General features: G+C 67.5%; 91 protein-coding genes, 1 tRNA gene and 1 other RNA gene. 26 read left to right on the top strand and 67 right to left on the bottom strand.

All coding sequences use genetic code 11. The features are described from left to right. On the top strand, nt 1-1,006 hold a 1,006-nt coding region (locus DW309_RS18440; RefSeq protein ID WP_136046207.1), incomplete at its 5' end, for an ROK family protein. A gap of 18 nt (nt 1,007-1,024) precedes the next feature. On the opposite strand, the gene DW309_RS18435 is transcribed toward DW309_RS18440, so the two are convergent. The 8 genes from DW309_RS18435 to DW309_RS18400 all read right to left on the bottom strand — a co-directional run bounded on the left by DW309_RS18435 (nt 1,025) and on the right by DW309_RS18400 (nt 11,222). Next, nucleotides 1,025-2,299, bottom strand: coding sequence for an alpha-L-fucosidase (locus DW309_RS18435; RefSeq protein WP_446724770.1), 1,275 nt, complete (start codon nt 2,297-2,299; stop codon nt 1,025-1,027). Between the two features lie 94 nt (nt 2,300-2,393). Beyond that, complete coding sequence (gene ilvC, locus DW309_RS18430) at nt 2,394-3,422, bottom strand: ketol-acid reductoisomerase (RefSeq protein WP_136046205.1); 1,029 nt, start codon at nt 3,420-3,422, stop codon at nt 2,394-2,396. A gap of 43 nt (nt 3,423-3,465) precedes the next feature. Continuing rightward, on the bottom strand, nt 3,466-3,975 hold the full coding sequence (gene ilvN, locus DW309_RS18425) for an acetolactate synthase small subunit (protein ID WP_136036742.1): 510 nt from the start codon (nt 3,973-3,975) through the stop codon (nt 3,466-3,468). A 3-nt stretch (nt 3,976-3,978) separates the two neighbouring features. Next, entirely contained in the window at nt 3,979-5,778 is a 1,800-nt protein-coding gene (locus tag DW309_RS18420; RefSeq protein WP_136034957.1) for an acetolactate synthase large subunit, read from the bottom strand. Between the two features lie 51 nt (nt 5,779-5,829). Further along, entirely contained in the window at nt 5,830-7,548 is a 1,719-nt protein-coding gene (gene ilvD, locus DW309_RS18415; protein ID WP_136036741.1) for a dihydroxy-acid dehydratase, read from the bottom strand. Nucleotides 7,549-7,654: 106 nt separating this feature from the next. Further along, a complete protein-coding gene (gene otsB, locus DW309_RS18410; RefSeq protein WP_136034961.1) occupies nt 7,655-8,455 on the bottom strand; it encodes a trehalose-phosphatase in 801 nt (266 codons plus the stop codon). Between the two features lie 35 nt (nt 8,456-8,490). Then, nucleotides 8,491-9,897 carry an alpha,alpha-trehalose-phosphate synthase (UDP-forming) gene (locus tag DW309_RS18405; protein WP_136046204.1) on the bottom strand — a complete coding sequence of 469 codons (1,407 nt, stop codon included), beginning with the start codon at nt 9,895-9,897 and terminating at the stop codon, nt 8,491-8,493. A 62-nt stretch (nt 9,898-9,959) separates the two neighbouring features. Next, nucleotides 9,960-11,222, bottom strand: a complete 1,263-nt coding sequence (locus tag DW309_RS18400) for an MFS transporter (protein ID WP_136046203.1) — start codon at nt 11,220-11,222, stop codon at nt 9,960-9,962. A gap of 206 nt (nt 11,223-11,428) precedes the next feature. On the opposite strand from DW309_RS18400, the gene DW309_RS18395 reads away from it, so the two are divergent. Continuing rightward, on the top strand, nt 11,429-11,728 hold the full coding sequence (locus DW309_RS18395) for a hypothetical protein (RefSeq protein ID WP_025103262.1): 300 nt from the start codon (nt 11,429-11,431) through the stop codon (nt 11,726-11,728). Between the two features lie 24 nt (nt 11,729-11,752). Here DW309_RS18395 and DW309_RS18390 read toward each other — a convergent pair whose 3' ends face one another. Genes DW309_RS18390 through DW309_RS18380 form a run of 3 tightly spaced genes read right to left on the bottom strand, consistent with a single transcriptional unit; the run spans nt 11,753 to nt 14,391 of the window. Continuing rightward, complete coding sequence (locus DW309_RS18390; RefSeq protein ID WP_240744681.1) at nt 11,753-12,955, bottom strand: acetyl-CoA C-acetyltransferase; 1,203 nt, start codon at nt 12,953-12,955, stop codon at nt 11,753-11,755. Continuing rightward, nucleotides 12,948-13,616, bottom strand: coding sequence for a CoA transferase subunit B (locus DW309_RS18385; protein ID WP_205812858.1), 669 nt, complete (start codon nt 13,614-13,616; stop codon nt 12,948-12,950). Before DW309_RS18385 ends, DW309_RS18390 begins: the two co-directional genes overlap by 8 nt. A 1-nt stretch (nt 13,617) precedes the next feature. Then, nucleotides 13,618-14,391 carry a CoA transferase subunit A gene (locus DW309_RS18380; protein WP_136046202.1) on the bottom strand — a complete coding sequence of 258 codons (774 nt, stop codon included), beginning with the start codon at nt 14,389-14,391 and terminating at the stop codon, nt 13,618-13,620. Between the two features lie 126 nt (nt 14,392-14,517). Between DW309_RS18380 and DW309_RS18375 the strand changes: the two genes are divergently transcribed. From DW309_RS18375 to DW309_RS18340, 8 genes are all read left to right on the top strand, one after another. Then, nucleotides 14,518-15,285 carry an IclR family transcriptional regulator gene (locus DW309_RS18375; RefSeq protein WP_372490590.1) on the top strand — a complete coding sequence of 256 codons (768 nt, stop codon included), beginning with the start codon at nt 14,518-14,520 and terminating at the stop codon, nt 15,283-15,285. Nucleotides 15,286-15,320: 35 nt separating this feature from the next. Next, a complete protein-coding gene (locus tag DW309_RS18370) occupies nt 15,321-15,758 on the top strand; it encodes a MarR family winged helix-turn-helix transcriptional regulator (protein WP_136034971.1) in 438 nt (145 codons plus the stop codon). Next, nucleotides 15,755-16,993: an MFS transporter gene (locus DW309_RS18365; RefSeq protein WP_136036736.1), complete on the top strand. Its 1,239-nt coding sequence runs from the start codon at nt 15,755-15,757 to the stop codon at nt 16,991-16,993. The genes DW309_RS18370 and DW309_RS18365 overlap by 4 nt, the downstream gene beginning before the upstream one ends. Nucleotides 16,994-17,015: 22 nt before the next feature. Beyond that, nucleotides 17,016-17,504 carry a YbaK/EbsC family protein gene (locus tag DW309_RS18360; protein ID WP_136046200.1) on the top strand — a complete coding sequence of 163 codons (489 nt, stop codon included), beginning with the start codon at nt 17,016-17,018 and terminating at the stop codon, nt 17,502-17,504. Between the two features lie 111 nt (nt 17,505-17,615). Beyond that, nucleotides 17,616-18,308, top strand: coding sequence for an SOS response-associated peptidase (locus DW309_RS18355; protein WP_136034978.1), 693 nt, complete (start codon nt 17,616-17,618; stop codon nt 18,306-18,308). Nucleotides 18,309-18,436: 128 nt separating this feature from the next. Then, nucleotides 18,437-18,775 (top strand): DUF7882 family protein, encoded by a 339-nt coding sequence (locus DW309_RS18350; RefSeq protein ID WP_136036733.1) that lies wholly within the window; start codon nt 18,437-18,439, stop codon nt 18,773-18,775. Nucleotides 18,776-18,848: 73 nt separating this feature from the next. Then, nucleotides 18,849-19,115: a hypothetical protein gene (locus DW309_RS18345; RefSeq protein ID WP_136046199.1), complete on the top strand. Its 267-nt coding sequence runs from the start codon at nt 18,849-18,851 to the stop codon at nt 19,113-19,115. A 28-nt stretch (nt 19,116-19,143) separates the two neighbouring features. Beyond that, a complete protein-coding gene (locus tag DW309_RS18340) occupies nt 19,144-19,419 on the top strand; it encodes a hypothetical protein (RefSeq protein ID WP_136046198.1) in 276 nt (91 codons plus the stop codon). A 75-nt stretch (nt 19,420-19,494) separates the two neighbouring features. On the opposite strand, the gene DW309_RS18335 is transcribed toward DW309_RS18340, so the two are convergent. Then, nucleotides 19,495-19,570 (bottom strand) — tRNA-Lys (locus DW309_RS18335). A gap of 165 nt (nt 19,571-19,735) precedes the next feature. On the opposite strand from DW309_RS18335, the gene DW309_RS18330 reads away from it, so the two are divergent. Further along, nucleotides 19,736-20,536, top strand: coding sequence for an inositol monophosphatase family protein (locus tag DW309_RS18330; RefSeq protein ID WP_136046197.1), 801 nt, complete (start codon nt 19,736-19,738; stop codon nt 20,534-20,536). Nucleotides 20,537-20,562: 26 nt separating this feature from the next. Beyond that, nucleotides 20,563-21,129: a hypothetical protein gene (locus tag DW309_RS18325; RefSeq protein ID WP_136046196.1), complete on the top strand. Its 567-nt coding sequence runs from the start codon at nt 20,563-20,565 to the stop codon at nt 21,127-21,129. Nucleotides 21,130-21,144: 15 nt separating this feature from the next. On the opposite strand, the gene DW309_RS18320 is transcribed toward DW309_RS18325, so the two are convergent. Then, nucleotides 21,145-24,009 carry an HAD-IC family P-type ATPase gene (locus DW309_RS18320; protein WP_136046212.1) on the bottom strand — a complete coding sequence of 955 codons (2,865 nt, stop codon included), beginning with the start codon at nt 24,007-24,009 and terminating at the stop codon, nt 21,145-21,147. A gap of 154 nt (nt 24,010-24,163) precedes the next feature. Here DW309_RS18320 and DW309_RS19815 point away from each other — a divergent pair, with 154 nt between their 5' ends. Then, nucleotides 24,164-24,325, top strand: a complete 162-nt coding sequence (locus tag DW309_RS19815) for a hypothetical protein (RefSeq protein ID WP_168387320.1) — start codon at nt 24,164-24,166, stop codon at nt 24,323-24,325. A 304-nt stretch (nt 24,326-24,629) separates the two neighbouring features. Here DW309_RS19815 and DW309_RS18315 read toward each other — a convergent pair whose 3' ends face one another. Next, complete coding sequence (locus tag DW309_RS18315) at nt 24,630-25,544, bottom strand: TIR domain-containing protein (RefSeq protein WP_136046195.1); 915 nt, start codon at nt 25,542-25,544, stop codon at nt 24,630-24,632. 65 nt (nt 25,545-25,609) lie between these two features. Then, nucleotides 25,610-28,354: an NACHT domain-containing protein gene (locus tag DW309_RS18310; protein WP_136046194.1), complete on the bottom strand. Its 2,745-nt coding sequence runs from the start codon at nt 28,352-28,354 to the stop codon at nt 25,610-25,612. A 252-nt stretch (nt 28,355-28,606) separates the two neighbouring features. Here DW309_RS18310 and DW309_RS18305 point away from each other — a divergent pair, with 252 nt between their 5' ends. Then, entirely contained in the window at nt 28,607-29,350 is a 744-nt protein-coding gene (locus tag DW309_RS18305; RefSeq protein WP_136046193.1) for a hypothetical protein, read from the top strand. A gap of 238 nt (nt 29,351-29,588) precedes the next feature. Here DW309_RS18305 and DW309_RS18300 read toward each other — a convergent pair whose 3' ends face one another. Further along, entirely contained in the window at nt 29,589-29,852 is a 264-nt protein-coding gene (locus tag DW309_RS18300) for a helix-turn-helix transcriptional regulator (RefSeq protein ID WP_136046192.1), read from the bottom strand. A 613-nt stretch (nt 29,853-30,465) separates the two neighbouring features. Here DW309_RS18300 and DW309_RS18290 point away from each other — a divergent pair. Further along, nucleotides 30,466-31,281, top strand: coding sequence for a metallophosphoesterase family protein (locus tag DW309_RS18290; RefSeq protein ID WP_136046190.1), 816 nt, complete (start codon nt 30,466-30,468; stop codon nt 31,279-31,281). Beyond that, a complete protein-coding gene (locus tag DW309_RS18285; RefSeq protein WP_136046189.1) occupies nt 31,274-31,858 on the top strand; it encodes an antitoxin VbhA family protein in 585 nt (194 codons plus the stop codon). The genes DW309_RS18290 and DW309_RS18285 overlap by 8 nt, the downstream gene beginning before the upstream one ends. Before the next feature lie 336 nt (nt 31,859-32,194). Here the strand turns inward: DW309_RS18285 and DW309_RS18280 are convergent, their stop codons facing one another. The 4 genes from DW309_RS18280 to DW309_RS18265 form a co-directional block, all read right to left on the bottom strand. Beyond that, nucleotides 32,195-32,551: a hypothetical protein gene (locus DW309_RS18280; protein WP_136046188.1), complete on the bottom strand. Its 357-nt coding sequence runs from the start codon at nt 32,549-32,551 to the stop codon at nt 32,195-32,197. Nucleotides 32,552-32,702: 151 nt separating this feature from the next. Further along, nucleotides 32,703-33,323, bottom strand: a complete 621-nt coding sequence (locus DW309_RS18275; protein WP_136046187.1) for a hypothetical protein — start codon at nt 33,321-33,323, stop codon at nt 32,703-32,705. After that, on the bottom strand, nt 33,320-33,523 hold the full coding sequence (locus DW309_RS18270) for a hypothetical protein (RefSeq protein ID WP_136046186.1): 204 nt from the start codon (nt 33,521-33,523) through the stop codon (nt 33,320-33,322). The genes DW309_RS18275 and DW309_RS18270 overlap by 4 nt, the downstream gene beginning before the upstream one ends. Before the next feature lie 127 nt (nt 33,524-33,650). After that, entirely contained in the window at nt 33,651-34,007 is a 357-nt protein-coding gene (locus tag DW309_RS18265; protein WP_136046185.1) for an ArsR/SmtB family transcription factor, read from the bottom strand. Nucleotides 34,008-34,115: 108 nt separating this feature from the next. Here DW309_RS18265 and DW309_RS18260 point away from each other — a divergent pair, with 108 nt between their 5' ends. After that, nucleotides 34,116-35,474 (top strand): peptidoglycan DD-metalloendopeptidase family protein, encoded by a 1,359-nt coding sequence (locus DW309_RS18260; protein WP_136046211.1) that lies wholly within the window; start codon nt 34,116-34,118, stop codon nt 35,472-35,474. Between the two features lie 23 nt (nt 35,475-35,497). Here DW309_RS18260 and ccsB read toward each other — a convergent pair whose 3' ends face one another. From ccsB to DW309_RS18180, 17 genes are all read right to left on the bottom strand, one after another. After that, nucleotides 35,498-36,505, bottom strand: a complete 1,008-nt coding sequence (gene ccsB / locus DW309_RS18255) for a c-type cytochrome biogenesis protein CcsB (protein WP_136046184.1) — start codon at nt 36,503-36,505, stop codon at nt 35,498-35,500. Between the two features lie 39 nt (nt 36,506-36,544). Next, complete coding sequence (gene resB / locus DW309_RS18250) at nt 36,545-38,221, bottom strand: cytochrome c biogenesis protein ResB (RefSeq protein ID WP_136046183.1); 1,677 nt, start codon at nt 38,219-38,221, stop codon at nt 36,545-36,547. Beyond that, nucleotides 38,202-38,957, bottom strand: coding sequence for a cytochrome c biogenesis CcdA family protein (locus DW309_RS18245; RefSeq protein ID WP_136046182.1), 756 nt, complete (start codon nt 38,955-38,957; stop codon nt 38,202-38,204). The genes resB and DW309_RS18245 overlap by 20 nt, the downstream gene beginning before the upstream one ends. Next, nucleotides 38,954-39,619 (bottom strand): redoxin family protein, encoded by a 666-nt coding sequence (locus tag DW309_RS18240; RefSeq protein WP_136046181.1) that lies wholly within the window; start codon nt 39,617-39,619, stop codon nt 38,954-38,956. The genes DW309_RS18245 and DW309_RS18240 overlap by 4 nt, the downstream gene beginning before the upstream one ends. 639 nt (nt 39,620-40,258) lie before the next feature. Continuing rightward, nucleotides 40,259-40,939 (bottom strand): M23 family metallopeptidase, encoded by a 681-nt coding sequence (locus DW309_RS18235; protein ID WP_136046180.1) that lies wholly within the window; start codon nt 40,937-40,939, stop codon nt 40,259-40,261. Nucleotides 40,940-41,276: 337 nt separating this feature from the next. After that, the gene (lnt, locus tag DW309_RS18230) at nt 41,277-42,899 is read right to left on the bottom strand and encodes an apolipoprotein N-acyltransferase (RefSeq protein ID WP_136046179.1); all 1,623 of its coding nucleotides are present in this window, start codon (nt 42,897-42,899) and stop codon (nt 41,277-41,279) included. A gap of 3 nt (nt 42,900-42,902) precedes the next feature. After that, entirely contained in the window at nt 42,903-43,841 is a 939-nt protein-coding gene (locus DW309_RS18225; RefSeq protein ID WP_136046178.1) for a cytochrome c oxidase assembly protein, read from the bottom strand. A 49-nt stretch (nt 43,842-43,890) separates the two neighbouring features. Beyond that, a complete protein-coding gene (locus DW309_RS18220) occupies nt 43,891-44,226 on the bottom strand; it encodes a DUF6804 family protein (RefSeq protein WP_045262820.1) in 336 nt (111 codons plus the stop codon). Continuing rightward, complete coding sequence (locus DW309_RS18215; protein WP_136046210.1) at nt 44,223-44,765, bottom strand: signal peptidase II; 543 nt, start codon at nt 44,763-44,765, stop codon at nt 44,223-44,225. The genes DW309_RS18220 and DW309_RS18215 overlap by 4 nt, the downstream gene beginning before the upstream one ends. Before the next feature lie 2 nt (nt 44,766-44,767). Then, nucleotides 44,768-44,917 (bottom strand): hypothetical protein, encoded by a 150-nt coding sequence (locus tag DW309_RS19810; RefSeq protein WP_156149084.1) that lies wholly within the window; start codon nt 44,915-44,917, stop codon nt 44,768-44,770. A 279-nt stretch (nt 44,918-45,196) separates the two neighbouring features. After that, nucleotides 45,197-46,210: an NAD(P)-binding domain-containing protein gene (locus tag DW309_RS18210; protein ID WP_136046177.1), complete on the bottom strand. Its 1,014-nt coding sequence runs from the start codon at nt 46,208-46,210 to the stop codon at nt 45,197-45,199. Next, nucleotides 46,207-46,872 (bottom strand): DsbA family protein, encoded by a 666-nt coding sequence (locus DW309_RS18205; RefSeq protein ID WP_136046176.1) that lies wholly within the window; start codon nt 46,870-46,872, stop codon nt 46,207-46,209. Before DW309_RS18205 ends, DW309_RS18210 begins: the two co-directional genes overlap by 4 nt. A gap of 87 nt (nt 46,873-46,959) precedes the next feature. Continuing rightward, the gene (locus tag DW309_RS18200) at nt 46,960-47,421 is read right to left on the bottom strand and encodes a hypothetical protein (RefSeq protein ID WP_136046175.1); all 462 of its coding nucleotides are present in this window, start codon (nt 47,419-47,421) and stop codon (nt 46,960-46,962) included. A 57-nt stretch (nt 47,422-47,478) separates the two neighbouring features. Continuing rightward, nucleotides 47,479-48,138: a copper resistance CopC family protein gene (locus DW309_RS18195; protein ID WP_168387319.1), complete on the bottom strand. Its 660-nt coding sequence runs from the start codon at nt 48,136-48,138 to the stop codon at nt 47,479-47,481. After that, nucleotides 48,135-50,036, bottom strand: coding sequence for a bifunctional copper resistance protein CopD/cytochrome c oxidase assembly protein (locus tag DW309_RS18190; protein WP_136046173.1), 1,902 nt, complete (start codon nt 50,034-50,036; stop codon nt 48,135-48,137). Before DW309_RS18190 ends, DW309_RS18195 begins: the two co-directional genes overlap by 4 nt. After that, nucleotides 50,033-50,605, bottom strand: coding sequence for a DUF3515 family protein (locus tag DW309_RS18185; RefSeq protein WP_240753282.1), 573 nt, complete (start codon nt 50,603-50,605; stop codon nt 50,033-50,035). The genes DW309_RS18190 and DW309_RS18185 overlap by 4 nt, the downstream gene beginning before the upstream one ends. An 82-nt stretch (nt 50,606-50,687) precedes the next feature. Beyond that, nucleotides 50,688-51,107 (bottom strand): hypothetical protein, encoded by a 420-nt coding sequence (locus DW309_RS18180; protein WP_136046172.1) that lies wholly within the window; start codon nt 51,105-51,107, stop codon nt 50,688-50,690. A gap of 109 nt (nt 51,108-51,216) precedes the next feature. Here DW309_RS18180 and cmtR point away from each other — a divergent pair, with 109 nt between their 5' ends. Next, nucleotides 51,217-51,591 carry a Cd(II)/Pb(II)-sensing metalloregulatory transcriptional regulator CmtR gene (gene cmtR / locus DW309_RS18175; protein WP_082297363.1) on the top strand — a complete coding sequence of 125 codons (375 nt, stop codon included), beginning with the start codon at nt 51,217-51,219 and terminating at the stop codon, nt 51,589-51,591. A 275-nt stretch (nt 51,592-51,866) separates the two neighbouring features. Next, nucleotides 51,867-53,666 carry a heavy metal translocating P-type ATPase gene (locus tag DW309_RS18170; protein WP_136046208.1) on the top strand — a complete coding sequence of 600 codons (1,800 nt, stop codon included), beginning with the start codon at nt 51,867-51,869 and terminating at the stop codon, nt 53,664-53,666. Between the two features lie 152 nt (nt 53,667-53,818). Here DW309_RS18170 and DW309_RS18165 read toward each other — a convergent pair whose 3' ends face one another. From DW309_RS18165 to ssrA, 7 genes are all read right to left on the bottom strand, one after another. Further along, a complete protein-coding gene (locus DW309_RS18165) occupies nt 53,819-54,760 on the bottom strand; it encodes a cation diffusion facilitator family transporter (protein WP_126893194.1) in 942 nt (313 codons plus the stop codon). Beyond that, nucleotides 54,760-55,125, bottom strand: a complete 366-nt coding sequence (locus DW309_RS18160) for an ArsR/SmtB family transcription factor (RefSeq protein ID WP_240753283.1) — start codon at nt 55,123-55,125, stop codon at nt 54,760-54,762. The genes DW309_RS18165 and DW309_RS18160 overlap by 1 nt, the downstream gene beginning before the upstream one ends. A gap of 163 nt (nt 55,126-55,288) precedes the next feature. Next, complete coding sequence (locus DW309_RS18155) at nt 55,289-55,714, bottom strand: hypothetical protein (protein ID WP_136046170.1); 426 nt, start codon at nt 55,712-55,714, stop codon at nt 55,289-55,291. Next, nucleotides 55,711-57,468 carry a hypothetical protein gene (locus DW309_RS18150; protein ID WP_168387318.1) on the bottom strand — a complete coding sequence of 586 codons (1,758 nt, stop codon included), beginning with the start codon at nt 57,466-57,468 and terminating at the stop codon, nt 55,711-55,713. Before DW309_RS18150 ends, DW309_RS18155 begins: the two co-directional genes overlap by 4 nt. 271 nt (nt 57,469-57,739) lie before the next feature. Further along, the gene (locus DW309_RS18145; RefSeq protein WP_136046168.1) at nt 57,740-59,314 is read right to left on the bottom strand and encodes a hypothetical protein; all 1,575 of its coding nucleotides are present in this window, start codon (nt 59,312-59,314) and stop codon (nt 57,740-57,742) included. A gap of 1 nt (nt 59,315) precedes the next feature. Then, nucleotides 59,316-60,713, bottom strand: coding sequence for a tyrosine-type recombinase/integrase (locus DW309_RS18140; RefSeq protein ID WP_168387317.1), 1,398 nt, complete (start codon nt 60,711-60,713; stop codon nt 59,316-59,318). 111 nt (nt 60,714-60,824) lie between these two features. Beyond that, nucleotides 60,825-61,194, bottom strand: a transfer-messenger RNA (tmRNA) gene (ssrA, locus tag DW309_RS18135). A 142-nt stretch (nt 61,195-61,336) separates the two neighbouring features. On the opposite strand from ssrA, the gene DW309_RS18130 reads away from it, so the two are divergent. After that, nucleotides 61,337-62,002: an SIMPL domain-containing protein gene (locus DW309_RS18130; RefSeq protein WP_136046166.1), complete on the top strand. Its 666-nt coding sequence runs from the start codon at nt 61,337-61,339 to the stop codon at nt 62,000-62,002. 9 nt (nt 62,003-62,011) lie between these two features. Here DW309_RS18130 and hflX read toward each other — a convergent pair whose 3' ends face one another. Next, entirely contained in the window at nt 62,012-63,523 is a 1,512-nt protein-coding gene (gene hflX / locus DW309_RS18125; protein WP_136046165.1) for a GTPase HflX, read from the bottom strand. A 66-nt stretch (nt 63,524-63,589) separates the two neighbouring features. Here hflX and DW309_RS18120 point away from each other — a divergent pair, with 66 nt between their 5' ends. Beyond that, nucleotides 63,590-64,231, top strand: coding sequence for a class I SAM-dependent methyltransferase (locus DW309_RS18120; RefSeq protein ID WP_136046164.1), 642 nt, complete (start codon nt 63,590-63,592; stop codon nt 64,229-64,231). 8 nt (nt 64,232-64,239) lie between these two features. Here the strand turns inward: DW309_RS18120 and dapF are convergent, their stop codons facing one another. The 13 genes from dapF to dapA all read right to left on the bottom strand — a co-directional run bounded on the left by dapF (nt 64,240) and on the right by dapA (nt 77,611). After that, nucleotides 64,240-65,112: a diaminopimelate epimerase gene (dapF, locus tag DW309_RS18115; protein WP_136034996.1), complete on the bottom strand. Its 873-nt coding sequence runs from the start codon at nt 65,110-65,112 to the stop codon at nt 64,240-64,242. Between the two features lie 9 nt (nt 65,113-65,121). Continuing rightward, a complete protein-coding gene (locus DW309_RS18110; protein WP_136046163.1) occupies nt 65,122-65,670 on the bottom strand; it encodes a dihydrofolate reductase family protein in 549 nt (182 codons plus the stop codon). A gap of 32 nt (nt 65,671-65,702) precedes the next feature. Beyond that, nucleotides 65,703-66,614, bottom strand: coding sequence for a tRNA (adenosine(37)-N6)-dimethylallyltransferase MiaA (miaA, locus tag DW309_RS18105; RefSeq protein ID WP_136046162.1), 912 nt, complete (start codon nt 66,612-66,614; stop codon nt 65,703-65,705). After that, complete coding sequence (miaB, locus tag DW309_RS18100) at nt 66,611-68,155, bottom strand: tRNA (N6-isopentenyl adenosine(37)-C2)-methylthiotransferase MiaB (RefSeq protein WP_136035003.1); 1,545 nt, start codon at nt 68,153-68,155, stop codon at nt 66,611-66,613. The genes miaA and miaB overlap by 4 nt, the downstream gene beginning before the upstream one ends. 47 nt (nt 68,156-68,202) lie before the next feature. Beyond that, complete coding sequence (locus DW309_RS18095) at nt 68,203-68,943, bottom strand: regulatory protein RecX (protein WP_240753281.1); 741 nt, start codon at nt 68,941-68,943, stop codon at nt 68,203-68,205. Nucleotides 68,944-69,056: 113 nt separating this feature from the next. Next, nucleotides 69,057-70,103 carry a recombinase RecA gene (recA, locus tag DW309_RS18090; protein WP_136035007.1) on the bottom strand — a complete coding sequence of 349 codons (1,047 nt, stop codon included), beginning with the start codon at nt 70,101-70,103 and terminating at the stop codon, nt 69,057-69,059. Between the two features lie 271 nt (nt 70,104-70,374). Next, entirely contained in the window at nt 70,375-70,599 is a 225-nt protein-coding gene (locus tag DW309_RS18085; protein WP_136035009.1) for a DUF3046 domain-containing protein, read from the bottom strand. A gap of 18 nt (nt 70,600-70,617) precedes the next feature. After that, nucleotides 70,618-70,926 (bottom strand): helix-turn-helix domain-containing protein, encoded by a 309-nt coding sequence (locus DW309_RS18080; protein WP_136036724.1) that lies wholly within the window; start codon nt 70,924-70,926, stop codon nt 70,618-70,620. Between the two features lie 120 nt (nt 70,927-71,046). Then, on the bottom strand, nt 71,047-71,535 hold the full coding sequence (locus DW309_RS18075; RefSeq protein ID WP_240753279.1) for a CinA family protein: 489 nt from the start codon (nt 71,533-71,535) through the stop codon (nt 71,047-71,049). A gap of 17 nt (nt 71,536-71,552) precedes the next feature. Continuing rightward, nucleotides 71,553-72,128, bottom strand: a complete 576-nt coding sequence (gene pgsA / locus DW309_RS18070) for a CDP-diacylglycerol--glycerol-3-phosphate 3-phosphatidyltransferase (RefSeq protein WP_136046159.1) — start codon at nt 72,126-72,128, stop codon at nt 71,553-71,555. Further along, nucleotides 72,128-74,836: a DNA translocase FtsK gene (locus DW309_RS18065; protein ID WP_136036721.1), complete on the bottom strand. Its 2,709-nt coding sequence runs from the start codon at nt 74,834-74,836 to the stop codon at nt 72,128-72,130. Before DW309_RS18065 ends, pgsA begins: the two co-directional genes overlap by 1 nt. Nucleotides 74,837-74,903: 67 nt before the next feature. Next, entirely contained in the window at nt 74,904-76,580 is a 1,677-nt protein-coding gene (locus DW309_RS18060; RefSeq protein ID WP_136035018.1) for a ribonuclease J, read from the bottom strand. A 53-nt stretch (nt 76,581-76,633) separates the two neighbouring features. Next, complete coding sequence (gene dapA, locus DW309_RS18055) at nt 76,634-77,611, bottom strand: 4-hydroxy-tetrahydrodipicolinate synthase (RefSeq protein WP_136046158.1); 978 nt, start codon at nt 77,609-77,611, stop codon at nt 76,634-76,636. A gap of 59 nt (nt 77,612-77,670) precedes the next feature. Here dapA and DW309_RS18050 point away from each other — a divergent pair, with 59 nt between their 5' ends. After that, the gene (locus DW309_RS18050) at nt 77,671-78,210 is read left to right on the top strand and encodes an NUDIX domain-containing protein (protein ID WP_136046157.1); all 540 of its coding nucleotides are present in this window, start codon (nt 77,671-77,673) and stop codon (nt 78,208-78,210) included. 5 nt (nt 78,211-78,215) lie between these two features. Here the strand turns inward: DW309_RS18050 and DW309_RS18045 are convergent, their stop codons facing one another. Genes DW309_RS18045 through DW309_RS18035 form a run of 3 tightly spaced genes read right to left on the bottom strand, consistent with a single transcriptional unit; the run spans nt 78,216 to nt 80,259 of the window. Beyond that, on the bottom strand, nt 78,216-78,977 hold the full coding sequence (locus tag DW309_RS18045) for an SDR family NAD(P)-dependent oxidoreductase (RefSeq protein ID WP_136035024.1): 762 nt from the start codon (nt 78,975-78,977) through the stop codon (nt 78,216-78,218). Next, on the bottom strand, nt 78,977-79,453 hold the full coding sequence (locus DW309_RS18040; protein ID WP_136036717.1) for a dihydrofolate reductase: 477 nt from the start codon (nt 79,451-79,453) through the stop codon (nt 78,977-78,979). Before DW309_RS18040 ends, DW309_RS18045 begins: the two co-directional genes overlap by 1 nt. Beyond that, nucleotides 79,450-80,259, bottom strand: a complete 810-nt coding sequence (locus tag DW309_RS18035) for a thymidylate synthase (RefSeq protein ID WP_136036716.1) — start codon at nt 80,257-80,259, stop codon at nt 79,450-79,452. The genes DW309_RS18040 and DW309_RS18035 overlap by 4 nt, the downstream gene beginning before the upstream one ends. A gap of 115 nt (nt 80,260-80,374) precedes the next feature. On the opposite strand from DW309_RS18035, the gene DW309_RS18030 reads away from it, so the two are divergent. The 3 genes from DW309_RS18030 (at nt 80,375) to DW309_RS18020 (ending at nt 81,840) form a co-directional block, all read left to right on the top strand. Next, entirely contained in the window at nt 80,375-80,785 is a 411-nt protein-coding gene (locus DW309_RS18030) for a thioredoxin family protein (RefSeq protein WP_136036715.1), read from the top strand. Nucleotides 80,786-80,802: 17 nt separating this feature from the next. Next, nucleotides 80,803-81,330 carry a DUF4395 domain-containing protein gene (locus DW309_RS18025; RefSeq protein WP_136046156.1) on the top strand — a complete coding sequence of 176 codons (528 nt, stop codon included), beginning with the start codon at nt 80,803-80,805 and terminating at the stop codon, nt 81,328-81,330. An 84-nt stretch (nt 81,331-81,414) separates the two neighbouring features. Continuing rightward, nucleotides 81,415-81,840, top strand: coding sequence for an OsmC family peroxiredoxin (locus tag DW309_RS18020; RefSeq protein ID WP_136035033.1), 426 nt, complete (start codon nt 81,415-81,417; stop codon nt 81,838-81,840). 31 nt (nt 81,841-81,871) lie between these two features. Here DW309_RS18020 and DW309_RS18015 read toward each other — a convergent pair whose 3' ends face one another. From DW309_RS18015 to DW309_RS17995, 5 genes are all read right to left on the bottom strand, one after another. Next, the gene (locus DW309_RS18015; protein ID WP_136035035.1) at nt 81,872-82,306 is read right to left on the bottom strand and encodes a hypothetical protein; all 435 of its coding nucleotides are present in this window, start codon (nt 82,304-82,306) and stop codon (nt 81,872-81,874) included. Further along, nucleotides 82,306-83,046 (bottom strand): 4-hydroxy-tetrahydrodipicolinate reductase, encoded by a 741-nt coding sequence (gene dapB, locus DW309_RS18010; protein ID WP_136046155.1) that lies wholly within the window; start codon nt 83,044-83,046, stop codon nt 82,306-82,308. The genes DW309_RS18015 and dapB overlap by 1 nt, the downstream gene beginning before the upstream one ends. 56 nt (nt 83,047-83,102) lie before the next feature. Beyond that, on the bottom strand, nt 83,103-83,705 hold the full coding sequence (locus DW309_RS18005) for a histidine phosphatase family protein (RefSeq protein ID WP_136035039.1): 603 nt from the start codon (nt 83,703-83,705) through the stop codon (nt 83,103-83,105). A 73-nt stretch (nt 83,706-83,778) separates the two neighbouring features. After that, entirely contained in the window at nt 83,779-84,807 is a 1,029-nt protein-coding gene (locus DW309_RS18000; RefSeq protein WP_136035041.1) for an aldo/keto reductase, read from the bottom strand. 216 nt (nt 84,808-85,023) lie between these two features. Beyond that, nucleotides 85,024-87,300 (bottom strand): polyribonucleotide nucleotidyltransferase, encoded by a 2,277-nt coding sequence (locus DW309_RS17995; RefSeq protein ID WP_136046154.1) that lies wholly within the window; start codon nt 87,298-87,300, stop codon nt 85,024-85,026. Between the two features lie 362 nt (nt 87,301-87,662). On the opposite strand from DW309_RS17995, the gene DW309_RS17990 reads away from it, so the two are divergent. Beyond that, the gene (locus DW309_RS17990) at nt 87,663-88,973 is read left to right on the top strand and encodes a UDP-glucose dehydrogenase family protein (protein ID WP_136046153.1); all 1,311 of its coding nucleotides are present in this window, start codon (nt 87,663-87,665) and stop codon (nt 88,971-88,973) included. 15 nt (nt 88,974-88,988) lie between these two features. Here the strand turns inward: DW309_RS17990 and DW309_RS17985 are convergent. After that, nucleotides 88,989-89,969, bottom strand: a 981-nt coding sequence (locus tag DW309_RS17985; RefSeq protein WP_136046152.1) for an SGNH/GDSL hydrolase family protein, incomplete at its 5' end; no start/stop codon positions are given.

Genomic DNA, 89,969 nt, shown 5'->3' with positions numbered 1-89,969 from the left:
GCTGCTCGACGCCGGCGTGCTGCAGGAGGCCGGAGCCGGCACCTCGCGCGGCGGTCGCCGGCCCCGCGTGCTGCAGATCGCCTCCGACGGTCTCGTGCTCTCCGCCGACCTGGGCGGAAAGCACGCCCGCGTGGGACGGCACGACCTGAGCGGCGCGCTGCTCGACAGCGAGACGATCGCGATCGACGTCGCCGACGGCCCGGAGGCCACGCTCGCGCGGGTCGCCGAGGTGTTCGACCGCCTCGTGGCGGACACCAGGGTGCACGCGATCGGGGTCAGTCTCCCCGGCCCGGTCGACATCGCCACGGGATCCGTCGACCAGCCCTCGCGCATGCCGGGATGGCCGGGCTTCCGCGTGGGCGAGCACCTCGCCGAGCGCTACGGCGTGCCGGTCGTCGTCGACAACGACGCGAACCTCGCGGCGCTCGGCGAGCATCGGGAGCAGCTCGGTCACGGACAGCACAGCATCACCGTCAAGGCGGGAACCGCGATCGGCAGCGGCATCATCGTCGACGGTCACGTGCACCGCGGCGCGACGGCCGCGGCGGGCGACATCACCCACACCCGCATCGACGGCAGCGGCGACATCCCCTGCTCGTGCGGCAACACCGGATGCCTGGAGACCGTGGCCAGCGGTGCCAGCCTCGTGCGACAGATGCACGAGCGCGGCAACACCGCCGTCGCCACGACCGCCGACGTGCTCACGCTCGCGCGCGACGCCGATCCCGTCGCGACCACGCTCGTCCGCACGGCGGGCACGCACCTGGGTCAGGCGCTCTCCGGTGTCGTGAACTTCTTCAACCCGCACGCCGTGTTCCTGACGGGCAGCATGAGCGCCTCGGAGCCGTTCATCGCGGCCGTCCGCAGCCGGGTCTACGAGGCCTGCCACCCCTTGGCCACGCAGCGCCTGCGCATCGAGGCGGCGACCACGGGCGCGGACGCGATCCTGTACGGCTCCGCGCGGCTGGCGCTCGAAGGCGTGGAGATCCCGGTGGCGACGGCCTGAGCCGCCGCCACCGCCCGCTCAGTCCGCGCGCAGGCGCAGCTCGATCACCGGCACCAGCACGTCGGGACGACGCACGGGCAGATGCACCGTAAGCGTCCCCTCGGCCTCGCCGGCGGGGGTCATCAGATCCGCCTGCTGCTCGGGGTCGGACACCGAGGTGCGCAGCCACGAGCCGTCGTTCAGCAGGCGCGCGTACGTCACGCGGTCGGCGAGCCCGGGAAGGTGCACGAACCCGAGCGGCCAGCTGAACAGGCTGAGGTAGAGGCGGTCGCCCCGCAGCGTGTACACGCCCTCGCGCGGCGGGGTGAACGGGGCGTGCCCTGCACCGATGACCGCGCGCTCGTGCAGCCGCATCCACTCCCCGATCTCCGCGAGCGTCCCGGCATCCCGCGGCGCGATCGCCCCGCGGCCGTCCGGACCGATGTTGAGCAGCATGTTGCCCCCCATCGAGACCGAGTCGACCAGCATCTGCACCAGCAGCGTCGGCGACTTCTGATCGGTGTTGTCGCGGTGGTATCCCCACGATCCGTTGAGGGTCTGGCAGGCCTCCCACACCAGGGGCTCGCCGTCGCGCAGGAATGGCGCGGTCGGCTGGTACTGCTCCGGGGTGACGAAGTCGGCGGGGATGCCCAGGCGGTCGTTCACCAGCATCTCCGGCTGCAGCTCGCGGCACAGAGCAAGCAGCGCCTCGGCGTCCCAGTCCTCGGGCCCCTTGCCGGGCCAGCCGTCCTTCTCCTCGGGGTAGGTGAAGTCGAAGAACAGGTAGTCGATGTCGCCGTACGCGGTCAGCAGCTCGCGCACCTGCCCGTGCAGATACGCGCGGTACCGCGACATGTCGCGACCCTCGTTGAGCGCGTGCGCGTTCTCGTCGTCGCGGCGGGGGTGGTTCCAGTCCACCGTGAAGTCCGGGTGGTGCCAGTCGATCACCGAGTGGTACAGCCCCACCTTGAGCCCCTCGGCGCGGAGCGCGTCGACGTACTCGCGCACGAGGTCGCGCCCGACGGCCGACACCGACGTGAAATCCGTGAGTGCGGAATCCCACAGGCAGAAGCCGTCGTGGTGCTTGGTCGTGAGCACGACGTAGCCCATCCCGCTCTCCTTGGCCGTCCTGGCCAGGGCGGCCGCGTCGAACAGGTCGGGGTCGAAGTTGTCGAAGTACGGGCGGTAGTCCTCGTCGGTGAGGCGTTCATAGTTCTGCACCCACTCGTGCCGCGCCGCGCCGCTGTACAGCCCGAAGTGCACGAACATCCCGAAGCGGGCGTGATCAAACCATTCCTGTCGCATGCCTCCCATCCTGGCATAGACATCCGATGTTTGACGGACGAACGAGGTCGGGAAACGCAGAACGGGCGCCCCCGAGGGGACGCCCGTTCCTTCGACGATCGACTCAGCGCGCGGCGCTGCCGTCCACGTAGTCCTCGTCCTGCTGCTTCCAGGCGAACAGCGACCGCAGCTCCTTGCCGGTGGCCTCGATCGGGTGCTGCTCCTCCTTGGCACGCAGCGCGAGGAACTCCTCGGCGCCGTTGTCCTGGTCCTCGATGAAGCGCTTCGCGAACGCGCCGGACTGGATGTCGGACAGCACGCCCTTCATGCTCTCCTTGACGCGCTCGTCGATCACGCGCGGTCCGGAGACGTAGTCGCCGAACTCAGCCGTGTCGGAGATCGACCAGCGCTGCTTGGCGATGCCGCCCTCCCACATCAGGTCGACGATGAGCTTCAGCTCGTGCAGCACCTCGAAGTAGGCGATCTGCGGCTGGTACCCGGCCTCGACGAGCGTCTCGAAGCCCGCCTGCACCAGGTGGCTCATGCCACCGCAGAGCACGGCCTGCTCACCGAAGAGGTCGGTCTCGGTCTCCTCGGTGAACGTGGTCTTGATGACGCCGGCCCGGGTGCCGCCGATCGCCTTGGCGTACGACAGCGCGAGGTCCCAGGCGTGACCCGATGCATCGCGCTCGACGGCGATGATGTCCGGGATGCCGCGACCGGCGACGAACTCGCGGCGCACCGTGTGACCGGGCGCCTTCGGGGCGACCAGGATCACGTCGACACCCTCGGGGGCGTCGATGTAGCCGAAGCGGATGTTGAACCCGTGCGCGAACGCGAGGGTCTTGCCCGCGGTCAGGTTCGGGGCGATCGACTCGCTGTAGATCGTGCGCTGGTGCTGGTCCGGCGCGAGGATCATGATGACGTCGGCCCACTCGGTCGCATCGGCGACGGTCTTGACCGGGAAGCCGGCCTCCTCCGCCTTCGCGGCGGACTTGGAGCCCTCCTTGAGGGCGATCGCGACCTCGACGCCCGAGTCGCGCAGGTTCTGCGCGTGGGCGTGACCCTGCGAGCCGTAGCCGACGATCGCGACCTTCTTGCTCTGGATCAGGGACAGGTCGGCGTCGTCGTCGTAGAAGATCTCGGTGCTCACGGTGTGTTTCTCCTTGATTGTGGTTCGGAAGAGTGGGGAATGGTCAGCCGCGCAGGACGCGCTCGGTGATGCTCTTGCCGCCGCGGCCGATGGCCAGGAGACCGGACTGGGCGATCTCCTTGATGCCGAAGGGCTCCAGCGCACGCAGCAGCGCCTCGACCTTGCCCTTGTCGCCGGTGACCTCGATCACCAGGGCGTCGGAGGCGTAGTCGACGACCGACGCGCGGAACAGGTTCACGACCTCGATCACGTTCGACCGGGTGGCGTTGTCGGTGCGCACCTTCACGAGCATGTGCTCGCGCTGCACCGAGGTGGTCGGGTCGAGCTCGACGATCTTGATCACGTTGATCAGCTTGTTCAGCTGCTTGGTGACCTGCTCGAGCGGAAGCTCCTCGACGTCGACGACGACCGTGATGCGGGAGATCCCCGGCACCTCCGTCACGCCGACCGCGAGGGAGTCGATGTTGAAGCCGCGGCGGGCGAAGAGCCCCGCGACACGGGTCAGCAGGCCGGGGGTGTTCTCCACCAGCAGGCTCAGCACGTGGGTCGACATGGCTCAGTCCTCCTCGTCGAAGGCGGGCGCGTGGTCGCGCGCGTACTGGACATAGCTGTTGCTGACGCCCTGCGGCACCATCGGCCACACCATGGAGTCGGCGCTCACCACGAAGTCGATCACCACGGGGCGGTCGTTCGTGTCGAGAGCGAGCTGGATGGCCGCGTCGACCTCCTCCTCCTTCTCCACACGGATCGCGAGGCAGCCGTACGCCTCTGCGAGCTTGACGAAGTCGGGGATGCGGACCGTGCCGTGGCCGGTGTTCAGGTCGGTGTTGGAGTGACGGCCGTCGTAGAACAGCGTCTGCCACTGGCGCACCATGCCCAGCGAGGAGTTGTTGATGATGGCGACCTTGATCGGGATGTTGTTGATCGCGCAGGTCGCGAGCTCCTGGTTGGTCATCTGGAAGCAGCCGTCGCCGTCGATCGCCCAGACCTGGCGTTCCGGCTCGGCGACCTTGGCCCCCATCGCCGCGGGGACCGAGTAGCCCATGGTGCCCGCTCCCCCGGAGTTGAGCCACGCGTTCGGGCGCTCGTACTTGATGAACTGCGCGGCCCACATCTGGTGCTGCCCCACGCCCGAGGCGAAGATGCCCTCCGGTCCGGTGAGCTCGCCGATGCGCTGGATCACGTACTGCGGCGCCAGCAGCCCGTCGGTCGTCGGCGCGTAGCCGAGCGGGAACTCGTTGCGGAGGCCGTCGAGGTACGACCACCACTCCTCGATGTCGGGCTTCGCGCCACCCGTCGCACCGCGGAATGCGGCGTCGAGGTCGGTCAGCACGTCACGCACGTCGCCCACGATCGGCACATCGGCCGTGCGGATCTTCGAGATCTCCGCGGGGTCGATGTCCACGTGCACGACCTTGGCGTGCGGAGCGAACAGCGCCGCCTTGCCCGTCACGCGGTCGTCGAAGCGCGCGCCGAGCGACACGATGAGGTCGGCCTCCTGCAGCGCCAGCACCGCCGGAACGGTGCCGTGCATGCCGGGCATGCCCAGGTGCTGCGCGTGGGAGTCGGGGAAGGCGCCGCGGGCCATCAGTGTGGTCACCACGGGGGCGCCCGTGGACTCCGCGAGCTCCAGCAGCTCGGCGGCCGCACGACCGCGCACGACGCCGCCGCCGACGTACAGCACCGGCTTCTTGGCCTCGGCGAGCAGGGCGGCCGCGGCCTGGATCTGCTTGCCGTGCGCCTTGGTGACCGGGCGGTAGCCGGGCAGGTCGATCTTGGGCGGCCACACGAACGGGGCGACCGCCTGCTGCGCATCCTTCGTGATGTCCACGAGCACGGGACCGGGACGACCGGTGCCGGCGATCTCGTAGGCGGCCGCGATCGCCCCGGGGATGTCCGCCGCGTCCTTCACCAGGAACGAGTGCTTCGTGATCGGCATCGTGATGCCCACGATGTCGGCCTCCTGGAACGCGTCCGTCCCCATCAGGGTCGAGAACACCTGGCCGGTGATCGCCAGCAGCGGCACCGAGTCCATGTAGGCGTCGGCGATCGCGGTGACGAGGTTCGTCGCGCCGGGACCGGAGGTGGCGATGCACACGCCGACCTTGCCCGACGCGGACGCGTACCCCTCGGCCGCATGACCGGCGCCCTGCTCGTGGCGCACCAGGATGTGGCGCAGCTGCGACGCGTCCATGAGCGGGTCGTACACCGGCAGGATCGCGCCACCGGGGAGACCGAAGACGTCGGTGACGCCGAGCAGCTCGAGCGAGCGCACGACGGCCTCGGCACCGGTGATCTCCGGGGCGGATGAACGGGCGGGCGGCCTCGGCACGGCCGAGACGGTGTCAGCAGTCATGACTTTCCTTCTGGTGAACTGTGGAGGACGCCGGATGCCGATGCATCCGGGTCAGCCGGTGGTCGCTCCCTCGGCGGCGGACCGCACGAGGCGCGAGTACTTGGCAAGAACGCCTCGGGTGTAGCGCGGGGGAAGCGGCTCCCAGCCAGAGCGGCGGGAGGCGAGCTCCGCCTCGTCGACGAGTAGGTCGAGAGAGCGAGCTGCGATATCGACCCGTATCAGATCACCATCGCGCACGAAGGCGATGGGACCAGCGTCCACCGCTTCGGGTGCTATGTGGCCGATGCACAGGCCGGTTGTGCCGCCTGAGAATCGTCCGTCCGTCAAGAGTAGTACATCTTTTCCGAGCCCAGCGCCCTTGATGGCCGCGGTGATCGCGAGCATCTCCCGCATGCCCGGTCCGCCCTTGGGGCCCTCGTAACGGATGACGATGACACTGCCCGGCTCGATCGAGCCCTCGGCGACCGCGTCCATCGCCGCACGCTCGCGCTCGAACACACGCGCCGGTCCCTCGAACACGGCCGCGTCGAATCCGGCGGTCTTGACCACGGCACCCTCCGGGGCGAGCGAGCCGTGGAGGATCGTGAGGCCGCCCGTCGCGTGGATGGGGTTGTCGAAGGTGTGGATGACCTCGCCGTCGATCGGCTGCGGGTCGAGGTCGGCGAGGTTCTCGGCGAGCGTCTTGCCCGTCACGGTGAGCGCGTCGCCGTGCAGCAGGCCCTCGTCGAGCATCGCCTTCATGATGACGGGGATGCCGCCGTGACGGTCGACGTCGTTCATCACGTACTTGCCGAACGGCTTCATGTCGGCCACGTGCGGCACGCGGTCGCCGATGCGGTTGAAGTCGTGCAGGCTCAGCTCGACCTCGGCCTCGCGGGCGATCGCGAGCAGGTGGAGCACCACGTTCGTGGAGCCGCCGAGGGCCATCGCGAGCGCGATCGCGTTCTCGAACGCCTCCTTCGTGAGGATGTCGCGGGTCGTGATGCCCTGGCGGAGCAGGTTCACCACGGCCTCGCCGGAGCGGTGCGCGAAGTAGTCGCGACGGCGGTCGGCCGCGGGCGGAGCAGCCGAGCCGGGAAGGCTGAGGCCGAGCGCCTCGGCGACCGACGCCATCGTGTTGGCGGTGTACATGCCGCCGCACGCCCCCTCACCGGGAGCGATCGCGCACTCGATGCGCTTGAGGTCCTCCTCGCTCATGAGACCGGCCCGGCACGCGCCGACCGCCTCGAACGAGTCGATGATCGTGACGTCCTTCTCGGTGCCGTCCGAGAGCTTGACCCACCCCGGCGCGATCGATCCGGCGTAGAGGAACACGCTGGACAGGTCGAGGCGGGCGCTGGCCATGAGCATGCCGGGGATCGACTTGTCGCAGCCCGCGAGGAGCACGGAGCCGTCGAGGCGCTCGGCCATCATCACGGTCTCGACCGAGTCGGCGATGACCTCGCGCGAGACGAGCGAGAAGTGCATGCCCTCGTGGCCCATCGAGATGCCGTCCGACACCGAGATCGTCCCGAACTGCAGCGGGTAGCCGCCGCCGGAGTGCACGCCCTCCTTCGCGCCCTGCGCCAGACGGTCGAGGCTCAGGTTGCACGGCGTGATCTCGTTCCAGCTGGACGCGATGCCGATCTGGGGCTTGTCCCAGTCCTCGTCGCCCATGCCGACGGCACGGAGCATGCCGCGGGAGGTCGTGGCCTCGATGCCGTCGGTGACGACGCGGCTGCGGGGCTTGATGTCGATGGGCGCGCTGGAGGAGGGATCATGCGAGGACATGACGAGAGTCTATTCCTGCGCGAGCACCCGTTCGTCCGCACGCGGGCTCCAGAAGCGCGGCGATCTGTTGTGGGGTGTCCACACGCGCGCAGCGGGAGCCGGAGGGTCAGCCCCCGAGAGCGACCTGCCGCTCGTCGGCGAGCGTCTCCAGCAGGGCGCCCACCTGCTCCGGGGAATCCACCCGCAGGGCCGCGGCGCTCTCCCCCGGGCCGACGCGCACGCCGAGGTCGCCCTCGCCGAGCACGCGCATGGCGTCCTCATCGGTCACGTCGTCGCCCGCGAAGAGGATGCCCGTGGCATCGAAGCGCTCACGCAGCGCGGCCATCGCCGCATCCTTCCCCTCCGCTCGGGACGAGAACTCCAGCACCCGGTGACCCGCCCGGCGACGCCAGTGCGGGAACCGCTCGGCGACCAGCGCGTCGATCTCCGCGAACACGCGCTCCTCGGTCTCGCGGTCGGCGCGGCGCGTGTGCACCCCCATGCCGAACGTCTTCGGCTCCAGCTCCGCCCCCTCGTAGCGGTCGATGATCGGCTGCGCGGCCGCCCACAGCTCCTCGCGCGCACCGTCCGCCGTGGGGGCACCCGGCGCATCCGCCGCGCCTTCGCCGGGGAACCAGTACTGTGCGCCGTGCGACCCCGCGAGCGCGATCACCGAGTCGTCCGTGTGCTCGGTGATCTCACGCAGGTCGTGCATGCTGCGGCCGGAGACGAAGGCCACGACGGTGTCGCGCATCGCGGCGAGCCGGGCGATCTGGGTGGCGACCGCGGGATGGGCCCTGGCGGCCATCGGGTCGACGACGAGCGGCGAGGCCGTGCCGTCGAAGTCGAGGGCCACCACGAGCCGGGGGGTCGCGGCCAGCGCGGTCAGGTCGGCGTCGGCGGTTCCGGGGGTCCAGGGGCGCGTCACGGGTTCTCCGTTCGAGGTGCGGGTATCGGGCGAGCTCAGCGACCGCGTACCGCGGCGAGGGCGTCGAGGAAAGAGGTCGACCAGGCGTTCACGTCGTTATCGAGCACGCGGCGCCGCAGCGACCTCATGCGGCGCGCCTGCTCGGCGGGCGACATCTCGACGGCCTCCATGATGGCGTCCTTGAGCCCGGCGATGTCGTGCGGGTTGACCCGGACGGCCTGGCGCAGCTCGTCGGCGGCACCCGTGAACTCGCTCAGCACCAGCACGCCGTGGTTGTCGGTCCGCGTCGCGATGTACTCCTTGGCCACGAGGTTCATGCCGTCGCGGAGCGCGGTCACGAGCATCACGTCGGCCGCGAGGTAGAGCGCCACCATCTCCTCGCGGGGATAGCCCTGGTGCAGGTAGCGGATGGCGGAGTGTCCGACCGTGTCGTGGTCGCCGTTGATGCGGGCGACCGCGAGCTCGATCTCGTCGCGCAGGTGGGCGTAGGCGTCCACGCGCTCGCGGCTCGGGCTGGCGACCTGGATGAGCGTGACGTCCTCGACGGCCAGGCGCCCGTCCTCGAGGAGCTCGCCGTAGGCCTTGATCCGGTGACCGATGCCCTTGGTGTAGTCGAGGCGGTCGACCCCGAGCAGGATCCGTTTGGGGTTGCCGAGACTCGCGCGGATCTCGGCCGCCCTCGCCCGGACGTCCGGTCGCGCGGCGAGCTCCAGGTACGGCGCCGTGTCGATGGAGATCGGGAACGCCTTGGCGAGCGCGGTCCTGGTCTCGCCGCCCTCGGGTACGGCGACGTTGGCTCCCTTGACCTCATAGCGCAGCCGACGCCGCACCGCCGTGAGGAAGTAGGTCGCGTCCTGCGCCCGCTGGAAGCCGATGACGTCCGCCCCGAGCAGGCCGCGCAGCACCTGGTCGCGCCAGGGCAACTGCGCATAGAGGCCGTGCGCGGGGAACGGGATGTGGTGGAAGTAGCCGATGGTCACGTCGGGTCGCAGCTCGCGCACCATCTGCGGTACGAGCTGCAGCTGGTAGTCGTGCACCCAGACGGTGCCGTCCTCCGCCACGGCTGCCGCGGCCGCCTCCGCGAAGCGCCGGTTCACCGTCACGTACGCCTCCCACCACTCGCGGTGGTACTGGGGTGGCGCGATCACGTCGTGGTAGAGCGGCCAGATGGTGTCGTTCGCGAAGCCCTCATAGTAGTCGGCGACCTCCTCCGCGCTCAGTGCGACGGGGATCAGATCGATGCCGTCCGCCTCGAACGGGTCCAACGCGACGTCGGGCTGCCCCGGCCAGCCGACCCAGGCGCCGTGCACACGGCGCATCATGGGCTCGAGGGCGGCCACGAGACCGCCCGGCGAGGTGCGCCATGTCTCTTCGCCGTCGGGGCCCACCACCCGGTCGACGGGTAGGCGGTTGGCGACGACGACGAAGTCAGCAGCGGTCACGGAGAGCTCCTTGGGGGTTTCATCCAGGCTATCGAGGAACCGCGGCGCTCGCCGATCTGCGCTCAGGGCTTGACGGGCGCGCGTCGATGCGTCACGCCGCTGAGGGCCCAGTTCGCGACACCCGCGCCGAACGCGATGGCTGCGGCGACCATGGGCAGCACCAGCGCGGCCTCGGTTCCCGCGCTCTCCGCGAGCTCGCCCGCCACGGCCGCGCCGATGGACTGACCCACGACGACACCGGATCCGAGCATCGTCATGACCGTCGCGGACCGACCGCGTGGGCTGCGTGCCGCACCGAAGCTGTACTGCGTGACCAGGGTGGGGCCGATGCCGATGCCCATCACGGCCAGCGCGATCATCATGGCCGCGGGGCTGTCGACGACCCCGAGGAGCAGCGTGCCCGCGAGCAGGATCGCGGAGAACACGAGCCACCGCGCCCGCAGCGTGAAACGGGCGGGGAGCCACGCGACGCCCAGGGCGAGCGCCGCCGATCCCACGCCCATCACGCCGTACAGCAGCCCGGCCTGCTCCGGCGCACCGCGGTCGGCCATGAACGACGTGAGCGAGGTGAGCATCGCGCCGAAGAACAGTCCGACGCCCAGGATGCCGAGCACCACGATCAGCAGTCGCGGGCGGAACAGCTCGGACACGGCCGAGGGAGCACGGCCGTCCGCGTCGCGGTCCTGCGACACCTGGCGACCGCTGGGGTGCAGGGCGAAGGCTCCCACGAAGACCAGCGTCAGGACCGCCGCGCCCACCAGCGGGGCCCAGGGCGCGAGAGCAGACGCGAGGATGCCGACCAGGAACGGCCCGAACACGAACACGGTCTCGTCGGCCGCCGACTCGTACGCCATCGTTCCGGACACGGTCCTGGTGCGGCGCTCCTCCGGCATCCGCTCCACGATCAGCGTGACCAGGCGCGAGCGGGACAGCGGGGCCACCTGGGGCGCCGTCGCCCCGATGCCGACCGCGGCGAGCAGGACGAACCCGTCGGCGGCCTCGCCGTACACGACCGCGGTGAACAGCAGCAGCATGGCGGCGTTGCCGACCGCGAGCACGAGAAGCACAGCGCGCTGACCGAACCGATCGGCCGCGGCGCCCAGGAGCGGCCCGAAACAGGCGGTCCCCAGGCCGACCGCGGCGGAGGTGAGTCCGCCGAGGGCGAGGGAGCCGCGGGCCGAGACCACCACGGTGAGCACGCCGACGACCATCATGGCGAACGGCAGTCGCGCGATGAACGCGATCAGGAAGTAGGGCAGGCCGGCGAGGCGGAAGAGGCTCGGCTCGTGGGCGCGGGCAGGAGGGGTGACGGTGACGTGTGTCATGGCTCTCGCGCGTCGATGACGCGATGTCGGGTGCCGCCGCTGTCCGCCGGAGAGGCCGGCGGCCGGTAGATACACGGTGTGTGCGGCCGCGGGTGACCCGCGACTCCCCCATGATAACGACCCCGCCTGCATGGGCGCCCTGCCAGCACCGCCCTCGCGTTGTCAAGGCAGGGCGAGGGACGGAGGGCGGCGGGTAGCGTAGGGGCATGCGCTACCTCTTCAGCACCGGACTCGTCGCCGCGATCTCGGCAGGGATCTCGCTGCTGCGCGGCACCCGCAACGAACCCATCACCTGGCGCTCGCTCCTGTCGTGGGTGAGCTGGGGCATCACGATGGCACTCGCGGTGGGCGCCGTGGTCGACATGCGTCGCGAGCGCCACGGCGTCCCGGTCGACGCCGACTCCCCGCAGTCCGTCAAGAAGTCGAAGAAGGCGCAGCGGCTGCAGTTCCGGTCGCAGAAGGCCCTCGCCGACGCGCAGGGGCACGCCCAGGACAAGCGGTCCTGACGCGCCCCCACGGCCCGCGGTCGTTCACCGGGTGAGGATGAGCGCCTCGCCCTGCCCGCCGCCGCCGCACAGCCCGACCGCGGCCGTGCCGCCCCCGCGTCGCACGAGCTCGTGAGCCGCGTGCACGACCAGGCGGTTCCCTGACGCTCCGATCGGGTGGCCGATCGCGATCCCGCCCCCGTGCACGTTGACGATGTCGCTGTCGAGACCCAGTTCGGTCTGCGACCGGGCGACGACCGCACCGAACGCCTCGTTGATCTCCACGATGTCCAGATCCGCCGGCGTGATGCCCTGCTTCTCGCACGCGCGCTCGATCGCCCGTGCGGGCTGCGCCTGCAGCGAGTTGTCCGGCCCAGCGGTCTGCCCGCTCGCGCCGACGGTCGCCAGCACGGGCCAGCCCTTCGCCTCCGCGATGCGCCGCGTCGCCACGACGACGGCCGAGGCGCCGTCGGAGATCTGCGAGGAGTTTCCCGCGGTGATGCTGCCGCCCTCCGCGAACGCGGCGCGCAGCCCGGCCAGCGACTCCACGGTGGTGTCGGGGCGCACGCCCTCGTCCCTCGTGACGCGCAGCGGCTCACCGCGTCGCTGCGGCACCTCGACCGGCACGATCTCCGCGTCGAGCACGCCAGACTCCTGCGCCGCGGCGGCCCGCTGGTGCGAGAGCGCGGCGACCGCGTCCTGAGCCTCGCGCGTGAGGCCGAAGCGCTCGTTGTGCCGCTCGGTGGACGCCCCCATGCTCTCGCGGTCGTACGCGTCGGTCAGGCCGTCGTAGGCCAGGTGGTCGAGCACCTCGACGGTGCCGTACGCCCAGCCGTCGCGCGACCCCATCAGCAGATGCGGGGCCCTGGTCATGGACTCCATGCCCGCAGCCACCACGACCTCGGCGTCGCCGGTGCGGATCATGCGGGCGGCGTCGATCACGGCCGTCAGCCCGGACAGGCACACCTTGTTCACGGAGTGCGCCGGCACGTCCCAGCCGATCCCCGCGCCGATCGCCGCCTGCCTGGCCGCGTTCTGTCCCGAGCCGGCGGCGAGCACCTGTCCGACGATCACGGCATCCACGTCGCCGGGGTCGACGTGTGCCTGCTCCAGAGCGCCGCGGATCGCGAACGAGCCCAGCTGCGGCGCGGTGAACGCGGCGAGCTGACCCTTGAGCCGGCCCTGCGGGGTGCGCGCGGCGGCGACGATGACCACGTCGTCGTCCGTCACCATGTGGTTGTCAGTCATGGGTGGGGGTCCTTCCGTCCTGCAGTTCCGGGGAGAGGCTGAGGGGCGGTTCCGTGGCGGCGGCGACCTCGTCGATCGTGACACCGGGGGCGAGTTCGACGAGCACCAGGCCGTCGGGCGTCACGTCGATCACGGCCAGGTCGGTGATGATGCGGTCGACCACTCCGCGGCCGGTGAGCGGGAGGGAGCAGTCGTCGACGATCTTCGCCGACCCGTCCTTCGCCACATGCTCCATCAGCACGATGACCCTGCCCGCGCCGTGCACGAGGTCCATGGCGCCGCCCGGACCCTTGACCATCTTGCCCGGGATCATCCAGTTCGCCAGGTCGCCCGCGGCCGACACCTGCATGGCACCGAGGATCGCGGCGTCGATCTTCCCGCCACGGATCATGCCGAAGCTGAGGGCGGAGTCGAAGAAAGCCGCTCCGGGGAGCGTCGTCACGGTCTCCTTGCCCGCGTTGATGAGGTCGGGGTCGACCTCCTCCTCGCGCGGGTAGGGCCCGACCCCCAGGATCCCGTTCTCGGACTGCAGCACCACGGTCACGCCGGGCGGCACGTGGTTGGGCACGAGCGTGGGCAGCCCGATCCCCAGGTTCACGTAGGAGCCGTCCTGCAGCTCGGCGGCGGCGCGGGCTGCCATCTGGTCTCGCGTGAGCGCCATGTCAGGCTCCTTCCGCCGCGACGGTGCGTCGCTCGATGCGCTTGGGGATGTCGGTGCCGACCTCCACGATGCGGTGCACGAACACCCCGGGCAGGTGCACCGCGTCGGGGTCCAGGTCGCCGGGCTCCACGAGCCGCTCCACCTGCGCGATGCAGATGCGTCCGGCCATGGCCGCGAGCGGGTTGAAGTTGCGCGCCGCCTTGGTGAAGACGAGGTTGCCGTGACGGTCGCCCAGGGCGGCGTGCACGAGGGCGAAGTCGGTGGTGATGGCCTCCTCCAGCACGAACTCCCTCGGCTCCCCGCCCACGTCGAAGGTGCGCACGTCCTTCGCCGGCGATGCGACCGCGATGGAGCCGTCCGGGTGGTAGCGGCGCGGCAGGCCGCCCTCCGCGACCTGTGTGCCCACACCCGTCTGCGTGAAGAACGCCGCGATACCCGCACCGCCGGCACGCAGCTTCTCCGCGAGCGTGCCCTGGGGCGTCAGCTCGAGCTCGAGCTCGCCGCTGAGGAACTGGCGCTCGAACTCCCTGTTCTCCCCCACGTACGACGAGGTCATCTTCCGGATGCGCTGCGCCGCGAGGAGGATGCCGAGCCCCCAGTCGTCGACGCCGCAGTTGTTGCTGACGATGCTCAGGTCGGTCGTGCCCTGGGCGAGGAGAGCCTCGATCAGGGCGATCGGATTGCCGGAGAGGCCGAACCCGCCGACCGCGAGAGAGGCGCCGTCGGGGATGTCCGCGACGGCCGCGGCGGCGGACTCCCAGTGTTTGTCGATCACGTCTGCTCCTTCGGTTCCGTGCTCTCCTCCAGGATCCGCCCGGCGGGTGCGACCACGCCAGCACGGTCTTGTGATGTGGCCCGCAGGCCGACTACCGTCCACAATGTGGAATCGACGTCTCGAAGCGTGCCCGGGGCCCAGGCGATCGCGAGGGCGGCCGGGCTCCTGCGCCTGGTCACCGCGTCCGGGGCGGAGGGCGCGACGCTGCAGGAGCTCGCTCGCGCCTCGGGGCTGTCGCGCTCCACGGCGCATCGGCTGCTCACCGCCCTCCGCGTGGAGGGCCTGGTCGACCGTGACACGGACAGCGCGCGCTGGATGCCGGGGCCGGAGCTGTTCCTGATGGGATCCGTGGCGGCGGCGCGCTACGACGTGACCGGCCTCGCGCGCGACATCGTGCGCTCGCTCGCCGTCACGACCGAGGAGAGCGCGTTCTTCTCGGTGCGCCGTGCCGACGAGACCGTCTGCCTGCTGCGCGAGGAGGGCTCGTTCCCGATCCGCTCCTTCGTCCTGAGCGAGGGGGTGCGCTTCCCCCTCGGTGTCGCGAGCGCCGGCCTGGCGATCCTGTCCTTCCTGCCGGACCACGATGTGGATGCCTATCTCGAACGCCACCCCGACCTGGAGACCCGCTGGGGTCGCGCCCACGGGCGGGCTCCCCTGCGTGCGCGACTGGCGGAGACCAAGGAGCGCGGGTACGCCGTGAACCCCGGTCTCATCGTGGAGGGCAGCTGGGGCCTGGGCGCCGCCGTGTTCGATCGCGCGGGGCGCCCGGAATGGGCGCTGAGCCTGACCGGTGTGGCCTTCCGGTTCGGACCGGATCGCCAGGCCGAGCTGGGCCGCATCCTGCTGGCGCACGCCCATCAGCTCTCGGCGCGGATCGCGAACGCCCGCCGCTGACGCGTATACATACCAAGCGATATATACTGGCTGGTATGAATCGCGTGGATGTCATCCCGTCGCTCGTGCTCTCCGGGTACGCGCTCGGCCGGATCGCCGCTCAGGACGCGGGAAACGACGCCCCGGCGGCACAGTGGCGCGTCCTCAGCCTGCTCACCCAGACGGGGCCCCGTCGCGTGGGCGAGCTGGCCGCGGCGGCGCGCACGACCCAGCCGGGCATGACGCGGCTGATCGGCACCCTCGAACGCGAGGGGCTCGTGCACCGCTCCCCCGATCCCGACGACTCCCGGGCGATCACGGTCGCCATCACGGAGGCCGGGACGGCAGCCGTGGACGAGTGGAGGGCGGAGTTCCGCTCCACCATCGCCCCGCGATTCGCAGACCTCGACGACGACGACTGGGCAGCGCTCACCCGCGCGGCCCGGATCCTCGCCGAGCGCACCACCGCCGACAGAGCAGGAGACCACCAGTGACCCAGACCACCGCCGCATCGACCCCGTCCGTCTGGAGGCAGCCCGCGCAGGTGTGGGCGGTCGCGTTCGCCTGCGTCGTCGCGTTCATGGGCATCGGGCTGGTCGACCCCATCCTGCCTGCCATCGCCGAGTCGCTCGAGGCGTCACCGGTCGAGACCGAGCTGCTGTTCACCAGCTACCTCCTCGTCACCGGCCTCGCGATGCTCGTCACCAGCTGGGTCTCCAGCCGTATCGGCGCCAAAGCGACGCTCCTCGTCGGTCTCGCGCTGATCGTGGTGTTCGCTCTGCTCTGCGCCCTGAGCGGCAGCGTCGACGCGGTGATCGGGTTCCGGGCGGGCTGGGGCCTCGGCAACGCGCTGTTCATCTCCACGGCTCTCGCGACCATCGTCGGGGCAGCCTCGGGCGGCAGCGGCGCGGCGATCGTGCTGTACGAGGCAGCCCTGGGTCTGGGCATCGCCGTGGGTCCGCTGCTCGGCGGCATCCTCGGCGAGCAGAGCTGGCGCGGCCCCTTCTTCGGTGTCGTCGTGCTCATGGCGATCGCGTTCATCGCGGTGTCCCTGCTGCTGCGCGGCCCGAGCGAGAAGCGCACGCCCGTTCCGTTCTCCGCGCCGTTCACGGCACTCCGTCGTCCCGCGCTCGCGATCCTCGCCGTCGCCGCGCTGTTCTACAACATCGGCTTCTTCGTGCTGCTGGCGTTCTCGCCGTTCCCCCTGGGCTTCGGCGCGATGGGCATCGGCTTCACCTTCTTCGGCTGGGGTGTCGCGCTCGCGGTGACCAGCGTGTGGGTCGCACCCGTGCTGATGCGGCGCATGCCCCGCACCCGGATCATCCTGGTCGTGCTGCCCCTGCTGGCGATCGACCTCGTGGTCGCCGGACTCGTCGTCGACAGCGCCGCCGCGCTCGTGGCGTGCATCATCGTGGGCGGCCTGCTGCTCGGCATCATGAACACGGTGCTGACCGAGGCCGTGATGGAGGCCACCGATCTGCCCCGCTCGGTCGCATCGTCCGCCTACTCGGCCGTCCGCTTCCTCGGTGGCGCGATGGCTCCGCCGATCGCGGCACTCCTGTGGCACCTGTTCAGCGCGACCGTTCCGTACCTGTTCGCGGCGGTCGCGGTGCTCCTCGCCGCGCTCACCGTGTTCCTCGGCCGTCGTGCCCTCGCGCACATCGACGACGAGCCCGCTGACCCCGCGGCGGAGGACGCCCAGGCCATCGTCGTCGGCGACGCGGCCTGAGCGCCTCCACTACCGTGGTGCCATGACCGACGCGCCCTCGCTTCCCGAACGCAGCCGCCTGGTGCATCAGCACCTCGTCGAGTCGGGTGTCGATGCGGAGATCCGGGTCCTCCCCGACTCCACTCGAACCGCGACGGAGGCCGCGGCCGCCATCGGCTGCGAGATCGCCGCGATCGCCAACAGCCTGGTGTTCCTCGCCGACGGTGACCCGGTGCTCGTGATGACGAGCGGCGGACACCGGGTCGACCTCGGCGTCCTGGCGCGCAGTGTCGGCGCCACGGACGTCTCGATGGCGCCGGCGTCCGTCGTGCGGGAGGCGACAGGTCAGGCGATCGGCGGCGTGGCACCGGTCGGGCACCCGGCACCGCTGCCGACCTACCTCGACCGCGCACTCACGGCGTTCCCGGAGATCTGGGCTGCCGCGGGGCACCCGCACACGGTGATGCCCCTCACCTTCGCCGAACTGGAGCAGCTCACGCACGGCACCGTGATCGACGTCGCCGGAGCCTGATCCGGGCTCCGTGCATCCAGGGCCGTGCACCCGCGCACCCCGTGCAGCATGATGGGACGATCGAGTCCGGTGCGCGGGGCATCGGCGGACACGGATCTGCGAGGGTGAGACATGTGCGGACGATTCGCGAACGATGCGACCACCGACGAGCTGATCCGCGAGTTCGTCGCCGAGGGCGGCCGTCCCGAGGACTGGTGGAAGTCGTGGCACGGCGCCTACTCGATCGCCCCCACCGAGAACGCACCGATCGTCCGCGACCGCGGTGAGGGCCGCATCCTCGAGCTCGTCCGCTGGGACTGGCAGAGCCCGCCCAACCGCCCCCAGCGCGCGCCGCTCATCAACGCCAGGATGGAGAAGCTGGCGGCCGGGTTCTGGGCACCCGCGTTCTCCGCGGCCCGGTGCATCGTCCCGATGCGCGGCTACTTCGAGTGGACCGGCGAGAAGGGGCGGAAGACCCCGCACTTCCTGCACGCCGACGGCCTGCTCGCCGCCGCGGGACTGACGTGGTCCATGGAGCACGAGGGAGAGCGGGTGCGATGCTTCGTCGTGGTCACCAGGGAGGCCAGGGACGCGAGCGGCGAGGTCCACGACCGCATGCCGGCCTTCCTGACGCCGGACACGTGGGACACCTGGCTCAGCCCGGACAAGCTGACCGGGCAGGCGAAGCTCGACGCGCTGGCGATGCTGGACCATAGCTCGGCGGATGTCGCCGCCACGATCCGTGGGCGCATCGTGGACCGCAAGGTCAGCAACACCCGCACGCTCGACCCGTCCGACCCCACCCTCCTCGATCCCGTCGCCTGAGACGCCCCTGTCGCCGACCGGGGTATCCGGTTCCTCGAATGTGTGAGACCGTAGAGGAACACCACACCAGTGATCATCTTGGTTGCGCCTCTTGGCACAGGTTTCTGTGGCGGAACAGGAAGCAGGTCATGGGTCGTTTCGTGTACGAGAACAGCGTGAAGGTCGAGATCGAGGATCGGGCGCTCACACACGTCCAGCTCGTCATGACCGCGAAGCTCCGCCGTGGGGAGCCGTTCGGATTCACCTGGCGGGAAGACGCCAGCATCGGCGGCGGACGCACCACGGTATGGGTGCACGCGGGCAGCTCGCTCGTCTTCAAGTACAGCGGCAGCCGTCAGCCGGCCGTCAACCGGGCCTGGGTCGACGCACTCGCGTTCACGGCCAACGCCCCCACCGGGCTGTACCTGGTGTCCGAGCCCGCAGAGCAGGCACCGACGGATCGCGAAGCGGTCCTCGCCCCGGCGTGACCCCCGTAACACGATGCGCAGGCTGGTTCAACCCCTCTTGCCGCCTCGGTGAGCCCTGCCTACCGTGGACCGCATGGGGAACACCGAGACGACCACGACGCACATCGAGATCGATGGGCACGACTTCGTGCTCCCGTCCAGCACCGACGTGGCTGACCTCATGACGCGCATCGAGGCTGCGGCCCGTTCCGAGCCGACCTTCGTCGATCTCGCCACCGGCGACAGTCTGACGAGTGTGCTGATCACGGCGCACTCTCGCGTGGCGGTGTACCTGCGGCGGAGCACCACGGATGCGCCTCCTCCCGTCGATCTGCGATCCGCCCTCGACTGGGACCTCTGACCCGTCGCGCGCCTCCTAAGCTGGGAGGATGCTCATCGCCCTCATCCGCCCCCTCGGCAGCGCCACCGCCGACGTCGTCGGCACGTCCCTCGAGGATGTGCGCACACAGCTGGCCGCCCACGCGCAGCCCGGGTTCGACCTGGCATCCGCACCGGTGCGGATGCTGAAGGGCGAGGCGAAGATGGAGGCCACGGGAACGTTCCGCCGGGTCGACGGCGTCGAGCAGATCGAGGCGGAGGACATGTCGTCGCTCGAGGCCAAGGTTCCGGAGGGCTGGCAGATGCTGTCCGTCCGGCGCGCCTGACCGCACGCCGTCGACCGGACGAGCACCGTACGAGAGAAGCCCTCGACCGTGGAGCACGGATCGAGGGCTTCTGCGTGGTGCACCCCCAGGGACTTGAACCCTGAACCCACTGATTAAGAGTCAGTTGCTCTGCCGATTGAGCTAGAGGTGCGTGGCCCGGGATAACCCCGACCGAGGAATTACATTACCAGCCGATCAGCCGCCGACGAAATCGTGTGCCGCCCGGGCGCGCCAAGCACACGCGTACACCTCGGGACGCAGCCACGGTGGCCGATGGTCACTCAGGGCCGCAGGTCACCGCCACTATCCTGGGAGCGTGACTCAGCCCCCTGCCGCGACCGACCTGCGCGCCGACCTCGCCCTCGCCCTCCGGCTCGCCGACGCGGCGGACGCCCAATCTCTGCCGCGCTTCGACGCCGCGGATCTGGAGATCTCCACCAAGGCCGACCGATCGCATGTCACCGACGCCGACCTGGCGACCGAGCGTGCGGTGCGCAGCATCCTCGAGAGCGAACGGCCCGATGACGGCATCTTCGGCGAGGAGTTCGGCGCACAGGGGGCCACGGACCGACAGTGGATCATCGACCCGATCGACGGGACGGCGAATTTCCTGCGCGGCGTGCCACTGTGGGGCACCATGATCGCTCTGGCGGTCGACGGGGTGCCCCAGGTCGGGGTGGTGAGCATGCCCGCGCTGGGACGACGCTGGTGGGCGGCCGCCGGCGACGGCGCGTGGACCGCCGTGGACGGCGAGGAACGACGACTGACGGTCTCCGCCGTGTCCTCCCTGGATGACGCGAGCGTGAGCTTCCAGAGCATCGCTCAGTGGCGGGACGCCGGGCACCTCGACGCCCTCCTGCGACTGTCGGACCGGGTCTGGCGGGACCGCGCCTACGGCGACGTGTACGCCTACATGCTGCTGGCCGAGGGCCGCCTCGACATGGTGGCCGAGTTCGATGTGAAGGAGTATGACATCGCGGCCGCCGTGGCGATCGTGCGCGAAGCCGGCGGCCGGATGACGTCCTTCGAAGGCAGCGAGACGATCTCCGCCCGCTCGACACTCGCCACCAACGGAGTCCTTCACCAGGACCTCCTCGCGCTCCTGCACGACGCCTGACCGCCACCGCGATCCCGAGGACCCCCATGACCGCCCGCAGCCTTCCCGCCGCCACCGGCGCGCTGCTGGTGCTGCTGCTGGCGGGCTGCAGCGGGGCTCCGCACGCCGAGCCCACCCGCTCTCCTCCTGCCACCGCCGACACCACGGTCGAGACGTCCTCCCCCGCCCCCGTTCCGGCGCCCGAACCCACGGGCGAGGAGCTCACGTGCGAGTCGATGATCTCCGACGGCACGGTCGCCGCGCTGACGTCGGCCGGCTGGAGTGCGCAGGGCAAGGAGTTCCGGGCCGGGGGCGTCGAATTCACCGACGGACTGCTCTGCTTCTGGGCCGACTTCTCGGTGCCCTCGGACCACGGTCAGCTGTACGGATGGGCCCGCGTCAGCGCCGCGGACGCGGCGGAGGCGCAGGCCGGGCTGCTCGCCGAGGGGTGGCAGCGCGAGGAGTCGGAAGAGGGCGTGTACGTCACGGAGGACCCGGAGTTCTCGATGGGAACCGATGAGGACGGCTACGGCATGACCTACCTCTTCGGCGACGGCTGGGTGAAGTTCGCCGACACCCGCCAGAGCCTGCTGCTCGTCGACTGGGCGGACTGAGGGCACCGCGGCCGCTCAGGGGCGACCGCGCCCCATCGAGCTGTCGCGGATGCGCCCGAACCGGTGCGTCGTCGGCGGCGTCCACAGCAGGGTCACGAGCACGCCCGCGACCAGCCCCGTGATCCCGGCACCCCAGTCCCAGCGATCCCCCGCGAGCAGCACCGCGACGCTGACCGCGATGGCGAGCGTCAGCACGATCGTGAGCAACAGGCGCGACAACCCGCTGCCCCGCCGCACGCCCGCCGCGATCGCGAGCACCAGGAGCCCGAACAGGGCGATCGATGCGCCGAGGAGCGAGAACGCCGTCCGTCCCACCGTCCCCTCGTAGCGCGAGAGGAACACCAGCACACCGAACGCCGTGGCGAGCAGGCCGAAGACATAGGCGAGGGCCGCGACCCCATTCGTGAGGACCCGCCCCACGGTGCTGCCGCGGGCAGCCTGAGCGGCGCGCTCGGGTTCGCCGGTGCGGTCGCCGCTCGGGCGAACACGATCGACGACGACGCGGCGATGGACGAACCGGATGATCTCGATCGCGGCGATCATCACCGTGACGATCCCGGTGAGGGCCAGCGCGAGCTCCTCCCCCGGATCGACCAGGGCGAAGAAGCTGCGCGCCGGCGGCAGGCTGAAGATGCCGACGAGCAGCACGAACATGGCGCCCACCACGAGGACCTTGAAGCGATTGAGGGGCCGCGCCAGCACCGCCAGCACCCAGATGCCGACGATCGCGAGGATCACGGTCGCGCCGGTACGCAGCTGCTCCTCGGAGACGCCGAGACCGCGCGCGACAGCGTCGTACCAGGTGAGGCCGCCCGCCACGACGACGCCGGCCGGGATCGCGAAGCTGAGGGATCGCCGCAGGAAGCCGGGGAGGTAGCGCGAGGCGTTCGGCATGAGCGCCAGGAAGAACGCGGGGATCCCGATGGTGAGGCCGTCGGTGATCGACAGCTGGCGCGGGAGGAACGGGAAGGCCAGGATCAGCGCACCGAACACGACGGCGAGGGTCGTCGCATACGCCGTCTTGGTGAGGAACAGCATCGAGACGCGTTCGATGTTCGCGATGACCTGCCGCCCCTCGGCCACGACGTCGGGCAGGTGGGAGAACTGCCCGTCGAGCAGGACGAGGCGCGCGACGGCCTTCGTCGCCGGCGAGCCGGAGTTCATGGCGATCCCGATGTCGGCCGTCTTGATCGCCAGGGCGTCGTTGACCCCGTCTCCGGTCATGGCGACGGTGTGTCCGTGGCTCTGCAGCGCGGTCACCATGCGCTTCTTCTGCTCCGGCGTCACCCGCCCGAACACCTGCTGGCTGTCGAGGAGTCGGGCGAGCTCGGCATCGTCGTCGGGGAGCTCCCGCGCGTCGAACCCCTCCTCCACGTCGAGTCCGACCTCGCGCGCGATCGCCGCCACGGTCCGCGGGTTGTCTCCGGAGATGATGCGGATGGCCACCTCCTGGCGGCGGAAGTACTCCAGCGTCTGCGCGGCGTCAGGACGCACCTGTTCGCGGAAGGTGAGGACGCGGACGGGGGCCAGTCCGGCGGGCAGGCGCTCCTCGGCGATCTCCGACTCGGACAGCGGCTGTTCCGCCCGCGCGAGGACCAGCGTGCGGCGCCCGCTCTCCGCGAGCCTCGTGACCGTGCGGCCGAGCTCGGTGCTGCTCGAGGTGGCCTCGTCGCCGAAGATCATCTCCGGTGCCCCCATCACCCAGGTGCCGTCGACCTCCTCGAACACCGTGGCGCTCCATTTGCGCGCCGAGGAGAACGGGATGTCTCCGCGGACGTGCAGCGGTGCGCGCACCGGGTGGTCGGCGCGCAGGGAACGGGCCGTCGAGTTCGCGTCCGGAGCTGCCGCATACCAGGCCAGCACGGCGGCCACCTCGTCTGCACGGGACGGAGACGCGCCGCCGATCGTGTGCTCGGCGTCGAAGACGATGTCGCCCACCGTGAGCGTGCCGGTCTTGTCGAGGCACACGACGTCGACACGAGCGAGCCCCTCGACCGCCGGCAGCTCGTTCACCAGCACCTGTCGACGCGCGAGCCGCGACGCTCCGACCGCGAACGCGATGCTGGTCATCAAGACGAGGCCGAGCGGAATCATCGCGGTCAACGCGGCGATCGTGTTGACCACCGCCTGCTGCCACGAGCCTGAGCTGAACGCCGTCGCATAGCCGCCGGTCACGATGATCTGCGCGTTCAGCACGAGGAGCCCGACGGGACCGATGATCCAGCCCACCCAGGTGAGGACGCGATCGATCGACGACCGGAGCTCGCTCGCCACCAGCGAGAACCGCCGCGCCTCACCCGCGAACCGGTTCGCGTACGAGTCCGCCCCGACGCGGGTGGTGACGGCGAGCCCTTCGCCGGCGACGACGACCGCCCCCGACAGCGCCTCATCGCCCGGGTGCTTCTCGACCGGGTCCGACTCGCCGGTGAGCATCGACTCGTCGATCTGCAGCCCGCGGGACTGCGTGACCGTGGCGTCGGCCGGGACCTGTTCGCCGGCACGCAGCACGAGCACGTCGTCGAGCACCACATCGCCGGGGACCACCTCCGTCTCGGCACCGTCCCGTCGGACGAGCGCACGCGGGGCGTTCATCAGGGCGAGGCGATCGAGGGCCGCTTTCGCTCGGAACTCCTGCACGCAGCCGATGATCGCGTTGGAGAACGCGGCGAGACCGAAAAGGGCATCCTGCCACCGCCCGATCGCGAACAGCACGAAGAAGCACGCGAACACGATCCCGTTGAAGATGGTGAACACGTTCGCGCGGACGATACTCCAGGCGCTCCGGCTCGTGTCGGCCGTGAACGCGTTCGTTCGGCCCGTCGAGACGCGTTCCGCCACCTGGGCGCGCGTGAGTCCGTCGGCGGGCGTGGGCGGGGTCATCGTCACGGCCTCAATATAGGCTGCGCCGGCGTCTCCTGCGGCATGCCCTCCTCCGCGTCTGCTCCCTGGGCCGCGCGTGGTCGCATTGTCAACCGTCTGGCCCCCGATCCTCCGGGAGGAGAGGCTGGAGGAAGTCACCCAGAAAGGAACGCGCATGAGCAGCGACAGCCACCGCAACGACATCAGCACCGAATCCTCCCCCGGGCCCGACGAGAACGACAACCTCGGCGCCGAGGACAACAAGGGCGAACCGCCCACGGTGCCACCCACCGGCGACGACGACGTGGAGGCTCACGACGGCACCGACGCCGACTAGCTGGTCTCGGAACGACGAAGCCCCCGTGTTCATGAGGAACACGGGGGCTTCGTCTGTGACAGCGACCTGGTGGAGCTAAGTATGTTTTCCGAGGTGTCTCATGTATCAGAACGGTTGAGAACAACGACTTCACGTCGTTCCGATGAGACACCAGGTCTGGTCCTGTGAGACTACTTCTCTCGTCTCGACTCAGCAACCGACCGTCGGCTGAAGGCGAGGGGCATGGTCCCGACATGCCTAACCCAACGCGCTTCGCGTGTCAGCTCGCTCAGGACCGGCAGCACCGAACGCGCGCGTCGGTCTTCTATCGGTCGAGATCGATGGAGTACGTGAATCGAACTCGCGCCGGAACGTACTCGTACCCGTCGTTGATCTCTCGCTGCACCTCAAGAATCCGAACCGTGCACAGTGCGCCCTTGTCGTTGAGTAGCAGCACACCTTGCCCGACTGTCGGGGCCAGCGTGCGGCCAGCAGAAAGGAGTGCGTCGCTCGGTTCAGCCAGTTGTTCCGGGGTACGCAAGAGTCCGATGGCGGAGAGCCTGTCTGAGTACACGTAAACGCTATTGAACGCGCACGCGGAGACTTGGAAGGGGAACTCGAAGTCACCCTGACCGAGCGTGAACACTGAATCGACGCTCTCGCCAAATACGAAGTCGACCTCGTCTTGGACAGTTGGGCTGCGACGCAGTCCCGGATCGCGGAGGCCACGGATTCGCTCGAGTCTGGCTGCTCGCGCAATTTGCGTGCTGATGGGGACAGCGTTGGTCTTGTCCCGCGGGAGGCCTTCCACCCATCGCCATAGGTCGTCTAGTTGTTCCGAACCAGGGAAATTCACTGCGTCCGCGGACGAGTTGAAATCGAAAGACAGCGGATTGTGGTTGCTCAGCCAATCGGGGAGTCGAAAGGTCGGGTTGTTGACGAAGACCACGGAGGCCCAGTTGGGCGGGTGTTGGTCGAAGGCGTCTCGGATCCATCGGTTCTCAACAGCCACACCGGAACTCGCGTCTCCGTTGGCCCGGTTGACGTAGTTGTCATCGGCTATTAGCAGGACATGCCTCGCGTCAGCGAGCGAGCGCATGAACCCGCTCAGGCCGTTCCCATAGTCGACGTCTTGATCGACTCGAACGTCATATCCCAGTAGGTGCAGCGAACTGCAGAGTAGCCGGACCCATTGCCGATGCGCGGGTGACGTCCATGCGTACGATACGAACAGGTCCATGGTTCTTTGATGTTACTCAGTCATGGACCGCTCTACGGCCCCTCTCGCCCGACCCCGTCCGCGGCTTAACCTCCGTAGAAGGTGAACGCGCGTTTCCCGAGCCCCCAGTCTTGGATCCATCTCGGGGCTCGACTAAGAGAGACGGGAAGGTCCGCTCTCGATGTCCTGTCCTTCTCCGCGGCGGCTGTTCGCAGGGCCCACAAGTCCCGGCCCAGACGCGGCAAGCCCGGCGCGAGTTCCTCCACTACTTCTGGCTCGTCATAGATACGCGTCTCGTAAATGATCCCGAGCACGTAGAGGTATGCCCACAACGCATCACCCTCGAGTCGCCTGCCGTCAGGGAACGCCCGCCCCTCAACGCGCTCGAACACGAGGTCGACCAGCGCAAGCGTGGTCGGAGCATCTAGAACTCGTCTTGCTCGCGCGGTACTTATTGCGTGCTGAAATACCTCGTCGAGATCGGAGCGAGCGACAGACGCAGACGCCATGTGGGCTTGTTCGAGGCTTATCCACAGAGTCCCGATGCAGGACCCAAAAGCCCCTTTTACCGTGTAGGCGGACCGCTCCGCGGGCGGCAGTGGCGCTTCGCGATGGAGCCAGTTCCAGACGGAAACCGCACCGCGATACCAAGTTCCGTCGTGCGAGTCATCAGGCGTCAGCGCGGCAACCGCCGCCTTCCATGGTTCCGCGTATCGGTGCGTCACACCTCGAAGGTCGAGCGTTGCCCATGCTCCAGCGAAGAGGCTCCGCCCCGGCGCCTCATCGGCTACTACGTAGTCACGAATGAACTGGTCTCTCGCATCCCTGTTGAGCGACAGTAGCGCGCGAACCGCCGGCCAGGGCATTTCCCGCTTCGCACGCCACAGATCGAGAATCCGGTCGAACCCTTTCGCTCGGGTGGGCGCGGGCAGCGATACACCTTCCATCAGCCGAAGTATTAGAACCTCATCATCGGTCCGGTCACACACGCGCTTGAACGTTTCGGCTGCGCCACGCTCTAGTCGTTCGTCAATGGCCTGGAGCAGTAACTCCGGAAGCACGGTGGTTGCGTCACGCTTGTGCGCTTCGATCAAGGTCTCAGCGATACTCTCGGGATCTCCACTTCCCCGAGAGATTGCTTCAGCAGCGAAGTACTCGAAGAAGGTGCGGTGAGTGAAGCCGAAGAGCCGCTCGCCGTGGTCCGTCCCGGTCGTCCCCAGTAGCCAGGCCCGATCCGCACAGAACGCGAGGAACTCGGCGGCGCGTCGTCGGGCTTCGCCTTCTTCGACACCCGCCGTGTCGCAGAGATACTGGCCGATGGTCTTCGTGATCACCTTCTCAGATAGTCCGTTCTGCGCGGCCTGCGATTTGTAGACCCACCGCGCAAGCTCTTGCATGATGCGGTCGCCGTTAGTGTGAAGCTCTTCTGGCTGGTTGATGTGCCGATGTGAGTCCCATTTGTGGAACAGCAGGTCGGCGCAGTTGGCGTAGATGTCGCGCCGGCGGCGCGGAATTGATCCCCTCTCCCTGTACAGGATGCAAAGGAGCGAGAGAAGCAGCGGGTTCTTCTTGAGGTCTGCCACCGACTCCGACTCGCTCATGAAGTCGGGCACCAGGTCCGGACGCTCAACGAATGAGAACCATTTCTGGATGTACTCGCGCGTTTGCGTGGGCGAGTACTCATCGAGCGCCAGAGTGTCAAAAGTGTTCGACGGTAGCGGCGCGCGCTCATACCCGATTGAGCGGGATGTGACAAGAACCGGTACCGCTGGAAACTCGCCTGCGAACGAGGAGATGCGATGAACCATCTCGATGCGCTGATGGATGTCGGTTACCTCGTCGAGCCCGTCGAAGATCACGACCATGAGACCTAGCGTCCACGCGTCGTGTAGGTCGGCGGTTGAGAGTTCGATGCTCGAGGAAGCCTCCAGCTCTCCCCGGAGGTACTCAACGATGCTGAGGTCTTTCGCACCTGGGAAGTAGGCCCGACAGGTGAGCATCAGGACTGGCTGACCGTCCGGATCCTTGCTCAGCTCTTGACGCAGGTTGCGCACGAACGTGCTCTTCCCTGCCCCAGGGGCCCCGTGGACCACGACGCGGTACGGCGTCCCTCGCTCGCCGAGTTGAAGGCCATCCACCACCGCACTGGTGCTCTTATCGATCAGTGTGCGACCCACATAGAGGTCGCCGAATGTCGCTCGCGTGGACGAGTTCGTGTAGGTGATGATGGGAGGCGCCGGAGCGCTGGCTATGGATGCCTTGACCCGATCCGCGAGCGTGACGGCGTCTGCGACCCTGTCGATGTCGCCGCACAGCTCCGCGAGGCGCTCCACATACCGGACCCGCGAGGCTGCGCCGGACTCCGCCCCGGAGCTGCGCCCCACCGGTGTGCGAAGAAAGTCCTCATACTCGGCTGCAGCGTCAGCAAGCTCCTGACCCGCTGGCGTGGCGTTGTCGTATATGCGGACCAGGTCGTTCCATATCGAATCCCGCCCCGGATACCACTTGCTCGAATGCATGGCGCACCACTTCTGCGCACTGTTGGAGAAGACCCCTTGGACCGTCGCGAGCGAAGAGACTCGCACCGAGGAGGAGGGAGTGAGGAGTGTGAGAGCGAGGGCGCTGAGGATCGCGCGGCCCTCCCTACTGTCAAGAAAGGCCTCTAGGTCTCCAACGTCCTCCGCCGTGAGCCCGTATTCATCGTCGAGCTCGATCCATCGGATGTCGAAGGTACCGCGCAAGCGCAATCGCTGCAGCGCACGCCGACCGATTGCGGTGGCGGGCTTCACGGCGCGAGTAACTCCCCCGATGGCAGCAGCAGCTTCAAGCATGATCCGAGAGTAGAGCCTTCTTGGGACACACACACATGGCGTGCGGACTTGTGAGGGCGATGAGTCAGCGCGCTCTCGCACGTCGGAGCGTGGTTCACACGCACCATGCGACAACGTCGCGCTTCACCACTGCGGGCAGCTACCCCCTCACCGCGCCGATGCACGGTACGGTGCTTGCATGCTCGCGGCGTCCAGACGACTCCAACCCGCTCGGGACAACCGAATCCGGTTGGTACCTCAATGACACTTATCGTGGGCTACATCGACGGCGACAACATCCACATCGTCAGCGACACCCTCGTCACCTGGGAAGACGGGCAAGTACGCGAACCGGACGATCACACCATCCCGAAGATCGCCATCCTGCGCCCAGATCTCGCCGTTGCTCTCAGCGGCACAGAACCCGACGCGCGTCTTCGCGACCTCGCCTACTACCGCGACTATCCGCTGGACGAGCTCCTCGCCAGTCTCTGCGAAGACACATGGGCAGGCTTCATCGTCGCCGCGCTCAACCCGCCCCGCCTCTGGTCGGTCTATGACGGAATGGCCTACCAACGCACGAATCGCGGTATTGCCTGGGACGGTGACGAGGACGCTTACAACATCTTCGCGGAGCGCTTCGCTACCGACTGGATCGGAACAGTCTACGAGTCCGACATCGGCTTTCGTGTCATGACCTCCATGCAAGCGCTCACCTCATTCTCACCCGTCGCCACTGTTGGCGGCCTCACTCTTCGGGCAGCCGGCGACGCGGACGGTTTCCATTTCGTCGCCGACCGAACGACCGTGTTCGGCGGCCCGTCTTGGTACGTGTTGCCTGGCGAGGATCCGACCCGCGGCGCCCTAGGCGTGTTCATGCAGACATCGAGGATCGGCCGCCTCTACACCCATCAGGACCCCGACGCGGCAATCTTGATCACGGCGTCGTCCCCTGCGGAGTTCATCGCCGAAGCGCAACGCACGTACGGTCAGTTCCTCGCTCATCCCGGCCCCTGATACCTCGCTCACAGCGGAGGACGTCCCCGCAGGTCGGAGCAGACCCGCCGCTGTCGTCCGCCGCACCAATGACGCTGCATCCGGCCTTAGGACAGCATGCAAGCTCATGGGCGTTTCTCGGCATACTCCGGCAGGAGTGCGTCGTCGACTCAATGCGCGATCCCGGGTGCACTCGGACGGCCACCGCATACGCCAGCGCCGAGTTCACGCGATCCCCTGGATTCGTCCGAGGAGCGAGCTATCGGATAGTGACGTCCGGCCGATTGGCGGGAAGGAGTTCCTCCACGGGCACATCCAGCACCTGGGAGAGCGCAACGACAGTCCGCAAGGAGGGGTTCGCGGGCGATCCGGTTTGACCTTCGCCTGCCTCATACCGCTGGACGGTGAAGCGCGTGAGTCCTGCACGGAACGCGAGCGCTTCCTGAGACAGCTCCTTCGCCACCCGAAGACGGCGGATCTGGTGACCGAGTTCTATGGCAAACTCCTGCCACCCCTCGGTCACGCCCGCCTTCTTTCGAACCACTGGCCAAGCCTTTCGGGAAAGGCTCGGCTATATAGCCTTTTCTATGTGGCATAATTTCCACAGCCATACGAAACATTCACTCCATCGACTGGCGCGATCTCGCGTCTCGACCTGCACGTGTGCCGCTGCGCATCGGCTCCGGGTCGCCTCGATGCGTAGGTCCCGTTCAGGTCGACCCCGATTGTTGAGTAGCAGTGACTGATTCCCGACCGATCTGGTGGAGCGCCACAGAGGTCGAGGCTCCCGACGCTTGGATCGCGGCGTTCAGAGCGCTCACCGATGAGGAGCGAGCCAACGAAATGGGCCTGACCGCGGCCATCTTCATCGCCCGCGTGCGGCGACGCACCGGCCGCGGACCGACGTTCTCCGAGCTATTCTCCGAGCTTTTCCCGCATGACCAGCTGCACCCCGAGTGGCCTGCGGGTCTGACCTACCCCGTTCGCGCCACGATCCATCACGCATTCCGCCTCCACGTCGCAATCCAATGGAAGCGAGGCGGGTGGATCAGCTGGGATCCGGGTGTCGAACGCAGCCTTCGAGTCGGCCCGACGTTCCGGGAACGTTCGCGCGCACGGCAGGCAGCGAGGGCACAATGAGAGCGCTCGAACGCGCGTCGACCATCGATCTCCCGGATCAGCGCGTGGCGGTGTGCGGGGACTGGCACGGCAACGTCGGCTGGGTCAGAACGCTCTCTCGTATCTTGCCGGCTCTGGCACCGGACGTGACGACGATCCTGCAGCTCGGCGACTGGTGGATCGATCCCGATGCCGTCGATGAGGCACTCGCCGACACGAACATCGACCGCATCTATGTCACGCTCGGCAACCACGAGCCATGGTCGGACGTCACGCCGCTCCTCGACGAGCAGCGTAGTTCAGCCGTCCGAGTCTCGAAGCTCACCTGGCTCCTGGCAAGGCCCGCCAGGCTCACCATTGGCGGACGGTCGGTGCTGTCGCTCGGCGGTGCAGCCTCCGTCGACAGGCTTTGGCGACGAGAAGGCACCGGATGGTGGCCCGATGAGCGCATCTCCGACGAAAACGTTGCCGCGGCCATCGGCGGCGGTCCCGCTGATCTGATGCTGACGCACGAGTCCCCTGCCCGCACGCCCGTTCGCGCCGTACAAGAGGTGCTGCGGTCCAACCCGATGGGATTCCCCGACGAAACGCTCGCAGAGTCCGCACAGTCACGCGAGCGGGTTGCCAAAGTCTGGGACGCCATCCGACCAGGACTGCTGATGCATGGTCATATGCATGTTGCTGGCGGCGGCGCGACCGACGACGGGCGCCGCGTGGCGAGCTTCGGACGAGACACGATGCAGGGCAGCCTTGCGTTCCTCGACCTGCGGACACTGCGCCTAGAGGTCCCGACGGTCCAGCAGATGAGAGAGGCGGCATTCCCCGTTGGGTAACGATGACCACGTCCGTACGCGAGAGGAGCGGCTGGACGGAGTCCTCGAAGCGTTCCACTCCTGCCGCCTCGACGGCCTTGCTCCGACACGTGATGCGATCCGCGACGCCTGGAACTACATCGAGGGCCGCCGCACCCTGAACGAACTCATCGAAGACGTTCGTCGCCGCCATACCCGGAAACCCGAAAAAGGAGCCGTGACCGCGGAGGAACCGAACCCCTGGGCTGAGATCGTCGGTCCGTGCTACACGGTGACCAGCATGGCCCGCACCCTCGGACGGACGGAGGCTGAGGTCATGGAGGCTGGGAACGATCTCCGCCTCATCATGTTGCGCACCGAAGACGGCGTCTACCTCTTCCCCGTCTTTCAACTGCACGACGGCGAGGTGGTCGCCGGTCTTTCGGACGTTCTTCTCGTCCTTCAGACCGGAGTGAGCTCCCCCTGGACGTGGGCGCAGTGGTTGAACGTCGCGGTACCCGAAGCGGATCCGCCCCGCAACATCACGCTGCTATACGAAGGGCGCCTCGAGGAAGTGATCCGCAAAGCGAAGCACGACGCCTGGGCGTGGGGCTCATGAGACCATGCCCTGCGCGTGCGTCATTCGAGAAGGTGTCGGTGCACCCGAAGTCTCCATCGTGCTCACCCCCGCAGAAGCCAGGGTCATGCTCATAGTCGCGACGCCAGCCCAGATCGACGATCCGATCTCGGAAGTTGTCGACGCCTGCGTCGCTGGCGATAGCTTCTGGGGCATGCCCACCGTCGGCGGTGACGCGATGCGCGACGCCGCTGTCCGACCGCGTCGGAGAGGACGGCGCCGGTCGACGGGTCGATGGCCCCACTAACGGCGCGAAGACTCAGCAGAACTCCCACGGGAACGATGCCCGCTCAAGCGAGGGCTGAGCGCACCATCTAACTAGCCGCGCTCCGCGGCATCTCTGGATGCCACGATGTTCCTCAGAATCTCGAGCGAGATCTCGTCACCATCCTCAAGAAGATGCTCTAGCTGAGGGTTCACGTCAGCCGACGCCTCCCACAGTCGGAAGCTCACTCGCTGCTCCGCAAGACTCGTCAACAAGCCAACGAGCTGACCGCCACGGCTGTCGAACCATGAGTTCGTGAACGTCTCCTCGACAACGACCGGCGCACCCGCTGCGACCTGTGACCGTGATTCCGAGTACCCGATGCCGGTGAATTCTTTCAGCGCTTTCACCATCTCAATATTGGATGCGGCAGAGTCGAGGATGACCACGATCCGGAGTGACTCACTCATCGAGTACACCATCAAACCTCTCCTGCATATCCACGCGTCCATCCTCGCCGACTCTCATCGAGATGTCGACGGCGCAGATCGCACGGTGAACCTCGCAGAAGGGGTCAGTGGCGACAACCGCATCGCATCCACTGACGAGAGAGCAGTAGACCTACTTGTCGTCGAGGAGGCGTACTGTTTCGACGAGCAGCGCTTCGCGGGCGTCGAACAGGTGGTAGGTGGTTGTGTCGCCCAGGAAGTAGGACTCCACGATGAGCACGACGACCTTGCCTTCATGTATGCGCAGCCCGGACGAGTGCGCAGGGGGGTCTGGCCAGGGGTCCGGCACCGGGTGCGGGAAATTCGCCAGGGTCACGGGGGTCTGCTTCATGAATCGCTTGCCCCACCCGTCCAGGTGACGCCATCCGACCTGCCCGTCTTCGCGGAGTAGCATGTCGCTGGTCTTGACGACCTCGTGCTCGCGCTGTCCTGCGAAGATCTGCCAGGCTCGGTAGCCGCTGTTCTTGTTGTCCAGTGGCTTGCGACTGCTGTGGGTTTGCACCCAGGAGTCGATGTTCACCGGCGGTTTGATCCCGGCCTGGCGTAGCTTGGCAGCGCATTCCCGGCCCAGGTCGAGGAAATCGTTCCAGATCGCGCCTCGAGCGCCCAGCGACTGCAGCTCCTGCGCGGCGACCTGCTGTTCCTGCTCTGCTTTCGCCTGAGCGGCAGCGTTCTCGGAGCGGACGATGGCGGCCGCGGCGGCGAGCTCGTCGTCGAAGCTGCTGGGGGTCACGTTGCCTCCTCAGGGATGTTGGTCACAACATATCGGAGGGCTAATGCGCGCGGCGAGGATCGGGGTGCCGTGTTGTCATCGGGTTCATAGCCTTCACGACGGGCGTGGCTGCGGATGATCTCGAGGCCCGCGCCGGTGTGGTTGTTGGCGCTGAGCGCCATGTTGAATGACGATCCGGCGAGTGTGTTCAGCCCCTGCATCAACTCGCCATCTGGCGAGTCCTCGTCGCGCTCGCGCTAGGTGCTCTCGGCGAGTTCGCGCAAGAGCTCATAGACCTGGAGCTGTCGTCTCTCTCCACGGCACAGCCCCAACCAGAGAGAAAGCCGGCTACTTTTCGCGTGGACTGGTCTCGACACCGGTCGGGAGGTACGCCACGTGGCCAAGCACGCCATCAAGCAGAGCCATGACGTGGTCGTCGTACAAGTCGTAGCGGACGTTGCGCCCGTCGCGATTTCCTGACACGAGGCCGAGCTCGCGCATCAGCCGCAGATGGTTCGACACGGCTGTCTGACCAGCTCCCACAGCTTCGCAGAGCTGGGTGACGGTCAGCGACGATTGTCGCAGCGCGGTGAGGATCCGCAGCCGCACCGGAGAGGAGAGGCCATGCATGACTTCCGCCAGCCGAACGGCTGCGCTCGACGGCAGCATCGTCGCCGCATCGAAGTGCATGTCTCGCGTCACCATAGTGAGTCTACGACGGCGACACTCTCTCCGAACTGACAATACATCACGAATTCGTGATGTAACTTGAAGGCGATATCCCAGCGATGAGGAGCCAAACGAGTGAGTCCGATACGCCTGACAGCCGCTGATCTCGCTTCCGCGTCGGCTGCTGATGACTGCGGCTGTGCCCCGACACCCGCCGAGAGAGATCGACTGTGGAAGCGCCCAATCAATCGCCGCGGCGTCTTCGAGCTCGGCGCCTTGAGCGTGGTGGCGCTCGCAGCGTTCGGGGTCGGATCCGGCGTTTCCATCGCACATGCCGCCACGTACCCGTCGTGGGACGACGTTCAGCGCGCCAAGGGCAACGAGGCAGCGAAAGGTGTCGAAGTTCAACGCATCCAAGGCCTCATTCAGTCGCTGACGCAGAAGGTCGCTGACACCGAGGCCGCAGCACTGCTCGCATCCGACGAGTTCTACGCAGCGCAGCAGCAGTACTTCGAGGCGATCCGGGTCGCAGACGACCTGAGGGCGCAAGCCGACGAACAGACCCTCATCGCTGAGGAGGCGTCGAGGAAAGCCGGACAGCTGGCCGCGCAGCTCTATCGCAACGGTGGCGACGACACCACGCTGCAGCTGTTCTTCGCAGGCTCCGCAGCCGAATCGGATGAGCTGCTGTCGCGACTGGGAACGCTCGACAAGTTCATGCAGCACAACCGTGCGGTCTACGACGAAGCGATCTCGTCGAAGAACGCGGCGCAGTCGCTCACAGATCAGGCGGTCGTCGCTCGAGACGAGCGCGACCGACTTCAGCAGGTCGCGGAGGAGAAGATGACAGCGGCGCAGGAAGCCGCAGACGCCGCACAGGCTGCGCTCGACGAGCAGACCACCTACCTCGAGACGCTGAAGGCACAGCTCGCGGCGCTTCAGGATACGACCGCGCAGACGGTTGCCGGTTATCAGGCCGGCGTCGCAGCCCGCGCCGCGGAGGAGAAGGCTCGTCGGGAACGAGAGGCCGCCGAGGCCGCCGCGAACAGCGGCGGCAATGGGGGCGGAGGTGGCCAGGCCGGTAGCGGAGGGTGGGTTCGACCGCATGGTGGCGCGCGCAGTTCGAGCTACGGGCCCCGGACCCCGATTTGCGGACCCCAGGGCTGCTCATCGAGTTACCACTACGGCGCAGACCTGGCGAACGGATGCGGTGCGGCGATCTACGCCGCGAACTCGGGGACAGTCGACTACGCCGGCGCCAACGGGAACTACGGCAACTACGTCCGTATTCAGCACGGTGGCGGCGTGAGCTCGGGCTATGCACACATCAAGCCGGGCGGAATCGCCGTTCGTCGCGGTCAGTGGGTCGAGTCGGGACAGGTCATCGCATACGCGGGCAACACCGGGCGATCCTTCGGGTGCCATCTGCACTTCGAGGTGTACCTCAACGGTGGCTACACCAACCCGGTGCGTTTCATGGAGGACCGCGGCGTCTACGTGTGAGATAGCGCCGCGGCCCTGCCGGATCACGTCAGCCCGGAGTAGGAATGGAGCCCCGGGAAGTAGATGTTCACGACGGTGAAGTTGAACAGCACTGCTGCGAACCCGACAATCGACAGCCACGCAGACCGGGAACCGCGCCACCCCCGGGTGGCGCGCGCGTGGATGTACCCCGCGTAGAGGACCCAGATCACGAAGGTCCACACCTCCTTGACGTCGAATCCCCAGTAACGACCCCACGAGTCGTTCGCCCAGATCGCTCCCGCGATGAGGGTGAAGCTCCAGAACATGAAGCCGACGATGGTGAAGCGGTACGCCAGGGTCTCCAGCGCGTCCGCGGACGGGATCGTTCGAAGGAAGCGAGGACCGCGCTTCTGCTGTCGCGTGTCTGGAGCGGCGCTGAGGAGGCGCTCGCGCCTGCCCTGCATCAGTTGTGTGATTGACACGCCGCAGGCGAGGGCGAACAGGGCTGTGGCGAGCGAGGCCACGAACACGTGGATCACCAACCACACGCTCTTCAGCGGATCCATCAGCGGCACAACCTCGACATAGAAGCCGAGGGTCGCACCTCCGAGAAGCAGCACGGTCATTCCGAGCAGGAACGCGCCCAGGAATCGAAGATCGTACAGCCGCAGCACCACGAGGTACACGGCGACGATGAGGAGCGTCCCGGTGAGCGCGAACTCGTACATGTTGGCCCACGGGACCCGCTCGGCCGCAATGCCTCTGCCGAGAGTTCCTCCCAGCTGGAAGAGGAACGCCAGAACCGTGAGCGAGGTTCCGATTCGCGCCCACAAGCGTCGGGGTGGCCGCTGTAGGGCCGTGTCGGCGCCGGGAACATCCTCGGCGACCTCTTCGGACGAGGATGCCAGCCCACGCCCGCCGACGGTCGCCAATTTCCGCACGGGAACGGCAACCGGTGCGGCGCTGCGCTGCGCGAGGTCGATGGTGTACGCGGTGAACGCGAGGAGGTAGGTGGCAATCGCGGTCCAGACGAGGAGGAGGGAGATGCCGTCGAGGCTGAGCTGATTCATGACGGGTTCCTTTCGGTCGTGTCGTGCTGCTGGTCGTTGTCAGAAGTGGCCGGTGGGCTTCACAGGCTCCGCGCCGAGCGAAGTCGAGTGACGATGTGCGAGATCGTCGACCGCTCGTTGCAGCGTGGGGTCGTCGCCGCGAGCGAGGCCGGCGTACTCGATGTGGATGCCGTCGATCCCGTCGCGGGCTTTCACCCACACGCGACGCCGGGGTACGAACAGGCCTGCGAAGAGACCCACCATGGCGATCACCGAGAAGAGGAGCACTCCCCCACTGCTCGGATCTTGTTGGATCTGCAGCGAGGCGAATCGCTTCACTGGTTGCTGTTCCTCTGCGATCTCCCATGTGACGGACCCCCAGCCATTCGGGAGGTCAGCCGTGTCACCGGGTCGGAGTTCCAACGAGTCGGTGCCACTGTCGCCGCCCGTCTCCTGGTCGAGTCCGCTCACGTCGAGCGTGTAGACGGAGCGCGGCGTGCCGTCGTCGATGCCGAGGTCCCCGCTGAAGACGTTGAAGGTGAGCACGGGATCGACGACGTCGGGGTAGATGGACGTGAACGCACCTGACGGGAGAGTGCCCTGCGTGGGGTAGAAGAACCCGACGAGCCCGACTTGCTTCGGTAGCCCGTCCGGGATTTTGATGATGCCCAGGGAGGTCATGTTCGAGTCCTGCGGCAGGAACGGCTGCGACTCACTGAACACGACGTCGCCGTCACCGTTCCTCACGGTCAGCGTCGGGGCGTACCCGTTCCCCAGGAGGTAGATCCGGTCATTCGCAATCGTGGTCGGGTAGTTCACTCGAACGCTGCGCTCACTGTCCTGTTCGCCCGGCTGGCGGACCGTGATCTGCGCATCGAAGTTCTCTGCCTGTCCCGCGCCCGGTGTGCCCGGCAGTCGATAGGCGACACGGAAGTCGTCGAGCGTGAGCGAGTACGGAACAAGTCCCGCGCCGTCGACGAATCGTCCCGGGTTGAAGGACGAGTAGTCGCTCAAGGCATTCACGAACGTCGTCCCCTCCACCACGACTCGTTGTCCGGTGTACGCGAAGGATCCGCCTACTGCGACCGAGAGGAGCACCCCGACGAGCGCGACATGGAAGACGAGGTTGCCGGTCTCACGGAGGTAGCCGCGCTCTGCTGATACCGAGTAGGTGCCTCCCTGGTCGTAACGCTCGACGCGGTAACCGGATCTGCGCAGCATGTCGGAAGCCGCGGAGACAGCCCCCTCAGCATCGCCACCCTTCCCAGCGATGAACCTCTCGCGATGAGCGGGCAACCTCGACAGTCGAGACGGAGTGCGCGGAGGTCGTGACCGCAGGGCGACATAGTGGTGCTTCGCACGCGGGATCACACACCCGATGAGCGAGACGAACAGCAGAAGATGGATGGCGGAGAACCACGGCGAGATGTAGACGTCGAACAGTCCAAGGCCGTCCGCGAGCGGGAACGCATCGGGGTTGTTCCTTCGCCATTGCACCACGCCGTTGGGGTCTGCGCTGCGTTGCGGGAACAGTGAACCGGGGATAGCTGCGACAGCGAGGAGCAGAAGCAGCAACAAGGCGGTGCGCATGCTCGTCAGTTGTGTCCACCCCCATCGCAGCCAGCCGGTCACGCTGAGCGCCGGGCTCGTCACCTCAGATGTTGTGCCGGTATCGGCGTGGTCGGCTGGCCGGAGCGGATCGACTTTGGTGTCGGGGTCAGAGAGGGAGCGGGACATTGATAATCACCTGCTGAAGTTGGGACATGAGAGCGGTCCAGAGGCCGGAGACCATCAGGATCCCGAGAGCGACGAGCATCGCTCCGCCGATGAGGTTGAGCGTGCGGACATGGCGTCGGAGGAAGGCGAGCGAGGAGGACGCCCATCCCCACCCGGCGGCGAGGACGATGAAGGGGATACCGAGGCCGAGCGAGTACGCCAGCCCGAGCAGGCCGGCTCGAGCGGGGTCACCCAAGTTCCATGACATCGAGATGATTGCGGCGAGTGTCGGGCCGATGCAGGGTGTCCACCCCACTCCGAGTGCGAACCCCAGCAACGGGGCGCCGACCAGACCTGCACGACTGCCGATCCGTGGGCGCATTGTTCGCTGCGCGACGCCGAAGAGTCCGATGAAGACGAAGCCCATCACGATGATGACGACGCCGAACACCCTGGTGAGAATGTTCGCGTACTGCAGCAGCACGAAGCCGAACGCACCACCGAGGATGGTCACGGCGACGAAGACGGTCGTGAAACCTGCGATGAACAGCGCCACCCCCAGCATCAGTCGACCGCGGTGCGACTCTTGGCTTCCGCTCTTGCCCTGTTCTGGCCGCACAGTTCCGCCGAGGTACCCCAGGTACCCGGGCACCAACGGGAGGACGCACGGTGAGACGAAGGAGACAAGCCCGGCGAGGATCGCCACGGGGATGGCGATCCACAGAACTCCGTCGACGATAAGCGTTCCAGGGTTCATGGGACGCTCTCCTCGATAACGTCCTCGACGAGCGTCGCGAGGATTGAGGCACTGTCGAGCTGACCGATGACGCGGGCGGCGACTCTGCCGGAGCGGTCGATGACCAGGGTGGTCGGCGTGGCTTGGATCGGCGTCACCTGCGCGAAGGCCAGCTTGACCTTGCCGTCGTTGACGTCGATCACGCTCGGATACGTGACGCCGTTATCTTTGGCGAACGAGAGCGCGGTGGCGGGTTGGTCGTAGGTGTTCACACCAAGGAAGGCCACGCCGTCGTCGCGATAGTCCTGCCACACCTGTTCCAGGTATGGCGCCTCGACGATGCAGGGGCCGCATGCGGCGTACCAGAAGTTCACGACGAGGACGTCGCCGCGGTAGTCGTCACTCGCGACTTGCTCTTCGGTCTCCGTGACCCCTTCGAATGTCACCGGCTCTCCGCGCTCGCCTTGCGGGATCTCGACGACTTGGAAGTCTCCTGCGATGAAGCCTTTCTCGTTGCCATCCCTGTATTGCTGGGAGAGAGAGTCGTTGGACGCGCACCCTGCGAGCAGGAGAAGGACGGGTATGGAGGCGAGCACGGCGTGACGAATACGTCGTCGTCGGCCGTGGTCCTGCGCGGTGGGGACGCGGGTGGCGGGTGGTCGGGGGACGGGCTCGCTGAGCATGGGTTCCTCTTCGGATCTGAATCTCGTTGGCAGGGCAGAGCCGCTGGTAATCGGGCTCATGCCTCGCGCCCCGGCCGTCAGTGCTCGACGAGGAGCGGGTCCCGGGGGCGACGTCACGTCTCGCTCCCGAGTGACGAGAGCAGGACGGCGTGAATCGAGGAAGCTCAGGTCCGCGACACGCGGAGTTTCGTCAGAGAGGGGGCGGTGGCCCTCATCACGATGCTCGGAAGAAGTCGACGTATCAGGTGAGACCTGATACGTCCCGGGTTCAGTAAAGGTATTGGCCGACGCAGAGCGCTGAGGAGCAGGAGAAGTACTCCGCAGAACAGTCCGAGAGCGCACGCAACGGGGCCCATGCCCATGCTCGATGCAGAGGGCTCCCCCACCGACGCAACTGAGGGCACGTCCTGCGCAGCGTTTCGAGCATCGAGCGCCGAGGGATCGTCGACGCCGACGGACGTCGATACATCAGGTGTCGCCAGATACGGAGCGCAGGCGACACCCAACACGAGCAACAGTGACGCCATGACCACGACAATCACACCGACGGCAAACGGCGATGTCGCCGCCTTTCGCCCTAGATGAGTGTTCATCGCCCCGCCTCTCAGGTCGAGGTCATCAAGCGGGACGCGCCGGAGCTCATTCACCGGTCTGCTCCCGCAGCCAAGCGACAGGATCGACAGTTCCGTCTCCTGTCGAGACTTCAAGGTGCAAGTGCGCACCAAAACTGCGTCCGGTGTTACCGACTCGTCCGACTACTTCGCCGACGGAGACGCTCTCCCCCTCACGAACTCCGAGGGAGCCGCGCAACATGTGCGCGTAACGGCTGAACACCGTCTGCCCGTCGATCTTGCTCTCAATGTAGACCGTGACCCCGAACGCCCCGCCGTTCTCGGTCGCGATACGGACCGTCCCGCCGGCCACGGCGCGGATCTGAGCTCCCTCACCTGGTGTGAAGTCGGCGCCTTCATGCATTCGCCCCCACCTGGGCCCGAAACTCGACGACGTGGGCACGCTGACCGGGAACGGCCACTGCACCTCAGCATCGGGATCGAGCACCAGGGATCCGCTGAAATAACGGATTCCTGCTGCCGCCGCGAGCTGCGGGACGGACGTCACGCTGAAGCCGTTCGACCGACCAAGGTCCTCCGCCGCAGCATCCTCCGGCACGACAAACGCCTGAATGTCACTATCGGCGGCGGATCCGTCGCTCTCGGAAGGCGCGAACCGCGCCGTGGTATCCGTCCTGGTCGCCGCGACGGTCTCGGCCGGGATCGTCATGCCGACCATGAACGAGGAAGCGACGGTCAATGTGCCCACCACGATGAGCGTTCTCCCGATTCGCCGCCCGATGGACCTCGCAGGAGCGGGCTTCGCAACGCGTCGAGCGACCTGCTCCGTGGGCGTGGTGGGTGGAGTCGTGTTCACCGTCTCCGCCGGAGTCAGCACGTCGTGCTCTCGGCTCGGAATGCCCTCGTCACGAGGTCGATGGTCGGATGCGCTGATTGGTGGAATCGGCGGATGGGACAGGGCCTCGCGCCTGCGCCGAAGTTCGGAGCGGGTGACTGGCGGAGTCGGGGCTGTCGACGCGGTCTCTCGGCGTCGAAGCTCCGAGCGCGTGAGAAGCGGCTCCGGTCGAATGTTCGGCTCGAGAGGGTCATGTATGGTCACGGTTCGGGCCTCCGGATTCGGGTTCGGGGGTCGAGTCTGGGCCGTTCGACGATGCACGTCGAACGATGAGGGCAAGTGTTGCGAGGCTTCCGAACGCGAGCAATGGCGCGCTCAACGCGAGCCACTTCTCCGCGAGGATGCCTGGTGCGATGCCTGAGCGGAGCGGCACATCCGTGATTGCGGCAGCGACCGTGTCGACGCCTGCTGTGTCGAGGATCGCGCCGTCCGGGGCTATGACTTGACTGGTGCCCACAGTGGAAACGTTCACCACGCTCTTACCGGTCTGGATGGCACGCATCCGGGCAAAGGCCAGTTGCTGAAGGTTCTCGTCAGAGCCGCGGAAGTCCGCGTTGTTGGTTTGGAAGATGTAGAGCTTCACATCCTGCTCAGCAGCGGCACGGATCACGTCGTCGAAGATCACGTCGAAGCAGATCGCGAGACCGATGTCGGTCTCGCCGACGGTCACGACGGGTGGGTTCGTGCCGGCAGTGTACTCGCGCTGGATCAGCCCGACGAGGTCGGGAGCAAGGCGCTCGTACAACCATCGGTCGGGGACGTACTCGCCGAATGGGACGGGATTGACCTTGTCGTGGACTTGAGAGCTGCCGGGGTTTGCCGTCCACAGGAAGGAGGTGTTGAACGTCTCATCGCCTCGTGCCGTCGCCGCGTTCGCCAGAAGCGGCGCCCCCGTCCGGGACACGATCCGATTCAGTTCAGAGGCGGCCTGTCGTTTGCGGAACGGGTCGAACTCCGCCGATCCTTCTGGCCAGACGAGCACGTCCATGTTCCGGTCGAGAATCGGTTCCGATGCCGCGACCTGTGCTTTGAGCAGGTCACCCGAGGCTCTACCGTCGAAGTAGCCTGAGGGACCGTTGCCTTGGACCCACCCAACCGCGAATGTGCCCGCGCCTGTCGTCGCATATTGCGGCGTCACGCTGAGTCCGAATATCAGGACGACAGCGGGCGTCAGAACGGACACTGCGCTCAACCCGATACGAAGCCACTGCACGATGCTCGCAGCGATGACCGCGATGGTGAGCGAGAGCCCGGTCACACCGATCCACGATGTAGCTTCCGGGAACGGGCTCTCGACCTGGGTCATCCCGAGTCGCACCCAGGGGAACCCGCCGTACGGCCACGATCCGAGCACGATCTCGCGGGCAACCCACAACCCGCCGACCAGCGCGGGTACGGCGACGATCTGCCAGACGCGACGGCCGCGGAAGCGGCTCGTCCATCGGTATGCCAGAGCTATGGGAACCGCACCGAGCCCGAACAAGAGAGCCTGCAGCCCCGACAACGCGATGCGTGGCAACGGCCCGAGGAACTGACCAACCCAATCGAGGTGAAGCGCGTAGAAGGTGACACCGAACGCGAGACCGACGAGCAGCGCTCCGCCGACGCTACGTCCGACGGTCGCAACCAAGGTGAGGATGACGCTGACGAACGCGAGGGGCCACCAACTGACCTCGGGAGTCGCGAGGTCCATGGCGAGTCCGCCGACCGCCGACAGCGAAACGGCGACCCATACACCGACGAGTGGTCGTGTGAGATCACTGTTCGTCGTTCGGGCCTCAGACGTCGGCGCAGTGAGGAGTCTCGTCGACATTGCTCAGGCGTCCCGCTCGCGGAGTTTCTGGAGGTAAGCGTTGTACTCATCCAGCTCGGATGATCCGTGGATGTCTACGTACCGGTCCTGTGCCTGGGATCGTACGGTGTCCTCTCGGAACCATCGGTGCATGACGTAGATCAGCATCAGGAGCGTGGGGGCCTCGCCGTACGACCAGGCGAGTCCGCCGGCGAGCCGCTGGTCTTCGATGGGGTCGAGTCCCATGGCCTGCGTGGGCGCGACGAAGTGGGTGATGAGCATGGTGGTGGCCATCATGAGGAACACTCCGAAGAAGGCGTGCAGCGCGGCTTCGGCGAACACATCGAGGGCGCGGCCGCCGTGACTGAGGCGAACGGGTAGCGGGTCGGAGCTCAGGATGGGGATTGTGAAGATGATGCCCGCGCCGAGGAACGCCACCTCGAGGGCGATGTGTCCCGCGGTCGAGCTCAGGAGGGAGTCTGCGAACCCCGCGAGGTACAGGCCGTAGAACGCGGCCAGATAGAGAGGGAGCGCCGCCCATGGGCTCAGAGCCCAGCGCGCGAGTCTGCTGCGCAGCCCCGCGTGGGCGACGGCGAGTGCCCTACGCCCCAGCCCTACGTGCGGGGTGGCGCGGAGCAGCAACGTGCCCGGAGATCCCAGGATGAGTAGCGGCGGAATCGCCATCATCAGAGTGAGCTGCTGGAACATGAACACCGACATCAACGCGTAGCCGTAATTCTCCACGGCGAGACCGGTCGTCCCAGCCAGGAGCGCGCAGCCGCTGAGGAAGCTGAACGTACGCCAGATGGACCAGCGTCGACCGTGCGTCCACATGCGAACGGCCCCGACCATGTAGAGAAGTGCAAGCAGCCCAGCGACCACCGGCAGCACCGGAAGCGCCCCCGGAACCACGGCGAAGTAGTCAGGGAAGGTGGGCGCGACGTCGGGGATCCACGGAGTCATCGACGGGCCCCCTCCGGCCTGTCGATGAGCTGAGCGATGAGTGCCGACATCAGGGTCGGGGGAACTTGATAAGGCTTCCCGCTACCAGGAAGACGACTGCTGCCGCGGGCTGGATTCCGGTCCAGACCGGTCCGGCGAACGGGAAGGGCATGACGGGATTCCACAGGACGGCGATGGCGATGAACACCGGGATCCACCACCAGTGGCGCGCTTGCACGGCGAACCATCCGACGATGACCGCGAGGATCGACGTGACGTAGAGGATGACCGAGGCCCAGTCACTCGCCAGCAGCACGGGGGCGAGGAACAACACCGCGGCTGCGAGTAGACTCGGAGCAAGGGCGTTCCGCTGATAGGTGGAAGGGGTCCGCTTCTTCTGTGTCATGAGCGTCCCCATCCTTCGCTCATGTCCTGTGACATCGAAGCGGGAGTCGTGACGACGTCGTCCTCTGGACCACGGCGGCGCCGAAGAAGCCCGACGACCAGCACGACGGCGCCGACCCCCAGCGCCACGTCCGCCAGATTGCCGATGAAGAGGTCCGAGTAGGCGAGGAAGTCGGTGACGTACCCGCGGCCGAACGCGGGGGGTGCGAAGAGACGGTCCAGGACGTTGCCGATGGCTCCCCCGAGGATGAACCCGATACCGACCGCCCACCACGTGGTACGGGATCGGATTGCGCTCCTGATGAGCACGACCGTCGCTGCGATTCCGACTGCGGTCAGCAGCGGAGTCGCGCTGGAACCGAACGACAGGATGGCACCCGGGTTGAACGCCAGTTGCAGCCCGAAGAGGTCTCCCAGTAGCGGAATGCGCTCCGTGGTACTCAGTTGCGCCAAGGCGACCGCCTTCGACACTTGGTCGATGATGACGGTCGCACCGGCGACGGCGAACGCGATGGCGAGCTTCGGCACGCGCGCACTCATGATCACGCGCCTCCTTCCGTGTCGGCCGCTGCTCGGTCGCGTCGGCGGCGCTTCCACCCGGCGAACGCGACACCGACAGCGCCCGCTACGAGAACGAACCCCATGCCGATGACGAACAGGATGCCGAGGAACCCGAGATCGTCTCGTTCCACCGGCCGCTCTCCGTTCTGCCTTTGATGACGGTCCTTGTCCGACTCTGTCTCTTCGGGCGACGGCGAAGGCGACGGCGTTGAACTCTGTTCCGGAGTGGGGGACGCGGTAACTGGTGCGACGTCCCCAACTGCGGACGCTGAAACCGAAGGCGAAACCAGCAGGACCGTCGCGAGGATCAGCAACGCACACGCGACGGCACCCCACGCATGTTTCGTCGTGGCCATCGGATGTCTCATGTGTGATCCTCGTTTCGGTCGGTGTATTTCGGACGAACGTGTTCAGGGGCGCTTCATGATGTGGCGTGCAATCGAGATCGCGTCACGGCGTGCCCCGTCGAAGGTGTCTGAGTCCTGGCTACCGTGGTTCGGCATGCCGACGACGAACAGACCTGGGACGCTCGTAGTCCCGCGCTTCCGGCGACGGGACGTGGCATCGAGTACCGGACGGGGAAGCCAGCCGTCCGCGGGCAGGTATCCGGTCGCGTAGATGATGGACTGTGGAGCGATACGACGACCATCGTCGAAGACGATATGCGCTCCATCTGCGGCAATGGCCGCAGGCAACACTTCGATGCCGAGTTGTTCCCATTCCGGATCCAGTGAGAGCGCTGCCCCACCTCGCGCTAGTGCCCGACGCCGCCCGACGCCGCGTCGTGCCGGTCGAGCTGCGGAGACCGCCGAGGGCTGGGACGACAGCGTGACGCGGTGCGTACGACTGAGCTCGCGCGCGATCTCTTGGCCGCTGTGGCCGGCTCCGACGACCAGCACGTCACCGCTGGGAATCTGGCTCGGTCCGCGATAGTCGGCGCTATGAACCATGATCCCCGGTACCGCGGCGTCTACCGCCCAGCTCGGGATCCGAGGTCGAGCCGCGGACCCGGCCGCGCAGACGATGTTGCGCGTCTGCACCGGCCCTTCGTTCGTTGACAGAAGCAGAGTGGATCCGTCCCCCAGACGGTCCACGCCTGTCGCTCTGATGCCCCACAGCGTCGTGAGGCCCAAGGCGGCCTCGACGTCGAGAAGATGCTGTTCGATCTCTCGCGGTGACGGGCGTCGATAGGGGTCGCCTGTGAGATGCCGCCCGGCGACCGTGCTCCGCCCGGCCTCTGTCAGGAGTGTCATCGACGACCAGCGGAACGCCCACGAACGACGCCCGTCGGGATTGCTGTCGATGACGGCGAAATCCCGTTGCGGCTTCAGGCCCGAGCGCGAGAGTTCGGCGGCGACGGAGAGACCAGCGTGGCCGGAGCCGACGATGATGACTCGACGATGAGAGAGGCCTAGGAGTGTCATGTTCCCTTACCCGCTGAGAGGATCGCGTTCTCGAGGTCGTCGTAGCGCTCGAGTGTGATGGCATCGCCGTTCACGAAGAACGTCGGAGTTCCGCTCACTCCCAGTGCCTGACCGTCGTTGTAGTCGAGATCGACTCGCGCGACCGTCGCGGGATCCGAGATCGCGGCATCGTAAGCGGCCATGTCCAGGCCGATCTCCTCAGCGAAGCCACGGAACAGGCTCGCTCGCGATTCCTGGGCTTCCCCCCATTGAGCCTGCGTCTCGAAGAGCTTGCGATACATCTCTTCAAGGCGTCCCTGTTGCGCAGCCGCTTCGGCGGCGAACGCGGCATTCCTGGAGTTCAGGTGACCCGGTAGAGGGAAGTAGCGGATGACGTAGGTGATCTCGCCGTCGTAGCGCTCGCGGAGGTCTTCGACCACCGGGTAGAAGGCTCCGCACGCTTCGCATTCGAAGTCGAGAAATTCGACGACGGTGACTGCCCCGTCTCCCCCGTCATCGAGAACGTGTGAGTTCTCGCGGAGCACCTGCGCCGTAGAGCTTCCGTTCTCGGATTCTGGCGGCGCAGTGTTCTGCTGGTTGATGATGACGACGATTACCGCGGCGATAATCAGGACGATGGTTACGGCAAGGGCAGCGAGGCCGGCTTTGACGGCGGGTTTCATCAGGTACTCCAAGGACTGTCGACACGGTCGAAGGTCGAGCGGGTGCTCGATGGGATGCGCACGCGCGAGGCGCGACGCTTCGACGGGTCAGGTCCGGGAGATGCCGAGCGTCGCCAGAGTCAGCGAGGTCTGCCGCAGGGGGATGCGATTCGGAGCGGCACTCGTTCGCGGCTGAGCCGCGTGGGTCTCCGCTACCACGGCTGTCGTGCGCCAGAGCAGCCGATACATCATGATCGCTGCGACGAGTCCGCAGAGAAGACCGAGGACGCACAGCACAGCGCCCGTGACCGGGTCTACTTGTGCAGCGCCCGTGGCGAGCTGCATCACGATGCCGGCGGGTGCCGCAGCGGCTGCGTCAGTGCCTGATTCATCAGCGTCGAGCGACGTGCTGGCCGTGGTCGACGCCGTGGTGACATCGGCACTTCCGTGCTCGGCTGCGCCGACGGCGAAGATCAGGAGGAGCGTGAGCCCGATGATGCTAATGAGCCGCATTATCATCTGGCTGCGATCCGGCCGCCCGTGGCAGGCGACCCGGATCGAGTGGAACACGGTTCGATTGTAATCGTCGCTCTTACTTCTTCCTTTGAATGAGCCGTAATCACTCGGTCACTCCGCGCGCTTGCGTCGACGGTGCACCACGAGCACGGTCGCCATCACCAGAACTCCCAGCACGACGACGCCTCCGACGACCGCCAGGGCCACGACGCTCTCATCTGCCCCGTCAGCGCGCGGCTCTCGGTCGGTATCTTGTGTGGGCGCCGCCGAGTTGGTGTCGTCGGTCGGCGTCGGGGTGCTGGTCAGCGCCGCTCCTGGTTGAGTACGGGTGCCTTCGTTCCCACACGCCGGTGCATCCCAACCGAGTGCGACGGTCGCCGTCGGATCCGCTGCGTAGTCGAACTGGTATGACTCGGAGATGGGGTGCCCGTCGCTGGACACAGCGTTCCAGAGCACCGTGTAGGTGCCCGACGCTCCGAGGGCGACGGGGGTGGTGAGCACGTTGAGTTCGATGGTGGAGCACGACGACTCGTAGAAGAGCCCGTCGGGGCCCTGCACCTGGGCGAAGCTCGTCTGGCTGAAGTCGATGAGCTCCCCGCTGAAAGTCAGTGCGACTGTGTCGAGGTTGGTGACTGTCTCGCCCGCCGATGGCACAGCGTCGGTGAGATTGTCATGTGCGGAGGCTGGGGTTGCGGTCAGCAGCACGATTGCGACAGCGGCGGCGCACACGGCACCGCTCACGCGGCGGATTCGGGTGGAGACGGATGTCATGAGATGGCCTTTCGAGTGGAGTGGAGGGGTCGGTCGACCTCCGGTGATGAGCGGGTGGAGTGCCCGCTGAGTATGTAGTCGACGCTGAGGCCGAAGAGGAGCAGCATCGGTGCCGAGAGCAGGATCACCATGCCGGCTGCTTGTTGGTCCGCCATCGGCTCCAGGCCCCATTGACGACCCATCGCCCCGAACCAGCTCGCAGCAATCAGGCCGCTCTGAAGCAGCACCCAACTGCCTACACTCGCCAGCGCGGCAGCCGATCCGAACACGACAACTACACGCATCCGCCGGGGATATGTGCCGGCAGGACGGAGGATCCCAGCGGTCACCAAGCTTCCCGCTACGAGCAGCGCGACGACGCGCAATTCATGCACCAAGGGATCGGCGAGGGAATCGCGCAAGAGGCCAGTGGCGGATACGCCCCACACGATAAAAGCGAACGTGCACATCGCGACGATGGGGTGGCGCAGGAAGAGGACGATCCGCGAGCGCTCCCCTGCTTGCAGCCACTCGCGGATTCCACGGCTCCCATCGGTGCGGTTGGTGATTCCCTCCAATGCCAGGCGATATGGCGCGCCAAACACGAGGAGGGAGGGAACCACGAGGAGCATGAGCATCCGTCCCGCCGCGTCGACGCTGTGGAGGTAGTCGGAGTAGACAGCGACCGCCCCACTGTTCACCCAAGCCAGCAGCACCATCCCGCTGATCCAGGCGAACGTGCGCAGGCCGCTCCACGCCTCGCCGCGACGCCGCAGGCGACGGACACCCATCAGATAGAAGAAGACTCCGAAACCGGCGACCATCACCCACAGGAGATTCACGTCGTTCCCACTCAGCCAACGGACGAGTGTGAGCTCGGGCGGAAGCGGCGCTTCGGTGAGGATCTCAGCCGGTGTCGTCAGCGCCGGAGCTGAGGTGTCTGCCGGCGCTGGCGTGCGGGCGAGTGCCGCTGCGGCACCACTCGCGATGCCCATGACCGCGAACTCGACGGTGACGAACGTCCAGAACGGTGCCCGCTCTCCGACCCCACGGCGGATGTACCACCGACGGTGCGCGACACCCACGACGCCGAGGAGCGTGAGCGCCACCACCTTCACCAAGAGCACACCTCCGTACGCGCTGAGAAGTTCTCGCCAGCCGCTGACAGACGTCATCGCGCGGGCGACTCCGGACACGGAGACGACCACGAAAGCGACGAGTGCGATGGTCGAGTATCGCTCGACGATTGCCCGCAGACGGTGCTCGCGCGCAGACGGCCTGAGGAAGACCAGCGCGAGAAGACCGCCGAGCCATACCGCCGCGCTGGTGATGTGCAGCACGAGCGACATGACCGCGGCATCATGATTGGCGAGGCTTCCGGAATGACCTTGCGTGGCCATCGGGACCAGCGACGCCAGCGAAAGGAACGTCAGCAACAGCGCGGCCGCCCATCCCCGGAACGCATACGAGATCACCGTGAGTATCGCGGCCATCACTGTTGTGATGAGCCAGACGCGACCCAGCTCCGTCTCGAGGAGGAATCTGCCGAACTGCTGACCGAATCCCGGGCCGAGTGACACCTCAGGATTGAACGATGACAGGAAGGTGAGATAACCAGTGACTCCTGCGCCGATGGTGAGCACTGCGGCACCGATGGAAGCGACATCCAGGGCGGTATCGACCTCCTTCTCGCCCTGTGTGAGAGCGTACGCAGCAAGGACGGCCGATCCCACCATGACCGCCGCCCCGAGGTTGACGATGAGCTTCGCGACCGGCAGTCCCCACCGGACGACCGCGCCGGGGTCGCTGGTGACCCGTGGATCAGCCCCGCCACCTATCACCAATCCCAGGAGGAGCGCGACCAGCGCTGAGGTGAGCAGGAGGGCGGGTCCGGCCAGTCGGAGCCCGCTGGCGTTCACGGGAGGTCTCCGGAGCCGCCCGTGGTCGGCGCGTCCTCGTCGTCCGATGACGCTGTGTCCGGCGCGGAGCAGGCGGACGTCTTCGGCAGCATCTGGACCGCGGGTGCGAGGGCTTGCAACGCGGCATCCGCGGAGAGCTTCGTCGTATCGACGTAGGCCTGGGCTGCGGGCGTTCGGCCGTAGGTCGTCAAGCGCAGGTAGGGGGAATCTTGTTCGTCGACGATCCAATCGACGGAGTTGATGGTCACGCACTGCAGCGTCGTCGGTGCTGGTGGCTCGAGCCCGCAGGTAAAGACGACGATGGTCGGGTCTCCCCATGCGGCGGTCGCTTGGGCATCGGTCGTGCGACCGGTGAACTCTCCGACGGCTGCGGGGAGCCGAACCGTCACGTCGGCGCATTCGGGGGCGTTCGCATTTGTCGCAGGTTTCAATGCGACAGTGGACGCGCATCCCGACAATGTCGCGAGCAGGCCGATGAGTGCGACGGCTCCGAGGATTAGGTTCCGCGAAGCGGCGCGCCGATTGACTGAGACCTCGGCGGGGGTCGGGGTGAGGGGCGTGTTCTCCAAGTCATCTCTCCAAGCTGTCGACGACGTGCGTCGATCCGCATCCGCGCGATGGCACGGATGAAGGCGGCATTGAGCCGGAGAGTCAGGTTCGGGAGATCTGCAGCTGCGCGAGGTCAGGGCGCAGCAGATGTGGTCCCTGAATGCGCGGAATCGATGCGCGGTGCGCGGAGTCTCGTGAAGGGGCTTGCATCTGGGTGCGGAGCCGCGCGCGGGCGAGTCGGGCGAACACCAGCACGCCCAGAAGCGCACCGACTACGCACACAGCGGCGGCGACATCAGATGATCCAGCAGAGGACACCGCGGACTGATCTCGTTCGTCGTGCTCACTCGACAACGAGAAGCTTTCCGGTGACGCTGTGGCCGACGTCGCAGTCTCTGCGTGGACAGTGTTCGCGACGCCGAGCGTGAGAAGCAGAGCAATAATGATCCCGAAGAGCACCCTCATCGCAAGCGGCCCGCGGGGGACGTGCGCTGAGCGTCCGGTGTCCGTGCGCAGCATCATCCTCTCCAGTCTACGTTGCGGTCGCCCGGCGCAACTCCACACCCGAACCCAGAGCTCGAGCGCACCGCTCTGTTGAATGATAAGTCAGCAAACACTGTATAGTCATTGCATGCTGACCATTGCTTCTCGTCTCGACGTGATGAACCGATTGGGGCGCGCCATGGCTGACCCCACTCGTTCTCGGATTCTGCTGGAACTGCTTTCCGGGCCGGGATACCCGGCGCGCTTGTCCGAGGCACTGGATCTGTCTCGCACCAACGTGTCGAACCATCTCGCGTGTCTTCGAGGGTGCGGCATCGTGGTCGCGACGCCTGAGGGACGTCAGACGCGGTACGAGATCGCGGATCCGCATGTGACTCGAGCCATCACTCTGCTGGTGAACACGGTCCTCGCGGTCGACGACGGAGAGGCCTGCACAGACGAGAACTGTGACGTGCCTCTATGCTGCGCGCCTACCGACAGGGCGATGGAGGAGATCCGATGAGCGAGGAATGCTGCGGCCCGGACGAGCCACGCCAGACGAGAACAGTCCGTCGGCTCGAGCTACGCCAGCCCTCTGCCGCCGCAGACGCCTGCTGCGGACCCGACCCCATCACGTCCTCTTCATCATCGAGGCGAACGCCGCTCCTGGAGGACGACGCCTGCTGCGGACCGGCTTCCCCCCGCGACGCGGATCATTCGCACGGGGACGCTGAGCACGAAGAACGGCCACCGCTCTGGCGCGACACCGCGCTCCTGCCATCCGCGGTTGCCGGCGTGATGCTGCTGGCAGGTTATGTCTTCGAGTGGTCCGGACTACCGGTTCCGGCGCTTGTCCTCCAGACGGTCGCACTCCTCGCGGGTGCGTACACGTTCGTCCCCGGGGCGATCCGCCGCCTGGTGCGGGGCCGACTCGGCGTCGGCCTTCTGATGACCATCGCCGCCATCGGCGCCGTAGCTCTCGGCCACGTGGGCGAAGCTGCAGCGCTGGCGTTCCTGTTCTCGCTTGCCGAAGCTCTCGAGGATCGGGCTATGGATCGGGCGAAGGAGGGACTACGCGCGCTGCTGTCGCTGATCCCGGAGACCGTGCGTGTCTCGCGCCTGAACGGTGACATGACGATCCCCGCCGCGGAGGTCCGCGAGCTCGACATCCTCGTCGTCGGTGCGGGAGAACGGATCGCGACGGATGGCGTGGTGGTCGAGGGCCGCTCCGGCATCGACACGTCTGCCGTGACGGGCGAGTCGATCCCGGTGGAGGTCGGACCGGGACACGCCGTCCCCGCGGGATCGGTGAACGGGGCTGCGACGTTGCGGATCGAAGCAACCGCCGACGGCCGCGACAATTCCCTCACCCAGATCGTCGAGCTGGTCGAGCAGGCGCACGCCCGCAAGGGAGAGCGGGCCCGCCTGGCGGACCGGATCGCCCGCCCGCTCGTGCCGGCCGTGCTCATCATCGCAGCCCTCGTGGCCGTGTTCGGGTTCATCGTCGGGGATCCCGGCCTGTGGATCGAGAGGGCGCTCGTCGTGCTCGTCGCCGCGTCCCCGTGCGCACTAGCCATCGCCGTTCCGGTGACGGTCATCAGCGCCATCGGCTCGGCCTCGAAGTTCGGTGTGGTCATCAAGTCCGGCGAGGCCTTCGAACAGTTCGGCACCATCCGCACCGTCGCCCTCGACAAGACCGGCACCCTCACGCGCAACGAGCCGGAGATCGTCGCCGTCGTGCCTGCTCACGGACGTTCCCGCGAGGAGATCATCTCCCTCGCCGCCGCCCTCGAGATCACGAGCACCCACCCGCTTGCCGCCGCCATCACTCGCGCCGCGTCCGACATCCCCGCAGCGACAGACGTCGTCGAAGATGCCGGCCACGGCCTCACCGGCCTCGTCGGCTCCACCCACGTGCGGGTCGGGAACGCACGCTGGCTCTCGGAACTGGGTGAGCTCACCAAGCCCGCCGACGAGATGGCCGGAGACGGTATGACCGTCGTCGTCGTCGAGACCGACGGTCAGGTCTCGGGCCTCATCGGCGTGCGGGACGAACTGCGCCCCGAATCCGCCGAGACCATCTCCATGCTGAACGCGCAGGGCATACGCACCGTCATGCTCACCGGCGACAACCAGCGAACCGCCTACGCCCTCGCCGCCCGCGCCGGCATCAGCGACGTACGCGCCGAGCAACTCCCCGCCGACAAGGCCGCCGCCATCACGGCCCTCGTCACGGAGAGTCCGACGGCCATGGTCGGCGACGGCATCAACGACGCCCCCGCCCTTGCCACCGCGACCGTCGGGATCGCGATGGGTGTGAAAGGCTCAGCTGCGGCCATCGAATCCGCCGACATCGCCTTCACCGGCAACGACCTTCGCCTCATCCCCGCAGCCCTCGCCCACGCCCGCCGCGGACGCCGCATCATGACCATCAACATCGCACTCGCCCTGGCCATCATCGTCGTTCTATTCCCCCTCGCCTTGTTCGGCGTTCTCGGCCTCGCTGGTGTCGTCCTTGTCCACGAGGTCGCCGAAGTCATCGTCATCCTCAATGGCGTCCGTGCCGCCCGACGCCACGGGATCGGATTCTCGCGGTGACGACTTCGGTTGCCGAGTCGACGGACCTCGTGACGGAAGTTCGGGGTTTGGACGCATCACCACTGAAGTTGTGCTTCAGCGAGTGCCAGAGCGAGCGTTCGGCGCGTATCGGAGCAGCATCACCTTGAGGCAACGCGGTAAGCCGCGTCCACCTATGCATGCCGGACAGACGTTGACTCGTGGTCGGCGACCGTCTCGGTCTCGAGTTGAAAGGTCGAGTGCGCGACCGAAACTTCGAAGTGTTCAGCCACACATTCCCGAATGTCAGCCAACACCGTCATCGCGTGTCCGTCCTGGAAGCACTCGTCGCGAACTATGACGTGCGCGCTCAGCGTGGGCAACCCAGTGGCCACGGTGGATGCGTGAACGTCATGCACATCGACTACATGCTCGAGCTTGAGAATGTGTGCCCGCACGTCCTCGAGGTCCAGGCCTTTGGGAGTGAACTCCATGAGAACACTGCCGGTCTCACGCATCAACATGAACGCGCGAGGGACGATGAGAGCGGCGATGAGTATTCCTGCGAGAGCATCTGCCTGCTGAAACCCTGTCGTCGCGATGACGATGGCCGCGACGATGACACCGAGTGAACCAAGAGCATCGTTGAGAACTTCGAGGAAAGCGGCCCTCATGTTGAAGTTCGCGCCTCGACTCGATGCGAGCACCGCGATTGCAACGATGTTGGCGGTGAGCCCGATGATGCCAAAGACGAGCAACTCCCCCGCCGGTACTTCTGGCGGCTCGAACAGGCGACGGATACCTTCGATTGCCGCGTAGGTTCCGACCGCCAGGAGCAGCGCCGCTTGAGCGAGTGCTGCTATCACTTCAATCCGCCGAAAGCCCCAGGTGCGCTTCGAGCTCGGCGGGCGCAGCATCAACGTTGCCGCGATGAGCGCGACGAGAAGTCCTGACGCGTCGGTGATGGCGTGCGCCGTGTCCGTGAGCAGAGCGAGGCTGCCGGTGATGACGGAGCCAACCGCCTGCGCCGCCACGATGGCAGCAGTGATGGCGAAAGCGATCCAGAGCCGGCGGCGAAAGTCCCCAGGCATGCCTTCTTCGGTCATAGTTGGCCCGTGGTCATGTCCCGCACCCATTACGCTGCCCCTTCTCTCTCACTTCGTAAGTGCTCACACAGCACCAAGTCTTTTCCGGTGGCGGCCAGGAGCGCTTCTGCGGCAACCATCACGACTCGCAGAGCCTCGGGATGCGCAAGGGCGTACCACGTCGCTGGACCGTCGGGTCGAGCGACAGCAAGACGACATTCAACGAGGAATCCAAGGTGCTTGCTCACGGTCGACTGCGCGAATCCCATGTGCTCAACGAGGTCTCGCACTCGATGTTCTCCGGACGAGAGATGCTGAACGATAGCCAGTCGCGTTGGGTCAGCGAACGCCTGGAACAGGTGTGCGAAAGCGTCTGTCGCCTCCGCGTCCAACTCAAGCAAGTCGCGTTCTATCATCGCCATACGACGATGATAGAACGCAGGCGCTGCGCCGTCACGGTTCGACGGCAACTGATAAGGACACTCACTTGCACCTCAGCACGCCATGAGAGAAGCGAAGCCTGCGGGGAGAACAACATATGACGCGGGGGTCCCATGCGGTGCGGTCAAATGCGCCCTTTCAGCGCCCGTCGGCCTTGCGCACACCCCGGTTGATGGGAACAACCGTCGGGTCCGGCTCATCGGTAGATGTAGCGACGAAGTATGCATAGAGAGCCTGAAGATGGGCGTCACGTTCCGTCTCGAGTTCAAGGATGCGCTCTCGGGCGGCGTCGAGATCCTGTTTCTCTCGTCTCTCGGCCTGTTGCTTCGGCGAAAGTCCCCTGTTGACAGGGTTCAACTCGGCGAACCGCGCATTGATAGCGAAGGGTGTCTGTTCGCGCAGGTCTTGCGCAAAAGCGCGAGCGACGGTGGGGTGAGACAGCTTGGAGAGTCTCTCGATCTGCCTCTTGGTCCGCTGCATCTCGTCGTTACTTGCGATCTCGCTGATGGCATCCGCGATGCGGCGGAGCACGTCGTCGCTCACCGCACTGGCGTTGGACCTCATTCGATTTCCTCCTCCAGTACCTCGACCGGGCGAAGTGCCCGTATTTCTCTGACGATCTTCGCTCTTTCGCGCCGTAGGTTCGCTTCAAGCCCAGGGTGCAGGTTTGGTGCGTCCAATGCGTGGTCGTGGCGGACGAGCTGGGTCTCCCAGATCGGGAGGTGAGCACCGTGAAGCACTGCGTTGGGGCAATCGGTGGTGAAGCACACGTGGTCCGCGAGCTTCGGTCCGCCGGGTCCACAAGCGGCGGTCTTCTCTCGGTAGGCGCAATCGTTGACAACCCCGAGCGTGTAGTTCTGGGCCACCCGAGCGATGATCTGGTCTGCTCGATGGGGATCGGCGATGACTTGCACTCGAATGTTCTCGAGATAGTCGCCGGATGGGCCGGCGATGGATTCGCCGGAGAAAAGAAGACGCTTGAGGTCTTTCCGAATGGCATGCGTTCGCTCGTCCGTGATGGTTTGCGTCGCCGCGTGGTTCTGGTCTCGGACGTATCCGCTGGTCGCGCGAAGTGAGGCCTTGCCCAACTGAATCCCCACGCCGATCTCCGCCCCGGGATAGGTGGCGGCGTAGACCGCGAGCGTCCGCCGCAAGGACGTAGCGTTGATAGCATCGCGTGGACGCAGAGTGATGGGCTTGAACCCAAGGTCCTCTCCTCGCCCGATACGCTCCCCCGGGGCAGCGTTGACGAAGGCGATGAGGCTCTTGAGATCGCGTGCAAAAGCGTACTCGCCTTCATTCCCGCCTTCCCCTGTCTTACCGCTGCGAGAGAACAGTCGTTCGGTGAAGCTGAGCTGCTCCAGGATGTTGACTGCGTTTTCAACTACGGACGGCACCCACCAGGAGCGGGTTTCCCCTCCTACGCCTTTGCTCTTGTACGTCATGGACTCCACGGAGGGAATGACAGCTGAAACGTCGAACGCGTCGCGACGAAGCGCTTGAAGTTCGCTGTCCCGCATACCGGACATGCTGGAGATCATGATGTAACACGCAGCTCGTAGCACTCCGGGGAGGTGTTCTGCCTCCGCCAGGCCTATCTCCCCTATCCAGGTGGCGCTAGTAGACATGAGACCGCCATACTCGGTTTTCCCCGCTGCGACGGCGTCATCTATGAGCTGGAGCGCCGCCGGCGTGAAGTGATGACTTGTGCGTTTGCGGATGTTCTCGCTGATGTCGAGCGTGCGCCAGATCTGTGAATAGTTGACATCGCCGCGCGCGAAGTGCTTGGAGCGACCGACGCCAGTGTGCAAGGGGATCAGGTAACCCTCGTCGAGGTGGCGCTGCAAAATATCAATCGCTCGTTGACGGGTAGCCCCGCGACTGAGGTCGTCGCTCGGTCGCGCTGCTCGGAACGCGTTCTGCATCTCGATGATGAGCGGAGAGAGGCGAGAGATGATGATGTCCGCGGCAACCATGAGGGGTTGCCATGCCTCCCATGGCAGCGGCGGGGTCTTGTTGCCCCCGCCGGTGGGCTCCTCCGCAACTTTCGCGGCGGTCTGCGCAGGCCAGGGCTGGAAAGGAAGCGGATGTTGGGCGAGTGGCGAGAGAATGCTTACCCTCTTCAGGAGCGAGACGAAGCCGCGCACTGACGAGGGACCGTGGGGTCTGCCATTTTCGCGATGCTCGCCCATTCGGAGGTCGCGTAGGAAGTCCTCGGCGAGCTCTGGTGTCCAGTCGCTGAACGTGTGTAGGCCTTTGCGTTCTCCCCATGCGGTGACCACGGCGAAATCGTCCAACGCCGTTAGAACCGCTGCCATTGTTCCCACCTTCTTACGGATCAGGACGCCAGCGAGCACCGCTGTGGGATGGTGAGGCCGCCCCTGCAGTAAAGCGTGAAGCTTGACGTCGTGACGATAGCCCTCCGGGACCCTCGTGAATCGCGCCCAGCGACTGGGATGCCCCAAGGGGCGGATGCCTTGGAAGTCCCACACGTCATCGCCGAACTGCGATCCCGCTGGTAGATCCTCGTGGACGAAGTCGTTCGGCGAGATAGGAGGGCGCCATCTGCCAGAAGTATGTGGAACTGGTTCACGCATCAGTTGGTCCTCTCATTTCATGGCGGAGACCAAGATCTACGAGAACCTCATCGGTATGCAGGCGTGCATCGTTCACCGCGTCGCGCGGGAACATCTGCAAGATCGTGGCTGTGGCTGCGTGTATGAACCCCCATACTTTCTGCCACGTGGTGGGGTTCACCGCCGCATCGGGCGCAGAAACGGCGTTGACGAGGACGACGGCCGGCAGGTGTTCGACGGTAATGATGGCATTCGGACAGGTGAAGCACGTTCCCATCCGCGACATCGGACATACCTCTCCTTGCGGTGCATGTGGAGAATCTTCCGGGTCTCGGCAGCCAGTGAGTGCACCTGCAACGCTCCCCCGCAGAGCGTTCTCGTCGACGTTTGCTACCTCGCCCGTGACTGGGTCGAGCTGCACGACTCCGTCGCCGGTATCAATCGTCGGCCCCAGTGCACGGTCGCGCAGCTCTGAGATGGATCTGACGAACCGTTCGCCTGCGTCCAGTCGGAGAGCTGGACTGTTGGTGTAGTGGTCGAAGAGCATCTCTTGGGTGTGCCGCCGCTGCGTGCGGAGGTGCCGAGATGGTTCCGCGATGATCTCGGCGGCGATAGCCGACTTGCGGAAGCGGCGGGTGTCGTGGGGAGTCGAAATGACTCCCGCTACGTGTCTAAAGAGCCAGCCCGACAAGCTCAAATCACCCCAAGGAGCGGGGATGATGTTTCCCCACTCGTCCTTCATGATCCAGAGAGCGTGCAGTTTCGCCGCGCGGCGAAGCGGAGCCCCCAATCGGATGAGCGCGTCGAGATAACGTAGCGTGGTGGGTTCTCTGTTGCGACGCCAAGTGACTTCTTCGACGATATGTGCCCTGTTCTTTCGGAGAACGACCGTATAGCTGTCAGCTAGACCTGCAACTGCTATCCGTTCGGTGTCCATGCCCACGCTTCGCGGGTCAGCGGAGCTTGCGGAGATATCGTCAAGGGTGATTCCTCGGATGACCTCGGGGGGTTCTCCCGTCGAGATGCATAGTGCAATCTGGAAGGCAATGAGAACGTCTGCGCTCGCGTTCGTCGTCCAAGAACCGTTTCGCCAGGTGATGTTTCGGACAGCCGCCTTGATCCGATTGAGTTCATCCTCGGAGAAATCAGGAAGCGGCTCACGCCGGATGTGGCGGAGCCGAGTCGGTTCGCGGACGCGGTCAAGTACCTCCGGATGGATAGTTCCCGGGAAACGATCCTCGATGTAGCGCAGGAAAGCGAACATGTTGACGGCATATCTGTACGTCGTATCTGTCTGCTTCATCGCCTGCTCACGAAGCAGAGAAGCTTCCCAAGAATTGAGGTGCCGCCTGCGGAGGTGTTTGAGCGAATCCGTGCGATTGTCGAACCCCACTTCCGACGACATGTGTTTACAGAAGCGCATGATCGCCGTTCGGATGGTCGAGACCGCGCTGGGGTTGATCACAGCGCTCTCCACCCATCTCGCAGCCAACTCCTGAGCAAGTTCGGGCGTCGGAAGACTTCCCGCATTGATGCGCGAGCGTTTGTAGCCGTACGGAGTCTGGTACTCCGCGATGTACTCAGCCACGTCAGAGGCCCCTGACAAGCTTGACGAGGCTCTCGCGGAGAGCATTCGGGACCTGGTCCGTATAGGTTTCGGCGTGATACAGATAGCGGTTTGTTGTGCTGAGGCTGGTGTGCCCGAGAAGTTCTTGAACAACGAGTAGCGGGCTTGCGAGCAACGCGTAAGGGTCGCCTTGAGTCTGCCTTCCCTCGCGCATCAGAGCTGCGAGGGTGCGGACCGCGAAGGTGTGTCGAAGGATGTGCGGGGCGACAGTTATGTGAGCGGGTGGCGCATGCTCGTGGGGGCCGAAGCTTGCGACGCGGTGGTTGGCGTCGGAGAAGAGACGGTTGAATCGGTCGATTGCCGGCGCTTGTCCGCCTTCGGCGAGAAAGAGTGCGAGTGGGTCGATGAGGCCGTCGTCGCGGATCCAGACAGCGGTGCGGCGCAGGGAATTGGGGAGGCGGTTGGGTCGGATGAGTCTCGCGCCGATGCGGAGCGCGGTTCCGTTGGTGGTGGGGACAAGTTCAGCGACAGTGAGGGTGCCGTTGCGGCGGCGGCTGCGGAGTGTGGGTTGGGCGCGTTCGACCATGTATTCGCGTTCGCCGCGGCGGTAGTGGTCGATGACGTCAGCGAGGTGATCGATGATGTGGACGTCGCGCGGCTTGCTGCCCTTGCCGATTCGCTCGAAGATGTGGCTTCCTCGCGGGAGGTTTGTGGGAATGTCGAGATCCAGGAGGTAGGTAGCCTCCTCACGGCGAAGACCCGTGCTGACGAGTGTGAGGCCAAAGGTGTAGTCACGTTCGGGGTACTCGGGTCGGTCGTCGGGAACGTCATCGCCGCGGAGCCCATGGTTGAGGAAGAAGGCGAGTTGCTCTTCGGTGAGGAATCGGATGCGCCGGGTTTCCTTCTCCGGGGATTTCAGGGTGTTGCGTTGGCGGGTGCCCCATCGCGGGACGGGGTCGGTCTGTAGCCATCCCTTGTCGCGGGCGTACGCGAAGAAGAGCCCGATGTCACTCACTTCGGTGTTCCAGGAGCTTCCCGCCAGTGTCTGGAGCCGACGTTCCTTGTACTGATTGAGATGTTCGGTGGTGGTGTCAACGAGATCAGCGTTCGGCGAGGTTTCCCGGATGAAGTTGAGGAGGCCGACGAGGGCGCCAGCATGGTTGTTGCGCAGGGTGCGCATGGGATATGCGCGCTGCCGGGCCGCGTCAAGGAGGTAGGCGTTCACACTTCGCAACGTATGAAAGTGTCCCGCGCTGTCGGTGAGGTACGGGGTGCCGTCGGGGATGCGCGCGTTGTCGAGGAGTCGCCTCAGTTCGGCGGCAGGTATCGTCCGGCCGTTCACTTGGATATCGAAAACGCGCGCGCGGTCGACCACCCTGACGAACAGGGCGGTCGACCGCGCGCGCGATGACTTTTCCACTGGTGACAGCGACCGTTCTCCGAGACGTTGAACTTGTCTCGGATGATACACATGGTGTCTTCGATACTGAACCCCCACCTGAAGTGTGGTGATACACATGTTTGACACCATTCGTGGAGCTGGGGGGAATCGAACCCCCGTCCAACGCTGAGTCTCCACGCCTTCTCCGGGCGCAGTCTGTGGAAGCGTTCTGCTCGGCTCCGACCTTTGTCACAGACACCTAAGTCGACGAGCCCAGCCTGGGAAGAGTCCCGCGTGACGTCCAGACGCCGTCACGCAGCAAGATTCCTAGATGACGCCAGGATCCGTATCGGAATCACATACGGTCTGACGGACTATCGGGCTCGCTTAGGCAGCGAGGGCGAAGTCGTTGCGCTTGGATTCGGCAACTATTGTTTTGCAGAGAGCGTTTACGAGATAACTCTGCATCCTCGGCCCGCTTCTCGTGGATTCACAGGCGCTGTCGAAACCGATCAGCCCCGTGGCCCTTCTCGCGAAGGAGCCGCTGTCACACTGTGGAATTACCAGGCCGGGCGACATGCACCCGAGCATCACAGGTTACAACGTTCGGAGGCCCTTCGCCATTCCGCCCCTGCCCCGACCGGCTCGCGTAGAGTCGGCGCATGAGCGAGGTCATCGTCACCGTCCGTGGTGAGCACGAAGTGCGGGTCCACCCCGAGCGTGCCACCGTCCGTGTCTCCGTCCGTGCCGAGGGGCCGGAGCGCGGCCCCGTGGTCGACGAAGCCCTGCGTCTCTCCGAACCCGTGCGCGAAGACCTCGCCGAGCGCACGAAGACCGGGTCAGCGCTCGACTGGAGCAGCGCGAACCTCAGCGTCCGGGCGGAGCGCCCGTGGAGCAGCGATGGCTCGCGCCTCGCGCCCGTCTACATGGCCGGCGTCGACTTCACCGCGACGTTCGCGGAGGACGGCGAGCTCTCCCTGTGGGTCACCGAGGTCTCAGCGCGGGAGGGAGTCGAGGTCGGTTGGGTGGACTGGCACCTCACCCCCGAGACCCGCACCCGTGTCGAACGCGAGGTCGCGGCCCGCGCCGTGGAGGCCGCCGTGCTGCGCGCCGAGGCGTACGCGGGTGCCGTCGGCCTCCATCACGTCTCGCCCGTCGAACTGGCCGACGTCGGGCTGATCGCCCCCGGCCACCCCGGCCCCGGTACGCCCCTGATGAAGGCTCGCGGAGCGGTCGCGTTCGCCGCCGACGCCGCACCCTCCATGCAGTACGAGCCGGAGGAGATCGTCATCTCGGCAACCGTCGAGGCGCGTTTCCTCGCCCGCTGAGCGCGGAGCTCACCCCTCCGCGACGAACGGCGCCAGCTCGGCCGCCAGACGTTCGGACACCCGGGCGTGCACGGCGCTTCCCTGCTCCTGATGCTCGACGGAGAGCAGCATGCCCGTCTCGTGGATCGCGGCGACGAGGTCGCCCCGGTCGTACGGGACCACCGCACGAATCTCGACCGCGGGCTGGGGCAGCGCCGCCTCGATCGCGGACCGCAGCTCGTCGATGCCCTCCCCTGAGCGCGACGACACGAAGTGCGCGTGCGGCTCCAGGCCGCGCAGCACGAGACGCTCATCCTCGGGGATCAGGTCGGCCTTGTTGAAGACCACGAGCTCCGGCAGGTCGCGCACCCCGACGTCGCCCATCACGTCGCGAACCGTCTGCAGCTGGCCGGCCGGGTCGGGGTGCGACCCGTCGACGACGTGCAGCACGACATCGGCGTCGCCGACCTCTTCCAGCGTGGAGCGGAAAGCCTCGACCAGCTGGTGCGGCAGGTTCCGCACGAAACCCACCGTGTCGGTGAGGGTGTAGACACGGCCGTCCTCGGTCGCCGATCGGCGCACGGTCGCGTCGAGGGTGGCGAAAAGGGCGTTCTCGACGAGCACGCCGGCGCTCGTCAGGGCGTTCAGGAGGCTGGACTTGCCGGCGTTGGTGTAGCCCGCGATCGCGACGGAGGGAATCGTGTTGCGCTTGCGCTCGGCCCGCTTGGCCTCGCGAGCCGGCGCGAAGTCGCGGATCTGCTTGCGCAGCAGCGCCATCTTCGTGCGGATGCGGCGACGATCCAGCTCGATCTTCGTCTCACCCGGGCCGCGCGATCCCATCCCCGCGCCGCCTGCGCCGACCTGCCCACCGGCCTGGCGGCTCATGGACTCACCCCATCCGCGCAGCCGCGGAAGGAGGTACTCGAGCTGCGCGAGCTCGACCTGGGCCTTGCCCTCGCGGCTCTTCGCGTGCTGGCTGAAGATGTCGAGGATCACGGTCGTGCGGTCGATCACCTTGACCTTGACGACGTCTTCGAGGGCGCGACGCTGGCTGGGCGCCAGTTCGGTATCCGCGATGACGGTGTCTGCCCCGACCGCGGCCACGATGTCCTTCAGCTCCTGCGCCTTGCCTCGTCCGAGGTAGGTCGCGGCGTCCGGGTGGGGCCTCCGCTGCAGCACGCCGTCCAGGACCACGGCACCCGCCGTCTCGGCCAGCGCGGCCAGCTCGCGCAGCGAGTTCTCCGCGTCTTCCTGCGCCCCCTGCGGGTACACGCCCACCAGCACGACGTTCTCGAGCCGTAGCTGTCGGTACTCGACCTCGGTGACGTCTTCCAGTTCCGTCGAGAGTCCGGCCACGCGACGCAGCGCATGCCGATCTTCGAGGTCCCACTGCTGACCGTCGGTCTGCGAGTGCGCGGCCGTGGCCTCGTCCTGCAGGGCCTGGGCGGCGCCGAAGACGCGGACCTCCGATCGCTTCTCCGCGTTCGAAAGCACTCGGTCGACCGTCTGGTCGTCGGTGGAGGGGATCTTCGTCTCCGTCATCCGTTCCTGTCTCTGGTTTCCTCGCGAGCCTTAACCTTAGCCCGCACCGTCCGGTACGCTCACCGTATGGGGTCCGACCACTACTTCACTGCGGCCCCGGCAAGCCCCGAGAACCTGCGCACGATCCGTGTATCCATGGCAGGGCGCGAGCTGGAGATGACCACCGCCGGTGGGGTCTTCAGCCCGGATCGGCTCGATGCCGGAACCGCGGTCCTTCTCGCCAACACTCCGCCCGTTCCGCCCGGCGGCCATCTTCTCGACCTCGGCAGCGGCTGGGGACCCATCGCCCTGTCGATGGCTCTGGCTTCACCGCACGCCACCGTCTGGGCGGTGGACGTGAATGAACGTGCGCTCGACCTCGTGCGTCGCAATGCTTCCGCGCTCGGCCTCACCAATGTCAACGCCGCGCTGCCCGGAGATGTTCCCGACGACGTGACCTTCCGCACCATCCGCTCCAACCCGCCGATCCGCGTGGGGAAGAACGAGCTCCACGGGCTTCTCGAACGGTGGATCCCCCGGCTCGACGAGCGCAGCGATGCCTGGCTCGTGGTGCAGCGCAATCTGGGTGCCGACTCCCTGCAGCGGTGGATCGCCAGCACGTTCCACCCCGGCTTCAGCGTCTTCCGCACCGCGACCGGCAAGGGCTACCGCATCCTGAAGGTCCGCAAGCACGGCACGCCACCGACGGAGCCGATCGCGCTGGTCTGATCCGCGCCTCAGAGCAGGTCGATCTCACCCTGGAAGACCAGCTGCGCAGGCCCGGAGAGCGCGACGTGCTCGCCGTCCTCCGCCGGGAACATCCGCACGGCCAGTGTGCCACCGGGCACCTCGACCTGCCAGTTGTTCGGCGCCTGCGCACCCGCCCAGTACCGCACGGCGAGGGCCGTCGCCGCGACACCGGTTCCGCAGCTGAGCGTCTCGCCGACGCCGCGCTCGGAGACCCGCATGCGCACATGGCCGATGCCGTCGCGGACCAGGGGTTCACCCGGGACGACGAACTCGACGTTGGCGCCCGCAGGAAGGGCGGGTTCGAGCTCGGGTGCACGCGTGAGCTCGAGCAGCGCGAGTTCGGCCTCGGATGCCAGCGCGACCACGACGTGCGGGTTGCCCAGATCGATGCCGAGGCCGGGGCGGGTCACGGTGAGCCCATCCGCACGGACGAGTGGGTCGTCGCCCGACAGGCGCCACGCCCCAAGGTCGACCTGGTAGCCGTTCGCGCTGCGGGTCACGTCGCGCACTCCGGCCCTGGTACCGATCGGCAGCGTCGCGCCCTGCTCGATACTCGCGAGACCGGAACGCACCAGATAGTGCACGAACACGCGGATCCCGTTGCCGCACATCTCCGCGACCGAGCCGTCGGCGTTGCGATAGTCCATGAACCACTCCGCGGCGGGCTCTTCCGCCAGCGCCGCAGCGCCCTCCGGAAGGGACGCAGAGCGGACGACCCGCAGGACCCCGTCTGCGCCGATGCCGAAGTGGCGGTCGCAGAGCACAGCCACCTGCTCCTGTGACAGAGGCAGCTGCCCATCGGGGTCGGCGATGATGATGAAGTCGTTGCCGGTGCCGTGCCCCTTGGTGAATGCGACCATGCTCCCAGTCTAGGGACGGTTCGTTTCCCCCTCGTCGCGGACGACGCGATAACGCCCGCACAGGAAGCTGCGGTTGCGTGCGACCTCGAGCAACTCCAGATCGAGTCGACGAGGAAGAAGCGGTGCACCTGACCCGAGGGTGACCGGGGCGTATTGCACCCAGACCTCGTCGAGAAGCCCGGCGTCGGCGAACTGCCCGGCGACGTCTCCCCCGCCGACGATCCAGACATCGCGGCCCTCCGCCGCCGCCACCGCGCGGGCGTGCACTTCGCTCACGGAGTCGCTGGTGAGTTCGACGGCCGCCCCCGTGGGCAGCTCGAGGTCGCGGTGCGTGAGCACCCACGTCGGCTGAGTGTACCCCCACTGTCGCTCCTCGTGCCGCATCACCCATTCGTAGGTGGACGCCCCCATCACGAGGGCGCCGACGTTCTTCTCGAACGACGGGTACGCCATCGGCCCCTCCAGATCGATGTCCTGGCTCAGCAGCCAGTCGAGTGAATGGTCGAGCGTGGCGATGAACCCATCGAGACTGGAGGCGGTGTAGAAGTGAGTGGCCATGCGCGCAGTCTTGCACCGGGCACCGACACTCGTCAGTCGGCGAGAAGCTGCTCCGCGGAGGTCGGCACGTCGTGCCACTCGAGCTGCGGGTAACGCTTGAACCACGACACCTGACGGCGGGCGTACCGGCGGGTGAGGGCCTGCGTCTCCGCGATCGCCTCCGCCTCCGTGAGCCGGCCGTCCAACTGTCCCAGCGCCTGGGCGTAGCCGATCGCGCGGGAAGCCGTGGTGCCGCTCTCCAGGCCACGCCCACGGAGACTCTCGGCCTCCGCCACCAGCCCCTGCGCCCACATGCGGTCGACCCGGTCGTTCAGCCGGCGCACGAGCGGCTCGCGGTCCAGGCGCAGGCCGATGATCCGCGTCTGCGGCATCCACAGCGTCGGCGCATCGGGAAGCGCTGCCCCGTGCGTAGCACTCCCCTGTTCCACCACTTCGAGCGCACGGATGACCCGTCGGCTGTTCCTGGGGTCAACGCGCTCCGCCGTGGTCGGATCGAGGAGCCGCAGTCGCTCGAGCAACGGCGTGATCCCCTCGGCCTCGAACTCGAGCTCCAGCCGCCTCCGCACCGCCGGGTCTCGCGGCGGGAAGTCGAAGTCGAAGATCACGCTGGAGACGTACAGACCCGAGCCGCCGACCAGGATGGCGTCTCCGCCGCGCTCCTGGATGTCGCGCACCGCCGCACGCGCCAGCGGCTGATACCAAGCGGCAGCAGCATCCTGCGAGACCTCTCGCACGTCGAGGAGATGATGGGGAATGCCACGACGGTCGGCGGTCGGCAACTTCGCCGTGCCGATGTCCATGCCGCGATACACCTGCATCGCGTCGGCGTTGATGATCTCGGCCGGGTTGCCCTGACGCCGCAGCGCTTCGGCCAGGTCCAGGGCGAGGTCGCTCTTGCCCGTGCCCGTGGCACCGACGATCGCCCAGAGTCGCGGCGCGGTCACACGCCGACGCGCAGCGTCGGAAGCCCGAGCGACACGGCGCTCGACCCGCTCGCACTCGGTGACGGCACCGCGCACGACTCCGCCTGCGAGCGGTCCCAGGCATCTCCGCCCCGTGTCCGGCGGATGCGCAGAGGCGCGCCGGTGGGGTCATCGGCCAGCAGGTGGAACGGCGCGGCGTGCGTGACCGTCACCGTGACGACGTCACCCGGGCGCGGAAGCTCCGACCCCGGCGGGACCTCGAAGTGCACGAGACGGTTGTCCTCGCCTCGGCCCGTCAGGCGGTGGGTCTCGGCGTCCTTCTTGCCCTCCCCGGTCGACACGAGCACCTCGATCTCGCGGCCGACCTGCTTCTGGTTCTCTTCCAGCGAGATGCGCTCCTGCAGTGCGATCAAGCGATCGTAGCGGGCCTGCACCACGGCCTTCGGAACCTGATCCGCCATCGTCGCCGCCGGTGTGCCCTCCCGGATCGAGTACTGGAACGTGAAGGCTCCGGAGAAGCGTGCCTGCTCGACCACCCGCATCGTGTCTTCGAAGTCCTCCTCGGTCTCACCCGGGAACCCGACGATGATGTCGGTCGTGATGGCCGCGTGCGGGATGCGTGCCCGCACCCGGTCGAGGATGCCCAGGAAACGCTCGCTGCGGTACGAACGCCGCATGGCCTTGAGGATGCGGTCGCTGCCCGACTGGAGCGGCATGTGCAGCTGCGGCATCACGCTCGGTGTCTCGGCCATCGCGTCGATCACGTCGTCGGTGAAGGCGGCCGGATGCGGACTCGTGAATCGGATCCGCTCCAGGCCCTCGATCTGCCCGGCCGCGCGCAGCAGCTTGCCGAAGGCCTGGCGGTCTCCGAACTCCACACCATACGAGTTGACGTTCTGGCCGAGCAGGGTGACCTCGATCGCGCCGTCCTCGACCAGCAGCCGGATCTCGTTGAGGATGTCGCCCGGGCGGCGGTCCTTCTCCTTGCCACGAAGGCTCGGCACGATGCAGAACGTGCAGGTGTTGTTGCAGCCGACCGAGATCGACACCCAACCGCTGTGGGCGGAGTCGCGCTTGGTGGGAAGCGTGGACGGGAACACCTCGAGCGACTCGAGGATCTCCAGCTCTGCGTCTCCGTTGTGGCGGGCGCGCTCGAGGAGGCCGGGCAGGGAGCCCATGTTGTGCGTTCCGAAGACGACATCGACCCACGGCGCCTTGTCGAGCACCGCCTGCTTGTCCATCTGTGCGAGACAGCCACCGACGGCGATCTGCATGCCCGCCTTCCGACGCTTCACCGCGGCGAGGTGTCCGAGAGTGCCGTACAACTTGCCCGCCGCATTGTCGCGCACGGCGCAGGTGTTGATGATGACGACGTCGGCTTCACTGCCCGCGGGCGCAGGGACGTAGCCCGCGCTCTCGAGCGAACCGGACAGCCGCTCGGAGTCGTGCACGTTCATCTGGCACCCGAAGGTACGCACCTCATACGATCGCTGTCGCCCGTCGTCGTCGACGGCCGCCGATGAGGCGCTGATGATCGTCGGTTCACTGCGGGGGATAGTCATGATCTGTCCATTGTACGAGCCCCGTCACCGCGCTCAGGGCGGCGCCCTCAGTCGGAATCCACGAAGCGCACGCCGGACCCGGAACCACCGGACGACGCCTCGCGCAGCGCCGTCTTGGCGGCGGTCATCGCGACCGATCCGGCATAACCACGCCGCGCCAGCTGACCCGTGAGGCGACGAAGCGCCGTGTCGGCGTCGAGTCGGCTGAGAGACCGCGCCTTGGTGCGAGCGAACTCCAGCGCCCGCTCCGCATCGTCGTCAGGGAGTTCCTCCAGCGCCGCATGGATCACCTCTCGCGGGATCCCGCGCTGGGCGAGCGCACGGGACAGCGCGACACGCCCCTGCCCCTTTCGTTCGGCGCCCGAGGTCACGAGCATCTCGGCGAGCACCGCGTCGTCGAGGTAACCGCGACGGCAGAAATCCTCGATCAGGTCGTCGACGTCGTTCGCCTCCACCCCGTGGCCTCTCAAGACCAGGCGCGCTTCGGAGACGGACAACGAGCGGGTGCGAAGCTTGCGGAGCAGAGATTCTTCGGCCGCGACACGGACCTCCTCCGTGGTGGGACCGTCCTCGTCTCCCCGCTCGGCATCCGCCCCGCCGAGCGTCCCCTCGTCGATCGCGCGCAGCCGAGGGACCGGGGTGCCCGCTGTCGATCGCCCGCGTCGGCCGCGTGCGGGATGCCGTTCGCTCGGCGTGCCCGCGTCGGATTCCTGCGGGAAGTCGGACGGCGCCTGATGCCAGGTCGAGCGCCACGACGCGGCGCCGTCAGTCGATGCCGGCGCGTCCACCCCCGAATGGTCGGGCGGGGTAGGCCGTCGTGAGGGCTGCCGAGACGGCGCCCCTCCGAAGAGCGGGATGATGGGGGCGATCCGTTCCGGATCGCCCCCACGCTGCTCGTTCATCAGGCCGGGCGACGCTCAGCGAGCTCGTCCGCAGACGCGGGCGCGGGCTGCGCACCGATGCCGAGCTTCTGCTTGATCTGCGTCTCGATGGCGAGGGCGATGTCGGGGTTGTTGAGAAGGAACGTGCGCGCGTTCTCCTTGCCCTGCCCCAGCTGGTCGCCGTCGTAGGTGTACCACGAGCCAGACTTCTTGACGATCCCGTGCTCCACGCCGAAATCGATCAGGCTGCCCTCGCGAGAGATCCCCACGCCGTAGAGGATGTCAAACTCCGCCTGCTTGAACGGCGGGGCCATCTTGTTCTTGACGATCTTGACCCGCGTACGGTTGCCGACGGCGTCGGTTCCGTCTTTGAGGGTCTCGATCCGTCGGATGTCCATGCGCACGGAGGCGTAGAACTTGAGCGCCTTTCCACCGGCGGTGGTCTCGGGCGATCCGAAGAAGACGCCGATCTTCTCGCGCAGCTGGTTGATGAAGATCATCGTGGTGTTGGTCTGGTTGAGCCCACCCGTCAGCTTGCGCAGCGCCTGCGACATGAGCCGGGCCTGCAAACCCACGTGGGAGTCGCCCATCTCACCCTCGATCTCGGCTCGCGGCACGAGGGCCGCGACCGAGTCGACGACGATGAGATCGATGGCACCGGACCGCACGAGCATGTCGGCGATCTCCAGCGCCTGCTCACCGGTGTCCGGCTGCGACACCAGCAGGGAATCGATGTCGACGCCCAGCTTCGCGGCGTAGTCGGGGTCGAGCGCGTGCTCCGCGTCGATGAACGCCGCGATACCACCCGCGCGCTGCGCATTGGCGATGGCGTGCAGGGTGAGTGTGGTCTTACCCGAGGACTCCGGGCCGTAGATCTCCACGATGCGGCCACGCGGCAGGCCTCCGACCCCGAGGGCGACGTCGAGGGCGATGGAGCCGGTGGGGATGACTGCCACGGGGGCGCGCTCATCGCTGCCCAGCCGCATGACCGAGCCCTTTCCGAACTGACGGTCGATCTGCGCGAGGGCGGTCTCGAGGGACTTCTCGCGGTCGGCGGGTGATGGCATGGTGTGCTCCTTCTGCGCGTGTGATGCCGCCTGTAGGCTGTCGCGGCTCTTCCGGCTGGAAGGAACTCTCCGACAAGGCGTGTGGCTTCTTCAGCCTGGTCCTCACGCTAGGACGAGCCACCGACATTGCATCGGCCCACCCGAGGTCTGTGATGATCCAGGCATCGAAACCACTTGTGCAGAAGACTACGCCCGGTTCGAACAGATTTTCGACAACAACGCAACGCGGCGTGTCGGAGTTCCGCACACCCCGGAGAACGAGAGCAGCAACTCAGCGGCTCCGCGGCTCCAGCCGTCCGACGCCGTGCCGCCGAGACAGCGGAACATCCATCTCCTCGCACAGAGCGAGCCAGATCTCCCGGGGCGGCACGCCGTCCGCCAGCGCTTCGCTCGCGGTACGGCCGTTGACCGCCGTCAGACTGAGGTCGTTCACCAGTGACGGCCCTCGCGCCTGGAACTCCGCGTCGACGGCGCGAAGGAATTCGCTACGTCGCATCGTCACCCGGCCGAGTGGTCAGTGCAGCGAGAGCTCGGGCTCGACCGAGGCGACCAGATCGTCGGGAACGACGTCGGGGAAGACCTGGATGCCCTCGAGGACGGAGATGCGATCCCCGACCTCGCGCATGATGGTGGAGATGGGAACGTCGAGGGCCTCCGCGACCGAGGCGAGGATCTCGCTCGACGCCTCCTTCTGTCCGCGTTCGACCTCGCTGAGGTAGCCGAGCGCGACGGACGCCTTGCTTGCGACCTGCCGGAGGGTGCGCCCCTTCTGCAGGCGGAAGTCCCTCAGCACATCGCCGATTTCCTGTCGTACAAGAATCATCGGAACCTCCTCCCCATGTGTTCGATCGAGGTTCCCCTCGAAGAGACAGCCAGTCTAGCCCTCCTGGCCTGCACAGAATCTACCCTTGCACTCTGTGGTTTGAATGTGAGCACATCGGTATCAACCTTCGGCTGTCGGCTCGTATTCCCCGACCGCCTCAGCCAGCATTCGTACCAGCATCGCCACCGACTGCGCGCGCACCGCCGCTCGGTCGCCGTCGAAGACGAACGCCTCCGTGCGAGTGCCCTCCGGAGTGACGACGCCCAGATGGACGGTCCCGACCGGCTGACCGTCCGGCGACTGCGGCCCGGCGATCCCGGTGGTGGAGATACCGACGTCTGCCGACCGTCCGTCGACGGCGACGGCGTGGCGAACCCCCTCGGCCATCTGCCGCGCCACCTCGGGATGGACGGGTCCCTGTGTCGCGAGCAGCTCGGCGTCCACCCCGAGCAGCGAATGCTTGACCGGCGTCGCATACGCGACCACGCCGCCGAGGAGAACGACGGAGGCTCCGGGAACGGCGACCAGCGCCGCGCAGACCGCGCCGCCGGTCAGCGACTCGGCGACCCCGAGCGTCCAGCCGCGCGCGCGCAGGGCGCCCACGACCATCTCAGGGGTGAACGACGTCATGACCGCTGTCGCGAACCGCGTACCTGCGCCACGATGTAGTCGATTCCACTGACCACTGTGAGGACGAGCACGATCAGCATGAGCACGAAGGTGATGGTCGTCCACGGACCGAGACCGATCCACACGTGAAGCGGCAACAACGCCCAGCCGAGGGCCACGCCCTGGAACGCGGTCTTGATCTTGCCCATCCAGGCGGCAGCGACGACATGCTCGCTCGCGACCACCAGACGATGGATCGTGATCCCCCACTCGCGGACGAGGATCACGATCACGATCCACCAGTTGACCTCGCCCAGAATGGCCAGCCCGATGAAGCCGGCCCCCGTGAGGAGCTTGTCGGCGATCGGATCCCACAGCTTCCCGAAGTCGCTCACAATGTCGTAGCGACGCGCGAGATACCCGTCGACCCAGTCGGTCGAGATGGCCACGATGAAGAGGATGCCGGCGATCCAACGCACCACCGGATCCGGGATTCCATAGGTGCCACCGAGGAGCAGGAGAACGAAGAAGACCACCGCGAGCGGGATCCGCGCCACCGTGATCGCGTTGGGGAGCTGCCGGGGAATGGCCATCAGTCGCGTCCCGTCAGGCCCCAGGCGTCTTCATCGCCTTCCGCCTCCACGACCGGAAGCCCGTCGTACTGCCCCGCGATCGGGTCGCGCTCGGGCGACGGAGGTGCGGCGGCCGGTGCGCCGGCGCTCGGAGCGGACGCGGGCACGTCCTCGCCGCGAAGGCGAGCCATGACCTGCGGCAGCTGCTCCGGGGTGGCCAGCACGTCGCGGGCCTTCGACCCCTCCGACGGGCCGACGACCTCACGCGACTCGAGCAGATCCATGAGCCGGCCGGCCTTCGCGAACCCGACACGGAGCTTGCGCTGCAGCATCGACGTGGATCCGAACTGCGACGAGATGATGAGCTCGGCCGCGGCGAGGAGGAGCTCGAGGTCGTCGCCGATGTCCTCGTCGACCTCTTTCTTCTTGCTCGGCTCCATCGCCTCCTGCACATCGGCGCGGTACTCCGGTCGAGCCTGACGCGTGACGTGCTTGACGACGGCGTCGATCTCCTTCTCGTCCACCCACGCACCCTGCAGGCGGAAGGGCTTCGACGAGCCCATCGGCGAGAAGAGCGCGTCTCCCTGACCGATCAGCTTGTCGGCGCCGGGGCTGTCGAGGATCACGCGGCTGTCGGTGACGCTCGTGACCGCGAACGCGAGCCGGGACGGCACGTTGGCCTTGATGAGACCGGTGACGACGTCGACGCTCGGACGCTGCGTGGCGAGGACGAGGTGGATCCCGGAGGCACGGGCCAGCTGGGTGATGCGGACGATCGAATCCTCGACGTCACGCGGCGCGACCATCATGAGGTCGGCGAGCTCATCCACCACGACGAGGAGATACGGATAGGGCTTGAGCACCCGCTCGCTGCCCACCGGCACCTCGACCTCCCCGGCGCGGACCGCCCGGTTGAAGTCGTCGATGTGACGGAAGCCGAACGACGCGAGGTCGTCGTAGCGCATGTCCATCTCCTTCACGACCCACTGCAGCGCCTCAGCCGCCTTCTTGGGGTTCGTGATGATGGGGGTGATGAGGTGCGGCACCCCGGCATAGCTCGTGAGCTCCACGCGCTTCGGGTCGATCAGCACCATGCGCACATCCGCCGGGCGAGCGCGCATCAGCAGACTCGTGATCATCGAGTTCACGAAGCTCGATTTACCCGAGCCGGTGGAGCCGGCCACGAGGAGATGCGGCATCTTGGCGAGGTTCGCGACGACGAAGTTGCCGCCCACGTCCTTGCCGACGCCGATCGTGAGCGGGTGAGTGCTCTTCTGCGCTGCGGCGGAACGCAGCACGTCGCCGAGGGCCACCGTCTCCCGGTCGGTGTTCGGGATCTCGATGCCGATCGCGCTCTTGCCAGGGATCGGAGAGAGGATGCGGACGTCGTTCGAGGCGACGGCGTAGGCGAAGTTGTTGCTGAGCTGCAGGATCTTCTCGACCTTGACGCCGTGACCGACCTCGACCTCGTACTGCGTGACCGTCGGGCCGCGGGAGAAGCCGGTGACCTTCGCGTCGACCTTGAACTGGTCGAGGACGCTGGTGATCTGCTCGACGATGCGGTCGTTCGCGTCGGAACGCGCGACCGAGGGCGGCCCCTCGGAGAGCACGCCGGGCGACGGAAGGATGTACGGAGCGACCGGAGCCTGTGGCCCCCGCTCCCCCGGCCCTTCGGTACCGAAGCCGTCGAGCCCGGGGAGCTCGGGCATCTCGCCCGTGTCGGACTCGTCGTCGAGGAGGGCCGTGGTCTGCTGCTCAGCGAGGGAGTCGGCGATGGACCGGACGTCGGAGAGCACCTCAGTGGCTGCCTCCGAAGGATTGGCGACCGTGATCGCCTGGTCGTACGCGGGCGTCGGCTCGTTCGTGGTGAGCAGTGCCGTGATGTCGTCGGAACCGAGCGTCCCCTCGTCCGGATCCTCCTCGCGGCCCGTCTTGTTTCGGCGCCACCAGGGCAGCACGTCGGGATCGTCGACCTTGTCGGCCTCGTCGATCGCCGCCGCGTCCTTCGTCGGCTTCTCCGGGCGCTCCGCGTCGAACATCCACGCGTAGAGGTCGCCGAGACGCGAACCGATGCGGTTCGGCGGAGTCTTGGTCAGGATCAGGATGCTGAGGACGACCAGCAGCGACAGCAGCACGTAGGCGGGGATGTCGGTGAGGTAGGAGACCGGCTGTCCGAGGAGCCAGCCGAGGAGACCGCCCGATTCGCTCAGAGCCGGCATCCCCTGGTTCGGATGGGGCCGCGGTCCGGCCACATGGAAGATCGCCGACAGCGCCAGCACGAACAGGCCGAAGCCGATCCCGATGCGCCCGTTGTCGTGAACGGAGGAGGGGTGCCGGAAGAGCCAGCCGGCCAGGAGGAGCAACAGCACCGGCATGATGAACGCGACCCGGCCGACGAACAGACCGACCGAATAGGCGCTGATGTTCGCCGCGATCTCGTTGCCGATGAAGAACCACTCGTTGACGGCGCCCAGCACCGCCAGGATCACCAGGAAGAACGGGAAGCCGTCGCGACGGTCGTCCTTCTCGAGCGTCTCCGGCCCGAACGCACGGAAGAGACCGCCGACCGCGTGCGCCAGGCCGTTCCAGGCGCGGACGGCGACCGGAGGCTTGTCCGCTTCGTCGACGTACTTCTTGGGTGCAGGCGCCGCCTTGGAAGCCGACTGCCGCTTGGGGCGCGACGACGCGGTCGTCGACGCGCGCTCGGTCTTCGTGGTGCTCCTGGCCATGCTCCCACGCTACGTCCAACAGCCGACATCTCCGCGCAATGACGCGGCTTTCCGCGGCTATCCGGGGTCAGGCCTCGATGACGAGGGGCACGATCATCGGGCGGCGACGGAGCTTCTGGTTGACCCAGCGGCCGATCGTGCGGCGCACGACCTGGGAGAGGGCGTGCGTGTCGCGCACGCCGTTGCCCGAAGCCTCCTTGAGCGCGGCGACGATCTTCGGCGCGACGTCGTCGAAGACCGAGTCGTCCTCCGCCACGCCGCGGGCGTGGATCTCGGGGCCGGAGATGATGCGACCGGTCGCCGCGTCCACCACGACGATGACCGAGATGAACCCCTCCTCGCCCAGGATGCGCCGGTCCTTCAGATCGGCGTCGGTGATCTCGCCCACCGTCGAACCGTCCACATACACGAACCCGAGGTCGAGCTGTCCGCTCACGCGAGCCACGCCGTCCTTGAGGTCGATCACGGTGCCGTTGGAGGCGATGATCGTGTTCTCCTCCGGGATGCCCGTGTCCTGCGCGAGCTTGGCGTTGGCGATCAGGTGGCGGTACTCGCCGTGCACCGGGAGGACGTTCTTCGGCTTGAGGATGTTGTAGCAGTAGAGCAGCTCACCCGCCGCCGCGTGGCCGGACACGTGCACCCGCGCGTTCGCCTTGTGGACCACGTTCGCGCCGAGCTTCGTGAGACCGTCGATCACGCGGTAGACCGCGTTCTCGTTGCCGGGGATGAGGCTCGAGGCGAGGATGACCGTGTCACCCTCGCTCACCTCGATCGCGTGGTCGAGGTTCGCCATGCGGCTGAGCACCGCCATCGGCTCGCCCTGCGACCCCGTCGACATGTAGACGATCTGCTCGTCGGGCAGGTCGCGGGCCTTCTTGAAGTCGATCAGCACGCCCGCGGGCACCTTGAGGTAGCCGAGCTGCTCGGCGATGGTCATGTTGCGCACCATGCTGCGACCGAGGAAGGCGACGCGCCGTCCGTGCGCGTGCGCGGCGTCGATCACCTGCTGCACGCGGTGCACGTGGCTGGAAAAGCTGGCGACGATGACGCGGCGCGGGGCCTTGCCGATGACCTGGTCGAGGACCGGCCCGATCGAGCGCTCGGTGGGGGTGAACCCGGGGACGTCGGCGTTCGTGGAGTCGACGAGGAAGAGGTCGACGCCCTCCTCCCCCAGCCGCGAGAACGCGCGCAGGTCGGTGATGCGGCCGTCCAGCGGCAGCTGATCCATCTTGAAGTCGCCCGTCGCGAGCACCATGCCCGCCGGCGTGCGGATCGCGACGGCGAGTGCGTCGGGGATGGAGTGGTTGACGGCCACGAACTCGAGGTCGAACGGCCCGACCCTCTCCTTCTGCCCCTCCTTGACGGTGAGGGTGAACGCCTTGATCCGGTGCTCCTTGAGCTTCGCCTCGACGAGCGCGAGCGTCAGGCCGGAGCCGATCAGGGGGATGTCGCTCTTCAGGCGCAGCAGGTACGGCACGGCGCCGATGTGGTCCTCGTGCCCGTGCGTGAGCACCACGCCGACGATGTCGTCGAGACGGTCGCGGATGGGCTCGAAGTCGGGCAGGATCAGGTCGACGCCGGGCTGGTGCTCCTCGGGGAACAGCACGCCGCAATCGACGATCAGGATCTTGCCGTCGTACTCGAACACGGTCATGTTGCGGCCGACCTCGCCGAGGCCGCCGACCGGGATGACCCGCAGCGTTCCTTCGTCGAGAGCGGACGGTTCGGCCAGGGGAATGGACATGCTGTCTCCTCAGTCGGACACTTCGCGCGTCCGTTCGTTCATGGGGACGCGACTCAGCGCGTCGTGCCGTGCACCTTCGGCAGGGCGCCGCCCGCGGCCGCGTTGCGGTCGGGACGGAAGTTCGAGAAGTCCGCACCGGGAACCCCGGCGACCAGATCGAGCTCGTCCTCGATCAGCGCGGCCTCCCACTCCTCCGGGCCCACCAGAGGCAGCCGGACGCGCGGGCTCGAGATGCGACCGAGCCCGTGCAGGATGTACTTCGCCGCGACCGTGCCGGGGACGTGCGTCATGACGGCGCGCACCAGAGGCTCGAGGCGCTTGTGCTCGGCGGTGGCGGTGGCGAGGTCGCCCCGGTTCACCGCATCCACGATCGTGCGGTAGGGCGTGGCCGTGATGTTGGCCGTGACCCCGATGAGCCCTGTCGCACCGATCGCGAGATGCGGCAGGACGTTCGCGTCATCGCCCGAGAAGTACATCAGGTCGGTCTGGTTGAGCACGCGGCTCACCTCGGAGAAGTCTCCCTTGGCGTCCTTCACGGCGAGGATGTTCGGGTGCTTCGCGAGGCGGAGGATCGTCTCGTACTTGATCGGAACGCCCGTACGACCGGGGATGTCGTACAGGATGACCGGAAGGTCCGTGGCGTCCGCGACGAGGCGGAAGTGCGTCAGGATGCCGGCCTGCGTCGGCTTGTTGTAGTACGGCGTGACGATCATGATGCCGTCGGCACCGGCCTTCTCGCTGGCCTTGTAGAGCTCGATCGCGTGCGCGGTCTCGTTCGATCCACCGCCGGTGATGATCTTGGCGCGGCCGGCGGAGACCGACTTGCCGACCTCGACCAGCTTCAGCTTCTCGGGGTCCGTCAGGGTCGAGGTCTCGCCGGTCGTTCCCGTCACCACGATGCCGTCCGCTCCCGCGGTGATCACGCCATCGATGTGCTTCTCGACGGCGGGCCAGTCGACTTCGCCGTCGGCCGTCATCGGAGTGACGAGCGCGACGAGAACCTGTCCGAAAGGGTTGCCCGAGTGCGTCATGACACCAGCGTATCGGGTCACGTGGCGCGGCCGCGGACCGTGCCGCCTAGGCTCACGCCATGGGATGGATCACGCACGCGTCGCGCCTCGCCTACGAGAACCCCTGGATCCGCGTACGCGAGGACCAGGTCACCGGTCCGAGCGGCCGAGGGATCTACGGCGTGGTCGAGATGCAGCACCCCGCCGTGTTCGTGGTCGCGGTCGACGCCGACGACCGCGTGTGCCTCGTCACCCTCGACCGCTACACCGTGGGGCCGTCGCTCGAGATCCCCGCGGGCGGCACCGACGGCGAGGAGCCGGTCGTTGCCGCGCGCCGCGAGTTCCTCGAGGAAACCGGTCACACAGCCGACGACTGGACCGAGCTCGGCACCATGAACGCCCTCAACGGGATCGCCGTCGCGACGGAGCACGTGTTCCTGGCACGCGCGATCCGTCGTGTGGACGAAGCAACCGGCACCCGGGCCGAGGAGGGCATCGAGTCGGTCTCGTGGGTGCCGTTCGCGGACACCCTCGCGATGATCGCGGACGGACGGATCACCGATGGAGAGACCATCGCCGCCCTCGCCCTGGCCAGCATCCGGCTCGGACGCTTCGGCTGAGACCGTCAGACGCGCCCGCGCCGCGCCACGGCGGAGGTCAGCGACTGCGGGAGCACTCGGGCGACCGCGACCACGACCTTGTAGCGGAGCGATGGGATGGACACGGGCTTCCCACGGGCGGCATCACGAAGACCGGTGCGCACCACCGACGGGGCGTCGAGCCACAGGAGACCCGGAACCCCCTCCTGCCCCACCGCGAGGCCCATGCGCTCGTGGAAGGACGTGTGCGTGAAGCCGGGGCAGAGCGCCGTGACCGTCACGCCGTCGCGCGCGTACTCCGCGTTCGCCCAGCGGCTGAAGCCGATCAGCCACGCCTTGCATGCCGAGTACGTCGACCGGGAGATGAACCCGGCGACCGACGCGACGTTGATGATGCGTCCTCCGCGGCCGCGCATGCTCTGGAGTGCGGCGTGCATGAGGCGCATCGATGCCTCCACGTGGACACGCAGGTGCCGCACCTCGTCGTCGATGTCGTTGTCCGCGAACTGCAACGGCAGTCCGAAGCCGGCGTTGTTCACGAGCAGATCGACCGGATCGGACGTGTCCCGCAGGCGCTCGGCGACGCGCGAGACGCCCTCCTCCTCCGACAGGTCGGCGACGAGCACCTCGACCGCGACGCCATACTCGCTGCGCAGCTCCGCCGCGAGGGCCTCGAGCGCGTCGGCCGAGCGGGCGACCAGGATGAGGTCTCCCCGACGTCGGGCGAGCTGACGCGCGAACTCCGCGCCGAGGCCGGCGCTGGCTCCCGTGATGAGCGCGGTGGGCATCAGCGCTCGTACCCCAGGAAGCGATACCGCACGCCCGTGCGCGAGGTCTGCCACTCCCCCTCGTCCACGAGCCGCCACCCCGTCGTCGGAGGCGCGAACGCGTCGCCGTCGACGTCGAGGTCGATCTCGGTCACCTCGAGCCTGTCGGCGTCGCCGATCACCTGGCGGAAGATCTCCGCCCCGCCGATGATCCACACCCTGTCGCGGCCGCGCACGGCCTCGGCCACGGTCGCGGCACGGGAGGCCCCGTCCGCCGCCCAGTCCTGCTGGCGCGTGACGACGAGGTTGTCGCGCCCGGGGAGCGGCCGGAACCGCTCGGGCAGCGAATCCCAGGTCTTGCGCCCCATGATCACGGGCGCTCCGTGCGTGATCTCCTTGAAGTGCGCCAGATCTTCGGGAACGTGCCACGGCATGCCGCCCTCGGCGCCGATCACCCCACCGTGGGCCTGCGCCCAGATCAGCCCGACCCAGGTCATACCGCCACCGCCGCCCTGATTGGCGCGTGGTGCTGATAGTCCTCCACCACGAAGTCCTCGTAGCGATAGTCGAAGATCGATTCCGGGGTGCGGGCGAAGCGCAGCGTCGGATACGGGAAGGGCTCCCTCGTCAGCTGCTCGCGCACCTGGTCGACGTGGTTGTCGTACACGTGGCAGTCGCCGCCCGTCCAGACGAAGTCGCCCGGTTCCAGCCCGACCTGCTGCGCGATCATCATCGTCAGCAGGGCATAGGACGCGATGTTGAAGGGCACGCCGAGGAACATGTCGGCGCTGCGCTGGTACAGCTGGCAGGAGAGCTTGCCGTCGGCCACGTAGAACTGGAAGAGGGCGTGACACGGCGCGAGAGCCATGTCCGGGATGGCGGCGGGGTTCCACGCCGACACGATCAGGCGTCGCGAGTCCGGGGTGCGACGGATCTGCTCGATCACCTCGGACAGCTGGTCGATGCTGCCCCCGTCCGGGGTGGGCCACGAACGCCATTGCACGCCGTACACGGGTCCGAGGTCACCCTCCGCGTCCGCCCATTCGTCCCAGATCGTCACGCCGTTCTCCTGTAGCCAGCCGACGTTGGAGTCGCCGCGGAGGAACCAGAGCAGCTCGTAGGCGATCGACTTGAAGTGCACGCGCTTGGTCGTGATCAGCGGGAAGCCCTGGGAGAGGTCGAACCGGATCTGACGGCCGAAGACGCTGGTGGTCCCGGTGCCGGTGCGATCGCTCTTGTGCGTCCCCGTCTCGAGGACGTCGCGGAGCAGGTCTTCGTACGGGGTCGGGACGGGGGCGCTCATGGGAGTCAGGATACCCGGCCCGCTCGCCCCGAGGGCGGATCTGCGCTGTGCCGCCGGGGCGTCATCCGCGGAAACATGCGGGCCCGCATGACTCGCGCGCGCTTAGTCTCGACGCATGTCGCCCGTGCTCGCCCTCGCCGTCGTGGCGGTGCTGCTCGGCGCCGCGGTCGTCGCGGGCGCCGTGCTGCGCCACCGCGAGGGCGCTCAGCGCCGCGCCGGAGTCGTCCGGTTCGATCCTGCCGACGCGGGGACTCCACTCGGGCAACGCGCGACACTCGTGCAGTTCAGCACCGAGCTGTGCGCGAAGTGCCCACAGGTCCGTCGACTCCTGGGCAGCTACGCCGCGGAACAGGACGGACTGCGCCACGTCGAGATCGACCTCACCACGCGTCCCGACCTCGCCAGCCGCTACCGCGTGCTGCAGACCCCGACCACCCTCGTGGTGGACGGCAGTGGCGAGGTCGTCGCCCGTTTCCACGGCGTGCCGCAGCGGCACGCCCTCACTGACGCCGTCGCTGCGGCGTGACCACACCCGGAGGTCTCATGTCCGCTCCCGCCGGCATCGACCCGCGAGGACCACGGTTCGCCGCGACGATCACCAGCGTCCTGCTGCTCATCGCCACGTTCCTGGCGCTGACCGGCGTCTCCACCCACCGGACCGAGCCCGCGGGCGACTGGGCGATCGTCGCCGCCTCACCCCTCGAGCGACTGACCGACCCCGGCTGCCTGCTCGCGCTCGTGATCGCGCTGCTCTTCCTCTGGAGCGTCGTGTCACCGCCGACCGCGCCATGGGGTGCGCTGTTCCGCAGCGTCGTCCGCCCGCGCCTCGCGCCACCCTCCGAGCTGGAGGACCCGCGACCTCCACGGTTCGCGCAGGGGGTCGGACTCGTCGTGGTCGGTGCCGGCCTCGTCCTGCACCTCGCGGGAGTCCCCTGGGCGCTGCCGGTCGCCACCGGTGCGGCCTTCGTCGCTGCGTTCCTGAACGCCGCCTTCTCGTTCTGCCTGGGCTGCCAGCTCTACCTGATCCTCCAGCGCACCGGCCTGCTCGGACGGAACACGAGGCCCGCCTGACCCGGTTCCCCGGGGACCGGCGGCTCGATAGGCTGGCCCGGAGTGCCGCTGCTCACCCCGCAGCGCGAGAACCGGAGGACCCCCATGCCCGTCACCAGTGAAGCCGCCGCCACGTGGACCGGATCGCTCACCGAGGGATCGGGGACGGTCGCGTTCTCGTCGTCGCACCTCGGCACCTTCCCGCTTGACTGGAAGGCCCGCAGCGAAGGCAGCGACACCACCACCACTCCGGAGGAGCTGATCGCCGCAGCCCACGCCTCGTGCTTCAGCATGGCGCTGTCGCACGCACTCGCCGAGAACGGCACACCCCCGGAGCGCGTCAACACCAGTGCCTCCGTCACGTTCAAGCCCGGGGTCGGCATCACCGGCAGCCACCTCAACGTCAACGCGGTCGTGCCCGGCCTGACCCCGGCCGCGTTCCAGGAGATCGCCGAGGGCGCCAAGACCGGCTGCCCGGTGTCGCAGGCGCTCGCCGGAATCGACATCACGCTCGAGGCCACTCTCGCCTGATCGTCCAGGCGGCGGGCATCCGACGTCGGAATCAGGCGCGGAAGAGCCTGATCGCCTCGCGGATGCTCGCCCTCGCATCCTTGCGTCGTCCGGCGGCGTCCTGCACCACGCCGAGACGGTAGCGGGCGCGCCAGTCGCTCGGAGCGGCCGCCGCGGCCTCGGTGTAGCGGGCGATAAGAGGATCCGCGTCCGCCCGGGCCAGGCGGCCGCTGGGCGTGAGCTCGGTCTCTACGGGCGGCATGCCCCCCTCGGCATCGAGGATCCGACCGAGCCGGTCGGCCCCGAATCCGAACAGCATCTCCCTGACCAGCGCCCAGGCTCCGAGCGGGGCGAGCACGAGGAGCGTGATGCCCATGCCGATCGACACCGGGGTGCCGACGGAGATGAACATCACCGCCAGCCACACCGCCACCGCCAGGTAGACCAGGAGCGCCGCCGCCATCAGGCCGACGCCGATCCGCGACATCACGAGCGCAGACCGAGGTCGATCATGTTCTCCAGCCCGACGACCACTCCGGTCGCCGACGCGGCATACGGCACGGCGAGCCGGATGCCCGGGGCGTACGCGAGGGCCGAGTCGGTGGTGTCGTGCGTCAAGGTGAGCGACTCGCCAGGGCCCGACAGGATCACCTCCTGCTTCGCGATCACGCCGGGACGGCGGAGGGAATGGATCGGGACGCTTGCGACCTGCTGGCCGCGGGCCCGCTGATCCGCGTGCGGCGCACTGACCGGACCCTGCTCTGCCCGGGCCGCGGCGATCAGCTCGGCCGTGCGGACCGCCGTGCCGCTGGGCGAATCGATCTTCGTCTCGCGGTGCGCCTCGATGATCTCCGCCGATCCGAAGAACGGTGCCGCAGCGGCGGCCAGCGCCGAGCCGAGCACGGATCCCAGCGAGAAGTTCGGGATGAAGACCGCACCCGTCTCCGCCGCGTCGACCAGCGGACGCACCAGAGCGATGCGCTCGGCCGACCAGCCCGACGTCGCCACCAGCACGTTGCTGCCCTGCTCCACCGCGGTGCGCACCACGTCGACGCTGATCTGCGGCGTGGAGGCATCCACCACGAGGTCGGCCCCCTGCAACTCCGACAGATCGCTCGATGAACCGAGGACCCGGGTCACCGCGAAGCCGTCGAGCTCCGCGATCACCGAGCCGATGATCGTCCCGAGCTTTCCGGTTCCGCCGACGAGGGCTACCTTCGTGGTCATGCGTCCAGCCTATGGCCGGGCGAGCGACCGCAGCCGCGGCGCGCTGAGGCGCGCCGTCACACGAGGAGCGCGTCGGGGATCCCGGTGCGCAGCTCCACGGGCAGGTGTCCGGTGTCGTTGTGAGTGAGCAGCGTCCACGGACGCCCCTGCTTCTGCGCGATCACGGTGAGACCGCAGTGCGACTGGTTCAACGTCATCCAGCGCCACTCCGGCGCCGCCAGCACCTCGCGCACGAACCACGAGATCACGAAGTTGTGCGTGATGAGCACCTCGTGCACCTCGCCGGTCTTGCGGACCAGGAACTCGTTGACCGCATCGGACATCTGCGCGCGGCCGGCCTCGATCTCCGCCTCCGTGACGGAGCCGAAGAACGGCTCGAACACCGAGGGCGTCTCCTCCGTCATGCCCGTGGGCACGCAGTCGAACAGGAGCGCCGTCGGCTCGGGATCGACCGACGGAAGACGTCCGGCGATCGCCCTCGCCGTCTCGTTCGCCCGCAGGAGCGGCGAGTGCCAGACCGCATCGAGCGGAAGCCCGGACAGGCGGTCGGCGATCAGCTCCGCCTGCCGCTGGCCGCGCGGCGACAGGGGTCCGTCGGCGAGGCCGTGCTCGGCATCCTGATGTTCACCGTGTCTGACCAGATATATGTAGTGCGTCACAACTCGCTCGCTCGCTTCATCGCCAGCTCCCGCCGGACCTCTCCTCCACCCTATGTCACGGGTGGGCCGACGTTCAGTTGCCCGCGCGGGAGAGCTCGGCCACCTGACTCCGTGACAGTGCCACACCCGCACCCTGCATGAGCTCGTCCACCTGCTCGGCCGCGAACGTGTTCACGATCGGCGCGGTCACCGTGCGCTGCGCCAGGAGCCAGGCGATCGAGACCGCGGCCACGGGCACCCCGAGCTCCTCGGCCACCTGGTCGAGTGCACGGAGGATCTTGATGCCGCGCCGGTTGAGGTGGCCGCGCAGCTGTTCCCCGCGCACGCCGCGCGAGGTGAGCGCCTTGTTGCGGTGACGCCCCGACAAGAAGCCGTGCTCGAGAGCGTGCGAGGGCGTGACCGCGAGGTTCTGCGCTCCGGCCACCAGCCGCAGGTCACCCTCGAACGGCTGACGCCGCACGAGGTTGTACGGCGCGTCGATGACCGTGATGCGGGGGTATCCGGCCGAGGCCAGGATGCGCGCTTCCACGAGTCGCTCCGGGCTCAGTCCGTAGGCACCGACGGCGCCGATCTTGCCGGCCTCCATCAGCCACTCGACCGTCGCGAGCGTGTCTTCCAGGTTGGTCGTCGCATCGAGCGTCGCGTCGAGGTACAGCACATCGATGCGCTCCACGCCCAACCGCGTCAGCGATCCCTCGACGGCGCGGACGAGGTTGACCGAGCCGAGTCCGGGGTTGTCGGCGTGAGCGCCGATGCGGACGCTCAACACGACCCGGTCCCGCTGGTCTCGCGACCGCAGCCACTGTCCGAGGATGTGCTCGCTGCGACCACCGGAGAAGCCATCGGCCGTGTGGATGGCGTTCCCGCCGATCTCGGCGTAGCGGTCCAGGATGCCGTGGCTCGTCTCCAGGTCGACGTTCCACCCGAACTCGGCGGCGCCGAGCATGAGCGGGAAGGTCTCGAAGCCGGTCTCCCCGAGCGGGAGCCGGATGGCCTCGCCGACGCCGGGGCCGACGATGGGGATGGGGGCGGACGGGTGGTCCTCGTGTTCCTGCGCGGCGCGATCAGCCGCTGTTCCTGCGCCTACGCTGAACAACCGCATACTCTCACCCCCGCATCGATCGGTGCGTGCCGACCTGCCTCGCTGCCTGACTAGCACCCCCCGGTGCGTACTTCGAGGGTATGCGACCGCAGCCGACGTCCCGACCAATCCGGGGAACGGCGCGGAAACTTCCGATAACGTTTTGATCACATCGCCGACGACGAAGCCCGGCCCCCTCCTCGCGGAGAGAGCCGGGCTCCAGACGAACGGGCGGAGTTACTCCGCCACGGCCTCGTCCGACGGCGCCTGCTCAGCGGCCGGGGCGTCGTCGAGCACGGGCTCCAGCGAGAGCTTGCCGCGGTCGTCGATCTTCGTGATCTTGACGAGGATCTTCTGACCGACCGAGAGGACGTCTTCGACGTTCTCCACGCGCTTGCCACCGGCGAGCTTGCGCACCTCGGTGACGTGCAGCAGGCCGTCCTTGCCGGGCAGCAGCGAGATGAAGGCGCCGAACGTGGCGATCTTCACGACGGTGCCGAGGAACTGCTCGCCGACCTCCGGGTTGGTGGGGTTGGCGATCGCGTTCACCTGGGCACGGGCGGCCTCGGCCGAGGGGCCGTCGGTCGCGCCGATGTAGACGGTGCCGTCCTCCTCGATGGAGATCTGCGCACCGGTCTCGTCCTGGATCGCGTTGATCGTCTTGCCCTTCGGGCCGATCAGCTCACCGATCTTGTCGACCGGGATCTGCACGCTGATGACGCGCGGCGCGGTGGGCGCCATCTCGTCGGGAGCGTCGATCGCGGCGTTCAGGACGTTGAGGATCGTCAGACGGGCGTCCTTGGCCTGGGTCAGCGCGCCGGCGAGCACCGACGACGGGATGCCGTCGAGCTTCGTGTCGAGCTGGATGGCGGTGACGAACTCGCTCGTACCGGCGACCTTGAAGTCCATGTCGCCGAGCGCGTCCTCCGCACCCAGGATGTCGGTCAGCGCGGCGTAACGGGTCTCTCCGTTCACCTCGTCGGAGACCAGGCCCATCGCGATGCCGGCGACGGGAGCGCGCAGCGGCACACCCGCGTTCAGCAGCGAGAGGGTCGAGGCGCACACGGAGCCCATCGAGGTCGAGCCGTTGGAGCTCAGCGCCTCGGACACCTGACGGATCGCGTACGGGAACTCCTCGCGGCTCGGCAGCACCGGCACGAGGGCGCGCTCGGCGAGGAAGCCGTGCCCGATCTCGCGACGCTTCGGCGAACCCACGCGGCCGGTCTCACCGGTCGAGTAGGGCGGGAAGTTGTAGTGGTGCATGTAGCGCTTGCTGGTCGTGGGCGACAGCGAGTCGATCTGCTGCTCCATCTTGAGCATGTTCAGCGTGGTGACACCCATGATCTGGGTCTCGCCGCGCTGGAAGATCGCAGAGCCGTGCACGCGCGGGATGACCTGCACCTCGGCGTCGAGCGGGCGGATGTCCGCCAGCCCGCGGCCGTCGATGCGGGTGCCCTCGGTGAGGATGCGCCCGCGGACGATCTTCTTCGTGACCGACTTGTACGCGGCGGAGAACTCCAGCGGGGCCGCGGCCGGGAGCGAGCCCGCCTCGGTGGCCTCGATGAGCTCGGCCTTGACGCGCTCCTTGATGGCGTCGTCGGCGTTCTGGCGCTCGGTCTTGTCGGCGATCTGGTAGACGTCGCTCAGCTCGGCGAACGCGCGCTCGGACACGAAATCGTAGACCTCATCGCTGTAGGCCGGGAAGACCGGGTAGACGCCCGGCTCCTTCGACGCCGTGGCGGCGAGCTCGGCCTGTGCCTTCACGAGCTGGGCGATGAACGGCTTCGAGGCCTCGAGGCCCTGGGCCACGACGCTCTCGTCGGGCTTGGTGGCGCCCGCCTTGATCAGGTTCCAGCTGCCCTCGGTCGCCTCGGCCTCGACCATCATGATCGCGACGTCTTCGGAGCCGTCGGCCTTGGTGACAACGCGACCGGCGACGATCAGGTCGAACACGGCCTCCGACACCTGCTCGGCCGTCGGGAACGCGACCCACTGGTCGGCGTGCTCGCCGTGGCCGGGGATGAACGCGAGGCGCACGCCGGCGACGGGGCCGGAGAACGGCAGGCCCGAGATCTGGGTCGACGCGGACGCGGCGTTGATCGCCAGCGCGTCGTAGAACTCGCCCGGCGCGATCGAGAGGACCGTGATGACGATCTGGACCTCGTTGCGCAGGCCGTCGACGAACGACGGACGCAGCGGACGGTCGATCAGACGGCAGACCAGGATCGCCTCCGTGGAGGGACGACCCTCACGACGGAAGAACGAGCCGGGGATCTTGCCGGCGGCGTAGGACCGCTCCTCGACGTCGACCGTCAGCGGGAAGAAGTCGAAGCCCTCGCGCGGGTGCTTGCCCGCGCTGGTGGCCGAGAGGAGCATGGTCTCGCCGTCGAGGTAGGCGGCGACAGCGCCCTGAGCCTGCTGCGCGAGGCGGCCGGTCTCGAAGCGGATGGTGCGGGTGCCGAAGCGGCCGTTGTCGAGAACGGCCTCGGTGGCGGTGATTTCAGGACCTTCCAAGAGGTCTCTCCTTCTTTGTTTAGCCTCGCGGGCCCGTGTGACGCGCGAGGTGTTCATGAAGGAGCGGATGCGGTGGGGTTCGGGCGCGCGGGCATTCCCCGAGTCTCGCCTGCGCTGGCCACCAGTAGAAAGCCACCCGACGACCGCGCCGAGGAACCCACCACAGGGGACCAGCTTCTCCGCCGATCGCTCCATGAGTCGATGTGAAGTTGTACAGTCGACCGCAGTCAACCGCATCCACCCTACCAGCGACGTCCTCGGATCCCGCGTGCTCTCGCCGTCGAAAGTGTCGACACCCGCCGGTCATGGTGTGTTCACCCTCCCGTCGACCGTGCGTCCAGGGCGTCGGCTCTGCTGGGGCCATGCGCATGTCAGTGATCGGATGCGGGTACCTCGGGGCCGTGCACGCCGCGGCCATGGCATCCCTCGGACACGAGGTGATCGGCGTCGACGTCGACGAGGGCCGCGTGGCTGCGCTCTCCCGCGGGCAGGCCCCGTTCTTCGAGCCGCAGTTGGACGACCTCCTCGCGTCGGGTCGGGCGAGAGGGCGCCTCCGCTTCGGCACCCGCATCGAGGACGCGGCAGGCGCGACCGTGCACTTCCTCGCCGTCGGCACGCCGCAGCAGCCGCACGGCCCGGCCGCCGACCTGCGCTTCGTGGACGCCGCCGTCGACGCGCTGCTCCCCTACCTGCGCCCCGGCGACGTGGTGGCGGGCAAGTCCACGGTTCCCGTCGGCACCGCCGCGCGTCTCGCCGGACTCGTGCACGACCGCGGAGCGACGCTGGCGTGGAACCCCGAGTTCCTCCGGGAGGGCTGGGCCGTGCACGACACCCTGACCCCCGATCGGATCGTGGTGGGGGCGGACAGCGGGGCAGCCGGCGAGCGCGCCGTCGCGGTCCTGCGCGACGTGTACCGTGCCGCGATCGAGGCGGGAATCCCCTTCCTCGCGACCGACCTCGCCACCGCCGAGCTGGTGAAGGGAGCGGCCAACGCCTTCCTCGCCACCAAGATCTCGTTCATCAATGCCATGGCCGAGATCGCCGAGGCCGCGGACGCCGACATCGCCCTGCTCGCGGAGGCGCTCGGCCACGACACGCGCATCGGGCCACGCTACCTCGGCTCCGGCATCGGATTCGGCGGCGGCTGCCTGCCCAAGGACATCCGGGCGTTCGCGGCGCGCGCGGAGGAGCTCGGTCGGCGCGAGGCCGTGGGCTTCCTGCACGAGGTGGACGCGATCAACCTCCGCCGCAGAGACCGCGCGGTGCAGCTCGTGGTCGACGCCCTCGCCGGACGGGTGTTCGGCCGCCGGATCGCGGTGCTCGGTGCCGCGTTCAAACCCTTCAGCGACGACGTGCGCGACTCCCCTGCGCTCGATGTCGCCGTGCGCCTGCGCGGCCTCGGCGCCGACGTCGTGGTCACCGACCCCGCGGCGATCGACAACGCCAGGGCCCTGCACCCGCAGCTGGGATACACGAGCGACCGGGACGAGGCCCTCCGCGGGGCCGACGCCGTGGTGGTCGTGACGGAGTGGGACGAGTACCGGCGGGCGCTCTTCCCCGCACATGCGGGGTCGCTCGTGCGCGGACGAGTCGTGGTCGACGGCCGCAACTGCCTCGACGCCGCGGCGTGGCGTGCGGCCGGTTGGACGTACCGCGGCATGGGTCGTCGCTGAGCGCCACCCCCGCGCTCAGCCCACCGGCGCGCCGCGCTCGACGGACGAGCGACCGAGGTAGACGTAGTCGTCGTGCTTGGCGCGGCGGCCGTCACCCGCGGCCCTCCCGTGCAGGCGACGCCATACCCACGGCAGCGCGTACCGCCGCCACCACGCACCGGCTCCGATCGACTCGTGCTCGTGCAGCACGGCGTCGAGCGCGCCGAGGGCCTCGGCGTGGGGAACCCCGAGCACCTCGCCGACGCGATAGGCGAGGAACCGGTGCCCGCGACTGCTGAGGTGCACGAGATCCTCCCCCCAGTGCGGTCGCTCCGCGAGCGCGGGGTGCAGGTCGGTGTCGATCAGGATGGCGCCGGTCCGCGCGGCCACCCCGGCGAGCGCGGTCGCGAAAGCTGCGAAGCGTCGCGCGTACAGGGCTGCCGCGCGTCGTCCGGGGAGGAAGGGCGTCACCAGCACGACCTCGGCGCCGCCGGCGCGCAGTCGCACGATCGCGCCCTCGACCTGTGCCGCGAGCGTCGGCACGGGGGCACGGTACTTCACCAGGTCGTTCGCGCCCACGAGGATCGAGACCAGGTCGGGTCGGAGCTCCAGCGCGCGCTCGAGCTGCTCCCCGCAGACGTCCTGCACGCGCTTCGACCGGATGGCGAGGTTGGCGTAATGCAACCCGCCCCGCGCTGCGAGCAGCAGCGCCAGTCGGTCGGCCCAGCCCCGCAGCGCCCCATCCGCGCCCGGGTCGCACAGTCCCTCCGTCAGCGAGTCGCCCAGCGCGACGTATCTGCGCCAGCGCGCCGCCGGCACGGGTGGCGTGGGCTCGGGCCGCACGAGCCGACGGGCACGCGCCGCCGCGTCCGTCCTGTGCAGCTCCTCGGCCTCCGCGAAGTGCCCGAGGAGCTGATCCCCGACGGCCGCCCAGCTGCGCGCCTGGACGCTCTCGTGACCGGCGCGGCCGAACGCGCGCCGCGTGTGCGCATCGGCCGCGAGCTCGCCCACGCGCCG

This window comes from Microbacterium sp. K41, assembly GCF_004794395.1.
Taxonomy (GTDB): Bacteria; Actinomycetota; Actinomycetes; order Actinomycetales; family Microbacteriaceae; genus Microbacterium; species Microbacterium sufflavum.
This window is presented reverse-complemented; position numbering and strand designations above follow the sequence as displayed.

Coding starts and splice junctions, on each gene's coding strand:
- DW309_RS18435 (WP_446724770.1), bottom strand. CDS start 2,299: ATGGGAGGCATGCGACAGGAATGGTTTGATCACGCCCGCTTCGGGATG.
- ilvN (WP_136036742.1), bottom strand. CDS start 3,975: ATGTCGACCCACGTGCTGAGCCTGCTGGTGGAGAACACCCCCGGCCTG.
- DW309_RS18420 (WP_136034957.1), bottom strand. CDS start 5,778: ATGACTGCTGACACCGTCTCGGCCGTGCCGAGGCCGCCCGCCCGTTCA.
- ilvD (WP_136036741.1), bottom strand. CDS start 7,548: ATGTCCTCGCATGATCCCTCCTCCAGCGCGCCCATCGACATCAAGCCC.
- DW309_RS18400 (WP_136046203.1), bottom strand. CDS start 11,222: ATGACACACGTCACCGTCACCCCTCCTGCCCGCGCCCACGAGCCGAGC.
- DW309_RS18395 (WP_025103262.1), top strand. CDS start 11,429: ATGCGCTACCTCTTCAGCACCGGACTCGTCGCCGCGATCTCGGCAGGG.
- DW309_RS18390 (WP_240744681.1), bottom strand. CDS start 12,955: ATGACTGACAACCACATGGTGACGGACGACGACGTGGTCATCGTCGCC.
- DW309_RS18385 (WP_205812858.1), bottom strand. CDS start 13,616: ATGGCGCTCACGCGAGACCAGATGGCAGCCCGCGCCGCCGCCGAGCTG.
- DW309_RS18370 (WP_136034971.1), top strand. CDS start 15,321: ATGAATCGCGTGGATGTCATCCCGTCGCTCGTGCTCTCCGGGTACGCG.
- DW309_RS18360 (WP_136046200.1), top strand. CDS start 17,016: ATGACCGACGCGCCCTCGCTTCCCGAACGCAGCCGCCTGGTGCATCAG.
- DW309_RS18355 (WP_136034978.1), top strand. CDS start 17,616: ATGTGCGGACGATTCGCGAACGATGCGACCACCGACGAGCTGATCCGC.
- DW309_RS18350 (WP_136036733.1), top strand. CDS start 18,437: ATGGGTCGTTTCGTGTACGAGAACAGCGTGAAGGTCGAGATCGAGGAT.
- DW309_RS18345 (WP_136046199.1), top strand. CDS start 18,849: ATGGGGAACACCGAGACGACCACGACGCACATCGAGATCGATGGGCAC.
- DW309_RS18340 (WP_136046198.1), top strand. CDS start 19,144: ATGCTCATCGCCCTCATCCGCCCCCTCGGCAGCGCCACCGCCGACGTC.
- DW309_RS18325 (WP_136046196.1), top strand. CDS start 20,563: ATGACCGCCCGCAGCCTTCCCGCCGCCACCGGCGCGCTGCTGGTGCTG.
- DW309_RS18320 (WP_136046212.1), bottom strand. CDS start 24,009: ATGACCCCGCCCACGCCCGCCGACGGACTCACGCGCGCCCAGGTGGCG.
- DW309_RS19815 (WP_168387320.1), top strand. CDS start 24,164: ATGAGCAGCGACAGCCACCGCAACGACATCAGCACCGAATCCTCCCCC.
- DW309_RS18315 (WP_136046195.1), bottom strand. CDS start 25,544: ATGGACCTGTTCGTATCGTACGCATGGACGTCACCCGCGCATCGGCAA.
- DW309_RS18310 (WP_136046194.1), bottom strand. CDS start 28,354: ATGCTTGAAGCTGCTGCTGCCATCGGGGGAGTTACTCGCGCCGTGAAG.
- DW309_RS18290 (WP_136046190.1), top strand. CDS start 30,466: ATGAGAGCGCTCGAACGCGCGTCGACCATCGATCTCCCGGATCAGCGC.
- DW309_RS18280 (WP_136046188.1), bottom strand. CDS start 32,551: ATGAGTGAGTCACTCCGGATCGTGGTCATCCTCGACTCTGCCGCATCC.
- DW309_RS18270 (WP_136046186.1), bottom strand. CDS start 33,523: ATGCAGGGGCTGAACACACTCGCCGGATCGTCATTCAACATGGCGCTC.
- DW309_RS18265 (WP_136046185.1), bottom strand. CDS start 34,007: ATGGTGACGCGAGACATGCACTTCGATGCGGCGACGATGCTGCCGTCG.
- ccsB (WP_136046184.1), bottom strand. CDS start 36,505: ATGAATCAGCTCAGCCTCGACGGCATCTCCCTCCTCCTCGTCTGGACC.
- resB (WP_136046183.1), bottom strand. CDS start 38,221: ATGTCCCGCTCCCTCTCTGACCCCGACACCAAAGTCGATCCGCTCCGG.
- DW309_RS18245 (WP_136046182.1), bottom strand. CDS start 38,957: ATGAACCCTGGAACGCTTATCGTCGACGGAGTTCTGTGGATCGCCATC.
- DW309_RS18240 (WP_136046181.1), bottom strand. CDS start 39,619: ATGCTCAGCGAGCCCGTCCCCCGACCACCCGCCACCCGCGTCCCCACC.
- lnt (WP_136046179.1), bottom strand. CDS start 42,899: ATGTCGACGAGACTCCTCACTGCGCCGACGTCTGAGGCCCGAACGACG.
- DW309_RS18225 (WP_136046178.1), bottom strand. CDS start 43,841: ATGACTCCGTGGATCCCCGACGTCGCGCCCACCTTCCCTGACTACTTC.
- DW309_RS18220 (WP_045262820.1), bottom strand. CDS start 44,226: ATGACACAGAAGAAGCGGACCCCTTCCACCTATCAGCGGAACGCCCTT.
- DW309_RS18215 (WP_136046210.1), bottom strand. CDS start 44,765: ATGAGTGCGCGCGTGCCGAAGCTCGCCATCGCGTTCGCCGTCGCCGGT.
- DW309_RS18210 (WP_136046177.1), bottom strand. CDS start 46,210: ATGACACTCCTAGGCCTCTCTCATCGTCGAGTCATCATCGTCGGCTCC.
- DW309_RS18205 (WP_136046176.1), bottom strand. CDS start 46,872: ATGAAACCCGCCGTCAAAGCCGGCCTCGCTGCCCTTGCCGTAACCATC.
- DW309_RS18195 (WP_168387319.1), bottom strand. CDS start 48,138: ATGACATCCGTCTCCACCCGAATCCGCCGCGTGAGCGGTGCCGTGTGC.
- DW309_RS18180 (WP_136046172.1), bottom strand. CDS start 51,107: ATGATGCTGCGCACGGACACCGGACGCTCAGCGCACGTCCCCCGCGGG.
- cmtR (WP_082297363.1), top strand. CDS start 51,217: ATGCTGACCATTGCTTCTCGTCTCGACGTGATGAACCGATTGGGGCGC.
- DW309_RS18170 (WP_136046208.1), top strand. CDS start 51,867: ATGCTGCTGGCAGGTTATGTCTTCGAGTGGTCCGGACTACCGGTTCCG.
- DW309_RS18165 (WP_126893194.1), bottom strand. CDS start 54,760: ATGGGTGCGGGACATGACCACGGGCCAACTATGACCGAAGAAGGCATG.
- DW309_RS18160 (WP_240753283.1), bottom strand. CDS start 55,125: ATGATAGAACGCGACTTGCTTGAGTTGGACGCGGAGGCGACAGACGCT.
- DW309_RS18155 (WP_136046170.1), bottom strand. CDS start 55,714: ATGAGGTCCAACGCCAGTGCGGTGAGCGACGACGTGCTCCGCCGCATC.
- DW309_RS18150 (WP_168387318.1), bottom strand. CDS start 57,468: ATGGCAGCGGTTCTAACGGCGTTGGACGATTTCGCCGTGGTCACCGCA.
- DW309_RS18130 (WP_136046166.1), top strand. CDS start 61,337: ATGAGCGAGGTCATCGTCACCGTCCGTGGTGAGCACGAAGTGCGGGTC.
- hflX (WP_136046165.1), bottom strand. CDS start 63,523: ATGACGGAGACGAAGATCCCCTCCACCGACGACCAGACGGTCGACCGA.
- DW309_RS18120 (WP_136046164.1), top strand. CDS start 63,590: ATGGGGTCCGACCACTACTTCACTGCGGCCCCGGCAAGCCCCGAGAAC.
- dapF (WP_136034996.1), bottom strand. CDS start 65,112: ATGGTCGCATTCACCAAGGGGCACGGCACCGGCAACGACTTCATCATC.
- DW309_RS18110 (WP_136046163.1), bottom strand. CDS start 65,670: ATGGCCACTCACTTCTACACCGCCTCCAGTCTCGATGGGTTCATCGCC.
- miaB (WP_136035003.1), bottom strand. CDS start 68,155: ATGACTATCCCCCGCAGTGAACCGACGATCATCAGCGCCTCATCGGCG.
- recA (WP_136035007.1), bottom strand. CDS start 70,103: ATGCCATCACCCGCCGACCGCGAGAAGTCCCTCGAGACCGCCCTCGCG.
- DW309_RS18085 (WP_136035009.1), bottom strand. CDS start 70,599: ATGCGACGTAGCGAATTCCTTCGCGCCGTCGACGCGGAGTTCCAGGCG.
- DW309_RS18080 (WP_136036724.1), bottom strand. CDS start 70,926: ATGATTCTTGTACGACAGGAAATCGGCGATGTGCTGAGGGACTTCCGC.
- DW309_RS18075 (WP_240753279.1), bottom strand. CDS start 71,535: ATGGTCGTGGGCGCCCTGCGCGCGCGCGGCTGGACGCTCGGGGTCGCC.
- pgsA (WP_136046159.1), bottom strand. CDS start 72,128: ATGGCCATTCCCCGGCAGCTCCCCAACGCGATCACGGTGGCGCGGATC.
- DW309_RS18065 (WP_136036721.1), bottom strand. CDS start 74,836: ATGGCCAGGAGCACCACGAAGACCGAGCGCGCGTCGACGACCGCGTCG.
- DW309_RS18060 (WP_136035018.1), bottom strand. CDS start 76,580: ATGTCCATTCCCCTGGCCGAACCGTCCGCTCTCGACGAAGGAACGCTG.
- dapA (WP_136046158.1), bottom strand. CDS start 77,611: ATGACGCACTCGGGCAACCCTTTCGGACAGGTTCTCGTCGCGCTCGTC.
- DW309_RS18050 (WP_136046157.1), top strand. CDS start 77,671: ATGGGATGGATCACGCACGCGTCGCGCCTCGCCTACGAGAACCCCTGG.
- DW309_RS18045 (WP_136035024.1), bottom strand. CDS start 78,977: ATGCCCACCGCGCTCATCACGGGAGCCAGCGCCGGCCTCGGCGCGGAG.
- DW309_RS18040 (WP_136036717.1), bottom strand. CDS start 79,453: ATGACCTGGGTCGGGCTGATCTGGGCGCAGGCCCACGGTGGGGTGATC.
- DW309_RS18035 (WP_136036716.1), bottom strand. CDS start 80,259: ATGAGCGCCCCCGTCCCGACCCCGTACGAAGACCTGCTCCGCGACGTC.
- DW309_RS18030 (WP_136036715.1), top strand. CDS start 80,375: ATGTCGCCCGTGCTCGCCCTCGCCGTCGTGGCGGTGCTGCTCGGCGCC.
- DW309_RS18025 (WP_136046156.1), top strand. CDS start 80,803: ATGTCCGCTCCCGCCGGCATCGACCCGCGAGGACCACGGTTCGCCGCG.
- DW309_RS18020 (WP_136035033.1), top strand. CDS start 81,415: ATGCCCGTCACCAGTGAAGCCGCCGCCACGTGGACCGGATCGCTCACC.
- DW309_RS18015 (WP_136035035.1), bottom strand. CDS start 82,306: ATGTCGCGGATCGGCGTCGGCCTGATGGCGGCGGCGCTCCTGGTCTAC.
- dapB (WP_136046155.1), bottom strand. CDS start 83,046: ATGACCACGAAGGTAGCCCTCGTCGGCGGAACCGGAAAGCTCGGGACG.
- DW309_RS18000 (WP_136035041.1), bottom strand. CDS start 84,807: ATGCGGTTGTTCAGCGTAGGCGCAGGAACAGCGGCTGATCGCGCCGCG.
- DW309_RS17990 (WP_136046153.1), top strand. CDS start 87,663: ATGCGCATGTCAGTGATCGGATGCGGGTACCTCGGGGCCGTGCACGCC.